Genomic DNA, 115343 nt, shown 5'->3' on the forward strand with positions numbered 1-115343 from the left:
CCCGCCGGGGGAGTGGGAATAAGTGCAGGCGTGCAGCTATTTTCACCAATTCGCGGGTTTTTCCGGAAATAGTGGCAAGAACGCAGTTATTTCTCAAGAAAAAGGCTGATTTCCTCAAAATTGCAGAAAATAACTGCATCTACGCAACTAATTGGCCGTTGAGATCAGAATGCGAGAAAATAACTGCATCTACGCAACTAATTGGCCGTTGAGATCAGAATGCGAGAAAATAACTGCATCTACGCAACTAATTAGCCGTTGAGATCAGATTGCGAGAAAATAACTGTATATGCGCAACTATTTAGTCGTTGGGATCAGATTGCGAGAAAATAACTGTATATGCGCAACTAATTAGCCATTGAGATCAGAATGCGAGAAATTAACTGTATATACGCAACTAATTAGCCATTGAGATCAGAATGCGAGAAAATAACTGCATCTACGCAACTAATTAGCCGTTGAGATCAGATTGCGAGAAAATAACTGCATCTACGCAACTAATTAGCCGTTGAGATCAGAATGCGAGAAAATAACTGCATCTACGCACTTATTTCGAGGATCCGCGTCACGCAGGCTCCGTTCATGCTGGGCGAGTGCCGCCATTTATCCATCCACTCTAGGTTCGCTAGGGCAGCAAGCTTGTTTCCTGAACAATCGATATATATATCATCGTCTCCAGGGCGCAGCGCCTCGTTAGCCTCGTTAATGTCGCGTACCTGCGCGATCCGCAGGGGGGTTAGCGGGTGAATTTAACGAGAGGTTTCATCCCGCGGCGTCACGTCTTCGACATAGACAAAAAGAAAATAAATAATATACTAAGTATATAATTTAGAACGGGTGAAGATGGGAGTGGCCTGATTTGAAAAACCTGCCCTTATATAAACAGATTCAGGACGATATCATCGAACGTATTCAATCCGGGGAACTCCGGCCGGGAGACCGGATCCCGTCGGAGAAGGAGCTGGCCGAGGAGTATCATGTCAGCCAAATCACGAGTAAAAATGCCTTGATCGGCCTGGCGGATGAAGGCATCCTGACGCGGCATCAAGGCAAGGGCACCTTCGTTAATCACGAGGTGTGGAGCTATTTGAACGCGTCCGGGGCCGCGAAGCGCACGGATGCTTCCCGCAAGGGCACGATCGGCTTGATCATTCCCACGCTGCAGACCAAAGTGGAACAACGGATCGTGGACAATATCGAACGGTTTGCCGCGGCCTCCGGCTATCAACTTATGCTCAGCATCTCCCGGGAATCGCAGCGAAATGAAAGCGAAGCGATCGAAGCGTTCCATCGCAACGGCGTGAAGGGCATGGTGATCTTCCCGACCGAGGAGGAGAATTATAACGAGGATATTTTGCGCCTGTCGATCGATAAGTTCCCGTTGGTTCTGATTGACCGTTATTTGAAGGACATTCGGACGTACAGCGTGAGCGCGGATAACGAGAAGGGAACCTTCGACGCGGTCAGCTATTTGCTGGATCAGGGGCACCGGGAAATCGCCTTGATTTCTCCCGTGATCACGAATACCGTAACCGAGGACCGCGCAGCCGGCTTTGAACGGGCGTTCTATCAGAATCAACTGCCGATTAACAAACACCAATGGTGCATCCTGAACATCAATGATATCCACAACGGCGACGGCGAAGAGATGATCCATGCATTCTTCCGCTCGCACCCCGAGATTACGGCGGCCTTCGTCATGAACGCACAGCTCACAAGCTATGTCTATAAGGCGCTGCTCCGCTTGAACAAGCAGGTGCCGGAGGAATTTGCGCTGATCGGGTTCGACGAACCGGGGAGACCCGGCCTTCATTTCGTGCAACAGGATATCGAAACGATGTGCAAGCAGACCGTGGAATGTTTGCTGGAGCAGCTGGAAGGGCAATCGAATCCGCGAAGAGTCACGGTTCCCGTAGAATTAATGTTATAAAGTATATTATATACTAAATAAAGTATACTAATCTTGAAATTGATCGACTAAAATGCAAATGTAAAGCGGTTACAAACACACGTTGACCCGCATCATACCGTAATCGCGAATCGCCGTTAAGGCCAATTCCATAGGGAGGTTATGCACGTGAAAACCAATCGCTTGGCAATCATCGCGGTGTGTTTAGTTATGTCTATGTTGGTAGCGCTTACAGGATGCGGCTCCGGCACCAATGCCAACTCGGCCAATGCCTCGAAGGAACCGGGCAACGCGAATCAAGGCGCTTCGAACGGGCAGCCAGCCACCTCGGACGAGAAGGTGGAGATTTCCTTTATGGGTCACGGGGATCCCAACGAGAAGAAGATTTTTGCGGCATTGATCCAATCTTTTGAAGACAAATACCCGAATGTAAAAGTGAACTACACCAGCGTCCCGCCGGCGGAATATAACCAGAAGCTCACGACGCTGGTCGCGTCGGGCAAAGCGCCGGATATCTTCTATCTGTCCGGACCGGCGTTCTACAAATATGCGGAGGCCGGCACGATTCTCAACATTCAGAGCTACCTCGACAACACGGAATTATTCGATCAGGACAATGTCTGGAAACAAGCGCTGGACCGTTACCGGTATGACGGGAAGTCGCTTGGAACGGGGGATTTGTACGGACTTCCCAAGGACGTTGGCCCATGGGCGATGGCCTACAACAAGGATCTCTTTGATGAAGCCGGGGCGGAGTATCCGTCTGCCGAACCGGGCGGATGGACGTGGGACGATTACCTGAAGGCCGCCCAGGCGGTTACGAAAGATACGAACGGCGACGGCAAGGTCGATATTTTCGGCGGGGCCGGCTTCCCGCTGGAAGCGGCGGTATGGGGCAACGGCGGACAATACATTGATTATGCGACAGGCAAAATCACCGTGGATACGCCGGAGTTTGCCGAAGCGATGCAGTTTATCGCCGACTTGAATCTCAAGCATCATGTCAGCCCTTCCGCGGACGACGAGAAGGCGATGAACAGCTATTCGCGGTTCGTCGCCGGCAAGATCGGCATGTTCCCGCTCGGACCGTGGGATCAACCGGCCTTCTGGGATCTGCCCTTCGGCTGGGATATCGCGCCGTGGCCGGCAAGTCCAAATACGGGGAAGACGTCCACTTGGCTGGGATCGATGGGGTTTGCCCTTTCCAGCAAATCCAAGCATCCGCAAGAAGCGTTTAACCTGGCCGCCTTCCTGTCCCTGGACCCTGAGGGTCAGAAGCAAAACATGGAGATGGGCCAGGCCGTACCGAACCTGATCGATATGGCGAAGAACGATTACTTAACCAACGGCAAAGCGCCGGAGCACAAGCAGGTCTTCCTGGACATCATCGATTACGGACATCCGCCGGTCGAATACGGCTCGAAGGACACGCAATGGCTGGATACCTTCAACCAGGAGGCCAGCAAGGTGTGGAACGGCAAGCAAACGGCGGCGGAATGGGTGAAAGAGATGGCGCCCAAGCTGCAAGATCTGTACGACAAAGGGAACAAGTAAGGAGTTCGGCATCACGTTCATCAAGGAGGGTGGAAGTCAGGCGTGTACTGCTTTCACCTTCTTCTCTTAACTCTTATTCGCGGGAAGGAAGAAGGTCATGACCAATAAAATCCCCGGTTTTCGGCGCAAGGAAATCATGTGGGCTTACGGCTTCGTTGCGATTCCGCTGCTCGGATTCCTTATCTTCGGCCTTGCTCCGTTAATTGCCTCGGCCGTCTTAAGCGTAACCGAATGGGACATGGTTTCATCCCCCAAGTTCGTCGGACTGGCGAACTACGTGGACTTGTTCCAGGATGAGAAGGTGATGAAGTCGCTGTTCAACACGGTATTTATGCTGATCGGCATTCCGCTTGGCATGATTCTCTCATTGCTGCTAGCCATCCTCATGAACCAGAAGATCAAAGGCATCTCGATCTTTCGAACGATCTATTACATCCCGGTGATCTCGCCGATCATTGCGGTCTCCCTCTTGTGGCAATGGATCTTAAACCAGGACTACGGGCTGCTGAATCAACTGTTATGGAGTGCGTTCCATATCACCGGACCGAACTGGCTTGGCGATCCCCTGTGGATCAAGCCGTCCTTGATCCTGATGGGACTCTGGGGCGGGATCGGGGGCAATATGGTGCTCTATCTGGCCGGATTGCAATCGATCTCCCGAAGCTACTACGAAGCGGCCGAGGTGGATGGGGCGAACGGGTTCCAGAAGTTCACGCGAATTACGTTTCCGCTCTTATCCAACATCCATTTCTATATCGTGGTGATGGGCGTCATCGGCACGTTCCAAGCGTTCAGCCAGATTTATGTCATGGCCGCAGACGGGGGCCCCGAATTCAGCGCGGCAACGGTGGTCTTCTACATTTACCAGCATGCGTTCGAATACTTCAACATGGGTTACGCCAGCTCGTTGGCCTGGGTGCTGGGCATCATCATCTTCATCTTAACGCTGCTCCAATTCCGTTTGTCCAAACGGTGGATCTACAACGACTAGGCAGGCGTTACCTGAGATTTTAGCATTGGAGGCGTGTGTATGCTGCTGAGACGTCGAATTACCCTTAGCATCAATGTTCTGATCTTGTTCGTGGGTTCCATCATTATGCTGGCTCCGCTGGCCTGGTCGCTGTCGACCTCCCTCAAGGAGAAAAAGAACGTGTTCGACCTCCCGCCCAAATGGATTCCGAATCCCGCCACGTTGGCCAACTACAAGGGCGTGTGGGCGGAGGCGCCGATCCTGCACGGTTTTCTGAACAGCGCGACGATTGTGCTCTTCGTCTTGACGATCGGTTTATTCGTATCCACGATGGCGGCGTATGCGTTTGCCAAGGTGGATTTTCCGTTCAAAGAAACGATCTTTATGTGCTTGCTCGGCACGATGATGATTCCGTATTCGGTCATGATGATTCCGCAATTTATCGGGTTCTCTGAGTTGAATTGGGTAGACACGCTGCTGCCGCTAATCGTTCCCGGACTGTTCGGCAACATCGTGGTGGTGTTCTTCTTGCGTCAATTTATGCAAGGGTCGATCCCGACGGAATTGATCGAAGCCGCGAAGCTGGACGGGAGCGGATTCATTCGCACGTTCATGCAAATTGCTCTGCCGATCGCCAAACCGGCCATTGCCGCTCAGGCCGCGCTGGGGTTCATGGGCATCTGGAATGATTTCCTCGGCCCCTTAATTTATCTGCATACGCCGGAGAAGCAGACCATCCAGGTGATGATTGCTTCCCTTCAATCGATGTATATCAGCAATTCCGATTATCCGTTGATTATGTCGGCTTCCGTGATCGCGATGGTTCCCGTCATCCTGGTGTTCTTCTTCTGCCAGAAGTATTTTGTCGAGTCGCTTGCGATCAGCGGTTTGAAAGGATAAGGAGCTGACATGGGCACTCACAATCCCTGGAGAAGGAAGAGATTTACGCTGGCGGGCCTGTGCATGGCCCTTGTTGGAATCGCACTTATTCTTGGTTCATGCAGCTCAAATGAAGAGGTGAAGGTCAAATTGTACAGCGAACAGGATCCGGTCTATCAGAACCCTTTTACGCTCCCCGAGGAATGGGAGGATTACGGAATCGGCGACCCCTATATTCTTCGCCACGACGGAAAGTATTATCTCTACTGCAGTACGAAGGACTTCCGAGCCGGGATCAAGGGCTGGAGTTCGGAGGACCTGATTCATTGGAAACCCGAAGGCCTGGTGACCGAGGACCCGATCACCACCGGCGCTTATGCGCCCGAAGTGGTGTATTGGAACGGGTACTTCTATATGTACACTTCGCCCGCCGGGAACGGACACTACGTCCTGCGAAGCGACAGTCCGACGGGGCCGTTCGAGGTGCAGACGGAGAATTTGGGGCTTAGCATCGACGGTTCGGTTTTTATTGACGATAACGGCGAGTGGTACTTCACGCATGCGGGAGACCAGGGGATTGTCATTCATCGGATGACCGATCCCTATACGATCGATATCGGATCCACGACCAACGCGTATTTGGGCGGGTGGACGGAAGGATCCACGATCATCAAACGAAGCGGCACTTACTATATGACCTATACCGGCAATCATGTGTTCAGCAAAGGATATCGGATCAACTACGCCGTTGCCCACGATGACCCGACAAGCGCCTATCAGGTGCCGGACAACAACCCGGTGGTGATTCACACCTCCGGCTCGTTCGTTGGCTTGGGTCACAGCTCGAGCTTCGTCGGGCCGGATCTGGATTCCTATTATATGGTGTATCACAATCTGGTTGGCCGTTCTGCGGAAGGCCCGCCGGTGCGGCAGATGAATATCGACCGCATCGTGTTCAACGGCGACCGGATGGAAGTGCTGGGGCCGACGAATACCGCTCAGCCGGTTCCGAAACAGGCGGATTTCCAAAGCCGGTTGGATCAGCCGGAGTCTCTGACAGATGGGGACGTGGAGACGCTGCCGGACGGCACCCAGAGATGGTTAAGCAAGGCTGCAACGAGCGCCGGATTTACCGCCGAGTACAACTTGAGCTTCAAACAACCGGTTGAGGACGAGCAGGCTTATGTGGAGGCGATTTTTTCTTATACCGATTCGAAAAATTACGGGTCCGCGCGCTTGACGCCGGCGACGGGCGAGTTGTCGGTGATGCAGGTTCGCGAAGGTCAGGTGGAGCAGCCCGCTACCCTTCGGTTGCCGGAGGATTTCGATTTTACGAAGCTTCATACGATTCGTGTGGAAAATGACGGAAGTACGGTTCGCGTTTATTTTGATCAAATGCTGAAGTTTAATTTGCCAATGCAAATGTCCGTTGCGGGCCAGATCGGGTACGGGGCGTTCCGGGCCGAACCTTCGTATTCCTACACGGCGTTTTCCAACGATGTGAACGGGAGCAGTGATTTTGAAGTCTACAAACCGGTACCGGGCACTGTGGAGGCGGTTCATTATTTAAAGGAGGCCGGGCGCGGCTTCAAGGTGAAGGCGGTCGACCGCGCTGCAGGGGAGTTCCGCAAGTCGGATGGGGTTTCCATCGGCATGGCGGAAGATCGCAGTTACTTCGTGAAGCTCGAGCAGGAAGGGGATTGGCTGTCGTATAAGGTTAACGTGGCCGAGGCCGGAACCTACGGCTTGGCAATGCGCCTCTTGACCTCGAAGGAAGCGGCGACGGTGGAGGTGAGCAGCGGGAACGAGAAGCAATCCTTCAAGATTGCGCCTGATCCCGACCCGGACTGGAAAACGGTCAAGCTGGGAGCCATGAAGCTTCCGGAAGGCTACCATACATTGAAAATCAAACTGCGCAAGGGTCAAGCGACCTTCCGAACGTTGGATCTCTATGCGTCGGCGGACGTGCCGAGAGCAGGGACTGCGAATCTGTTGGATGCGGTGGCAGCCGAAGATATTTACGGCGCCTTCGCAGCGATCGACGGCGGGTTTCAAGGAAGCGGCATCGCGGATGATCGCTTGTTTGTTGGAGATCCGGCTTGGGAGGATTACGAGCTGTCGCTGCAAGTGGGCATTCCGGAGAGCTTGACGGGGGAAGGACAGGTGTTCATCCGCACGACCAACGAATCCTACTTCGAGCATCAGGTCCGGGACTCGGCGATGGGTTACGCGATCAGCCTGACCGACGGGCAACTACAGTTGCTGAAGCTGAATTACGATTCGTTCGCGGTGAGCAGCGGTCGCGCCCCGATGGAGCCTGGGCAGACGTACTCGCTGCGCGTCGCGGCGACGGGTTCCCGCATTCAAGTCTATTGGGGCGGGGCAGACGAGCCGGTGATCGATTACACGGATCCCGACCCTTATTTCCACGGACGCGTTGGCCTTCGAAGCGTGGATTCGACGTTCAGCTTCAGGGAGATGCAAGTGCGCGCTGTAAAGAGATAGATTCAGGAAAAGGAGTAGTCACATGACAACCGCTATGTATATCAAAGATTATCCCCGACCGCAATTCGTGCGGGAGCAATGGATGAATTTGAATGGAGAGTGGGATTTCCGCTTTGACGATGAGAATCTCGGCGAGCGGGAGAACTGGTTCGCGGATCTGCAGGCCGATCGCAAGATCAGGGTGCCGTTCACGTACGAAACCAAACGGAGCGGGATTGGAGAGGAAACCTTTCATCCTCACGTCTGGTACGAGAGGAAGCTGAATCTCCCGGCCGAGGCGGCGGGCCGGCGGGCCATCCTCCACTTTCAGGCCGTCGATTACCGGGCCAAATTGTGGGTCAACGGCGTTTATGTCGGGGAGCATCAAGGCGGCTACACCGCGTTCTCTTTTGACATCACGCCGTACGTGACGTTCGGCAGCGACAATGTGCTGACGCTGAAGGCCGAAGACAGCGAGAGCTGTACGCAACCTCGCGGGAAGCAACGCTGGCAGAGCGAAAGCTTCGAATGCTTCTACGTGCAAACCACGGGGATCTGGCAGACGGTATGGTTGGAATTCGTAGACTCGGCGCATGTGGATGCCGTGAAGATCACGCCCGATTATGATCAACGGACGGTGGCTTTTGAATATCAGGTGGCGGGAGACTTGACGGGCGGCCAACTGGAGCTGGAAACCGTTATCTCCCTGAAAGGGAAAACTGTCAAACGATTGCGTGTAGCCATCGACCGTCCTTGGATCCGCGTGGATGCCAGCTTGCTGCATGAAGCCGGAGGACCGTGGAAGTTCAGCGAGTGGTCGCCGCAGCGTCCGAATCTGTACGAGGTGGAATTTATTTTATACCGGGACGATCAGGTGGTTGACCATGTGTATTCTTATTTCGGGATGCGGAAGATTTCCATCGAAAACGGCAAGGTGCTGCTGAACAATACGCCAATCTACCAAAGATTGATTCTGGACCAAGGGTATTGGCCGGATTCGCATTTGACGCCGCCTTCCGAGGAAGCGATTCTCGAGGATATCGATAAGATCATGGCGATGGGGTATAACGGCGTGCGCAAGCACATGAAGATTGAAGACCCCCGCTTCTTGTACTGGTGCGACGTCAAGGGGCTGCTCGTCTGGTCGGAGATGGCGGCGACGTTCGAATTTAACGATCGGGCCGTCGAGGCGTTCACGAAGGAATGGGTCGAGATCGTCCGCCAGCAATATAATCATCCGAGTATCATCACCTGGGTTCCTTTTAACGAATCGTGGGGCGTGGCCAATATTTTGAACGACCGCAAGCAACAGGAGTTTACGGAGGGGATTTATCACCTGACCAAAGCGATCGACCCTTATCGTCCGGTGATTACGAATGACGGGTGGGAGCACACGGTTTCGGACATCTTAACCCTGCATGATTACGAGGAATCGGGCAGCCGCTTCCTGGAGCGCTACAAGGACAGGGAAGCGATCACCGGCAACCGGATTTCGTTTAACCATTGGAAGTATGCCCTGGCGAACGGGCACGCCTATCGCGGCCAGCCGATCCTGATCTCGGAGTTCGGCGGGATCGCTTTCCAATCGGAGTCGGGCTGGGGATACGGCAACCAAGTAAGCGACGAAGAGGCGTTTCTTGAGCGGTTCGAGAGCATCATGCAAGCGATCAAGTCGCTCGATTACGTCTGCGGCTATTGTTATACGCAAGTTACCGACGTGCAGCAGGAGGTTAACGGCTTGCTGACGGAGACTCGCGAGCCGAAGGTGCCGCTGGAGACGATCCGGCGGATTAATCTGGCATAGCGAAAAAAATCAGCCCCCGGAGTTTTGGTTCCGGGGGCTGTGCGTCTTTTCAACGGACCGCTTTGGTTGTCGCCTGGATTTCGTCGATAATTTCGCGGGTCGTGCTAACTTGACCGAATTCGTAAGCGATGACGGTTAACGTCACGCGCTGGATCTCTTCGGCGGAAAGTTCTCCCCAGCCCATGTCCGGATAGTCCATAGCGGCGTTCGCGTCGCTGAGGAAGATCACTTTATATTCGCGGTGCGCACCGTCTCTGACGGTCGTCTCGCAACAAACGTTGGTTACAGTACCGCAGATAATGATCGTGTTGATGTCCCGAACCCGAAGAGCCGTATCCAAATCGGTATCATGGAAGCCGCTATAGAAGAGCTTATCGATGATGATATCTTGAGGAAGCGGCGCAAGCTCGTCGATGATCTCCACGCCGGGGGTGCCGCGTTTTAAGATCTCATTTACATTCGGATACATATCCTGCATTCTTCCGGTATCGCTGCCGTCTCCCCGGACGATATGGCGCAGATAGATCACGGGCATTCCCGCCGTTCTGGCCGTCGCGGTAAGCTGCCGGATAGGATCGATGATCCCTTCGGTGCGGGGGACATACAGGGCTTCGTCTTTTTTGCAAAATACGTTCTGCATATCGACTACAATGACGGCGGTTCTCGCGGGATCGATGTCCCATTTCACTTTGCGTTTCATACTCATGGTTCAGCACGCTCCTTCTGTCGGGTGATCGGGTAATAGGATAGGGCCTTAAGCGGCCTCTGTTGGCATCTTGTCCTGCGCCAGGTTCCGCCGTTCGAGCGACGGGCGAATCCATACGTTGACGACTGTGTTTAGAAGGATCAGCATGACGACCCCTACCAGCATCGGCTGGGTGACGATGCTCTGAATCGCCAGCGGCAACCCGGATGTGAGTTCGGCGGGCAGATACATTGTGCCAAGCGAAATGATAAAGGAGGAACCGGCGACGGCAAGATTCAGTTCATCCCACTTGACCTTGCTGACCATTTGAATCCCGCTGATGGCAATGATGCCGAACAAAATCGTGGAGGCTGCGGATAAAACAGCGCCGGGAAGGGATGCGATGAACAAGCCGACCTTGGGAACCAGGCCCAGAATGACGGCCATGATGCCGGCGGTCATGGTGACGTAACGGCTGCCGATGCCGGAGACGCGGACGATGCCGATGTTCTCGGGGTACGAGGTTGTGCCCAACCCGCCGAAGATCGCGCCCAGGGTGCATCCGAGAAATTCGCCGAACAAGCCGCGATTGACTCGGGTGCTGTCGAGGTCTTGCTTGCCCCATTTGGTCAACAGGGTATACATGCCGACGGCTTCCNCCGGCGGTCATGGTGACGTAACGGCTGCCGATGCCGGAGACGCGGACGATGCCGATGTTCTCGGGGTACGAGGTTGTGCCCAACCCGCCGAAGATCGCGCCCAGGGTGCATCCGAGAAATTCGCCGAACAAGCCGCGATTGACTCGGGTGCTGTCGAGGTCTTGCTTGCCCCATTTGGTCAACAGGGTATACATGCCGACGGCTTCCGCGGAAGCTTGCAGGAAGGCCAGGAGCATGAGGATGACGACGGGGATGGAGATCCCGAAGCCAAACGGGAAGATTTCCGGCAATCGGAACCAGCCGGCTGTGGCTACGACCGAGAAATCAACGGTGCCGAATACCGAGAAAAACACGGTTCCGACAATAATCCCCCAGAGCAAGGCGCCCCGGCGCAGGATCGTATTGCCCCCAAAGATCATGTAGGCGAGCACGCACCCGACCGTGACGAGGGAAGCGGCAAAGTTGATGCCGATATTGGCGCTGCCGAACCAATTCTTCAGTCCGATATCCGCAAGTTGGGCACCAATGATGATTAACAAGGTGCCATAGACGATCGGCGGGGCGATGAATTTATTGATATGGCCGATTAAGCCGAATTTGCGGATCGGAATGGACAGAAGCATAAAAATGACCCCCGCCACCGCCATCGATCCAAAAGCCGTCCCTAATCCGACGCTTGCGCTCGCGGACAGCACGGCCACGAAAAACGCGGCTGTCGGCCCTTGAACGACGGGCAACTTCAACATTTTTCCCGACTGCAGTATTGTCACGAGTCCCGTTGTTAAGAAACAAGCTTGAATCAAGTAGCCTATCGTTTTGAACTCCAGCCCCAAGGCTTGGCCGATTAAGACCGGGAAGAGGAAGATGCCCGTTAACGCTAATAAATGCTGGAACCCGTAGGTCAGGTTTGCCCCGATGGAAAGCTTGTCTTCGATGCCAACTTGCAAAGTTTCGTTGTCTGCGTGCTCATGATTCATGACTCGTTCCCCCCTAAATTCCTGATTCTGAGTGATTCGACCTATCATCAGAGGTTTGCTTTAAAGAAGAGATCATCTGATGTTTAGGAAATGATGAGCTGGGCCCGGTGGACCGCGTCGAGATTTTGGATGGCGTGTTGTCTTGCCTCTTGGCTGTTTCCGGCCGCAATGGCGGCATAGATCGCTTCGTGATAGGCCGTGTTGTCTTCGTACTGCCGGGTGTCCAGGATCAATTGGCTTAACATTCCCTTCAAACTCTCGGCTACCACTTTGTACATTTCCAACAGAACTTCGTTTTGGCCGGCCTGGGCAACGGCGATGTGAAAGGCAATGTCCGCTTCGACATATTCGGCGTAGCGGCCTTTCTCCAAGGCTTCGTTTCTTTGATTCAGGTAGGAGCGCATGATTTCAAGATCGGCATCCGTTCTTCTTGAAGCGGCCAGTCCCGTCAACTCGATTTCGAGAATTCCGCGGGCTTCGAGAATCTGGGCATCGTTCTTCGTGAGGAGGGTTTGGCTTACCCCGCCAAAACCGGATGAAGCGGATCGAATGTAAGTCCCGTCTCCTTGGCGTACCTCCAGCAAGCCGGCATGCGTCAATACCTTGACCGCTTCTCGGACCGTCGATCTTCCCACTGCGAGCAGTTTCATCAATTCGGGCTCCGGCGGCAACTTATCCCCGCTTTTATAATGGCCGGACCGGATGAGCGATTGCATCTGATCCAGTACCTCATCGACCAACTTTCGTCGGGGGATGGCTTTGAATTCCGTTTGAGCTGCGATAATAACGCCTCCTTTTGCGTAAGGTTATATTACATTTGTTGAAAACTTACTGCACTTTTCATTTTATGTTTCACATTATAGGGGGGTGGTTGCAGAAAAACAAGAGGTTTTTTTGAGAGTGTGTTAGAATACCTTACACAGATTCCTTGACATCAAGCTTGAAACGGGCGTATTCTTAACTACATCAAACATCTGATGATCTACTCTTTATTCAAAAATCATTGGCAAACAGGAGCTCTTATGAAAACAAAAATGGATCGTCCTCCGTGGGTACACCACAATTATGCATTGATCCGGTCGCTGTTATTTGGGGCCGCTCTGCTGATCTTGTCTTCGTTATATGTCACGGTGCCGCTTCTTCCGGAATTTGCCCGGGTATTTAGTGTCAGTACAAGCGAATCGGCTTTGGCCGGCAGCGCCTTTTCTTTATTTTTCGCGGCGGGTTGTCTGGTTTACGGTCCTTTATCGAACCGGCTGGGTCGAAAACGGATGATCGTAGCGGGGCTGGCTGTCCTGGTTGTCTCCACTGCGTGTCTCGGCTACGCGGCGAGTTTTGGGGCATTGATCCTGTTAAGGTGCTTGCAAGGCGCGGCGGCGGCAACTTTCTCGCCCGTGGCGTTAACCTACGCCGGGGAAATCTTCCCTCCGGATCAAAGAGTGACGGCTATCGGCTTTGTGAGCTCGGGCTTCTTAATGGCCGGGATCTTCGGACAAGTATGGGCGAGCTCGCTTGCCGCATTTCTCGGTTGGCCTTGGGTATTCAGATTGCTGGCGTTGGCGTATCTTCTGACCTTATTGTTGTTGATCGTTTGGCTGCCGCCGGTTCCGGCAGGGCAGGCGCGGGAAGGCCGTTCGGGGAAAGGACGCAGGGGAGCTGCCGTATTGGCGAATCCAAGTCTTTGGTTCTGCTACGGCATTACGCTGACGATCCTGCTCTGTTTTGTGGGGATGTACAGTGCGCTGGGGTCTTTTCTTGGCAACCCTCCTTACTCCCTTGGCGAAATGGAGATTCTGGGCGTGCGTTCGCTGGGGATGCTCGGCATGGTTCTCTCCTTATTTGCCGGCCGCATCTGCCGCAAATGGGGGCTGCTGCCGGTGCTGCGTACCGGACTTATCCTCTCGCTTGCGGCGCTTCTGCTGATGTCCTTTGTCCAGGAATTAGGGGTCTACCTCGTCATGAGTGTGTTGTTCGTCGCCGGCATCGCCGTGGTCGTCCCCTCCTTGATCTCTCTGATCGGAGAGATTGGGAGCGGGAACCGGGGGGTTGCGACCTCTCTATATACTTTCGTCCTGTTTGCCGGTGCGAGCGTAGGTCCGATCCTTACGGCTTATTTGCTGGAAACCGGACGAAATGCTTTGCCTTTTCAGGTGTTTGCCGGCATCCTGTCGTTCGCTTTGTTGTGTTCGATTTTTATCCGGTATAGAAGAAACTAGATGCGCGGCTCCTCGGGGCCTCACCTTGCTTTTGACCGCCGGAGTTGGTACAATAAATGTCTGGTAAACTGCCCTTTGGGGCTTCAAGCTTATGCTTCCGATGCGAGTTTTGTTCGAAGCTTGTCCAGGAAGCGATGCCCACAAAACTTTGAGGAGGATAAGCATGGGCAAGAAAAGTGACGGTAAAGTGCTGGCCCAGAACAAAAAAGCTTCCCATGACTATTTCATCGAAGATACCTACGAAGCGGGCATGGTGCTGACCGGTACGGAGATCAAGTCGATTCGGAACGCCCGGGTGAATATCGGGGATGCGTTCGCAACGATCCGGAACGGCGAGATCCATATTCACAACATGCATATCAGCCCGTTCGAGCAGGGGAACCGGTTCAATCCGCTCGACCCGACGCGGACGCGGAAGCTGCTGATGCATAAGACGCAGATTAACAAGCTGTTGGGCTTATCCAAGCAAGAGGGGTATTCGATCGTACCGCTCAAGATTTACATCCGCAACGGATATGCGAAGCTGCTGCTGGGCCTGGGCAAAGGGAAGAAGCAATACGACAAGCGCGACACGGCTGCGAAGCGTGATGCTCAGCGAGATATTCAACGGGCGCTGCGTGAGAAGCAGAAGGTCGCAAGATAACGTGGGGCGAATTCGTTCCCAGCGTTTCCATCAAGTCCATAAACATGATGCGACGCAAACATGGTATACTAAGTAATGTAAGAGATGATCACGATCCTTATTATGGAGAAGGAATTGTGATGCGAACAACAGCAGGCCCTTGCAGGCTGCACCTTGATCCAGCACCCTTTTTAATTCGGGGGCGTTTATGGATTCGACGGGGGTAGATCGAGCATGGGTAGCGGGTAGTGGGGACGCGTCCACTTCATCAACGCTAAAGCCAATTAAACGGCAAACAAAACAACAACTTAGCTTTCGCAGCTTAATAACCTGTGAGCTAGCTCTATCCCTGCATCGCCCATGTGCCGGGAATAGGGCCCAACTTTAGTGGGATACGCCGTCTGGTCTCCGCCTGGGGCTGGCGGAAGAAGATAATCAGGCTGACCCGAAGGGAATCCGGTGACAGGGAGTCTCTAGGGTGACATCAAATCTGTCACTACACCCGTAGAAGCCTATGTGGCGTTGCCTTCGGACAGGGGTTCGACTCCCCTCGCCTCCATATGAAAATCCACAACCGATTGAGGTTGTGGATTTTTGCTATAAATTTGTTTGAAAAACAATGCTGTTAATAGCTAATTATTTGGAGATGAAGTTAAAGTTGTATGACCCCTATGGGCTTACTGTAAGAAGATAAATATTTGTATACTTTGGAGGGGATAATAGGGAATTGTGTTTATTTGTCGAATTTAACTATGTGGAAGAACTAACTATTTGTCGAATTACAATTAACTTGAACGAGGTGTAGTGATGGAACTCTCAGCGTATACTCGATCGATAAAAGATATTTTGAGTCTAAAGAGAAGATATGTGATTCCCAGATTCCAGAGAGAGTACTCTTGGGGAGAAGATGAACTGACTGTTCTTTGGACTGATATTCTGTCAAATCTTATAGTTAATGATTATGAAAAAAAACTAGTAGAGTCTGAGTACTTTATTGGTTCCGTTGTTTTAGTCGGTGACGATTCAAAAGACTCGGATTTTTATGTAGTAGACGGACAACAAAGATTAACGACTATCACTATTTTCTTTGCAGCTTTAGTCGAAACATTTAACCAATTGGGACAAGACTCATTGGCTAAAGGAGCACAAAATTATATTGAGACGGTTAATGATGACAATGAACCCTTCTTAATTCTCTTAAATGAAAATCCTAAGCCATTTCTTCAATTTAGAATTCAACAATCAAAAAAAGATGTTAAACAAGTGCCTCGAACTGATGAAGAAAAGGCCCTGTTATTCGCATACGACTTCTTTATCGAGAAGTTAGAAGAACAGAACCTATTAAAAGATTTAAACAGAAGATTTAAGCTTGGGTTAAAAGACCAGGATTATATCGATGTTTTGAAAGCCATTCGGAATCAGGTTTTAGCGTTTATCACTATTTACATTACTGTAAAAGACGAAGATGATGCGTATTTGATTTTTGAAACTTTAAACGCAAAAGGAAAAGATCTTGAAGCAATTGATTTAATAAAAAATCAAATATTTAAGAAGATTAAGACTACTGCTGCTGGTGACTTTCCGAAGGAATCTTGGACGGAAACTAGAAACTTGCTAGTAAGTAGAGAAGATAAAATTAATATGTCTCAGTTTTACAGACATTTTTGGTTGGCAAAGTATTCATTTGTTCGGGATGCGGGATTATATGATGACTTTAAGAAACGTGTTATTCCAGATGAGGAGAACTATAAGGTTTTTCTTGAAGAATTAAAGGATGCAGCAAAGAATTACATAAGAATAGCTAGTCCATCCACTACTGATTGGAAGCAGATGGAGGATAAATATATCTTCGAAGTATTTTCTGCATTGAAAATCTTTGGTGTAACCCAACCTAGGCCATTGCTCTTAGTTCTATTAGATTTGAAAGAACATAAAAAAATCAAACAAAGTGATTTAAAAAGGGTTATTATTGCAATTGAGAAATTTCATTTTATTTACACAGCAATTGTATCTTCGAGAGCTTCTAATATAGAGAGCAAGTACTCAACATTTGCAAGACAATTAAATAATGCGAAAAATAAAAACGAAGTTACTACAATTATTTCTGAGATAGTCAACTATTTCAAGTCAAATATACCCGCATACAATGAATTCCAATCAGGCTTTTTGAAACTTTACTATACTAAAACATATACAACTGATAAGAAGATCATTCAATATATTCTAAAGAAGTTTGAGGATGATTTTTATAGCACGGAGGAGCTAACAACAAATATAATATCAATAGAACATATTATGAATGAGTCAGATGGGATAGATGAAGTTGGATTAATAGGTAATCTCCTTCCCCTTGATAAAAAACTGAATTCATCAATAGGCGATATGGCATTTGAAAAAAAATTAGTTGAATATAATAAGTCTAACTTAAAAAGTGTTAAGGCATTCGTGTCAGTTAATACAGGGAAGTCAAAATGGACAATAGCTGACATCGAGTCAAGAGGAAAGGAATTAGCAAAGTTAGCTTATAACCATATATGGAAAATATAATGACACCTCGCCTGAACGAAATACTTAGTTAGACGAAGAATTGTGGATTTGAACTTCCGCGGTTCGCTTCTATCCTGCTTATTAGAAGAGACACCCATTAAGGATGTCTCTTTCGCATACATAGTGGGTCCTGAAAGTCTGTTATTACTGATCAGAAGAGGCTCTACCAAGCTCAAGTTGTTTACGAACGGGAAACTACAACAGATTTGCATAATTGAAAAACGGTGAAAAATCTTCATGGCTAATGATACCAAAAAAAAATTGTAGTATAATAGTCATAGGCAGGCAAGTTGCAGTTGAACTTCTGGTAGTGCTAATCGCTATCTTATAAAAAGAATGTAACTACATATCCTACGCGCAATTTTCAGTATTTATCTAAATGTCGCAATGGTTTCAACGGTATGATTTAGAAAGGTAGAACTGCACTTGTTTGCCTACTTCCTTATTCAGAGGTGAGTTATTATCAGTAGTTTAGTGAAACCTGTATTACTAAGCACCGATGAAGAAATAAAGAATAAATTTAAAAATTTAACCGATTTTGGGGATGTTGCACTGCTTTTTGAAATTCCAACAGAGTTTCTTTGGAAAATTCTTATAAGAGACAAGTGGATAAACTATGTATCTTTTCCCCTGCATAAAAAGAATGGTGGTTACCGTACAATTCACTCTCCTTCTAAAAACCTAGCGATTCTTCAAAAAAAACTTGCCTATATACTCTCTTTAAACTTTACTCCTCACAATCGTGCGCATGGTTTTATAGAAAAACGAAGTATTATCACTAATGCTTCAGAGCATTTAAAAAAAGCTTTTGTATTAAATATAGACCTGGAAAACTTCTTTGAAAGTATATCTTTTGCAAGAGTGAGGAAAATGTTTATTTCGTACTTTAAGTTAAGCGAAATAGTCGCAACAACTCTTGCGAACATATGCACGCATCCCGATGGTTTTTTACCTCAAGGGGCGGCAACTTCCCCAATAATCTCCAACATTCTAGCAAAGACTTTAGATAAGGAACTTAAACAACTCTCTATCGAAAGTAAAGGGGTTAAATATACACGTTATGCTGATGATATTACATTCTCAACAAACAAGAAGTTATTTCCTAAGAGTATCGCTTTTTTGAATGAGGATGGACAGATTGTGTTAAGTGAGAGGTTTATGAAGATCATTACAAAAAATGGTTTCAATGTGAATAAAAAAAAAATAAGATTGCAAGATAGTGAAGGTAATCAATCTGTAACAGGAATAACAGTAAATGAAAAATTAAACGTAAGCAGGAATTATATTCGTAGAATTCGTTCCATACTGAATTGTATAGAAAAGAACATTAACGATCTTGACTATGCGAGGGAAGTCTTTGAACGTAAATACCCATTTCGGCAAAGAGCGAATAGAATACACCCTGAAATGTTTTCAGTACTAAGAGGTATGGTTAATCATGTAGGGCATGTAAAAGGTACAAGCGACCCAGTTTATTTGAAGTTAGCTAGCCGTTTTAATAATGTATCTCCAGAACATAAAGTTATTAAATCTGTTGAAGAACAAAGTAACAAAAGAAAATTGTATGAAGAGTATACTTTTGTAATTGAACAGGAAAATCCGGTGGTAGCTTTTCCTTTTAAGGGAAGTATGGATTTCGAATATGTGTACCATAATCAAGGAACTGGCTTTTTATTAAAAGGAATTGGACTCATTACTAATGTCCACGTTCTAAAAGACCTAGTGGATGCTATTGAACTTGAAATGTACATTCCACAATCTTATTATGTGAGAGTGTTTAATTCTATTGACTTTAAAGAACATATGATGAAAATCGAATGCTATGATATTGAAAAGGATATTGCAATTTTACGATCCTCTAGCTTGGATCACAATGCAGAAGGCTTCAGTTATAATGAACTCATACAAAAAGATCAACCTATTGATCTAGTCGGTTATCCAGATTATCGGATGGGTCAGGATATAAGAGTAGATAATGGATTTGTAAGGGGCATAAGGATGCATAATGATAGCTGCGACAATACAGTTAAACATAAGCGTTATGAAATAACTCCTACTATTTACGGTGGAAATAGTGGTGGTCCTGTAATCAACGTAAATAGTGAGGTCATTGCAGTAGCTGTAAAGGGAGCTACAATGAACGGTGTTGTTCCAAACGAAGTTATACCTATATCTGAAGTGATCGAATTAGCTAATAGAAAATTGTTTGTTTACTCAGTTTAATAACCCGAGGCCCCTGAGGCCTCTTTTTGCAATTAGGTGAAATAGCCATCTCTCACCCTTTCATATCTTGCTATAATATACCTATCACTATCCCGGAGGGCAAAGCATGTCACTTCCAGTTGAATTAACAAATATATTCCGTGTAAAGCAAAAGTCCTACAAAATGGTGCTTGTGCTTGCGATGATTGACACTTGGCAGGAAACGCACGATAAGTTGCTTAAGTTTGATGATGTAGCGAGACGTTTTCTAACATACTACCAATATAGAGAGAGCAACGGTCTTGTTGTGGACTTACCTCCAAATAAAGTAGCAACACGATGGGAGATCATGAACGTTCCGCGAATAAAGACTCATATTCTAGATACTCCAATAGAAGCGCTTCGTTCGGTTGTTGTTAAACAAGCGGACGGGGCTTTTTTGACATTTGCGGATTCAGTATGGGCGCAAGGGGATGCGGTGTTATCGGAGCTTCAGGATTATGCTAACCGTGAATTGGACCTATACCATAACCAGCTTGGACAGGAGCCGCGCTTCTCGCTTCACGAGAGTTTGGTTCATATCCTACAAACCTATCCTCAAGCTAAGACTGAATCTTTTACGAATCACGCGCTAGGTACTTTGTTCAGAAAAAAATTGCCGGAGCAGTTTAGAATGCTTCCTTTTATTTCGGAGCATATCAAAATTCAAGGTTCAGTAGGGATGGGGAACTGGGCAACCGTACCTTGGCTAGCTCTTATGGATACCCGAATTACGAAATCCACCCAATACGGGGAATATATCGTTTACCTATTTGCTGAGGACATGAGTGCGGTCTATCTGACTTTTAACCAAGGGGTTACGAAACCGATCCAAGAGCGAGGAAGAAAAGAAGGGTACAAGTTCCTACAGCAAAAGGTGACGGAAATAAGAGAGAGCCTTGATTTTCAAGCTTTCTCCAAAGATGAAAATATCCAGCTTACTTCAGCTGGTTTGGGCCGTGATTATCAAATATCGACGGTTGCCTACAAGCGGTACGATGCGTCTCAAATTCCGAGCGATGATCAATTAATTGCTGATTTAGAACAATTGATGATGACCTACCAAAAATACGTCGATCGGGAGCTTCAAATAGATCAGGTCGAAGATCCTGAATATCCTTTGGAAGCGGTGGAAGAGAACATGGATGATGAGGCAGTTCGCGGGCATTTGGATGGTATTCAAACGTACATTAAAAATAAGGGTTTTGCCTACCCGACTGGAATGATCGAAAACTTCTACCTCTCCCTCAAAACCAAACCCTTCGTCATCCTAGCAGGCGTATCAGGGACCGGGAAAACGAAGCTCATTAAGCTCTTTGCGGAGGCGATGGGAGCGACTTCAGAGAATGGGCAGTTTACGTTGATTCCGGTCCGGCCGGATTGGAGTGATCCGTCGGATCTGATTGGTTATAGTGACTTGTCCGGCAAGTTCCGTCCGGGGCGTGTTACCAAGGTATTGTTGGAGGCATCCCATAACCCAAGCAAACCTTATTTTATCTGCCTTGATGAGATGAACTTGGCACGAGTAGAGCATTATTTCAGCGATATGCTTAGCATTCTGGAGACTCAAGAATGGTGGGGTGGACGAATTGCTACTGATCCAATCATTCATGACAGTTCGCTTGTGCAGGATGAGGATCGAGAGATATATGGCAATCTGTCGATTCCGGAGAATGTATACTTGATTGGGACGGTCAACATGGACGAGACGACGCATCCTTTTAGTAAAAAGGTGCTCGATCGAGCGAATACGATTGAGTTCAATGATATCTTCTTGGCTCAATTTCCTGACGAGGAGTCACAGGTAGAGCGACGTTCAGAGGCCACGCCAAATCAGTTCCTAAGAAGTGACTATTTGCAGCTAGTAGATGCCTATCATGCGGAATCCAAAGCCCTGATTACGAAGACGACCGATACGTTGGTGCAGATCAATCGCATTTTGGAGGAGATTCATGCGCATGTCGGTTTTCGGATTCGGGATGCGGTGTGCTTTTATATGCTCTATAACCAGCGGTTCGGGTTGCTTACCGAGGATGAGGCGTTGGATCACCAGTTACTCCAGAAAATATTGCCTCGCATTCAAGGCAGCAGTGCTTCAATCCGGAGAGTCCTTCTGAACTTGATGCGGGAGTGTGTGGGTTCCTCTTTTGCTGTTAACGAGTACTTAGAAGATGCAAATTTACTGTTCGAGGGGAATAAGCTCAAACCCCTGCTCGATCAGGCCAAGTATTCGCGTAGTGCAAGGAAAATCGCTTCGATGTTACGGAGGCTTGAAGAAGATGGATTCACCTCTTACTGGTTATCGTAATGCGCCGATGGAGTTATTGCGCATAGAGACCAATCTGTTTGATCTCTTTATCAAGGGGAAGCCATTTCATCCGACTGTCGAGACGATGCAGCTTCATCGGCAGGAGGGGGAGGTGTGGGTGGACGCCCATTTTCAAGTAGAGGTTCCCTCGCCGAAGGTGGAGATGAACTCGATTCAAGTCTTTTCGCATGAGTCCTCGGGTCTCCGAACTTGGAATCCTGGCGATCCGGCGGAGCCCTTGTTTTATGAAACCCAAGCTTATGAGTTCGTAGTGGAGAAGAAACAGGAGGATCTACCGATCATCTTCTTCCATGAAAATCTTCACTTACGGCAAGCGGTTAACCCTGTAGGCCGTCATGGCCGTGTTATGTCGGGGATCCTTAACTTTCAGAATGAGGTTGGCCTCTCGGAGCTGGAGCTTCGCCTGCATGGCGAGGTCATCTTTAAGCTGCAGCTCGAAGTGTTCCCCTCCAAAATGGACTACAAACGCGATTACGAAGTGATTTTGCGAGAGGTGAATGAGCAGATCTATAATCTGTCTTTTGACTTTCTGCGCAAGACGTTTCATCTGACCGGGTTAAGGGAGACCCGGCATCAGAGTGTGACGGAGTTTTTTGCGATATTACAGCAGGTTTTTGGGCAACTGACCCAAGGGATCGATCGGATCAAACATGCCCCCCACTACAACATGCGCCGGGAATCTCATCTGGTGGAGGCGTCGAAGGCGAAGCGGGTGGGGAAGGAGAATCTCGCTTTTTTGCGCAAAAGGCCGGAGCTGTTTGTTCCGGGGCAGGGGCTGCCTACGCATGTGCTGGAAACCCGGCGGTATACGGACTTCGATACGGCGGAAAATCGGTTCATCCGCTGGGTGTTGCTGCGCATTACCTCGAAGCTGAAGGAGCTACGGTCCTACGCAGCAAAAAAAGGAACCGCGGATCCCGTCTTGCTGAAGAACATCGACGTGATGAGTTCGCAGTTGCAGCGGCTGTTACAGCAGGATTTTTTACAAGTCGGGGAGATGAAGCAGGTTTCGATCACGCTGGTCTTGCAGATGGCTCCGGGGTATCGGGAGGTCTATCGGATTTATCTCTTGCTGATGAAGGGGCTCTCGATTCAAGGGGATCTGTTCCGGTTATCGATGAAGGATCTGGCGCAGTTGTATGAGTACTGGTGTTTCCTGAAAATCCACGATTTGATGCGGCGGAAATATGAGCTGGTGAGCCAGGATTTGATTAAGGTGGATCGGAAGGGTCTGTTTGTGACGCTGGATCGCGGGCAGAAGGCGAAGATGGTCTATCGGAATCCGCGGAATGGGGAGGTGTTTACGCTCTACTACAATTCCCTGCCTCAGGGAGACGGCCACTCTACGTTGGCGCAGAGACCGGATAACGTGCTGACCCTGAAAAAGAATGACGCGGCGATTGAGTATAAGTATATTTTTGATGCGAAATACCGCTTGAACCCCGCTTATGAGGGGACGCCTTACTGGAAGAAGTACAAGCAGCCGGGGCCTGAGGAGGACGATATCAACACGATGCACCGCTACCGGGATGCGATTGTGTACCAGGATGGGCGGAACGGCGAGTATGAGCGGAGTATGTTTGGGGCGTATGTGCTGTTTCCGTATCCGGATGAGGTGAAGTTTAGGGAGCATCCTTTTTACAAAAGCATTCAGCTCGTCAACATCGGGGCGATCCCGTTTCTACCAAATACGACGGATTTGATGGACCATCTGCTGGAGGAGATCATCCAAGACAGCCCGGAGAAAGCCTACGAACGTTCCACTCGCCCTCGCGGGACGAAGGAATATTACTACAATAAGTTTGCGGGCAAAAATGTCCTGGTGGGTTCGCTCAGGGAGCCTTCCCAACTAGATATGGCGTTGAAGTATCAGTTCTACCATATGCCGCTGAAGAATATCGTCGACCACAAGTTGCTGACTCAAATCGAATACATCGCGATGTGCCAGTCTCGCAAGAAGTTCCAAGGTCCCGGCAACATAGGTATTCACTGGTTCGGCCGCGTCCGGGATTGGAAAGTGGTTCGAAGACGGGAGATTACAGAACGGCCGGCCAGGCCCGGGACGGAAGAGGAGCTTTATGTGAAGTTTACGATTGAACGTTGGGAGCGGCGGGACCAACCGATTGCTCTTGGAGGGCAAAGGATTTACACCTGCCTCTACACGAGCAAGTACATGTTTGATCGGGCTAGTGAAATTGCCGAGTTGAAGTTGGAGAATGAAGAAGACTTGCGGGAATGGCGCGAAGCTCGCAGACTGGGTAAGGTGAAAGTGCAACTGGATCACACCGATGTGGACTTGGCCGAGAAAGTGGTGGGGATTCTGGTGGAGGAGTCGTAGGGGCATGGCTCACCATTATGAACACCATCCGCAAGAGGATGGTGTTTTGCATTTTATGAATTGGGAACCGTGATGCAGTGAGCCTCAATAATCGAAACCATCTCTTGAAAATGAAAGCGATGATTAACCATATCTACAGTAAAATCCTCGGCTTTCTTTGTGTCCATCTTGAAGAGCAGGTCATTATAGCGCAGGAATACAACCAGTGCTGTAAAAGCAGTTCGTTTGTTTGCGTTGTGAAAAGGATGGTTTTGGCCGAGGGATTCGAACATAGCTGCGGCTTTTTCGAAAATAGTAGGATAAGCATCTTCACCAAAAGCGGAAGATTGAGGTCGAAGGACAGCCGATTCGAGCAATCCAGGTTCCTTAACTCCAATGTGTTCCCCCGGGCTATATCGTTGAATCATGGCAACATTGATTGCTATTACTTCTTGGACGGATAAATAACGGATGGATGTCATCTGTCTTTAAGTCCCCGAAGCGTTTGATCGTATTCTTCAATGACATCCGTCAATGTATTCATGAAGTCCGCACTTATTCCTTCAGGCAAGGAGACTTTTGTTGACTTCTTAATAATAATTTCTCCTGTGGCTGGACTAACCTCAATGGTGACGGTGTCACCTTGATCCAGTCCAATTTGCTTCAAGGCATCCGTCATGGTTATACCGAGGCTGTTGCCCAATTTGGTCACTTTCCGTTCCATCTCAATCATCCTGTTCATTAGGTTTCCTCCTTATCATCATATTCAATTGTTATAACAATTATACAGTTATAAAATCGAGATGACAATCAGGCTGACCTGGAATTGAGCCGATTACGGGGCGTCCCAGTATCGCATACGATGCTTAGGTTAGGTGACATCAAAACCGTGACTACACCTGTAGAAGCTTGTGTTGTCTTCATTCATGCGGATGATAGAAGACCCTATGCGAAACGGTCAGCTCAACCCGAGGCGGAAAGCTTGTCAACTCAGGTTGATAAGCTTTCTTTTTATTTCTATACTATTGATAATCGTTATCACTCGTGGAGATCGATAGGTTTTCGAGATTGGTCGAAGGGGCTGCGTATTAATATGAATCAGAATAGATCAGCCGGGATTCCATTTCGCGATCTGCATTTTTCGATGACCGGCATCCACTATCGAAAACTAACAACCGGGTTAACGGATGAGCTGACGGGTACGCATAGGCTGCTGCTGATTGCAGGAGGACAAGGAAAGCTGGAGGGGAGCGGCCTCCATGTCGAGCTGAATCGGGGGAACAGTCTGTTGTTGCCTCCGGAAACCACGGCGAGGATCCATCAAGAGGGGAAGCAAACGCTTCTCTATTATTTGCTGTCCTTCACGGTGTATCGTATGGAAGATGCACGAGGGAATGGAGAGGTTCGTCTGATACCAAGCAGCCAAGAAGAAGTGCTTCCATATGGAGATATGGCGGCAACGGCGTTCAGTCGGCTAGAGGAAATGATGATGGAATTGTACCGGCATGCTGACGAACATGAGGGTCAACTTCAGATGGCCGATCACTTCCGATTTCAGAATTTGATGTATTTTATTCTCGAACGGAAGGTTGACCCAGCGGGGAAGGAAAGTCCGGAAGCGGCTGTGGGCCGGACGATTCAGTACATCCAGCAGCATTATCAAGAAGCGATAAACGTGGAGCAACTGGCGCAAATGGCGGGCATAAGCCGGCGCTGGTACAGTTCCTTATTCAAGGAACAAACAGGGCAAAGCCCAAACCATTATTTGACCGATCTTCGAATCCGCCGTGCGAAGGAAATGCTTCATATGACCGGCAACCGTTTCTATGACATCGCGCGGCAAGTCGGCTTTCAGGACGAACACTATTTCAGCAGGCGTTTCAAGCAGACCGTCGGACTTTCTCCCCGGCAGTATGTTACGAACCGGCGATATCTGGGGATGTCCGTCACGTATCCGGAGCTTCTGTATTCGCTTGGCATTACGCCAGTCGCCGCCCTCGTATTCCAGAATGATTTCCCCTCCTATCTTAAAAGTGAGTTTTCAGGTGTCTATCGCTTGTACGGTTCGAAGAAGCCCGATTATGAATCCATTCGGTCAGCAAGGCCCGACTTCATACTGGCACCGGCCTGGCAGGACCAGCATCACTACGAGGAGTTGTCCCGAATAGCTCCGACCGTATTGCTGCCTGAACAAGAGGATTGGCGAGATGAATTGCGGGATATGGCGGAAATTTTGGGAAAGAGAAAAGAAGCCGAACGAGTTATACAGGATTATGAGTCCAGAATCGCTGTAGCGAAAGAGCGTTTGCAGTCGATGATCGGAGACGAATCGGTCATGTATGTGCGGATATCGGGAGATGAAGCCTATATCCATGGCATGCATTCGCATAGAGGAAAAACCATTCACCGGGAACTGGGATTAAAGCCTGCCGCGTTATTGTATAACGAGAATCCGGGTATCGCTTTGTCCAGCGAGACCTTAAGGCGATTAAGTATCGATCATATCATTCTGCATATCGACGAACAGATACAAGCTAGGGAATTCTATGAGGAATTGTCGCAAAGCGAGCAGTGGAACGGTTTGACGGCGGTCATGAATAAGCAGGTATATCCTGTAAGAGGCAGGGATTGGTATAACTTTTCTTTTTCTCCAATCGCTACATGTTATGCCGCGGAAGAAATGGTTCGGATTCTTGAAAAAAGGCAACGCAATCCTCGACATTCCTAAAACGGAAGTTGCACTTCCCAATTCTCCAAGCGGTCGTTCTCATTCCTCCATAGGCCGAGTCCAGTGGTTTCTTTATAATGAGAATGAGAATTATTATTAATTAGACCATAGACTTGGAGGAAAGATGCGAATGAAACGGACAAGAAGCAGGATGGCCTTATTCGTATCCTTAGGGGTACTTTTGTTGTGCGCAGCTTGCGGTGCGGGGGGCAATGAGCCGGCTCCTGCGGCCGAAGAAGCATCGAATACAGCATCAAATGCGACCCAGACAGTAACGCCATCGGCAGCAGATAAGCAGCGTGTCGTCAAAAGCATGAAAGGGGATATTACGGTGCCCGCCGATCCTGCAAGAGTGATTGGCACTACGGTGACCTATCCGGAGTTCTTATTTGCGCTTGGCATAACGCCGGTTGCAGCTGAAAATTATCATGAGGAATTCCCTTCGTATTTCAACGGGGCCTTCAAAGAGGTTATAGATCTGGGAGCTGTGGATAGCCCTAATTTCGAAGCCGTACTTGCTGCCGAACCGGATCTCATCCTTGCGCCGGCTTGGAGGGATGAGAAGAGCTACGACCAGCTTGCGAAAATCGCCCCAACGGTGCTGCTGCCGAACCGGGACGATTGGCGCGATGAGCTTCGGGATATCGGGGAAGCGCTCGGAAGAACGGAGAAGGCCGAACAAGCCATTCAGGAATATGAACGTACAACAGGAGAGGCGAAAGAAAAGCTCCAGACGTTAATAGGGGACGAAACCGTTGCTTATATGAGAATAACTCCAAAGGGAGTCTTTATTTATGGGGCAGTTTCAAGCAGAGGGCGTATTATTCACGAGGAGCTTGGCCTGAAACCGGTTGAAGCTTTTCCGAAAGAAGAGAGCACCGTGCAGATTTCTTTGGAAATACTGCCGGAATACAATCCGGATCATATCATTCTCCAGGTGGACAGCGGCTCGGAAGCGGAACAAGCGAGAATGGAATATGAAAATATGGCAATCAGTTCAATATGGAAAAATTTGAATGCAGTCAAAAATGGCCATGTTTATCTTGTAGGAGACAATGAGTGGTTTAACTTTGGTTTTTCGCCTGTAGCCAACACCTATGCCATTGACGAGATCGTGAAAGTCATTGAACAGAACAACTAACCGGAACGGGGGCGAACCACGATGAGCGATGAACTGTCCCGCGTAATCCGGGAGAGGAGAACCGTCAGGAGATACAGCCAGAAGGAGATCACGGATGAGCTTATTCTGGAATTGCTTGACGATGCGGTGTGGGCTCCTTATCATTCGGCCAGGGAACCATGGCGTTTCATCCTGTTTAAAGAAGAAGGACGGAGAACATTTGCGCGGGCGGTTCTCCAAACCTATACCAGGGAAGAGCTCGAGCAATATGGCGAGTCAGCGGAACGGGATTATTGTGATAATGCCGTCGCGCATCTGATTGTTGTCGCCAAAGAAGAACCGCGTCCGAGAGAGGCCGAGGAGGCTCTTCTGGCATGTGCGGCACTTATTCAGAACTTTCAGCTTCTGGCATGGAGCCGAGGAATCGGGGTTGTATGGAAAACCAACGAGTACAACTGGGATCCGCGATTCCGCAAGGCTGTCGGGGTTCGGCCGGGGGAGAAGGTTGTCGGCACGCTTCATATGGGGTACTACCCTTTGGACAAATTACCGAAGCCGCGCCCCCGCCATAGGGCTGAGCAATTAATAAGCTGGCATAAATCGTAAAGTGGAGAGGGCAATCTCTCTCCTTTAGTTAAGACGCAATGAAAACCCGCTCCCTGAGCGGGTTTCTGTTTTTATAGCTCATATATTTTAACTTTACATTCTGTTACAAAAGGTCAACATAGATCGTTTCTACGTTAGAACGATAACAGCATTTTTTCTGGAGGGAAATGATGAAGACAATGAACATCATGGGTATATGTTTTTTATTCGCCTTACTGTTGCCCGCGTGTAACAACCAACAAACTATATCAGAACAATCTCCAATCACGGACGGGAAAGCAGATATATTGAAGGTGTCCACGGATTTGCCGAAGAATGCCGGGTGGTGGATTGTTCACCAAGATGTGAATACCATGACCATTCGGGTAGAGGCTAAAAATATCGAAACCGTTCTATTTTGGATTACTCCGACGGGTACGGAAACTTGGGGGGAAAGAGAACTCATTGGTTATGATAAGGATGGGAGTGACGGCTGGTCTTTGACATGGAACTTCGGCAATCGGAGTTTTCACGACCGCATTTATGTTCAAGCCTTAGGAAGTGATGGGGCTACTCAGAACACAGAGATCATTAGTATTACTTCAGAATGAAAATGATAGAACTGCATGCGCAGTCATTTTATTGTATTTGCGATTTCAATTAACTTTTGGTAATCGTATAACGGTTCAAGATTGTTATTTTTCCCTGAAATAAGAGAGTAAGTTAAACCCTCGTTTCTCCAATAGATGGCACTTACATGTTCGTTTCCTTGGTCCCATGTTTGCGAACCATTAGCTAATTTTTGACCTTTCTTCCCACTCGGAGTCGTATCAGCCTTTGAGTTTGTAATCATAAGGATCAGGTTCAATCCTTCATCGGTATTTACATACGTAATTTCTACTGCATCAAACTTACCATCGGTATCTAAAATCCTTGCTGATTTTTGAGTAACTGGGAAAGGAACGGATGGTTGTTTTATTTCAAACGGGACCTTATTTTCCGCCTCTTCAATTGAAATTTCGACTGGAGGACGTAGATCCAAATTAGTCGTAGGTGGCTTACTTTCCGTATTTTGTGAGCAGGCAGACAATAAAAGTGGCACCATACATAGGAACAGCAACTTATGTACAGGTTTCATTTAGTCACCTCGATACCAGAATAGTTACTTCTACTACGTTTCCACTAGCTGGGAAGTTGCATTAGAATGTACATGTAATCAGTCCTATTCATTTACTAGTCAATAGAGGCGACACCCTCGCCTCCATGAAACAAGACGAACAAGCCTTCAGCCAATGATGTGGTTGATGGAATTTATTTGTGTATAGTAATGTAAAGCAATTCACAGATAGCAGAAGGGGGTCCTCGCTATGGCAGTCGATCGAGAACAGCTTCAAAGTATACTTAAGAAGGCCAGCCAACGTGCTCGTCAACAAGCCAAACAATCGGGAGCATCCCTGTACTATATTAAGGATAACCGACGTATTCGCGAGGATGCTGAGGGGAATAAATTCGAGATCATTTTCGATTCACAGGGAAAGCGGACGGAGCGGAAGTGTATTGAATAACCATCCCTCGAAGTGCGTTATCGGGTACATTCTTCGTAGAAGCCTATGTGGCGTTGCCATCGGATAGGGGTTCGACTCCCCCTCGCCTCCATAGGGTAACTCCACAACAACGAAAAGGAGCTTCGCTACAATAAAATGTAGAGAAGCCTCTTTTCGTTTGGGTCATGATTTCCGAATTACGGGGATCCATACTTCGACTTCTGCGTCGGCCGGATTTCCGTTTAGCAAGATTTCAGCAATGGGACCTCCGTGATATTCGTAAGGGAAGTTCTCGGTCAAGACCTCCGTGAATGCTTGATCTTCAAGTTTGTCAAAGGCAAGGCGCGACAACCCGCCTTGGCCACTCAGAATCAGATAGTGACTTTGGGGGAATAACACCTCTTCCGTTCCGTCGATAGGGGGTTGGGTGGTACGGATACCGGCATAGTAGAACGTACCGCTATCCTTAGCGGCGATTACTCCATACCCGTACTTACTCTCCGAGAGGGGGCGAAGCAAGGTCAACTTGCCGCTCTGAATGACGGACTTGAAGAACTCGGTCTTTCGGATGGAATAACTATCGGTATGGATGATTGCCTCTTCACCCAGCAAACTAGGAAATCCTATGAAACGAAAGGCATCTTTCTCTTCCACTCTGTAATTGCTCATTTTGATAAAAATCCTCCTCTAAAAGGTTGAATTTAATAGTCCAGCGGCACAAGGTCCAGCTTGCTGATATTTACGGGATCGGAGATCAAATCGATTTCGGCGATCCTTCCCTGCCGAATGGTGTATTGGAGCACGTACTGCAAGTGACCTTGAGGGGCCACGATCACACCAACGGAACCGTTTATCAGAGCGGTTTGTGAAGCCTGTATGCGCCCGGCAACCTGCTGGGCTAGATGGTGGGCTCCATGAGTGATGCGCAATCCTCCACGCTGACGGTCGTCCCGAAGCACAACATTCGGGTCAAGCACAGCCAACAGCCTGTCAAAGTCAGCATCCCGCGCCGCAGCGAGGAATGCTTCGATCAGCTCGCGTTGATCAGCCAGAGGAGTCTTGTCTTCTGGGTTCCCACCTTTCACACGGCGGCGTGCACGACTGGCCAGCTGTCTGGTAGCTGCCTCGGTTTTACCCAGGATAGAGGCAATTTCAGTAAAGGGAATAGCGAAGATGTCGTGCAGGACAAAAGTGACACGCTCGGATGGACTCAGACTGCCAAGCACTACCAGCATTGCGAGTCCGACCGAGTCTGCCAGTAGGGCCTCTTGTTCAGGATCGCTATCCGAATCATTCATGAATGCATGGGGCGAATAGTCTTCCACCGACTCCTCTCGCCGCGATTTACGTGCCCGAAGCATGTCAAGGCAGATTCGGGAGACCACGGTAGTCAGCCAACCGCCTAGATTCTCAATATTTCTGGCATCGGACAGGCTTAGACGCAGCCAAGCTTCTTGAACCGCATCCTCTGCCTCGCTCCAAGATCCCAGCATTCGATAGGCTATCGCGAGAAGGTTCTTGCGATTCTTTTCAAATTGTTCCGCTATCAATTCCTGTGCGTTCATCACTCCGCTTCCTTTTCCCTTAAATTATGTTCTCATTAGTCTGACGTATGGCCATTGGATGATGTGACAAGTATCCCCGACTCGAGCAAAAAAACAATTTGTCTTGGAGTGCGGGTATGCGCTGGGAAGAAGTGCAGGAACGACTTCCGAAATTTGATAAAAAGGTATGAATGAACTTTAATGGGGCTCGATGCCTTTCGCCTCCATATGTATATTAAAGGCCCTGACCTTACGGTCGGGGCCCTTCTTCTATCTAAAATTCAAACTCAAAACTACCCTCTTCACTCCATTCAAACGGACCGGGCGTGACATTGGCATCAGGTCTCCTGTTTCCGAAAAAGTCGGAGTCGAAACGATATGGAGTGCCGTCCGGCTCCTCATACTTCATTTCGGCGTGATAAGTTTTGCCCAGCAGATCGGTGGTCACCAATAGGGCAGAGGCCCCTCGAAGCCATTCGGGCGCATGGACCTGAATTTGCACTTTGCCTTGCGCAGGATGAACCTGAACGGTGATGCCTTTCTGCGCATCCATTTTCGCATGGGGCTCATGACTGCCTGGAACCGCATGGTTAAGATATACATTTCCACCCATCGCCACCGGAAGAACGGCATTTCCGATAAAATAATCCTTGGCGGCGTCGCCAAGCGCAGCAAGCTCTTCTTTGGTGTATTCCCACCATTTCTTATCTTTGGCATCGGGATGGTTGTCGTAGCCCCCCAATCCCACAGGATAGAGATAGCAAATGGAATCGTCCGGAACCCCATCCATGACCGTCTTCCCGTTCTCTCCAACTTCATCCCTTGGTTTAAGCGGAAGATGCTCGAAAAAGGTGATGGGAACCGGCTCCTGATTCGCACCCTCATCCCCCAAAAAGATATTGTTATAGTACCTGTCATCGCCCCCGGTGATATTGGAGTACCCTGCCATGGCTGTCTCGTGAGGGAAGTGATACGGCGTCGTACGGGTAATCTCGGAACGAACGACAAATCGGCCCGCAAACAAATTATGGACAAACGCTCCGCCCTGCGCCATATTTCGGAAACTCATGGGAGAGAGGAACAGATTGTGATCCGCCATATACGGACCATGGCAGACCTCAACGAACAAGTCTTCAGATAGGTTGTCAAAAAATACATTGCGGCTGATCCGGGTCCCCTGTGCCTGCCAGTCAAGCCAAAGTGCGCGGTAGCAGCTATAGATGATATTTTCACAAATTTGAGTATCCAGGGAAGCATGCAGTTTGATTCCGGCGACTTCGGCACCGTGTCTGAGCCTCTTGTGGTGAATATTATAAATGCGGTTCTGGTAAATGTGGCTGAAAGCGGCCCCCATATGGCCGACAATCCCTGCCTGTTCGCAATCATGAATCACATTACCTCGAACGATGTGACTGCCGATGCGATCTTTATGCCAACCAGCGCGTAAGGCTCGCAAAATCACTTCCTGCTCACGTTGAGTACCGCCCTTAATATGCTTCCCCGAAGACTTGGTGTGACCGGTACCGATTGCAGTCCCCAGGCTGATCCCCACGCATTTGGATTCACAGATGAGATTGTTTTCAATAATCCAACCTTTGCTCCAGTGAGGGCCGATCAAACCTTCCTGATAGTCCGTAGGCGGCGCCCACCCGGGAGAGGCCTGGCGAAGCGTGAATCCGCTTACAGTTATGTAGTTAATTCCGGGTTTCTCAGGCCAGAAGCAATAAGGACGAACATTGATTTCTACATTTTCCTTGCGAGGATCTTTTCCGCCAAAATTGGCCCAGATCTTGGTTGTGGCAGCTCCAACTTCGGCATACCACGTTAACAGGGAGTCTTTCGGATATTTGGCTTCGGGCCAAATTTCGGGCTGGCGAACCTTCTCGACACCATCGCATTCATACAGAGATTTGCCATCCAAATAGACATCCCCGAGATGGACCGGGAAGGGCCCGTCAAACACCCAGTCTCCACGGAGCTCCTCTTCAAAGGGATTACGAACGGAAAATAGGGAGTTAGGTACTTCTGTACTCCAAACAGGGCCTCCCTCCGACTTCCAGTCCGTAATCCGTTCAGCGCCTGTTATGACGACTTCCCCGTCGCCTGCGGATCGATAGAGGATTCGATGCTCCGCTGTTCCACCATGAGCCGGGTTCACCCATTCCCGGTATACTCCGGCATGAACGATAACCGTATCCCCAGCCATGGCAAGAGCCGCAGCGCGTGATATCGTACGAAAGGGTTGATCGATGGTTCCGCTGGCCTGATCATTTCCATTCATGGATACATGGTATTCCATAGAAATCTCCTTCTTCCTGCCTATCGTATTCGCCCGTTCCAACGGCTAAACCTATTGTACAAATGATGGCTGAAATGGTCAAAAAAGACGCATCATTTAATATATTTCAATATGGCTCACCATTATGAACACCATCCGCAAAAGGATGGTATTTTGCACTTATGAATTGGGAACCGTGATGCAGTGAGCCTCAATAATCGAAACCATTTCTTGAAAATCAAAACGATGATTAACCATATCTACAGTAAAATCCTCGGCTTTCTTTGTGTCCATCTTGAAGTTTAGGCCATTATAGCGTAGGAATACAACCAGTGCTGTAAAAGCAGTCCGTTTGTTTGCGTTGTGAAAAGGGTGGTTTTGGCCGAGGGATTCAAACAAAGCTGCGGCTTTTTCGAAAATAGTAGGATAAGCATCTTCGCCATAGGCAGAAGATTGAGATCGATGGACAGCCGATTCGAGCAATCCAGGTTCCTTAATTCCAATGTGTTCCCCCGGACTATATCGTTGAATCATGGCAACATTGATTGCTATGACTTCTTGGACGGATAAATAGCGGATGGATGTCATCTGTCTTTAAGACCTCGAAGCGTTTGATCGTACTCCTCAATTACATCCGTTAAAGTATCCATGAAGTCTGCACTTATTCCTTCAGGCAAAGAGACTTTTGTTGACTTCTTAATCATAATTTCTCCTGTGGCTGGACTAACCTCAATGGTGACGGTGTCACCTTGATCCAGTCCAATTTGCTTCAAGGCATCCGTCATGGTTATACCGAGGCTGTTGCCAAATTTGGTCACTTTCCGCTCCATCTCAATACTCCTGTTCATTAGGTTTCCTCCTCATTAACATATTCAATCGTTATAACAATTATACAGTTATAAAATTGAGAAGACAATCAGACTGACCTGGAATTGAGCCGATTACGGGGCGTTCTAGTACCGCTTACGAGGCAAGCTAGAGCAAATCTATATTCTTGGCGAAAAGGGAAATTGCAAATAGTGAGCAAACAAATGATGCTGTTACAGAAATGAAATCCTTCATCGGTATTTGCATACGTGATTTCTACCGCATCAAATTTACCATTGGTATCTAAAATCCTTGCTGACTTTTGGGTAACTTGGAAAGGAACCGAAGGTTGTTTGATTTCAAACGGGACCTTAGCTTCTGCCTCTTCAATTGAAATTTCAACAGGAGGACGTAAATCCAAATTAGGAGCAGGTGGACTGCTTTCCGTATTTTGTGAGCAGGCAGACAATATATATTGACTATTCTTCCTGCGATTTACCCTGCATGTTGCTTTCCACAACCGCCGTGAGATCTTCTTTCGTCAATGGTACTGCGCGATCCTGTAGAGCCAGGGTGAAAAGCTAACTTTTCGAAGGCCTGCCCCCCTCTATCTAATGTACAACACTTTAGCAGCGAGAAAAGGGACAATGGGTTTAAAAAAGAACAAGTCCCAGAGAGCGTTTCTTCCCTCAAGGACTTGTTCCGTTCCTGCAATCCTCCAACTTCGATTGCAATGCTTTTTAAGTCGCCGCCCCAAACTCATACCTCACCTGCGTCAACTCCTCCGAAACCGTCCACAACCGCCGCGCGGCGGCTTCGTCATGGGAACGCGGGCTCGATTCGACCTTCTTGGGGAAGCCGCGCAGTTCGAGAAGGCTTGGCCCAAAGTAGTCTCCGCCGCGGACGTCTGGCGCGGTCGCTGCGTAAAGGGTGGGCAAGACGCCCATTTTCGGGGGCTGCGCGAACATCGGGTTGAGGTGTCGCATGAAGTTGGAATGCCGCAGCGCATTGGTTGCGGACCAGCCCGGGTGTGCCGCTACGGCCACGGTGGATTGGCCTGCAGCTACAAGCCGACGCTGCAGCTCATAGGTGAACAAGAGATTCGCCAGCTTGCTCTGAGCATAGCCGAGCGAGGGCTTGTAGTTCCGTTCCAGGTTCAGGTCATCAAAGTGGATGACTCCCGACCGATGCGAAATACTGCTTACGGTTACAATCCGTGCCCCCGGCGTGGCATCCAGCAGATCCAGCAGTAAACCGGTCAGCGCAAAATGCCCCAGGTGGTTGGTGCCGAATTGCTGCTCGAAGCCCTGCACGGTTTTCCCGTAAGGGGGATGCGCCACGCCGGCATTGTTAATCAGGAGATCCAGCCGCGGGTAGTTCTGGCGAAAGGCCGCCGCAAAAGCGCGGACGGAGGCCAGATCGCCCAGATCGAGCGCCATTACAACGACTTGGCCCGACGGCTTAAGTGCCCTGATCCGGTCAGCGGCCAGGTTGGCATTGGCGATACTGCGGCAGGCCATAATGACCGTCGCCCCTTTGCTGGCTAGCGCCCGCGCCGCCTCCCAGCCAATCCCGCTGTTGGCTCCGGTTACGATCGCTATACGTCCCGTTTGATCCGGGATGTCGTCTTCTGTCCAGGATGTTGTCATATGGGTTCGTCCTTCCTTTAGATCTGAGAGCCGCCTCCATCCACAGGGATTTCGGCTCCGGTGGTGTAAGTCGCATCGAATGCAAGGAATGCGACAGTCTTGGCTACTTCGATCGGTTCACCGAATCGCAACATGGGGATCTGCTGTTCCATCTGCGCCTTGGTCTGCTCCGCCGCTTCCTTCGGCATCGATTTATCCATAATGCCGGTGTCGATCGGGCCAGGGCTAACCGCGTTGACGCGAATCTTCCGCGGCAGCAGCTCGCGGGCCAGACTGCGGGTCATCGAGCGCAGCGCGGCTTTACTGGCCCCATAAGCACTAAGCATCGGGATCCCCACGGTGTTCGCGATCGAGGTCGTAAGCACCACGCCGCTTCCTTCGTTGAGCAACGGGGTCAGTTTTTGCACGGTAAAGTACGGACCTTTGGCGTTGATCGCCAGCAACTCGTCGTACATTTCCTCGGTCGTCAATTCGAAGGGAACAAAGCCCGTGATGCCGGCATTGACGAACAAGGCGTCAATCGTTCCGAACTCGGCCTTGACCCGGTCGACCAATTTATCGATCGCCGTTAACGACGCGGTGTCGCTGAGCACGGCGACCGCATTGCTGCCCAGTTGTTCACGAGCGGAGTCCAGCTTCGACTGGGTACGCCCGGTGATCAGGACGCTTGCGCCTTCATCCACCAGCAGCTTTGCTGTCGTCAGTCCGAGCCCGCTGCTTCCTCCCGTAATTACGATTTTTTTGCCTGCATATTTATTTCCTCGATTGTAGTCCATTCTCCTTTTCCTCCCCTGGTTAAATCGATATTCGGCTTTCATAGACATCTTGTCTGTGCTAATCTTATCTAAGCGAATGGGGTCCTACAACCAATACACCGGCGATTTTGTGGGTTATCCAACACACGCCCTGATTTGTTGGTTTTCTATCCTGAGAGAGAGGAGAGGCTTAACATGCTCACCAACCCCGACGATCCCCGTGTGAAAAGAACGCGTCAGCTTTTGATGCAAGCTTTTATGGAATTGCTGGAGCAGAAGAAGAACGTCTCTTCGATTACCATACAAGATATTACGGCATACGCGACGGTCAATCGCTCGACGTTTTATGCGCATTTTGAAGATAAATTCACATTTCTCGAGAGCTGGATGAGGGAGAAGTTCCTGGAGAAGCTGGAGGATGAGCTGCCGAATGCGGTTTTATCCGATACCGGGAGCTTGCGGACGCTGATCTTGATCGTTTTCGATTTCCTCTACTGTACGCGTCCGTATTTGTCTTTGGCGGATCGTCAGTATGAGACCTTGTTTGAACTCGTGATGCAAAAGGAACTCTATGACCTCTTATTTGCCTGGTTAAGCGAACAAGCGGAGCCCTCCGTTTCACGCAAAACGGTGGAGACGACCGCCCTGATCGCGAGCTGGGGCATCTTTGGATCGGCCATGGAATGGAGCAGGGATCCCCAGCAGAGCCCGGCGGAAGACAGGGTGAGAGAGGTTCTGGTGGTCGTCGCTGCAGGTTTGGCCCCCGTCATGGGGGGTTAGTGATTCGATAAGAGGTACTAGTCAACGTATTTACAGGCTTGCTGGTTGTACTCAAAAAAGAAGGCGAGGAGCTTTAACCATGTCCGAGAATTTTGTCCTCAACCGGGTGCATTTACCCGCCCGGGAGCCGAATACGCCGTGCTGGTTCTGTTCACCGTGGCGGTTGGCTTTAACGAAGAGCTTTATTTTCGAGGACTGAGCTTCTCCTTCCTATCGCGAATAGGCCGTAAACAGGCCGTGATCGGCTCGGCCGTGGTATTCGGTGTGCTGCATGCCGCTAACGCTTTGAGCGGAACGAATCCGCTTGAAGTGCTGCTGCAGATCGCTTTTGCTTTTCTCGCCGGACTTGCGCTGGCACTCATCGTCAGTATCACCCGAAGCTTGTGGATTGGCATCGTGTGGCATACGGTCCATAACTTCCTCTCCTTCAGTTCGGAGATGGTCTTCGACCGGACGGCGCTGGTGGTGGTTTCGGCTCAAGTCTTCATTTTGTTGATCTGTACGGTGGGGTTATGGAAGCGCGGAACGGCAGCCGCCTGATCGAACCTCCCATCCTAGCCTAAAGTCTAGCATGCAAACACCACCTCAGACGGTTATATCACGCCAATACGGTAGTTATAATGGGGTTATAAACTTGGTGCGTGACTGATGAAGTTAAAGGAGTGTTTGCTAGTGAAGGCAGTTGAAGCGACGAATGTGGCGAAAGTGGGGAAGGTTCATTGGGCGTTGTTTAATCCCAAAACCTATGCAACGATTCTCTATTTGCTGTTATCTCTCCCGTTGGGGATCATTTATTTGACGTTAGCGATCACCGGGCTTGTTCTTTCCATTGCGCTAACCCCGGTATTTATCGGGATTCCGATGTTTTTTGGAATGGCCAAGCTGTTGAATGGAATCGTGAGCTTTGAGCAAAGTCTGATTCGGCATATTTTGGGGCTGCCGGTTCCGCCTGCTGCGGTTCCGAATCCGGCACAACCCGAAGCGAGCCAGAATTGGTTCAAGCGCATGGTAAAAGGGTTTGACGGGGGACTGTTCATTCGCAATCTGATGCTTGTCCTCCTTCGGTTTGTCACCGGGATTGTCTTCTTTGCAGTGATGGTGGTAGCCCTTGCCCTGGGGATCGGATTTATCGCTCTTCCGGTGGTGCATATCATTCTGATGAATGAATTGAAGCTGGATATTTTGGAAAATAACCTGTTCACCTACTTCCATCTCGATTGGACCTATAACCAGCAGTATATATTGTACGAAGGCGTGGGGCTCTTCCTGTTCCTGGTCGCGCTTCGCGTAGTCAACGGGCTGATGCAGGTACAGCGCAGAATCATGTATGTGGATGAGGCCTATCTGCAGCCGGCGCCGGCCCCAGCCCCAGCTCAATACCACGCACCCGTTCAGCCGCAATATGACGAGTTCATGGACGAGCAGCCTGCGCAAGAGAAGTTGTGGCTGGCTTAAAGAGGCGCTTTAGGAGTTAGCAATCAGACTGAGCAGATCAATATAACCGCCAAACAAAATGAGTTCTGTCGCTCTGACAGAACTCATTTTTCGATTACACGCTGCAACTGCGCTGCCGTATCCGCTGAAGCGGTATAAATCATGATCTTCAGATCCGGTTGGGTCGGTGGTTGCAGCGTCACATGTTCAAATTCCATTTCTCCGATCCGCGGATCGTATCTCCGTTTGTGGCGAGCAGTCATGACCTGGACGTTATGCAGCGGCCATATCTCGCGAAATAGCGGGCTGCTCTGCATCAATTCTTCAATCAATGCCTTGAACCTCGCATCATGAGGGAAGTGCGCGTAATCCGCGCGAAATTGCGCAATCAAGACTTGTATCCCGGCTTCCCAATCCTTTATGTTTGACCCGAGCTGGTCGTCCGTCAACAGATGTCTCATCCAGTTGAGTTTCTGCGTCTTTTGATTGACCAATGGCGGTAATCGGAAGACGAACTCGGCCGCCTTATTCCACAGCAGCAAATCCCAACATCTTCCGAGCACGAATGCCGGATTCGGATCAAGAGCTAGGACCGTCCGTTCCAAGCCGACATTTATGTTTGGGTCCTCTGCCTGATCCGGTTGTACCGGTCTTGCAAGAAGGTGAAGATGGCGGCATTCATCCTCAGTCAATCGCAGCGCTTTGGCAATGCTATTGAGCACCTCCTCGGATGGATTGATATTTCTGCCTTGTTCCAAGGAGGTATACCACGATGTTCCGATATGGGCAAGTTGGGCTACTTCTTCCCTTCGAAGCCCCGGGGTCCGCCGTTGTCCATAGGAGACTAACCCGACATCCGCTGGATTCAGACGCTCTCGACGTGATCGCAAAAATTCACCTAGCGACATTTTGGATAGAATGTCATCCATGTAGGATTCCCCCTTAAGCCTGACACTCCCAATCCTACGATCCACGCAGGAAGGAAGCTGTTCGCACACTCTATTATACTGCCAGTGTACCGGTTAAAAAAATTTAGGGGGATTCGATCCATGGATTTTTTTGTCACAGGAGCCACAGGTAAAGTAGGAAGCCGTTTTGTTCCCCGTTTGTTACAGTGGGGGCACCATGTTAAGGTGCTGGTTAGGGACGCCGCCAAGGCGGAATGGCTTGATCTGCAAGGGGCTGAAGTCGTAGAAGGCGATCTTTTACAACCGGACAGTTATCAGGAGGCACTCCGGGGTACGGATACGGTAGTTCACTTGGCAGCGCAGTTCCGCGGCGTAGACGAGAACACGACCAGAATAGCAAACATCGATGGCAGTGTATCTTTAGCTCGTGCTGCCTTAAAGGCGGAGGTGCCACGGTTTGTATTCTCCAGCACGAATAACGTATACGGATCTGGGGGGCCTTCGAGACCGAAGCATGAAGATGACGAACCCCGGCCTGCCTTTGCTTATCCGCAAACGAAAGTTGAAGCCGAAGCGGCGCTGCTAAAGCTTCATCGGGATAAGGGATTAGGTCTGCGCATCGTGCGGTTTCCATTTGTTTATGGCGAGCGCGATCCTCATATTGCGGAGGTTCTACCCCTCTTTTGCAACTGGAATCCGGCCAAACGAATCCATATGGCGCACCATGCCGATGTAAGCCAAGCCCTGATGCTAGCCGCCTCAACAGAAGGGATAGACGGGCGAATCTACAATGTTGCCGACGATGCGCCGATTTCCGCTGCGGAACTGCTTCAGCTTCATCATTACGAAACCTCGTCTGATGCGCAGCAACAGGAATTTGACCCATGGGATATGGTCGTCGATACAAAGCGGATCCGTGACGAATTGCATTATCGACCGATATATCCGTCGTTTTATACGGCAAGAGATGCAGGTGCCCTTTAACAAAAAAAAGGTAGCGCATGACGCTCAGCTAAGCCCCCATACTAAAAACCCGCTCTGTGAGCGGGTTTTTGCTTCCTCTATAGTCAGTTTACGATGATAGCTCTTCTTCATCGGCCGCATCAACAACCCCGTAACGCTCCAAAGCCTTCATCGAGGCCTCAAGCATTCTCCTTTGCAAATAATCCCCTTCGATGACCCGGACCCGCTTCCCAAGAAAACGGATTTTCGATAGCAAATATTCTTGTTCATCTCTAGGCAGCGAAACCCTGACCCGGTAGGTGTCGGTCGCGGGATCGTACCCCACCTTCTTTTCGAAGCTGGAGAAGGCATACAGAATGCGGGACAACTCTTCGTTATAATCACGGACAATTTCAATGTCGACTTCCGTTTTACGTGCATCGATGGTTCTTTCGATCCTCTTCAGAAGGGTTTCCGCCGTCGCCGGGTCCATAGATTCTGACGCGACAGCATGGATCTTCTTCAGCCGGGTGCTCATCAAGGCGTGATGCCGGATGTGATACCAGAGCAAATACCATTCCCGCTTGACCATGGAGTATTCCAGCTTGTAGGGAAACCCGGATTGATCGGTATACGCCCGTCCGCCTTTGACTTCGTAAGTTAGCCGGATGCCGGATTGGTTCATGATGAGGCGGCGCAAAGGCCGCAGGAGCGGGTGGTAGACCCGTTTCTCCATCGTACGGGCCTTCTCGATCAAGTGGCAGGAAATATCCATCACCGGATCCGGCTCGAGGATGGAACGCAGCTTGTTTAAGGTATCTTCCGTAAAAGCATCAGATGCGGCAGGGTGTTGAAGCATCGTCTTCAGCCATGCCCGTTCGTGCGAGGTGACCGTAAACGTACCCGAATCCTCCAGCCGGGAGATGATCTGGTGATTGAATATTTTCTCAAACAGATTCATAGTAAGACCGGATCTCCTTCCATTCGGCAATCATCTCCCGGCGAAGCGAAGCAGGCTCCAGAACCTCGCAGCTGGAACCGAAACTCCGCAGCCATGGCTTGATTTCGGTCGTCCCGTTTACCGTGATCTCGTAAATAAAGGCGTCTTCTTCTTCAACCACGATTTGTCCCCACTGGCCCTGAAGCATGACGCGCTCCTTCACAAAGTTCGGCTCCGAACTCCCCGGGTTATAGAATCGCGCACGCACCCTGACGGGCGGGCCGGTATCGATCAGCCAGCTGTACCGTATTTTCTCGGCGAGCTCGGTTATCTTTTCCTCGAACCAAACCCCATCAACGGATTCGTCTTCTTCAATTTGCGTGATTCCCTCCATGCGGTATTTCCGTATCCCCTCCCGGCCGTGGGAAAGCAGATACCATCTTCCATATTGATGATCATAAACGATTTTAAGCGGAAGCGTCTTATGGGTTTTGCCCTCGGTATCCCGTTCAAACCGCGGGTTGGTGTTTTTGGAGGAGTAGCTTTTTTCGGACTTTGGCGAGAAGTACAGAAACCGGACTTTCCGGCGGTGACGTATCGCGTGAAGCAGCGTGAACAGATGAGCTTCGTCCAAAATTCGCGAGTAATAGTGATATTTATATAAAAAGGGCTCCACCGCATGCGGCTCCAAGGGATGGCGCAGCAGATGTTTTTTGATTCCATCCCGGAGCAGGTAGCCTTGGACGGAAGGAACTTGCGTGTTGGCCATCACGTCCACAAAATCATACAAATCGATGAGTTCTTCGTCCGACAGGCCTCGAATCAAGTCGTTTTGGATGCGATACCGGTAGGGGCGGGGCCCCGGTTCTCTCTGGATGACGCCAACCTCCTCCAAATACTTGAGGTCCGACCGGATGGTCTTCTCGTCAGGCATAGGAAGATCGGAGGATAAGCTGCTGCAGCACATATCCAAGAGTTCCATCGCCGTCCAAGCCTGGTCGTTCATCGCAGCCAACAGAAGCGAGATTCTTTGCCCTTCGGACTCTTTTACGGATTTGGCGCGGAAGAGAAATAAGAGCAGGGGATCGGCGGATTCATAGTAATTATAGCGTAGGGTTTCGGACCATTCCTTGCTTTGTGCCTGCGGCAGGTGAGGGTGCAAGGAACTTGCGACCTCTTTAAGCCGCCGGATCGTTTTGTCAAAGGTGTGGACGGAAATACCAAGCCGTTCTGCGAACTGCTGCCGATTGAAGGCACCGCTGGTCAGCACCAACATACGCAGGAATTGAATTTCTTTGTCAAAGCTTTCTTTAGCCAAAAGAATCCTCCGTTCCGCGAAACATCTTCTTTCATTGTAGCAGGGGAGGGATTGGGGCGAAATGGAAACTTTCTACCGGGTCGTAATACTTTCGCCATGTTCGTTCCGACTCCAATAAGCGATGATAGTACCGGTACTACTCGGACGATCGTAACGAGGCGAGGATCTCCTTTCATCCCGCAGTGCTGGGCCTGTTAGGTTTCGGTATCCTGTACGATCGGCTCGAAAGATACCTCCATTTGGGGTTCGATTCCCCAATCGCCTAGGGCGCGATTCTGGTAGAACACTCGACGGTTCATCGAGCGAAAAGTTCAGATCAAAGACCCATGGAAAGGATCCCGGCGGCTAGTTTGAGCGCACCGCAGTGAGGCCATGTAATCCGTGGATACCGAGGAGCGGAACTCCGGTAATTTTGTTCGGATGGAAGAGGAAGAAGGTTGCTGAATGATGGGCCGCTTTTCTGAATCCAATATCCCTCAAAATTACGGACTGACCGCTTATCTTAAACGAGATTCCGCCAAAACTGCGGTGGGATCCTTTATCCAAAGGTCGAAATTTAAGGGGGTAACGAAAATGTTCAAACAAGTAACGATTCAAGCGGATCAACGCGGTTTGCTTTTTCATAAAGGAAGTTATGTGAGAAAGCTCAATCCGGGAACTTATCGGTATGCGGCGTGGTCGCCAAGCACCGTCGTCGTGCTGGATATCGCGAAGCCGTTCGTCGTGGAGGGGAAAGAGCTGCAGCTGTTTCTTCAAGATGAGGGCTTGGTGCGGGAGCTCGATATTGTACGGGTACTGGACCATGAATACGTGCTGCATTATGAGGACGGTCAATTCGTGCAGTTGCTGCTGCCAGGCACCTATGCCTATTGGAACCTCCTGAAGACCCATACGTTTTTGCACGCGGATATCCGTAACCCGGAGCTGCCCGCGGAGATCGACCGTTCGATCTTACCGAAACTGGCCGCTTATGTGCAAACTTACGAAATCGCCAGCTACGAGTCCGGATTCTTGTTCTTCGATCAAGTGTTGCAAAGGGAGTTGACTCCCGGAAGGTACTCTTTCTGGAAGGGGCCCGTGTCGGTGATGGTCAAATCGGTTGATAGCAGACAGCAGCAAATGGATCTCGTTGGCCAAGAAATCATGACGGAAGACAAGGTCACGCTGCGCTTGAACTTCGTCTGCCAATATAGGATCGTCAATCCTTTGCGAAGCTTGGAAATGAAATCGTTCGACGAGCAGATCCATGTCCAGCTCCAACTGATGCTTCGGGAATATGTCGGAACGCTTAAATTGGACGATCTTTTGAAGCGGAAAGAGGACGTTGCCTCGTTCGTCCTGTCCCGCTTGCGCGAGAAAGGGGAAGAGTTCGGGGTACTGTTCCTGAGTGCGGGGGTTAAGGATGTGATTTTGCCGGGCGAAATGAAAGAGATCCTGAACACCGTCCTGCTGGCGGAGAAGAAGGCTCAAGCGAACCTCATCACCCGCCGGGAAGAAACGGCCTCGACCCGGAGTTTGCTGAACACCGCCAAGCTGATGGATGAGAACCAGACGTTGTTCCGTCTGAAGGAGCTGGAATTCCTCGAGAAGATCTGCGAGAAGATCGGCTCCATCTCTTTAACGGGCGGCGGGGATCTGTTGGAACGGTTAAGCTCTCTCATTGGGGAGAAGAAGGCGGCAGGTAAATAAATGGGGCAAGGATTCTCAACCCATAGACTTTCCATTTCTTGGCCAATAAGGTATAATGAATTTAATAGCTACGAGGCGAAGCACGCCCTGACTTTATGTCGAAAGACGAGGAGTCGGGGCGTTTATTTTTCCCGGCTTTCTCATGCGCGTGTGAGACGGTTGATGATTTAAATCATGTTAATCAGGGATGGAAGAAACGGTAATGAACTGACTTTCCATAGCCTGCTGAATCTGATACTATTCATGATAGGGAGCTGAATGAAATGGACGAAACAAAGGAACTTTTATTAGCTATTAAACATGCCGTAGAGATTATAGATGCAAAGGTTACAGCAATGCAGGAGGAACAGAATTACATCAAGGGTGATGTGAAGGCCATCCAAGAGGAACAGAGCTACATCAAGGGTGATGTGAAGGCCATCCAAGAGGAACAGAGCTACATCAAGGGTGATGTGAAGGCCATCCAAGAGGAACAGAGCTACATCAAGGGTGATGTGAAGGCCATCCAGGAGGAACAGAGCTATATCAAGGGTGGTGTGAAGGTCATCCAAGAGGAACAAGGCTCTATTAAAGCGGAAGTCAGAGCGAATGCGGAAGGGATTAAGCTGCTTCATGAAAAGCTGGATAATATGCAAAAATATGGAAATAAGCTGGGCCGACATTTAAATGCGGTTGAAAGCGATCTGGACGATGTGATTTTGCGAGTTGAAGCATTGGAAGGACGTTCTTCCGCTGAATTCTAACCCATCGAAATAAGCTTGTATAGGATTAATATAATCGATACCGTCAGTTGCGTTTTTTAGACGCTTTTGACGGTATTTTGTTTTCATAAGGCAAATGGAAGGAAGGTTGCAAGACATATTACATTTCGTTCATCATATGATATAATCAACATATTATATATAGTGTTTATTTTATATTTTAGGAGGGATCAACTTGAAGAGCACAACCGCTCATGCCGACCGGGATTGGGCATCGTACGTCAATACGAATATCGGGACGTTGTCCTACAAAACATGGTCCACATCTCCAACCGTGCAGCTTCCTCACGGGATGATGGAGATCGATCCGGTTACTACGCCGGGCATCGGGGACAAGTATTTGGCGGACAAAAACTTCGGATTCTCCTTCGGCCCCGCCACGGTGACGGTTTCCGGCAACCCGTTCTCTGATCAAAGGGAGGCGCATGCCTCCACCTTCGATCATGATTTGGAGGAGACCCGGCCCTATAAGTACCGCGTCTTCCTGGAGGATCATGAGATCGATGCCGAGATGACGGCGGCGCAGCGCAGCGCTTATTTTCGTTTTCATTCCGCCGGTCCGGTCCATATCCTCGTTGATGGCGGCGATTCGACGCAATTTCACCGGAACGACGGCCGTGTGATCGAAGGAGAGCGCACTTCTAAAGGACATGTTTGTTATTTTAGCTTGGAAATGAGAGAGGTTGCCTCGTCGTTTGGCTCCATCGAAAACGGCCGCCCAATCTACTTGGCCTACGAGGCGCGGCAAGGGGAGGCAACGATCGAGTTGAAGGCGGGCATCTCCTACATCAGTCTGGAGCAAGCCCGTAAGAATCGGCAGCAAGAGCTGCCGGACTGGGATTTCGATGCGGCCGTCTCCCGGGCCCGCGAAGCCTGGAACCGCGCGCTTTCCGCGATCGAGGTGGAGGGCGGGACGGAGGAGGAACGGACGATTTTCTATACGGCGATGTACCGTACGCTGCAACGGATGCGGAATATTACGGAAGACGGCCAGTATTACAGCGGTTTTGACGGACGTGTTCACAAGGCGGAGGGGCGGGATTTCTATACCCACGACCAGCTTTGGGATACGTATCGCTGCGCCCGCCCGTTGCAGAGCCTTATCGAACCGCGCGTGTTTGAAGATATGGTGTACTCGTTGGTCCGAATGTACGAACAAGGCGGATTGCTCCCGAAATTTCCCCATCCGGGGGGAGATCATGCGGTGATGATCGGCCATCATGCCGCATCGCTTATCGCTGATGCCTGTGCGAAGGGATTGGACGATATCCAGGTAGAGACAGCCTATGAAGGCATGCTCAAGGATGCGACGGAAATGTCCCTGATTCCCTGGCGGACGGTGCCGGCTACGGAATTGGACCGGGTATACCACGAACGGGGCTGGTTTCCGGCGCTCCCCGTAAGGGAGGAGGCGAAGGTGGCGGACCCGGACGAGTGGAGAACAAAGCTCTGGGACCTCGTCATGGAGAAGATGCCCCATCAGATTACCTGGGTCCCCGAGGTTGGCGTAGACGAATGGGTGCCTGAAGTGGATCCCTGGCATCGCCGGCAATCGGTGTCTGTTACGCTGGAGAGAGCGTATGACGACTGGTGCGTCGCCCAAGTGGCCCGCAAGCTGGGGCGGGAGGCGGAAGCGGAGCGCTTCCTACAGCGCGCGGGCAACTACCGCCATCTGTTTCGCCCTGACCTGGGGCTGATGGCTCCCAAGACGGCGGACGGGGAATGGGTCGAGCCGTTTGACCCGAAGCTGTCCGGCGGATTTGCCGGGGAGGGGTATTTTGCCGAAGTGAATAGCTGGATCTACACTTTCCATGTGCAGCACGACGTCGAGGGATTAATCCGGCTGATGGGCGGGAGAGAGGCTTTCATCCAAAAGCTCGACGCCTTGTTTACGGAGCAGTACACGATGGAGAAACCGTGGTTTCTTGGACAATTCCCCGATATGTCGGGACTGATCGGGATGTATGCGCATGGCAACGAACCCAGCTTTCATATCCCGTACTTATACAACTATGCCGGAGCTCCCTGGAAAACGCAGCGGCGCGTACGCGATATCCAACACCTGATGTATAACGCCGGGCCGGCCGGCCTATGCGGAGACGATGATATCGGTTCGTTGTCGTCCTGGTACGTATTCAGCGCCATGGGCTTCTATCCGGTCTGCCCGGGGCGGCCCGTCTATGATATCGGCAGCCCGATCTTCGAGAAGACGACCCTCCGTACCGGGGAAGGCCGCACGTTTGTCATTGAAGCCCATCATGTCTCCAAGGCGAACAAGTACATCCAATCCGCCGCCCTGAACGGGCAGCCGCATTCGCGGCCATGGCTCACCCATCAGGAGCTAGTGAGCGGGGGACGGCTTGTACTGGAGATGGGGCCAAGGCCGAACAAAGCATGGGGAAGCTCTCCGGAGGACGCCCCGCCTTCGATGACTTCGCATTAGAGAACCTCTATTCTCCGCGCGGACGGGTAGGCTTATTTTCCGATTATGCATCAGAAAAGGGGCGGTTTCCGCCCCTTCAGGATTCAAAATCATATTTCATCAGTTCGGAAAGTTCCTGGCAGGAAGCTTTGAGAATCTCAATAAATATCGCCAGTTCCTCGTCGCTAACGCGCGAGATTAAGGTGGAAATACTGATCGCCGCAAGCACCTTCCCTTTGCCGTTGAAAATCGGCACCGCCGCACATTGAACCCCTTGCTCATTTTCTTGATGATCGATGGCGTAACCTTGCTGACGGATCTTCTCGATCTCCTTGCGCAACACGGCTTCATTCGTAATTGTGTTGGCGGTTTGCTGCTGATAAGGATAACCCTGCAACAGGCGTGTCATCTCATGCGGTTCTTGATAAGCCAACAGCACTTTGCCGATGGCGGTAGAGTGGAGGGGAAGTCTTCGGCCAATTCGGGAATACCGGATAATGGATTGTTCCCCGTCCACTTTATCGATATAAACCCCCTCTCGACCGTCCAAGATCCCCAGATGGACCGTTTGCCCCGTTTTTGCCGCCAAATCAACCAGATATTGGTGCGCCGCTTTCCGGATATCGATATTGCTAATGACTAAATTGCCTCGTTCCGCCAGCTTTAAGCCCAATCTATATTTTCCGTTCTCTTGATTTTGATCGATGTAGGCATATTCTTGCAGGGTCTTTAGCAACGAATGAACCGTACTCTTATGCAGCTCCATCCGCTCGCTAATTTCGGTGATTTTCAGTTCGGTGGTATGTTCATCAAATAAATCCAGGATCATTAGAGCCCGTTCTACCGATTGGATGATTGGCAAATGCAGCACCTCTTGTTTTATAGTGTAAAACTATTACATATTATATCAAAATATTCCGGGTCATGAAAAAGTGAATTCTGCGTTCCCCCTCCCAATAGGTTGCGCATTGTAACGGAATTGACAAAATGTATCCGTTTTCCCGATCAAAACGCCGTGCTATAATCAAACCAGAAAAACTAAATAGTAAAACGTAGTTTTATAATGTAAAACAAATGGATGTCGGCAAACACATCCAGAGGAGGTGGAGATCAAAACCAAGCGCCCCTGATACTTTATATGTGATTATTTTCACGTAACCTTTATAATGAAGCCACGAGGAGAGATGAGCATGTTAACGCCAAGAAAATTTTACTGGCCGGCTATTAATCTGGTCGGTCCCGGAAGCGTCAAGTTCGTCGGGGAGGAAATCACCAAGCTCAATTTGAAAAAAGCCCTTCTCGTAACGGATAAAGTCCTCAACGAGAACGGTGTCGTCAAGCAAATTACCGATGTGCTGGATCAAGAAGGCGTGATTTACAGCATTTTTGATGAAGTGAAGCCGAATCCCACCACGACCAACGTTCACGACGGTTTAGCCGTTTTTCAGAAGGAAGGGTGCGACTTTATCATTACGGTGGGCGGCGGTTCCCCGCAGGATACCGGTTCGGGGATAGGCATTCTGGCGACGAACGGCGGCCATATCGCCGATTACGAAGGCGTGGGGAAATCCCGGAATAAATCGGTTCCAATTGTAGCGATCAGCACCACGGCCGGTACGGCGGCGGAAGTCACCATCAATTATGTGATCACGGATGAAGCCCGCAAATTGAAAATGATTATGGTGGATCCCAACGCGCTGCCGGTTATCGCCGTCAACGACCCGGAGTTAATGATGAAGAAGCCGAAGGGGTTAACTGCGGCTACCGGTTTGGATGCCCTTACCCATGCGATTGAGGGATATACCGCGAAGGGCGCTTTTGAACTGACGGATGCCATTGCTTATAAATCGATTGAACTGATTGCCAAATATCTGGAGCAAGCGGTCGAGCAGGGTTCGGATATCGAAGCCCGCTCCGGTATGGGCTGGGGTTCCTTTATCGCCGGTCTGTGCTACTCCAATGCGGGATTGGGCATTGTCCACAGTATGGCTCATCAATTGGGCGGAGAGTACGATCTCCCGCACGGCGTTGCCAATGCGATGCTGCTCCCCTATGTAATGGAATTTAATATGGATGCCTGTCCCCATAAATTTGCGGATATTGCCCGGGCATTAGGCCGGGATACATCGGCTGCGGCAACCGTGGAAGAAGCGGCCAGGATGGCCGTCGATGAAGTCCGCCGCATTTCCAAAGCGGTGAATATCCCACCCCTTCGCGAATCGCCGTTCCGCGTGGAAGATGTAGAGAAGCTGGCCGAACAGGCGTTGAAGGATGCTTGTACGGGAGCCAATCCCAAGCCGGTTACGAAGGAAGATTTGATCGCGATCTACATGAAGGCGTATGAAGCCGGGGCAAGTGCCGAAGCGGCTCAATAACTAGGAGGGATTACGATGTCGATCCATTCGATTTTTGGTGATGAAAATAAAGCAATCTACGAGATACGAACCCATGCGGCGGGTCCCGAAGGTTCGCTGCCTTTGACTCCGGAGATGCTGCGGGAACGGCCGAGCGGCGATATTTTCGGCATGACGCTCGATGCCGGTATGGGCTGGGAGCCTTCCCGGCTGCTCGGTAAACAAGTCTTGATCCTTAGTACATTGGCGGGCATGCGTGACCCCGACGGAACCCCGATTGCACTTGGTTACCATACGGGCAACTTCGAATTGGGCATGCAAATCAGAGCCGCGGCGGAAGAAGTCAGCAAATTAGGCGGCGTTCCCTATGCCTCCTATGTAAGCGACCCGTGCGATGGCCGCTCGCAAGGGACCTCCGGAATGTTCGACTCGCTGCCTTATCGAAACGATGCGGCCACGGTCATGCGGCGGTTAATCCGCTCCCTTCCGACGGGACGTGCCGTGATCGGGGTAGCTACTTGCGATAAAGGCTTGCCGGCCACCATGATTGCACTCGCCTCGATGCATGATTTAGCCACTATTCTCATCCCGGGGGGCTCTACGCTTCCGGCTACCGTTGGGGAAGATGCGGGGAAGGTGCAGACCATCGGGGCGAGATTTGCAAACAACGAGCTTTCCCTGGAAGAGGCGGCAAGACTTGGCTGCGTAGCTTGTGCTTCCGCCGGAGGAGGGTGCCAATTCTTAGGGACGGCCGGCACTTCCCAGGTGGTCGTGGAAGCCTTGGGATTAGCGCTGCCTCACTCGGCTCTGGCGCCATCCGGAGAGCCTGTTTGGGAGGAGATCGCCAAGCAGTCGGCACGCGCCGTGTTGGAGTTGGAGAAGAAAGGCCTGACCACGAAAGATATCATTACGGATAAAGCCATTGAAAACGCGATGTTTGTGCATGCCGCATTCGGCGGATCCACCAACTTGTTGCTGCATATTCCTGCCGTGGCCCACGCGGCGGGCTGCAAGGTGCCTTCCGTCGATGATTGGGAGAGAATCAACAAACGAGTTCCTCGTCTGGTCAGCGTGTTGCCCAATGGACCGGTTAACCATCCTACGGTTCGAGCTTTTCTGGCCGGCGGCGTTCCCGAGGTCATGCTTCATCTCAGAAAATTGGGCCTGTTGCATGAAGATGTGCTTACCGTGACCGGGGAGACGTTGGGAGCTAATCTGGACTGGTGGGAGAAATCGGAACGGCGTGCGAAGTTTAGACAGCTGTTGAACGAACTGGACGGAGTTCATCCGGACGAAGTGATTATGAGCCCGGCTCAAGCGAAAGAACGGGGCTTAACTTCAACGGTGACGTTCCCCAAAGGGAACATCGCGCCGGAGGGTTCTGTCATCAAATCCACGTCCATCGATCCCGCTGTGGTTGATGAAGACGGCGTATATCGCCATACCGGGGTTGCCAAGGTCTTCATCTCGGAGAAGGAAGCGATCAAGGCGATCAAAACCGGGGGGATTCAAGCGGGCGACATCATGGTGGTCATGGGCGGAGGACCCTTGGGAACCGGAATGGAAGAAACCTATCAATTAACTTCGGCCTTGAAGCACCTCTCTTATGGCAAGCACGTGTCCTTGATTACGGATGCGCGTTTCTCCGGGGTATCCACGGGAGCCTGTATTGGCCATGTCGGACCGGAGGCTTTGGCTGGGGGGCCTATTGGCAAATTGCGGGACGGCGATCTGATTGAAATCATGGTGGATCGCAACAATCTGGTTGGATCCGTGAACTTCATCGGGACACAAGATCACCGATTGTCCCTTGAAGCCGCGACGAAGGTGTTGGAAGAACGCGAAATACACCCGGAGCTGAAACCGGAGTCCGGATTGCCGGATGACACGCGATTATGGGCAGCGCTTCAATATGTGAGCGGGGGGACGTGGCGCGGTTGCGTTTATGACGTCGACCGAATTATTGAAGTGTTAAATGCGGGCATGAAAGTCCTGACACAAGAAGGAGAGTAACGGTAACCCACCTAATCAGCTGGAGGTTTGATCATTATGCCATTATTTATTGTTGCACTCGGAATTATCGTGCTGCTCGTGTTAATTACGGGCTTCAAGCTAAATACGTTCGTCTCTCTGATCATTGTGTCCTTCTTGGTCGCATTAGCCCTTGGCATGCCGCTGAATACGATTGTTTCCTCGATTGAGGGCGGATTGGGCGGAACGCTTGGCCATATTGCCCTGATCTTTGGACTTGGCGCAATGCTTGGCAAACTGATTGCCGATGCAGGAGGCGCGCACCGAATTGCCATGACCCTGATCAACAAGTTCGGGGAGAAAAGAATTCAATGGGCCGTCGTCGCGGCTTCGTTTATCGTAGGGATCGCCTTATTCTTTGAAGTTGGCTTGGTCCTGTTGATTCCGATCGTGTTCACGATCTCGAAGCAATTGAAAGTACCGATCGTATATTTGGGGATTCCCATGGCGGCCGCTCTATTGGCCACACACGGTTTCTTGCCTCCGCATCCAGGCCCGACGGCGATTGCGGGCGAATATGGCGCCGACATTGGGATGGTATTGCTCTACGGCATTATCGTGGCGATTCCGGCGGTCATTCTCGCAGGTCCGGTCTATACGAAATTGGCGAAGCGAATCGTGCCCAGCGCGTTTGACAAAACCGGCAATATCGATTCCCTCGGCGAGCAGAAAACCTTCAAACTCGAAGAAACGCCGGGTTTTGGAATCAGTGTCTTAACTTCGATGTTTCCTGTAATCTTAATGGCTATAGCGACTATTATCGATATGGTCAAAACCTCTTCCGGGCTTGAGGACAATGCCTTCTTCTCCATCGTTGGTCTCGTAGGCAATGCTTCGACAGCCATGTTGATTTCCTTAGTTATTGCGATCTTTACCATGGGGATTTTCAGAAAAATTCCGATAAAAAATATTATGAGCTCTTGTGCGGTGTCGATCAGCCACATTGGCATGATGTTGTTGATCATTGGCGGCGGCGGTGCTTTCAAGCAAGTGCTCATTACTGGCGGTGTCGGGGATTATGTTGCGGAATTGTTCACGGGTTCCACGATGTCGCCGATCCTATTGGCGTGGATCGTAGCCGCTATTTTGCGGGTATCTCTCGGATCCGCAACGGTTGCGGCGTTATCGACAGCCGGTTTGGTGATTCCGTTGCTTGGCCAATATGATGTCAACCTGGCTCTGGTGGTCCTTGCTACCGGCGCAGGCAGTTCAATATGCTCTCATGTGAATGATGCCGGCTTTTGGATGATCAAAGAGTACTTTGGATTAAACATGAAGGAAACCTTCGGGACATGGACGGTTCTTTCGACGATTGTCTCTGTCGTGGGATTAGGGGCGATTCTATTATTAAGTTTAGTCGTATGATCGATCTGCAATGATACACATCGGCGCCCTTCACCAGCGATTGGGAAACGCCAAGGCGGTGGGGGCGGTCTTAAAAGAGAAGGAGAGCAAACCTATGAAAAAAGCACAGTTTTTAACGCCTGTGGTCACTGCTTTTGATGCTGAAGGCAATTTGGATCAACAGGCCAACAAAGAGATTTATGATCATTTAATTCGCGGAGGCGTAGACGGTTTGGTCGTGATGGGCAGCACCGGCGAATTTTTCTCTATGCCGGAAGCGCAAAAGAAGCAATTAATCGACCTTGTGGTGAGCCACGTGAATCATCGGACGAAGGTGTATATCGGAACCGCCTGCATGAACGTAGAAGATACGATTCATCTATCGAACTACGCCATGGATGCGGGAGCGGACGGGGTTATGATCGTCAGTCCGTATTATTTTACATTGTCGGATGACAGCATCGAATCTTATTTTGACCAAGTCGCGGAGGCGGTGAAGGGCGATATTTATTTGTACAATTTCCCTGCCAGAACGGCCCATGACCTGTCTCCGGAAGTTACGCTTCGTCTGTTAAGAAAGCATCGTCATATTAAAGGCTATAAAGATACCGTCACGGAAATGGCGCATACCCGAAAATTAATTCAAACGGTACAGCCCGAGTTCCCCGACTTTATCATTTACTCCGGATTTGACGAGAATTTTGCCCATAATGTGTTGAGTGGGGGGAATGGCTGTATCGGGGGTCTTTCCAATATTTATCCGGAAGTGTTCTCGGCATGGGCAAAGGCCGCCAATGCCCATGATTATCAACAAGTCGCCGCGATTCAAACGATCGTGGATAAGATGATGGAATTATACGATATTGGCACCCCCTTCATCCCCATTGTGAAACAAGCGATGATGCTCAAGGGGATCAAAATGCAGGGATTTTGCACTAAACCGTTTCTGCAGCCGGATTCGAAACAGACGGCGGCCATTCAAGCGCTATTGCAGGAAATCGATGCGCGGATAGCTCGTTCCGCCGCCCTCTGACAAGCGCGGCGATGAAGTTCCTTCCGCATGGAATTGACGCGGGATTTGGTGTGAAGCTAGGCAGCTGACGAGAGACTCTCGGTTCAGCTGCTTTTTTCGTCGTTCTATTTTCGTGCGGCCGGCACTTCCTGCAGATGTTCGAATTTTAAAAGCCGATGCGCGTTTTGTGAATGTAGTCCTCGCCCAGCTCTCCCTAAAATAGGGATGAAGCTCATTTTCCTTATCGAAGGAGGCTTGTGATGAAAGCGCTTCAAAATATGATGGCAAGGAGGAGATTTTGTTGAAGAGAAGAACAAAGCTGTTCCTGCAATCCCTAACGCTGTTGTGGATCGGCGTATCCTTGGTGTTGGCGAATGTTCCCGGTTCGTGGTCTGCGGCGGCCGCGGCACCGAATCCAGGCAAGCCTGCGCCGGGAGACAAGAGCGGGCTGGATGCTGAGGGCAGAATGGTGGCCCGCTTCGGCTCGCCTGTGATCGACGGCAATATCGACAAAGTCTGGAGCAAAGTGCAAGCGGTTACACCTCGATTCCCTTCGGATCAAGCGGAGGCTTCCGCCACTTTTAAAGCTTTGTGGGATGACCGCGCCTTGTATGTTTTGGTCGAAGTGAAGGATAAGCAACTCTCTGCCGAATCGGTAACTCCTTATATGCAGGATTCCTTAGAGATTTTCCTGGATGAGAATCATGACCAGACGCAGGAATATGGCCTCGACGATTTGCATTTCCGCGTCAATTACAAGAATGCCCCGTCTGTAGACAACGGGAAAGTCGAGCGGTTCTATACCGCTTCGAAACGGGTGAACGGCGGATATCTCATTGAGGCGAGAGTGGCCCTCGAATCCCCACCGGCGAACGGAAAAGTAATGGGCCTCGAATTGCAGATTAATGACGCAAAGGATGCGAATCGAATCGGGACCTTGAATCTGTTCGACGGAACGGGCAGCGCCTGGAACGATACGAGCAAATTCGGCGAAGTCGTGCTCACGGGCAAGACCAGAGGGGATGTCAGCGGGATCAATCCCTATGACCTTCTGAATCTGATCAAGCGCACGCTCAAGCTGGATTTCACGCGGTATCAAAACCCTGGCGTGGTCACGGATGCCCTGATGAAGGTTGTGACCGCCAACGTTCTGAATGACACCAAGGCCACGCAGTCCCAAGTCGATGAGCAATACGCGGCCATTCAGGCTGCAGTCAAGCAACTGGAGATGACGGAAGAGGCGGCGAACGAGAAATATTTCAAGGAAGTGCCGGACGCCTATCGAACCGAAAGTGCCAAGCCGGGGACCATCGAGAGCCTAACGTACAAGACCCCGAATTTAACCGGGGGGATGGATGAGAAGAAGCTGAATGTTTATCTTCCGTACGGTTACAACGCGTCCGATTCTACGAAGAAGTACAATGTGCTTTATCTGATGCATGGCGGCGGGGAGAATGAGAATCTCATCTTCGGCGGCCCCGGTCAGAGCAAGGAATTGAAGAAAATCATCGACCATATGATCGCTAACGGCGACATTGAACCGTTGATCGTGGTAACCCCTACCTTCTATGGCGGCAAAAATGATACGGCTCTCTTCCACGAGGAGCTCATCCAAACCATCGTGCCGTTGGTGGAAACCCAATATCACACCTATGCGAAATCCGCCAGCCTGAACGATTTGCAAGCCTCCCGGGCGCACCGGGCGTTCGGAGGGTTCTCCATGGGTTCGGTGACGACATGGTACACCTTCATCCACAACCTCGACTATTTCAAGTACTACCTGCCCTTAAGCGGGGACAGCTGGGTATTGGGGCAGGGAGGCGGAAGCAGCAAGCCGAAGGAAACGGCGGAATACCTGGCCAAAGTTGTTAAAGACGCCGGTTATAAACCGGAGGATTACTTTATTTTCAGCGCGACGGGCAGCCTGGATATCGCTTATCCGAATTTGAAGCTGCAGATCGATGCGATGAAGCAACTCACGGATACCTTCAGGTATTCGTCGGATCCAGCCAAGGGGAATTTCTACTTCATTGTGGGCGAGGGCGGCACGCACGCCTGGAACTGGGTCAACCAGTATATCTACGATATCCTGCCGGATCTCTTCCAATAGGATAACAGCGGGTTGGAATCTGAAACCGAGGCCTCTTGTCCTAGTGCGACAGGGGGCCTTATGCGTTTATCATCTATAATGGGGGATGTGAGATTGGCGGCATAAGAAGCGGGGGGCCTGAGGGTGAAGAAGAGGTTGATCGAGAGCATACGTTCCTTAAGTTACGGCAGACCGAAAAAGCTGGCTTTTAAGATTCCGCTTGCTTATTTTATGGTGATCTTGTTTACCGTGGGTTTCAGTTATATCGTGCTGAATCAGATGGCGGCCAATTCGGCCCAGAAGAAAATCAATGAGGCATCGCTGCAAACGGTGACGTCCATAAGGACAAACATCGATTTAATGATTGAGAACGTCAACAACTATTCGAAAATGATCTTCTCGGATCGCAATCTGCAGAACCTGCTGCGGCAGGGAGATGTATATGCGAACCTGCAAACTCAGTCGAAGGTCAGCTCCTATCTGTACAATCTGATGCAAGCGGTTCCGATTATCGACTCCGTGCACATTTATGACCAGGCCGGGCATCGCTTCACCGTGGCAACCCAGGAATTGCCGACGTACATGGAGGTGGATATCAAGGATGCCCCCTGGTATGACCAAGTGGTGAGCAACAAAGGGAAATATATTCTGCGGCTGGATCAGAGACGCCCGCCAGCGGAAGCGGCTGACGGCAATATCGTCTCTTTTATTCGGCTGATTCGCGACATCGACAACACGGCCCCGCTTGGGGTATTGGTCATAGATATCAAGGACGATGCGCTGGTTCAGGCGTATTCGAACCTGCAAAATGGAAGCTCCTTGCAAATCGCCATTCTGGACGAGAACAATCAGACCATCGTGGCGGATGCGACGGATGAGCAAGGCAATGCCGCTTTGCATGAACTGCTCGACACGAACAAGGCGATGCTGGCGGAACAATTTCAGCGGGCGGATGCAGGCTCGCTTTCCCTGAATCTGGGTTCCCGGAAATCCACCGTGACCTATCTGTCGGGCGGAGCTTATAACTGGAAGTTTGTGAGCATCTCGCCCCATAACTCCATGGAGTCGCGCAACCAATCGCTGGTCGTGTTGACGCTGGTCTTGCTGATTATTAACGGCATCATCTTCTTTGTCAGCTCCTTCGTCATTTCGCGCAGCATCATTAAACCGATTCAGAAGCTGCTTCGAGCCATGAATAAAGCCCCCAGCGGCAATTTCATGAAGGTCACTACGGAGCCGAACAGCTTCGAGCTGGAACAGTTGTATAACGGATACAATCGGATGATTGAGCAGATCGATCAGCTGCTGAAGCGCGTGATTGAAGAGCAGAAGACGATCCGCAAAGCGGAGTTGAATGCGCTTCAATCGCAAATCAAACCGCATTTCCTATATAACACGCTGGACTCGATCACGTCGCTTGCGCTCTCAGGGGATCAGGCGCAGGTCTGTGATTTAATTGAGGCGCTGGGAAGCTACTACCGGTTAAGTGTGAGCAAAGGGCAAGATGTCATCACCGTTGGGGAAGAAATCGAGATCGTACGAAATTACTTGAAAATCCAGCGCGTGCGATACCCGGACGTCTTTGAGGCCCGGATCGAGGTGGAGGACGATTGCGCCCAAGCTCCGATCCCGAAGCTGGTGATTCAGCCGCTGGTAGAGAATTCGCTTTACCATGGGATTCGACCTAAAGGGACGAAGGGGATCATACGGATCACCGCCAAGCAAGTGGACGGTTCGGTGATCCTCTCGATTTCCGATGACGGCATCGGCATGTCGCGGGAGGAGATCGAGCAGATCCTGTTTACGGAAAGGCAAGGTCAAATCAAGAGCTTTGGCTTATGGGGGACGATGGAGCGTTTGCGTATTTTCTATGAAGACAAGGACGTCTTCCACATCGAAAGTGAACCGGGCGCAGGGACCACGATAACGCTAATTCTACCGAATGGAGTCGATTCGCCATGGAAAAGTTGAAGGTTCTGATCGTTGACGATGAACATTTGATTCGGAATTTGATTCGCATGCGCATGGACTGGGAACAGGAAGGCTTCGAGATCGTTGGGGAAGCTCCGAATGCTCAGCAGGCGATGGAGCTGGTGGAGCAGCAGAAACCGGATATCCTCCTCACCGACATCTACATGCCGAACATCGACGGGATTGAGCTTAGCCGAAGAGTATTGGAGAAGCACCCGCAGATGAAAATCGTCGTCATAAGCGGCCATGATGAGTTTGAGTATGCACAGCAGAGCATCCAGATCGGAGTGTTCGATTTCCTGCTCAAACCGATCCGGGCGGCGGATCTGCTGCAGGTCGCTCGCAAGCTGAAACGGAAGATCGAGGAGGAACGATTCCGGGAGGGGGAGCTGGCGAGATTGAAGGAAGAGTTGGCGCGGAACCTTCCGTATCTCCGGGAGAAGTTCTTGCTGCAGTGGTTGCATGGGACGCTGACCCGGGAGGAAATCCGGGAGCAAGCGGAGTATTACCAGTTGCCCGCCTTCCGGCAGGAAACCCCTTATCAAATCGCTGTGGTCGAAATTACGCCTCTAGCGGAGAAACACACCGAGGAGCAGTTAATTCTGCTTGGGATGGCGTGCAAGCGGAAGATCGAGCGGTTCTTTCAGGGGGACGCCTTCGTCACCATGCTGTCGGACACCCGGAACCAGTTTGTCCTGATTTCTTTTCGTCCAGAGGGGGAGCTGGTCGGGGTCTGCGAAGCCTTGATCAACCGATTGATGGATGCTCCGAAGGGGCTGGTCACCATCGGAGTCGGGCGGAAGCGCCATAGCCTGGAGGAGGGACATCTGGGATATCAGGAAGCCTGCAGCGCGATTCGTTATAAAGCGTTTGTCGGAAACAACCAGGTGATTTGCTATGAAGATATGGTGGATAGCCGAGAGGAGACGTACCGCTCCAACTCGGAGCTGCTGCGGCAACTGCAATTTTACATCAGCGTGGGTTCTTCAGCTCGAGCCGCGGAGATGTTGGGGCAAATCTTCGACGTCTCCTTCTCCAGCGTATCCCAGTTTCGTATGGCGGCGATGGACGTCATTCATCAAGGTCAGAGCGCCGCAATCGAGCAGTTGGGAGACGAACAGGGGCTGGACAAAGAAATGCTGGTGTCGGTGATAACCGCCGATAATTTGCCGGAGCTGGTTCAGACCTTGAGGGCCTACATCCTAACGGTTACCGAGGCCATTTATGCAAAGCGGCAAGCGAATGAAGGGAACCTGATCCATCAGGTGCAAGCGTATCTGGAACAGAACCTGGGGGATCCGGCGGTTGGATTAGCCAGCACGGCTGCGGCCTTCTTCGTCAGCCCGGGCCATCTGGGACGGCTGATGAAGAGGGAGACGGGCCAGACTTTCGTCGAGTACTTGACCAGCCTGCGGATGAAGAAAGCGGAATACCTCTTGAAAACCACGGATTTAAAGGGATATGAGATCGGGGAGCGGGTAGGCATTACAGATCCGCATTATTTCAGTATTCTCTTCAAGAAGGCGATCGGTCGGCCCATGAACGAGTACCGAAACGCAAAATGACGAATGAGGAATGCTTGAATTTTAAAAGGGGATGCAGGTTTTTTGAATGGAGGTCCTGGGAGATCTTCCCTAAAATAGCGGTAGATGCATCGAATCCAGTTGGGAGGTCAAAGAGATGAAAGCGTTATTAAGAAGATCTATGAGTCTCGTCCTGGCATTAGGTTTAGCAGGTAGTTTAGCGGCCTGTTCGCCCAATTCTTCCGAGGGAAAATCTTCGGGCGGAAGTGGAAGCGGTTCCATCAAGCTGACGATTTGGGACCAGTCTGTGGGTAACACGGACCCGTCGGCGAAACTCCTGCCGCAAATCATCGAGAAGTGGAACAAAGAACATCCCGATATCCAAGTCGAACGGACGGGAACCACCGGCGAACAGTATAAGACCAAGATCAAAACATCGCTTGCCGCCGGCGAAGCGCCCGACATCTTTTACGGCATGGGCGGCGGCAGCTTCATGCAGCCTTATATCGAATCCGGGAACGTGCTTGATATCTCCGGTTATCTGACGGATGAGATTAAGGCGAGAATGGCGCCGGGTATGTTAGAAGCCATCGAAACGGACGGGAAGATCTATACCCTTCCGGTGTTCACGCATATCGCCAACCTATATGTAAATACCGAATTGTTTGACAAAGCGGGAGCGAAAATTCCAACGACCTACACGGAACTGCTCGATGCGGTAGAGAAATTGAAGGCGGCGGGAATAACTCCGGCACTCATCGGCGAGAAAGACCGCTGGCCGGGCATGTATTGGTACGACATCATTGCGATGCGCCAAGCCGGGCATGACGCCGTAATCGAGGCGTTTAAGGATCCTTCCAAATGGGATTCGCCTGACTTCGTTGCGGCGGCGACCAAATTGCAGGAGTTGGCCAAAGCGGGCGCATTCAACAGCAGCATGCTGAGCATGAGCTACGATGAAATGCTGGGCGCATTCAATGCGGGCAGCGGCGCGATGATGTTCCAGGCCAACTGGGTTAATGCCGGGATTGAAGATCCGTCGGCGGCGACGAAAGGAAAGGTTCAAGTTATTCCTTTCCCGGTCTTTGAAGACGGCAAGGGCAAGGCCAGCGAAATTTTCGGCGTAGCCGTTGACGGGAACTATATCAACAGCACGACGAAGCATCCGAAGGAAGCGGCCGAGTTCCTGATCTATTTGAGTGAGCAGCTGGGTACCCAAGGTTATCTGGCCGGGGCCGGACTTCCAACCTGGAACACGGAAGGGCTGGATACGTCAAGCCTTTCCTCGCTTGATAAATCGGCTGCCGAAATTTTAAAGACGGCCACATCGTTCATTTCATGGTGGGATAACATTCTTCCGGCCGAATCCGCGGAAACGCACAAAAATTTGATTGCCTTGCTCTTGGCAGGCGACATTACGCCTGAAGAATTCTGCAAGCAGATGGCGCAGCTTGAGCCGACGGAACTGAGTCTTTGAGCCTTGTCCGGTATGAATAAATCCAAACAAGATGCGGTCAGGGAGCACCCTGACCGCATCTTTGAGGGGAGAACCGACGATGAATTCAGTGTTTTCGAATAAAACAGCGATTGCCCTATTTGTTCTTCCTACTCTTCTGATCTTTTGTTCGATTGTATTAATTCCGATTTTCGTCTCGAGTTACTATAGCGTGTTGGACTGGAACGGCGTTGGCAAAGGCACCTTTATAGGACTGGAAAATTACGCGGATCTGTTTACGGATTCAAGAGCCCTGCATGCCATCCGGAACTCCTTCCTGTTCGCGGCGGCTTCCATCTTCATTCAATTGCCGATCTCCCTGCTGCTTGCCTTGATTCTGGCTTCCTCAGTGAAGGGAGAAGGGTTCTACCGGACGGTGTATTTTATTCCAGTGTTAATTTCCACCGTGGTCATCGCGCAATTATGGTCCAAAATCTACAATGCGGATTATGGCCTTCTCAATACATTGCTGGACAATATCGGCCTTTCGAGTCTAGCTCAGGACTGGCTTGGACAGAAGAAGACCGCGCTGGCGGCGTCTTTTATTCCAACCTTGTGGCAGTACGTCGGCTATCATATGCTGCTCATGTATGCCGGGGCGAAGTCGATCTCGCAGGATATTCTCGAAGCGGCCAAGATTGACGGGGCTTCCCGCATCCGCACCGCCTTCTTGATCACCATCCCGCTGATGAAGCCGATCCTCAAAGTCTGCCTGGTCTTCTCGGTCATCGGAGCCTTTAAGGTCTTTGATCTCGTGTATGTCCTCACAGGCGGGGGGCCCTTGTTCGCTACCGAGGTGCCAAGCACCTTGATGTACACGACGATTTTTAATACGTACCGGTATGGCTACGGCAGTGCGATATCCGTCTTTATTATTCTGGAATGCTTGATCTTCACGGTGCTGATCAATAAATTCTTCAAGACCGAATAGGGGGGAATGTGGATGAAGACTGCACAAGCAAGATTGCCCAAGAAACCGTCCTTCCTGGGGAAGGTCCTGTTGCAATTCTTTTTGGTCATCGTCGCAATCGTTCAAGTGTATCCTTTGATTTGGCTCGCGTTCTTCTCCTTGAAAGACAACAGCGAGATCTTCAGCGGCGATGTGGCGGGATTTCCGAAGAAGCTCCTGTGGAGCAACTATGCCAGGGCGTTATCGGACGGCAACGTCATGAGTTACTTCGGGAACAGTGTGTGGGTCACGGCGGCCTCCATTATCCTGGTATTGATCTTATCTTCGATGGCGGCCTATGCCATCACGAGAATGAACTGGAAGCTGAGCCATTTGACGATGACCTTGATCCTGCTCGGGATGATGGTTCCGATTCATGCGGCGCTGCTGCCGTTGTTTATGGTTCTGAAAAATCTGCATTTGCTGAACACCTACTGGTCGTTGATTATCCCTTACGTTGCTTTCGGAATCCCGATGGCCGTATTCATTCTCGGCAGCTTCTTCAAGGGGGTTCCCCGCGAGATGGAGGAATCCGCGGTGATCGACGGATGCGGCATCTACAGAACCTTCTTTCACATTATTCTGCCGTTGATTCGTCCCGCGATCGCTACCGTAGCGATCTTCACCTTCCTCTCCTGCTGGAACGAGCTGATGTTTGCGGTCACCTTCATCAATGACGCGCATTATCAGACGCTGACGGTCGGGATGATGTCGATGGTCGGGACGTACATTACGCAGTGGGGAATTATCGGGGCCGGGCTGATGATTACGACCGTTCCTACCGTAGTGATTTATTTGCTGCTGAACAAGCAAGTCCAACAAAGCATGATTGCAGGGGCGGTCAAAGGATAAGACGTGAAGGGATCCTGTCCGTCGTATTGAGGCTTGCTGAAGGAAACTGACATAGAAACGTAAAGCATACTCTGAATCAAACAGGGACTCTCTTAAGGGCGGGTTGCTCCAGCCTTTGAGAGGTCCCTGTTTTTTTGTTTTTTCCTTGGAACCCTCAAAACATCGTTTGTGATGTTACTTAATATATGCTAGTATTAAATTAAGTAACATTATTCGGAGGGGTCCTCTGTGGAGTATGTAAATCCGATTCGAGATATTGAGACCATTCGGGCCATGAAGGAGGAATTGCGGAAACACTCGGTGAGGGATTTATTGCTATTCGTACTGGGAATCAATACGGGGATTAGTCTGATTGACTTGCTGAATCTAACGGTGGAGGATGTGTGTGACGGTCAGAACCCGAAGCAGTTTCTCTATATTAAGGATGAACGAACCGGGGAAGAGCAGGCTTATTACCTGAACAGCAATATTGGGGAGATCCTGAAGGAGTACTTATCCATGATGGATTGGAAACCGGGGGATTATTTATTTAAGTCCAAGAAGGATTGCCGTCCGATTACCCGCCAGCAAGCCTATCGCATCATCAACCATTCGGCCAGAGAAGTTGGCATTTCGGAGAAGATCGGCACGCATACGTTAAGGAAGACATTTGGTTACCATGCCTACTATAAAGGGGTGGCCATTTCCATCATCAAGTCGATCTTGCATCATCATTCTACCGCCGAGACCTTGAAGTATTTAGGAATCGATAAGAATGAGCGGCTGCCGATCAAGGTGGATGTCAATTTATAAGCTTCGGGTGGGGATATGAAAAAAGAACCCTCCGCATCCCAGGCGGAGAGTTCATCTATAATGGCGTCAATTTAAGTTCAGTTTAAGGGATTCCTCGATCTAAGCTTCATCCGTGTCTTCCCGAATCATCGCGGTTTGAAGGTCCACGTTCTTCAGCTCTTTGACGATGCCTTCTGTCACTTGGACCTGAAGCGTCTCGTCGTCCTTCATCAAGCGGAAAATCCCGTTATTGAAGTCCGTATCGGCTTCTTTGAAGAAAATGCCTTCATACAGGGTATCTTTATGGTGGTTGAAGCTTAGGTTATAACGATCCCCATCTTTGATCAGATAAGCGCGGATTCCCTTTTCATAAATTCCCTCTTCGTCTCGGATATAACGGGCAACCGAAATGATATGCAGGTCGACAAAGGGGATCTCCCGTACCAAAGCATTAATGATAGATCCCTTCGTGATTTGTTCCCAACGGCTATGAGCGGTCTGCCCCAGAATGATCTGGGTAATGTTATTCTCCCGAGCCACTTCGGCAATCACCTTGGAGACAGGGCGGCTCTCATTGTCCTTCATAATAAATTGGGCAGTGGCATGGGTATTCGCATACTCTTTCCACTGCTCGATATAGAAGACCTTCTCCGCATCCAATTCATCGAAGGGCTTAGGATCAATGGTCAAGATATAAAGTGGAGCCTGCATCAGGTTCGCAATCTTGCAGCCGCGTTTGATTAGCCGCTCCCCGTTGGGACCATAATAAACGCAAACTAAAATGCTCTCATTACACGGAGTATCCATTTCGAACGATTCACCTCAGGGCTTATTGTAGGGCTTTATTTAAACTACGTAAGACTATAATTGATGTTTCATCCGGAGTCAAACCTTAATTGCCAGGAATCATTTTCAAGTAAGGAGGAGTGCGCTTGGTCCCATTTTATGCCTTCCTGTTTCTTCCGTTCGTCAGTGCGATCCTAGTCCCGTTTCTGTACAGGTATTGGAACCGTCAAGTACATACCGGATGGTTCGTGCTGCTTGTCCCCCTGTCGGTCTTTATCTATCTATTTCAATTTATACCCTCCGTGGCAGCCGGAGAAACGTATACCTTCTCGCTGCCGTGGATTCCAACCTTGGAGATCAGCCTGATCTCCTACCTGGACGGGCTGAGCCTCTTGTTCGGGCTGCTCATCTCCGGTGTGGGGGTGCTCGTGATCCTCTACTCCATTTTCTATATGTCCAAGGAGCGGGAGGCTCTCCATAACTTCTATGTGTATTTGCTTATGTTTATGGGAGCCATGCTTGGCGTTGTATTCTCGGACCATCTCCTGGTCTTCTATGGGTTCTGGGAATTAACGAGCGTCTCTTCCTTCCTGTTGATCTCTTATTGGTATGAACGGAGAAGCTCCCGTCAGGGCGCGTTGAAGGCGATGCTGATCACCGTCTTTGGCGGGTTCGGCATGCTGGCCGGATTCATTATGCTGATCCTGATGGCGGATACCTACAGCATCCGGGAGATGATCGCCAATCTGGAGGTCCTCCAGAATCATGCCTTGTTCCTTCCGGCCATGCTGTGCGTATTGGTGGGGGCTTTTACCAAATCCGCGCAGTTTCCGTTCAGCATCTGGCTGCCGGATGCGATGGAAGCCCCGACTCCGGTCAGCAGCTACCTGCACTCCGCCACGATGGTCAAGGCCGGCATTTATCTGGTCGCACGCATGACGCCGATCTTCGGCGGAAGCTCCGTATGGTTCTGGCTGGTTGCCGGCGTGGGGTTGATAACGCTGCTGTACGGCTCGTTGACGGCGCTAAGACAAACGGATCTCAAAGCCTTGTTGGCTTATTCGACGATTAGTCAGCTCGGATTGATCATGTGCCTGCTCGGCGTGGGTTCGCTCGCGGTGTATTTTGGGCCGGGCGAGAGCGGTACGGTGTTTACGGTAGCGACCTTCGCGGCGCTCTTTCATCTGTTTAACCACTCCACATTTAAAGGAAGCTTGTTTATGGTCGTCGGGATTATTGACCACGAGACAGGCCGGCGGGATATCCGCTTCCTGGGCGGGTTGATGCAGGTGATGCCGGTCACGTTCACGATCGCGTTGATCAGCGGCTTGTCGATGGCGGGGCTGCCGCCGTTTAACGGATTCCTAAGCAAGGAGATGTTCTTTGGGGCGGTGAATGAGGTATCCCGCGCCGGGATCTTCGGGTTGAGCAGCATCGGCGTGGTGTTTCCGGTGATCGCTTGGGTGGCCAGCATCTTTACGTTTGTGTATTGCATGATCTTTATCTTCAAAACCTTTGGAGGAAGCTTCCGCCCCGAAAAGCTGACGAAGGAAGTGCATGAGGCGCCTTTAGGGATGCTGATTCCTCCGCTCGTACTGGGCCTGCTTGTCATTCTCCTCTTCTTCTTTCCGAATGTCCTCGGCAAATTTATACTGACCCCGGCTTTGACCGCGGTGTTGCCGATGATGGACGTGACGCCGTACGATCTCAAGATCAGCGCATGGCATGGATTCAACGTGGAACTGTTCATGACGATCGGCGTTGTTGTGATCGGGTGGCTGCTCTTTAAGACCGCGAAGCGATGGATCGTGGCTCTGCGAGGTTTCCCGCAAGGGTTAATGTTATCCCATTGGTTCAACCGGGGGATTGAGGGCACGGAGAAGCTCTCGGCCTCGCTGACGAATCGGTATATGACCGGTTCGCTGAGACATTATCTGATCTATATTTTCTCTTTCTTTGTGCTCCTGCTGCTGGGTTCGCTGTTCGGGCTTTACGGTCTGCAATTCGATCTCTCGCAGGATGCGCCGATCGGGATCTTCGAGGCGGGTCTTGTGATCGTGATGATCATCGCAGCCATCACGGTCTTGCTGGCCGTCAATCGAATCATGGCGATCGTAGCCCTGGGTGCAATGGGTTATATGATTTCGATGTTCTTCGTCATCTTCAAGGCGCCGGATCTTGCACTGACCCAAATGGTGGTGGAGACGGTGACGACGGTCCTGTTCTTGCTGTGCTTCTATCATCTGCCGAAGCTGAAGAAGAACATCGAACGCATATCCTTCAAGTTAACCAATGTCATCATTTCGTTGGCGATGGGATTAACAGTCACTGTGTTGGCCTTATCCGCGAACGGACATAAGCTGTTTGAGCCGATCACCTCGTTTTTTGAAAATGCGTATGAACTGGCCGGCGCCAAAAATATCGTGAACGCCATTCTAGTGGATTTCCGCGGCTTCGATACCATGTTGGAAATCTCCGTGCTGACGATCGCCGGGTTAGGGGTATATCTCTTAGTTCATCAGCGTTCCAAAAGGAGGGAGCCAAATGAAACCGAATGATGTGATTCTAAGAAGCGTAACCCGCGTCGCAGCTGTGATTATCTTGACCTTCTCGGTCTATCTGTTCATGAACGGTCATCATCATCCGGGAGGCGGGTTTATCGGAGGGTTAAGCACGGCCTCCGCCATCGTGCTGCTCTACCTTTCTTTTGGCATCGAGAAGGTCAGGGAGAACATCCGGCTGGATTTCAAGAAGCTCGCCGCTATCGGCGTGTTGATTGCGGTAGGGACCGGAATGGCGGGGATCCTCTTCGGCCAGCCGTTCTTAACCCAGACCTTCGGCCATGTCGACTTGCCGATCTTCGGGGATACCGAGCTGGCGTCCGCCCTGGTATTCGATACCGGCGTAGCTCTGGCGGTAATCGGCACGGCGGTCAATATCATTCTAAGCATAAGTGAGGATCGATAATATGGAGACGCTCATCGTCATACTCGTCGGGATCTTAGTATCGATCGGAACCTATTTGATTCTGTCGAAACAGTTACTGCGGATCGTGCTGGGAGCTTCCATCGTCAGTCATGCCGTAAACTTGTTGATCATGACCTCCGGCGGTCTGAAGAAGGGGAGCGCTCCTCTGCTGGGAGAGCGGGAGGTTGGCTTTACGGATGCGATGCCCCAGGCCTTGATCCTGACGGCCATCGTGATCAATTTCGCCGTGACGGCGCTAGTCTTGGTTTTATGTTACCGGGCCTATCAGAACTTCGGGACCGATGACATGGAGCAGTTAAGGGGAAATGAGAATGAATAATTGGTTGATTGCTCCGGTGATTATCCCCTTATTAACGGGGATGCTCCTGATCCTGTTGCAGAAAAATATCAAGCTGCAGCGGACGCTTAGCTTGCTTGCTTTGTTGGCTGCCGGGGGGATCTCCGTGCTGCTGATGGTTCAGATCAAGGGGAACGGCATTCAGACGCTGCAATTGGGCGGCTGGGAAGCGCCTTATGGAATCAGCTTCGTCGGCGACATGTTCAGCGCCTTGCTGCTGCTCGCGACCTCGATCGTTTCGGTCTGCTGTCTGATCTACGCCTTTCCTACGATCGGCCGGAAACAGGAGAAGCTCTATTTCTATCCGTTATATTTATTCCTGATTACCGGGGTGAACGGTTCGTTCTTGACCGGGGATTTGTTCAATTTATACGTGTTCTTCGAGGTGTTCCTGGTTGCTTCTTACGTGATGATTACCTTGGGCGGAACGAAGCGGCAGCTGCGTGAATCGCTCAAATATATTTTCACGAACGTAATTGCATCGGCGTTTTTTCTCATGGGAGTGGCCTATTTGTATTCGATCACGGGCACGCTGAATCTCGCAGACCTGTCGCTCCGAGTTGCGGAAGCGGGCCAGGATGGGTTGATCACGACGGTGGCCTTGTTGTTTCTGATTGTGTTCGCCCTCAAAGCCGGGTTATTGCTCTTCTTCTGGCTGCCGGGGTCTTACAGCGTACCGCCTACGGCCATTGCGGCCATCTTTGCGGCGTTGCTCACGAAGGTGGGGATCTACGCCATCTTTCGGATGTTCACGCTTATTTTCTATCATGAACCGCAAATTACGCATCTGCTGATCGGGCTGTTGGCAGCCGCAACGATGATTCTTGGGGGACTGGGCGCTGTCGGTTTTGGGGATATCCGAAAAATATTAACCTACAACGTGGTGATCAGCGTCGGCTTTATCATGCTGGGGCTCGTTTCTTCCACGACGGAAGGCATGACGGGTTCGATTTACTATCTGCTTCACGATATTCTCATTAAAGCCCTGATCTTCCTCATTGGCGGTACGGTTATCCATCTGACGGGAACCAGCCAATTGAAAGACATCAGCGGTTTAATCCGGCTTCATCCCCCGCTTGGCTGGATGTTCTTTATCGCGGCGCTCTCGATGGTCGGCATTCCTCCGCTGAGCGGGTTTCTCGGCAAAGTGTTTACGATTCAAGGGACCTTCGAGGCAGGACAATATGCGTTTGGGGTCATCGGGTTGGTATCCAGCTTGTTTATCCTGTTTTCCATGATCAAATTATTCATGAACGTGTTCTGGGGGGAGACGGTTCTCGGCGAAGACGAAGAGAAGGGATCGATCAAGGGGCTCTTGCTCCCGATCGCTTTATTGACCCTCGTCAGCCTTGCCCTGGGGGTTGGAGCGGAAGGCATCGCCGGGGTTGTTGCCCAAGCTGCCGAGGAATTGCTGGATCCAAATCGATACATCCATGCTGTGATGGATTAACAAAGGGGGAGTCCGCCATGCCCGTTCAGGTGCTGCTTAACATCGTGATCGCTTACCTGTGGATGTTCCTGCAGGATGAAATGAGCGTCTTAAACTTTATCAGCGGGTACATCGTGGGATTGTTCATTTTATTATGCATTCGCCGCTTCTTTAAGAAGCCGTTCTATCTCTTTACGCTGGCTGCGGTCGGCAAGCTGCTTATCATCTTCATTCATGAACTCATTACGTCTTCGATGATGGTCATGAAGCATGTCCTCCGGTCGAAGGTGGACGTGAAGCCGGGTATCTTCAAGGTGGAGACGGATTTGGAGGGGGATCTGGAGATCACGCTCCTGTCGCTGCTGATCTGCTTGACGCCGGGTTCGGTCGTGATGGATATCACCCCCGATGCGAAGACGTTGTACATTCATGGATTGAATATGCCGGAATCCAAGGATGCCGTCATCAAATCGAAATCCGTGTTCGAAAAAGCGATAAAGGATGTGACCAGAAAATGATTTTTAATACAATCCTGATCATTGCTTTAGTGCTGCTGCTGGCAGCGATCTTGTTCAACTTGTACCGAGTCATCAAAGGGCCGTCCAGTGCGGACCGGGTGCAGGCGCTGGATTCCGTGGGTATCAACTTAATCGCGAGTATTGCGGTCTACTCCGTACTGCTGCATACGCATGCCTTCTTTGATTTGATCCTGCTGATCGGCATCTTATCGTTTATCGGCACGGTGGCCTTTGCACGGTTTATGGAGAGGGGGGCTGTCATTGAGCGGAAGCGGTGAAATCGTTGGGGCGATCCTGATTCTCCTGGGGGCCGTATTTAGCTTAATCAGTGCGATTGGCAATGTACGATTGCCCGATGTATACACCCGGTCACACGCCACCTCGAAAAGCTCGACGCTTGGCGTGTTGTGCGCGTTGGTTGGAACCTTGCTGTATTTTCTGATCTCCGAGGGGTATTTCAGCATTCGCTTGATCTTGGGCATCTTCTTCGTGTTTCTCACCGCGCCGGTAGCGGCTCACGTGATTTGCCGGGCGGCTTATCGTCATTGTGTCCCGTTGGCGGAGGGGACTGTCGAGGATGAACTCAAGGAGTATTACAAACCGGACGAGGATTTTGAAGGCGAGGATCAAATGGAATCCGAGGGGGACGAGGCGGAGGAACCGGTGCCGACTCCGCTTCAAGTGACTCCCAGTTGATCAACACATGTCGGCCGGCAGCTTTGCACGATTATCCCCTTTGATCAGATCGCCGAGAACGGGAGAAAGAACTCGCTTTTCTACGTGCCCCTGCTCCCTTAACGAAAGGGATAATCATGCAAAGGCGGTATAAGGGACATCAAGGGACACAAATCCTATAAGATACTGGCGAATAGCCAGCGATTTGTACCCTAGGAGGGGATGTCGTGATCACCGTACTGAATCTAGATGGCCGAGAATTAACCCCGTGCACACTGGACCGTGCATGGCGGGAAGTCAACCGAGGTCGGGCGGTTTGGTTGGATGAGCGGACGATCCAATTGCTCTACAATCCATTCTTGTTCCGGGAATATCGAAAGACGGTCTTGAAGAGAGACCGTTATACTTGCTTATGGTGCGGCGAACCCGCTACGACGGTGGATCATCTTATGCCCTCGAGCAAAGGCGGCTCGGATCTGCCCACTAACCTGATTGCCTCGTGCAGCGAATGCAATTCCAGAAGAGGCAACCGTTCGGCGATTACTTACCTTAAGGAGAACAGGGATACGATCCCTCATCCGTTGAAACTTCGTTACCGCATTCTTCGAGCGATGATCGGTCCGTTGATGAGATCCTGGCTGAACCGAAATCCAAAGAGCTTCTGATCGCAGGAGCGATCGGAGGCTCTTTGCAATTAGAACCTATCAACATGATCCTTTGAAAGCAAAATGAATAATTTGTGAAAAGTCTAGCTGAATGGTTATATTCAGCGGTCAAGGGTATATTAATGAGGAAGACTTAATTATGAAGACTTAGTGAAGTAGATTGACGTTGAGAATGGTTCGCATATAATAATTAATATAAATAACTGCTGAAACCAAAAACAAAGGAGAGTTCAAATCATGTCATTGATTGGAAAAGAAGTCCTGCCTTTTAAAGCTCAAGCTTATCACAACGGTAAATTCATCGAGGTATCCGATGCCGACTTCAAAGGAAAATGGAGCGTCGTATGCTTCTATCCAGCCGACTTCACTTTCGTATGCCCTACCGAGCTGGAAGACTTGCAAGATCAATATGCAACATTGAAGGATCTGGGCGTGGAGGTCTACTCCGTATCGACCGACTCCCACTTCGTGCACAAAGCTTGGCACGACAGCTCCGAAGCGATCGGCAAGGTTACTTATATCATGATCGGTGACCCTTCCCACACGATTTCCCGCAACTTCGACGTATTGATCGAAGAAGAAGGCGTGGCGGATCGCGCAACTTTCATCATCGACCCGAATGGTGTAATCCAAGCCATCGAAATTACGGCTGGCGGCATTGGACGCGATGCCAGCACGTTGATCGACAAGATCAAAGCGGCTCAATACGTTCATAACCATCCAGGTGAAGTTTGCCCGGCGAAATGGAAAGAAGGGGCTGCAACTTTGAAACCAAGCCTTGACTTGGTTGGCAAGATCTAAGGAGAGAGAATTATGAAACTGGATGCAGACATTAAACAACAGTTAGAGCAATATATTCAGCTTCTGGAAGGGAATGTTCTGCTGAAAGTCAGTGCCGGAACCGATGCGGTTTCGAACGAAATGATGGACCTCGTCAACGAGTTGTCCAGCATGTCGGATAAAATTACCGTAGAGCAAACGACTTTACCCAGAACCCCTAGCTTCAGCGTGAATCGCGTGGGGGAAGACACCGGCATCACCTTTGCCGGTGTCCCGCTGGGCCATGAGTTTACTTCCCTGGTACTGGCTTTGTTGCAAGTCAGCGGAAGACCCCCGAAAGTTGAACAATCTATCATCGATCAAATCAAAGGGATTCAAGGCGAATACCGCTTTGAAACCTATGTGAGCTTGTCTTGCCACAATTGTCCGGACGTCGTTCAGGCCTTGAACCTGATGAGCGTGCTCAATCCCGGCATTTCTCATACGATGATCGACGGCGCGGCTTTTAAGGATGAAGTCGAGAGCAAAGAGATCATGGCGGTTCCAACCGTATTCCTGAACGGCGAGCTGTTCGGCAACGGTCGGATGTCCGTCGAGGAGATTCTGGGCAAATTGGGTTCCTCGGACACGACGGCCTTCGAAGGCAAAGAGCCTTATGATGTGCTCGTCGTCGGGGGCGGACCTGCTGGCGCAAGTGCAGCGATCTATGCGGCACGCAAAGGTATTCGTACAGGGATCGTAGCGGAACGCTTCGGCGGACAAGTGAACGACACCCTGGGCATCGAGAATTTGATCGGCGTGAAATATACGGAAGGGCCTAAGCTTGCGGCCAATCTGGAAGAACACGCGAGAGAATACAATATCGACATCATGATGTCGCAGCGGGCCAAGGGACTTCAGAAGAAGGACCTGATCGAAGTGGAATTGGAGAACGGTGCGGTGCTGAAGAGCAAGACCGTCATCCTGTCCACCGGGGCACGCTGGCGCAACATGAATGTGCCGGGCGAAGCGGAATTCAAGAACAAGGGCGTGGCGTATTGCCCGCACTGCGATGGTCCGTTGTTCGCAGGGAAACGCGTCGCTGTCGTCGGCGGAGGCAACTCCGGCGTTGAGGCGGCCATCGACCTGGCGGGCGTAGCATCGCATGTGACCGTACTTGAATTCATGCCTGAACTGAAGGCGGATTCCGTCTTGCAGGATCGGCTGAACAGCTTGTCGAACACGACCGTGATCAAGAACGCGCAAGTGAAGGAAGTCACGGGGGACAGCAAGGTGAACGGCGTTACCTATATCGATCGTGAAAGTGGCGAAGAGAAACATCTCGAGCTGGAAGGCGTATTCGTTCAAATCGGTCTCGTGCCGAACACGGAATGGCTGGAAGGTACGCTGGAACGCACCCGGATGGGCGAGATTATCGTCGATAACCGCGGGGCAACGACGATTCCTGGGGTATTTGCCGCCGGCGACTGCACGAATTCAGCCTACAAGCAAATCATCATCTCTATGGGATCGGGCGCGACCGCAGCCTTGGGCGCTTTCGATTACTTAATCCGCAATTCATAATCGGCTATATAACGGCGGTGCAGGGGGATTCCCTTGCGCCGCCGTTTTGGGTTAAATCTGATCACGAAATCAAACAGCAAAGGAGAGGGCGATCCACGCCCTCTCCGTTTTTTTTAATTCTGACGTTGAGCTGACCCAAAACTTGTTGAGATTTTGTCGAGTTTTGTATGATAGATTGTTATTTGCTTTTCATTAAAATTGTTGTATTCAAAATTTTAAAATAGAAATTGAAATAGATGGGAGAGAAAAGGAAAAGGATGAAAAAGATCAAGAAGCGGTTTAAATTGAAATGGATGCGAGGATGGTCGATCGCTTTGTCCTTCCTGCTTGTAGCAAGCCTGCTCCCGATGCCGGGTTTGTTCGAGTCCCAGAGAGCTTACGCGGCTCCGGGGACCGTTACGGAGGCCGTGTATCCCGGTGGGGTAAAAGGGGTGGCGTTATGGCTGAAAGCCAGCGATAACGTGGAAGTGGCAAGCTCAAGTGTGACGTCGTGGACGGACGTTAATGGCATCCGATTTACCATTGATACGGTTAGCAATGGGGTGACACTGGATGACAGCCTGGCGAATTTTAACCCGACATTAAAGTTCGGGGGAAACGGCAGGATGGATGGTGGAGCCGACTCCAACATGAGTGTGCGTGAAATCTTTACCATTGCTAAATTTAATAATAATCAACAGGGTACGATTTTCTCGGTAAAAAACACAATCAGTAACCTTCAGGGGTTCTTTAGAAATCACGACAACGGTCCGCTGGTTCAATTCCCGGATACGGCGAATAATGTAGGGACTGCTCGTGAAATCTACTCGCCCGATCTGAGGGAGAACGATGGGATGAAACTGCTCTCCGCATCTGCGGGCGAAGCTACCGCTTGGGAAAACGGAGTAGCGGGAGATTCAAAAACGCCTTTAGTAGATGTAGGTTCGTATGAATTGAAATTAGGTGCAACCGACCGAAACACGCTTTTCTTAAACGGTCATTTTCCTGAATTGATTGTGTTCGATGAACAGAAGGAGTTAACTCCATACGACCGGGATCGGATCAACAGTTACCTCGCTTTAAAATACGGGGTGACGTTAAAATCGGGTACTAAAGCGAATAGCAGCACGGCTAATTATGTGGACAGCAACGGAACCCCGTTCTGGACAGCAGCTGGGGACAATGCAGCCTACGGCTATCGGATCACAGGCCTCGGCCGTGACGATGCCAGCGGCCTGGCCCAGAAACAATCAAAATCCGTGGATGTAAACGCCAATGTGACGATTGCGATGGGGGACACGATTCAGCCGACAAACTTGGATAATAAGACCTCATTCGGCAATAACACCTCCTTCTTTGTGTTCGGCGATAATAACGGCTCGACGGATTTTACCAATCCCGTTTCGGCGGCAGGGGCGCCAGCCGATTTAACCCGCATGTCGCGTGAGTATAAAGTGGAAAAAACGAACTGGGCCGATGCCGATGTTACTTTTGCCTTGGATAATGTGGAACCGGATAACTATTACTATCTCCTGATTAATGGTCGATTTGATCCGGCTCTTCTCGTAAGTTCTGAAGGAAAGGTGACCCTCAGCAGTGCGAAATTGAATAACGGGGACACCTTTACGTTTGCCCGCACCGCGGAAGCGCCGATGCAAAAGGCGGCTCCGGGCGGCGTGAGCGACGGGCTGATTTCATGGGTCGATGTCGAAGATAGCATGAATTCGTCAGACGGAACGAAGATTGAATCCTTGACGGACCTGGTCGATTTAGATCCGGATGTTGAGGGCGACAATGTTTGGACGTCTTCGGATAAGGCGACCCCTAATACGTTTATCCCTAACGCAATTAACTTCAACGGCGGATTATTTATTACAAGTGGCAGAGGTTATTATATAAGAACTCATTTTAATACATCGGATACGGCACGCGAGGTTTTTTCAATTCAAGGTCCGGCGGAAGGCCTTCCTATGGATAAGTTCCCATGGCACTTCGGGGGGGACGGTGCCAGCGACACGTTCAGACCGAATTTAATTCAATCTTCGTTGGGCAATACCTCGAGTGAAAGTGCACTATCCGTCAATAATTCTAACGGTAGTATATATTCATTGGGGGAAGCCGACATCCTCAACGTATTGAGGACAAAGGATATTTTCGCTATTTCCTTGAACGCGCAGAAACTGGCGGAAAAGGTACCGGCCGAAAATGCGAATTATAATCCGGGAAAGGGCGGGGGCTCAACAGCCGGGGGCTATTACTTCGGTGCGGGACATAATCGGCGGTTCGACGGAATGTTGTCCGAAACGCTGCTCTATAACAAAAGCTTGGAGACCTATGAGAGAAACAAAGTATACAGCTATTTGGCTCTAAAATACGGAATTACCCTAACGGGGAATTATGTGGCCAGCGATTGGAACGGGACGAAAGGCACAACCTTCTGGAACGCAGTCGACAACGCCGGTTACAACAACCGGATTGCCGGGATCGGTTATGATCCCTTGGGGGCGCAGACTCAAAAGCAATCGAAATCGCAAGGCAATGGCGCGAATGTGACGATTGCGCTGGGTGATTCTGTTGCGGAGACGAATGCGGCCAATCAGACCCTTTTTCATAACGAGAAATCCTTCTTTGTGTTCGGGGATAACGGAAAAGAAGTGAGCTTTGAACAGGGGTATAAGCTCGCGAACGCGGAGTCCGTAGCGATCAGAACGCTGGAACGCGTGTATAAGGTTCAGAAAACGAACTGGGATAATGCGGATCGGATTACGCTTCAGGTCGATAAGATCGATCAAGAAAAAGGTTATCCCGGATATTTGATTGTCAGCAACAGCCAGACCTTTGACTCCGGCGTCACTTACTTCGAGGTGGATCCGACCGACGGGTTGGTAACCCTCAGCGGTTCGGATATCGGGAACGGATATTATTTCACCTTCGGCTCGGCTTATCCGTTACCGGATAGCGCGAAGCTGGAACTGGCTGAATCGAATGCCGTGACCGGTGAATTGCAACTAACCTTTGACCGTGCCGTTGCTTTGGACAACCTGAATGGTTTCGAGATCAAAGTCGGCGATAAGACGCTCGTATTGACCGGTCTTACTTACAAGGTGGATGAGAACGACAAGACCAAGCTGATCATTGCATTGCCGGAAGAGGAGCTTGCATCGGGGAAGGCGATAACGATTGGTTATGATGGAACGGGCACGCTTCGAGACCTGGCCAGCGGCGTTTCCGCCGAGGCTTTTAAGGAGACCTTAAATGCCGTCAATAAAGCGGCGCTGAAGCAGAAGATTGCCGAAGCTCTGGACATTTCGGATGAGGGTTATCTGGAGGCTGCCTGGAGAACCTTTGAGGCTGCCTTGGATGCCGCTGAATCGGTATTGGCCGATGACGGTGCCAACCAAAGCGATGTGGATACCGTTCTAGAAAGTCTGCAAGCCTCGATCGATGGGCTTGAGAAATATCCGCCGGTAGCCGTCGAAGGAGACTTTGTTGAAGGCACGAACACCATTACGATTACCTTCGATAAAGCGGTGGATTTCGATCTTGGCGGTGGCGGTGTCACGGACGGATTTACGGTGAAAGTCGGGGGAACGGAAGTCACGGTTATTGATGCAGCCGTGGATCGTACTGACCCGACGAAGCTGATCCTGACATTGGAAGACACGGAACTATCGGTTGAGCAAGCTGTGCAAGTGTCGTACGATGCGACTGCGGGTCGCCTGGTTGGCGCGGGTGAGGGCGGAGCGAAAGTCGGCGACTTTGAATTGGATGCGGAAGACCCGTTTGCCTCCGGGCTGCGGATTCTCAAACCCGGCGGAGATACGTCCGACAAGACGCCTGCCATTCAGGGGAATGTTCCTGCAACCGCCGATTCACTGACGGTGATTTTAAAGGACGATCAAGGAAGTCCCGTTGATATTGACGGAGAACTCAACTGGAGTACAGGCGGCACCACCTGGTCGTATGAGTTAAGAAAAGAGCTGCCTCCGGGCACGTATACGGTTGAAGTCACGGCCAAGGAAGGCAGCCGGACGGTTACGAAGGCGAGAACCTTCACGATCACGGCAACGGTCGATAAAACCGCACTGCAAGCGGAAGTCGATCGGTCCGGGGAGCTGAATGCGGTGGATTATACGCCGGAAAGCTGGAATCTGTATCAATTGAAATTGGGGAATGCGCTGACGGTACTGAAGAAATCGGATGCCACACAAGGGGAAGTGGACGATGCGCGGAGAGAACTGGCTGAGGCTCGAGATATGCTGGTTCCGGTCGGCGATGATCCGCTCGTCACTGAAGTGGCTTTGGACGAGACGAATCGCGCTCGGGTGATTGTCAAGTTCGACCAGTCGGTGAAGTTGACGTCCGATCAACTTCGCGGCTTCGGCCTAAGCGGCGCTCGTGATCCGATTACGGTTACACAGGATGTCTACGAGCTGAGTGCAGACGGAACGCAGTTGACCCTGTACCTGAACCGCGAAGTCAAACCGGGGGAAGAAATTACATTGACGTACGATGAGGCCCTTGGCAACCTCGTTGCCGCGGAAACGGACAGGAAGCTTCCGTCGTTCAGCCGGACGATCGCATTGGAATCTCGGGGACTCCAATCCTTGGTGCCTTCCGCGGGGACACTGACTCCGGTATTTAACCCGCAGTTAACGGAAGGGTACCGCATCTCGGTAAGCAACGGGACGGCGAGCATCCGGTTGACACCAACCTCGGTGGATCCGAATGCGACGATTACGATTCGCGTCAACGGCGGAGAACCGATTCCGGTGCCAAGCGGCTCGGCCAGCGGGGACTTGCCGTTGGCGGTAGGCGCTAACGGGGTGGAGGTTGTCGTGACGGATTCGAACGGCCAGATCACGACATACCGTATGACCGTCACCCGGGCAGACGCAAGCAACGGCGGCTCCGGGGGCAACAGCGGCAACAGCGGCTCAGGCAGTTCCGACACCCCGACTGCCCCGTCTGGACCGGTAACCACGACGATCGAAGTCGATGTGGTCATCGGCGGCGATGAGGAAGCTGACATTACGAAGGTTCCTATTGAACGAACCAAGAATCGGGATGGAAGCCTCTCTGATAGAGTGATCTTTACCAAGGACAAGGCGCAGGAAACGGTGGATAAAGCGCTGAAATCCGGCAAAGATCTTGCGCGGATTCTCATTCCGGATGAAGCGGATGAAGTGAGCCAAGTGAATCTTGAGATTCCGGCGGAAACGGTGAACTTGCTGGAAGGCAATGGCATCGCACTGGAGATCTACAATCCGAATGTCTTTATTCAAGTGCCGGCCGATTCGTTGGACGGCTTGAATCAAAGTTTCTATTTCCGGCTCGTTCCGGTGAAGGATAAGAACGAACGGGAAGAGATCGAACTTCGTGCGAAAACCGAAGAAGTCGTTCGTAAATGGGCGGCCGACGACAACATCAAAGTTGTGGCCAGACCGATGACGATTGAGACGAATTTGCCAAGCCGACCGGTGACGTTGACATTGCCGCTGCGCGGAGTGACACTTCCGGATAAGGCGAGCGAACGCGCTGCGTTCCTGGCACAATTAGGGATCTTCATCGAACATACGAACGGCGAAAAAGAAGTGGTACCCGGCAAGCCGGTGATTATGCCGGACGGACAATTGGGTCTGCAGTTCTCCATCGAGCATTTCAGCACGTTTACGATCATCGACTTCAACCGGCAAGTATCGGCCGGTCAGCATGCGCCGTATGTTCTAGGTTTCCCGGACGGGCAATTCAAACCGCTGGAGAAGGTGACCCGCGCGCAACTGGCGGCGATGATTGCGCGCAATCTGGGATATGTGGAAGGAACATGGAGCGGGAACGCACCGTTTAAGGATGTACCGGCGGAATCCTGGTCGTCAGGCGTGATTGCATTCGTCCAGGAACAGGGGATTATGCAAGGCATGCCGGACGGCAGCTTCAAGCCGAACCAAGCCGTGACCCGCGCGGAAATCGCGACGGTGATGGCCAACTACCGCAAGTTGGTTGCTGCACAAGGCGGAGCAGACGGGTTTACCGATATCGCGGCGCATTGGGCGCAAGGGAACATTAACGCGGCTTATGCCGCCGGGCTGCTGGAAGGATTCGGGGACGGCAGCTTTAAGCCGAACGCCGCAGCTTCGCGCGCGGAAGCGGTAGCGATGATGAACCGAATGTTTGAACGCGGCCCGCTGTACGGTGTGGACAAGCCTTCGTTCCCGGACGTACCCGAAAGTCACTGGGCATTCCGGCATATCGAAGAAGCCGCGACCAACCATAGCTATATCATCGACGAAGAGCAGCAGGAAGTCATCGCGGGATCCTAAATGGCCCAAGATCATTTCGAATGAGACAAAGCACTGACCATCAGCGGTCAGTGCTTTGCCGTATCTATTCTTTGTTGCCTTTCGGAACATAGATCAGCTGTCGTCTATTGCCGATACTTGTCAAGATTTTGTCGAGTATTATGTGTTAAACTATAAAGTAATATTTATCATTGCGGATTCATTCTTTCTGAAGCCGAGACAGTATGGATTGCCTGCTGCCTCGGCTTTTTAAATCAAATGGCCGCATGGTATATGAAATGATGAGGGATGAGGGGAACGTTTGGAAGATTCCAGATTGGCATCAAGGCAGCTCATCGGGCGAAAAGTAAATAAGGATATCTTTAGCGAAGCCGGAACTTTATTGCTGTCCGCGTCGACTGTGATCTCGCAGGAGCATCTGGTGATGCTGGAAAATCGGGGCATTTCTCTGACGGAAGCGGATCTCGCTGTCGAAGGGTTTATCCCGGAACTCCCGCCTTCTCCCCAGGCCAAAATCGTCGAGGATGCGGTGGAATATGTCACCGAGGTATTTCGTGAAGTGCGGGAAACGCGCAAGGTATCGATGATAGAGATTCGAAAGCATGTCATCCCCGCGATTCACGAGGTGACGCAAGCTACGCAGCTGATTCATTTGTTTGCTGCCCTGCAGGCGAGGGATGATTACACCTACCGCCACAATATCGCGGTCGGGACCATGGCCAATCTGCTGGGAGGCTGGATGGGGCTTGATCGACGGGAACTGCTGCAATTGACGGCGGCGGCATTCCTGCACGACATCGGCAAGACGATGATTCCCGACGAGATCTTAAATAAACCGGGAGCTTTGACGACGGAAGAATTCGCGGTGATGAAAAAGCACGCAGTCTTCGGATACGAAATCCTGAAGGAAACGGCGGGCGTCTCTCCCCNCGACGGGAACTGCTGCAATTGACGGCGGCGGCATTCCTGCACGACATCGGCAAGACGATGATTCCCGACGAGATCTTAAATAAACCGGGAGCTTTGACGACGGAAGAATTCGCGGTGATGAAAAAGCACGCAGTCTTCGGATACGAAATCCTGAAGGAAACGGCGGGCGTCTCTCACCGGCAAGCTCTGGTCGCGCTGCAGCACCATGAACGCATGGACGGAAGCGGTTACCCGTTTGGCCTTACCGGGGACAAGATCGACAGCTTCAGTCGGATCGTAGCGGTGGTGGATATTTTTCACGCGATGACGTCCAAGCGGGTCTACCGGGATCCGGCGCCTTTCAATGAGGTGTTGGAGCAGATGGAAAAAGACAAGTTCGGGCCCTTGGACCCCGCGATTACGAGGTTGTTCGTGGAGAAAATGATGCATTCGCTCGTCGGCAGCCCCGTGGTGCTTACGGATGAGCGAAGAGGTGTCGTCGTCATGCTGAACCCTCACGATCTGACGCATCCGTTGATCCGGACGGAAGACGGTTACGTCGATTTGAGCAAAGATTTGTCGGTACATATTAAGCAAATTTATTAGGTGAAATTCCGTATTTTAGGAATTGACAGCCCCCGAAACGCCGTGTTACCATGTGCGAGTACTTTACGATTGTGAAGGAGGTTAGCTTATCTATGCATTCCATTCGCTGGAGATAAGAACGGCAATAAAAAAGCGGATTTTTTCCATATTTTTATGGGCTTTTTTGTCGTGCTTATTTTAATGAATGGGATCGGACATGGATAAGTTAAATGGATGGTGTACGTTTAATTAGGCTATCCCTTTCTTCTTCTGTGCCTTTTCATTGGTATGCAGACCTAAAGCCCGTCATGTGGACTTAAGGCCTGCATTTTTTATTGCCTAAAAAACGATAAAAAACCAATAAAAAATGCAGAGGAGATTGAGATATGAATCCACAACATGCAAACTGGAAACGCAGTTTCTTCACGATTTGGGCAGGTCAAGCCGCGTCTATCCTCACAAGCGCTATTCTTCAGATGGCGATCGTCTGGTATTTAACCGAAAAAACAGGGTCGGCCATGGTGTTATCGATGGCTACGCTGGTCGGATTTTTGCCGCAAGCGGTCGGCGGACCGTTGATCGGGGTTTGGGTGGACCGCTTAAACCGGAAAACCGTCATGATTCTAGCCGACCTGGTCGTTGCTTTGGCGGCTGCGTCGTTAGCACTGGTGGCTTTCTTCGGAGAGCTGCCTGTTTGGGTCGTGATGCTCGTCCTTTTTATCCGCAGTATCGGCACGGCCTTTCATTCCACCGCGCTGAACGCAACGACGCCTTTGTTGGTGCCGGCGGAGTTCTTGGCCAAATCCGCGGGGTACAGTCAGTCGGTGCAGTCGATCAGTTATATTGTCAGTCCGGCCGCGGCCGCACTGCTGTACTCCATCTGGGATCTGAACGCCATTATTGCCATTGACGTTGCGGGAGCGCTGATCGCTTGCTTCATGGTGGCTATCGTGGCCATTCCGAAACCGGCCGTCGCCGAGGGCGGGAGTATGGCGCGAAGCGGCTTCATGGAGGAATTCAAGGCCGGATATCAAGCGCTGAAGCAGCATAAAGGTTTAGTGGCGCTGCTCTGGATCGGAGGGTTGTTCATTTTTGCGTTCATGCCTATTAATGCGTTGTTTCCTCTGATGACGATGGGATATTTCGGAGGAACGATGAAGCATGCCTCCGCGGCGGAAATGATTTTTGCCGTCGGTATGCTGGGCGGGGGGCTGCTGCTGGGTAAATGGGGCGGCTTCAGGAACCGGACCATGACGATCATCGCCTCCCTTTCGCTCATGGGTTTGGCGTTAATTCTGGCGGGAGTTTTGCCGGCAGGCGGATTTGCCGCTTTCCTGATTTGTTGCGCCATGATGGGTTTTTCCGGGCCGTTCTATAACGGGGTGCAGATCTCGTTGTTTCAGGAGAAAATCGAACCGGAATACTTGGGAAGAGTATTCGGCTTGTATGGAAGTGTAATGGCTTTGGCCATGCCGCTCGGTTTGGTGATTTCGGGGCTTTTTGCCGACCAGATCGGGGTCAACCGATGGTTCCTGCTCTCGGGCCTGATGGTTGCCGGTATTGCCGCGTTGTGCCTGCTCGTTCCGGCCGTTAGGCAACTGGATCGGCAACAACAGAGACTTATAGATGGCTTGCAAGAAAAATAGTCGGCCAGGGGTTGGAATGTACTGACCCCTAATGCGGGACAAATGAAAAACACCTTCAAGGGAATGCAACCATGTCACAGGATATGGAGACCCTCTTGGAGGTGTTTTTGCGTGGTAGCAAGCGTAAGCTTTAGGGACTGTTCTTGGCGTATTCATCACTTTTTGTAGCATCAATCTAAAGTTTGTTGACTATAGTATCAAGTTTATGGTCTGGATGAAAGCGCTCTATTTCCAATAAAATGAGGGTATCCAGAGCAATACACGCGAGAAAGAAAGAGGTGACGGGGCATGAACTCAAAGGATTCTAGAAAGCGCTTACGAACACGTTGGCGCAAGCAAGACACAGAGCTAACGTTGTTGGCCTTGCCAACGACCCTGTGGTATATCCTGTTCAGTTTCCTGCCGATGTTCGGGATCATTATCGCCTTTAAGAATTTCAAAATCACCGGTGGTTTTCTGAGCAATGTCTTTAAGAGCCCCTGGGCCGGCGTCAAAAATTTTGAGTTCTTATTCAAGTCCAACGATGCCTGGATCATTATTCGAAATACCATCGGGTACAATCTTATCTTTATCGTCCTTGGGATTGTGATTCCGGTAGCGTTAGCGTTACTGATCGGCATGCTGCACAACCGCCGGGCCGGGAAAGCTTATCAAACGATGATGTTCCTGCCTTATTTTCTCTCCTGGGTGGTCGTCTCCGCAGTGGGTTGGGCGTTCCTAAGCTTCGATAAGGGGATTCTCAATCAAATGCTGGTGAATTGGGGACATGACCCGGTGAACTGGTATATGGAACCGAAATATTGGCCTTACTTCTTGGTCTTCATGAATGTGTGGAAGGGGCTCGGGTACGGGATGGTGGTTTATTTAGCGACCATTGCCGGGATCGATAAAACCTACTATGAAGCGGCCGTGATCGACGGCGCCACGCTCTGGCAGCAAACGCGGTTTATCACGCTGCCTTTAATGAAGCTTGTGATCGTCATGATGTTCATCCTGGCGGTGGGCCGCATCTTCTATACGGACTTCGGCTTGTTTTTCCAGGTGCCGCGGGATTCCAACTCCCTGTTTAATGTGGCTACGACGATTGATGTATTGGTCTACAAACAGCTCAAAACGGCAACGGTCGGCATGGCTTCGGCAGCGGCTTTCGTGCAATCGGTTCTCGGCTGCTTGATGATTCTGGGGGCGAACTGGACGGTCCGCAAAATCGACCCGGATAGCGCGATGATTTAAGGAGGTGCGTTTATGGCAACAAGAACGGTTTACGAGAGCGGTCTGGATCGCTTCAATCGTCCCAGCAAAGGGGTGAATCTGCTCCTCCATCTCCTCTTCTCCTTCCTTGCGGTGATTTGTGTCGTACCTATGTTGGTGGTCTTGTCCATCTCGCTGTCCAGTGAAGATTCGATCCGGGAAAATGGTTATCACCTCATCCCAACGGTGTTCTCGGGGGATGCCTACGGCTATATTGCGAAGCAGGGAACGATGATCCTGCAGGCCTTGGGGATCTCCGTCTTAGTCACGATCATCGGGACGGTGCTGGGGATTCTGCTCACCACCTCAATGGGGTACGTGCTCTCCCGCCCGAATTATAAATTGAAGGGGTTCCTGACTTGGGTCGTATTTATTCCGATGGTGTTCAACGGCGGACTGGTGTCCAGCTATTATATCAACGCGAATCTGTTGGGACTGAAGGACACGGTTTGGTCGCTGATCCTGCCGCTTGCGGTCTCCTCGTTTAACGTCATCATCTGTAAGACGTTCTTCAAGAGCACGATTCCGGACGGGTTAATCGAATCCGCCGAAATCGATGGAGCCGGCCAACTGCGGATCTTCTTCTCGATCATTCTGCCGATCTCCTTGCCGGTGATCGCAACGATTGGTTTGTTCCTGTGCTTTGGTTACTGGAACGACTGGTTCCAATCGATGCTGTATATCAACAACCAGGACCTGTATTCGTTGCAAGCGCTGTTGAATAACTTGATGAGCAATGTGGATGCGCTGGCCAGGAACGCTTCCAGCCTGGGGATCAGTTACGCCGAGCTGGTTGCGACGATGCCTAAAGAGTCTGCCCGCATGGCGGTGGCCGTTGTAATTGTGTTGCCGGTCGCCTTTGCCTATCCGTTCTTCCAGCGGTATTTCATCTCCGGTCTGACGGTTGGCGCAGTCAAGGGATAATTTCGAAATAAACTGGGCTTGTCTCGGTTTATGGATATATTTAGAACACAAAAGGGAGGAAATATTTTATGAAAAGGTCTTTGAAGCTCATCTCTACCCTATGTATCATGATGCTTCTCATGTCCGTTCTTGCCGCCTGCGGTTCGAAATCCAATGCTCCGTCGGCGAACAACGCTTCAGACGCTTCGAACAACTCGTCGACAGACACCTCCACAACAACGAATTCGGGAGACATCCCAACCCTGGTCTGGTGGACGATCGGCGGGCAGATCCCGGATAACTTCGAGAAGGCTATCGAAGCCATGAATGAATATACGGCCGAGAAAATCGGCGTGAAGGTCGATATCAAGGTAGCCAGCTGGGGCGACTGGGATACGAAGATCAACACGATCGTCAACACGGGCGAACCTTTCGATATCCTGTTCACCAACGTCTCCAAATACAATCAACAGGTGACGATCGGGGCGCTTGCGGACATCACCGATCTCGTGCAATCCGAGACGCCGGAACTGTACAAGTTCATCCCGGAGAAGGTATGGGATGGGACGCGCATCGGCGGCAAGCTTTACTCCGTGCCAACCTATAAGGATTCCTCGCTGACTCAATACTGGGTCTTCGATCATAAGTATGTTGAGAAGTACGGCATCGACTTGAACAATATCAAGACTTTGAAGGATTTGGATAAACCGTTCCATGATATGAAAGCGGGAGAGGGCAAGAGCTTCTATCCCTTGCCGATGACGCAAGGCGACGGGTTTAACGGCTTCTTTAACCGATATGACGATCTTGCGCTGGGCTTCCCTCCGATTGGGGTGAAGGTGGATGATTCTTCCCGCAAGGTGGTTTCCGTTCTGGAGCAACCGGACGTGATGGACGAATTGAAGATTTTGCATCAATGGTATCAAGACGGCATTATCAATCCGGATGCTCCAACCAAGCCGGAAGCGGACAAAGGACGCCCGTTCTTCAGTGCCCAAGGCTTCCCGGGGGCGGATATCACTTGGCAAATCAACGAGGGTGTCGAGAAATACGATATGACGCAGGTTTACGGCCCGCTGTACACGACCGCAACGATTCAAGGTTCCCTCAACGGAATCTCGGCGAACTCCAAATATAAGAAGGAAGCGCTGAAATATCTGGAGCTGGTGAACACCGATCCGAAGCTGCGCAATATGCTGGCCTTTGGCGAAGAGGGCGTTGACTATGTGAAAGTAGACGGCGAGAAAGTCATCGAACGTACGTCCGATACTTGGCCGCTGGCGGGATATACGCAAGGAACGTTCTTCAATATGGCGACAACCAAGGGAGCTCCGGAAGATCAATGGCTGCAGGTTCAGAAGTTGAATGAACAAGCAAGCGCTTCGAGTCTACTCGGATTCTCACTCGACACGACCAATCTGACTACCGAAGTAGCGAACGTGAAAGCGACGTGGGATAAGTACCGTTATGAATTGCTGACAGGTGCATCCGATCCGGAGAAAATGGTGCCGAAAATCATCGAAGAACTGAAGAAGGCGGGAATGGATACGATCATGAAGGCTGCACAAGAGCAGATCGACGCCTTCTTTCAATAAGAAATAAGCGCGATGAACGGGCCCGGACGGAAGAATTATCTACCGTTCGGGCTTTAAATATGATGCTATAATGAGAGTGAATGATGGCAATGGAATCAGCGCCGCAGGATAAAGGCAAAGGAGGCGCGAAAATGGGTTCCTTTTGGCAGATTAAGATCTACCGCAGCAAATTCATTGCCTACACGGTATTTGTCGTGACCCTGGGTCTGGCGCTTGGTTTAATGACCTGCGCGGTTCTGATGTATCAGTGGATCGAGAGTGCGCGAAGCGAGGCGGTCAGCGCCTTCACTCGGGTCGAGAACGAGCTGCAATACGATACGGATCGAATCGAGGCATACATGCAGCGGATTTACTCTAATGATCGGCTGATGAAGGATGTGCGTTATTTTCTGGACAACACCGCAGAGGGTTATCTGACGAGCCGGCTTGAATACAGCTTATACAACGAACCGCTGGTCTCTTTCCCCGAGGATATGAGAGCCTTCCTGTACAGCTCGATGAAGGGGGATCTGACCCAAGTCAGCCTGCATACCGAGACGGACAGCAATATGGTTCGATTTAGTGACAGCGGCAATGCCAGCTATCGGTTTGGCGTGCCGAACACGGATGAAATTTTTCGCGAGAATATAGAGAAGGGCTTTGTGTATCGGAAGAAGTTGTCCGATCCGAATCAGATCTCCCGCCAGATTGGAGAATTCCGCTTCTTGATCGGCAGCGAACCGTTGTTCAGGAAAGTGCAAGGCTATAAGCTAGACATCGCCGCGGCCGTCAGCGCTTCCGGTGAGGTGTACATGATTTCCGGCATGGATCACGGGACGAAGGAGATGGTCCTGCGTGCAACGGAGGAGACCCGAGACAGCGGTTATTCCTCCTTGAAGGGGATGAGGAATGTCTTCTTCATGAACATGCACTCTACCAAGTTCGATTACCGGCTGGTCATTCTCGTGGATTTGTCCCATTTGATGCGCGAGAAGGCAGGCGTTCTGATCCCCCTGGTTTCGGTTGTTCTGCTGGCGATGATCAGCGTTCTGCTGCTCATTGTCTACAATATGCGGGATGACGCCCGATTCTTGAGGCACATTATCCATTCCATCAAACGCGTGAAAACCGCCGATTTCACCGCCAATTCTCCCGCCCGATATCGGCGCAACGAATACGGCATGATTGCCCGGGAATTGGATGATATGGTCCATGAGCTCGACAAGCACATCCGCACCGAATATCTGTTGAAGCTGAAACAGCAAGAGACCGAGATGAAAGCGCTTCAGCATCAGATCAATCCGCATTTTCTGTATAACACTTTGGAATCGATTCGCTCCACCGCCTTGCTGCACCGGGACGTGGATACCGCGGATGCCATCGCGACCTTAGGTTCGCTTTATCGCGATATCGTCCAGAAGGATAATATTATATCCATCGGTGAAGAGTTGGAGCTGCTGCAGAAGTTCCTGAGCATCATGGAGCTGAAATATCCAGGAAGGTTCTATTATCAAATCAATGTGGATGAGGCCCTGTTCACCCTGCTCACCGTCAAATTCTGGATGCAGCCTCTGGCCGAGAACTTCTTCGTGCATGGTTTTAATCCGGGCAGCGAATTTAATCTGCTTGTCGTGAACGGCTGGGAGGAGGACGGACGTTACATCCTGGAATTCGTGGATAACGGCAAAGGGATCCCCGAAGCAAGATTGGCGGAAGTGAGGCGCAACCTTTACTGCAAAGAGGATGCGCCTGTGCGGAGTATCGGGCTGCGCAATGTGTATACCCGGCTGCATTTTTTCTACGGGGAAGTTTTTGCGATGGACATTGAGAATAACGAAGAAGCCGGAGTCAAGATTACCGTGATGATCTCAAAGGGGTGATTTCAAGATGTACAAACTTCTGATCGTGGATGACGAACCGCAGATTCTGGAGGGCATGAAGCGAACCCTGGATTGGGCTGAATACGGATTTCACCGAATCGAGACCAGTGAAACGAGACAAGACGCCATCGCCAAGTCCGTGGAGATCATTCCGGATATCGCCATTTTTGATGTGTGCATCGGCCCGGACCTCGGCTATGAGATCATCCATCAGCTGAACGAGCTGCGTCTTCCGACCCAATATATTATTATGAGCGGCTACAGCGAATTCGAATATGCACAGGCGGCGATTCGCTGCGGGGTGAAGGACTATTTGCTGAAGCCCGTGGATCGAGCCAAACTGCAGAAGGTTATTGAGAAGATCATTGTGGAGGATCTGCAAGGGAGCTTGGAAGGGGTGCTCAGGAAAGACACGAATACGGATCCGATCCTGGGGCTCCCCTATGAGGAGCTGTCCAAGCTGACCAATCGCATCCTGCTGATGGTGAGGGCGGAATACGCGCAGAACCTCACGCTGAAGTCGGTCGCCGAACGGTTTCGCATGAATAGCACCTATTTAGGCCAACTGTTTCTCAAGGAAACCCGCATGAAATTTTCTGAATATTTAATGGCTTATCGGATGCTGAATGCGAAGGAGCGGATTCTCGCCACGAACGAGAAGATCTCCAATATCGCCCATTCGGTGGGCTACCAGAATCTGAATTATTTCTACACCCATTTTCAAGGCTATTTCGGCATGTCCCCTTCGGATCTTCGCAAAAAAGCGTAAGCTCTTCATGGCGGAAAGGAGGCGTTATGCAGCGTACCTCGGGGCTTATTCGCCTGATTCTATGCGTGGTCGCCGCCGGCTTGCTCTCCCTGCTCACCGCGGGCTGTTTCCTTTCAACGGGCAGAGAGGATACCGTTCCCCGTGGAGATCGGGTCAACCTGGTCTATTATACGATCGGGGAGCCGGATCCCGACCTGAAAAAGGTGAATGATCAAATAAATGAAGTGCTGGCGAGGAAGATTGGCGTCACGCTGACCTACATCAAGATCGGATGGCAGGAATACGAGAACCGTCTGAACACGATGGTATCGGCGGGGACGCCTTTCGACATCGCTTATGCCCCTGAATTCACCACCTATGTCAAGCGGGGGGCGTGGTTGCGGCTGGATGACGATCTGTCCAGCACGGGGAAGGAGATGTACGATGTCATCGATCCTGTCTTCTGGGAAGGCGTGCGGATGGACGATGGGGGGATTTATGGCGTGCCTACGAATAAGGAACTCGCGGTGCGCCAGCAGTGGATGTATCCGGAAGAACTGGTGAACAAGTATCACATTGACATGACGAAATACAATACCTTGGAATCGCTGGAGCCTTTGATGCGGATGGTGAAGCAGAACGAGCCCGATTATTTGCCGATGGAGTTGGACAAAGATTCTCACAACTTCTTCGCTTTGTACGGGTATGAGTATGTAATCGACAAGGAGCTTCCGTTAATGGTGCAATCTCTGAATCCGGATTCGGAGGTGGTAAGTATCTTTGAAACGCCGGAAGCCCGGCGGATTCTGGATACGCTTCGGGACTATTACCAGGCAGGTTATATTAATGAGGATGCGGCATTGCGGGAGAATCAGGAGCTTGAGAGAGGGAAGAAGGTGTTCTGGAAGGCTTCGAGCGGCGGTCCTCTCTCCGAGAGCAGTTGGAGCAAGGATCGCGGCTACAAGGTAGTGGCGCATCCGGTGACGACGGAGATCGTCACGACGGAAGACGTGCGGGGCGGCGTCATGGCGGTGAGTGCGGCTACGAAGTACCCGATTGAATGCATCAAGTTTCTGAATCTGCTAAATACTGATCCTGAGGTGCGGAACTTGTTTAATTATGGGATCGAGGGCGTGCATTACACTTTGGACGAGAACGATCAAGTGGTGCCGATTCCACCGAAGGATGCGGACGGGAACCCTGTAGCTGACGCTTCGTCCAACTATACCGGAGTGACGTTTACTCAAGGCAACTGGTTCATCTTAAAGACCCGGGGCGGCGAGAATCCCGAACCGTTGAATAAATGGGACGAATTCCGCGCCTCGAATGCGAGGGCTGTCAAATCCAGTACGTTTGGCTTTACGCCGGATCTCTCGATGATGCCGATCCAGATGCAGAACATCAAGATGGTATGGCAGAAATATTATCCGAGCCTCATGACAGGCAGCGTTGACGTGGACACGGAGCTGCCGAAGTTCAATGAGGAGCTGAAGCAGGCCGGCCTGGATGAGGTCCGGGCTGAGGTCCAGAAGCAGTTGGAGGATTGGCGCGCTTCAGGGAAGCGGTAACTTGAGTTAACGGCGGTGCAGGGGAACCCTGGTGACCTGATCTGGAACACGAGAAATATGAAAAGCACTGACCGTTTGGGGTCAGTGCTTTTTCGTTACTAGTTCTTCTTCCCCTTCGGGACTTGAACTGTGGTTTGGGCGGTCGTCTTGTTGCCGGCCTTGTCGGTAGCCTCGTAGGTTATCGTGTAGATTCTCCCTGTCCCTTTTCCTGAACGCTCGGCCCGAAGCAGGAACTCCGGATCAGCCGTTCCGTAATCCGCGCCTTGGATATCGTTTGCCGTATCGCCGTCGCCCAGCCCGTTATCGCTCTCATTGCTGGTGATGGAGACCAGCTTGATCGAATCGATGCCGGAACCCTCGTCGGTGGCTTGCCAGGTGACCTTGATCGGGACAAGCTTGTGATTCGGCGTCGAGAGCACGGAGGGGCTTGCGGTAAGCTTCAAGACGGGCGGCGTTGTATCGACAAGGCCTTTGCCCGTCAGCGTCAGCACGCCGTAGACGGAGGTGTCCTGATATCCGTTCCCGGTCGTGTCGTTCCAAGCCGCGACGCTTTGGCGAGCGCCGTCCTTGGCATCGTTGATCTGCGCATCGAAGCCGATTTTCACAAGGTTCGCCGGGGTAATCGACTTGAACGGAATCTTCATTTCGACCGTATAGTTCGTGCCGGTAACCCGGGCAGCCGATACGAATCCGTCGGCGAGCTTCTCCGGATTGAAGCTGGTCTCATTGTCGTAATTGACGCGGTATTGTCCATCATCGTCTTGGTAGAACGAGGTCTTGGCGTTGTTCTCATCCAGGAACACCTCGACCGAATCCTGCTCCCAGGGGTTTGGACTGTTCTTATCCAGCTGCGCATCGCTGACTTGGATCAGGACGTACAGGTTGTTCTCGTCCCAGAGGGCTTTGGCCGTGCCGGTTGCGCCCTGCCAAGCCGTCTGATAACGCTGGATCGGCATCGCCGGGGCTTTGCTCCAGACCGCATCCACGGTTCCATCTACCGTTGGTGTACCATAAGCCGCAGTGGACTGGTTCGCTTCCGATACATCCGGCTGATGCTCTTCGATGAACTTGGCGGGGTTGATCACGCCGTAATAAGCCGGCTTCGCCTGAAGGTTCTTGTCGAACAGCAGCGGGTTGGACGCGGATCGCCAGCTGGTGCCGTCATCCATTCCCCAGAAGGTGACGCGGGCGATGTGATCCGCATGGGCTTTGAAAATTTGCATCAGTTGCGCGTACAAGTACCCCTGCGCATTGGCCAGCTTTTCGGACAGCTGGTAGTTGCTGCCGGCTTGGATATCCAGCTCGGTGATGCTGACTTCCACGCCCAGGGAGATGAATTTCTCCAAAGACAACCGGACGTTCTCCGGGTTCGTGTTGACGTTATAGTGCGCCTGCATGCCAACGCCGTCAATCAGACGTTTGCCGGGATGGGTCAGCGCATACTTGTCGTTCAATGCTTTGACCATATTGTAGATGGCTTGGGCTTTGTTCTGGTTATCCTCGTTGTAATCGTTGTAGTACAGCTTGATATCCCATTCCGGGTGACGGTCGAGAACTTCCCGGGCTGCGAGGAACGCTTGCTCGACGTAGTCGGCACCGATCGCGGTCTTCCACGGGGCTTGCCGCAGGGAAGCTTGCCAATCCGCCGGATTCCCCGGGTTGTCGTTCATCGCTTCATTGACAACGTCCCAAGAAATAACCCGGTCCCCGAAATGCTCCATGACGGTTTGAATATGAGTCCGCAAGTTAGCCAAGGCTTCCTCCCGGCTCAATGGGACCGAGTTCCCTTGCGCATCGGTGGCGGTATTCATCCAGGCCGGGGACTGCTGATGCCATACCAAGACGTGGCCGTGCATTTGCATGCCCTCCGCCCGGACCTTATCGACCATGGCATCCGCCGCGGCAAAGGTGAAATTGCCTTTCGTCGGCTGCAGGCCGTCAGGTTTCATCGCGTTCCCTGCTGTGACGGCGTTGTGGTGCATGCGAAGCAGCTCCAGCCTCACGCCTTCCAGATCTTCCGCCGAGATCGCATTACCGATCAGGAAATCGTCTTGGTACGCCGTTTTGAGCGGGACCAGATCCTTCTGGATGGCGATCGGACCGGATCCGGTGCTTTCGAAGCGGATGTCGTCAATGTAAAAAGAGGCGGTCGCGTTATTCGAACTCTCCACGTAAATCGTCAGAAATTCGCCGCCTACGCTGTTATAACGGTAGGTTCCTTCAAACTGAACCCAGTTGTCCCCGGTGCTGACGGTTTTGGGGGAGAGGGCAACGTAATTCGCGCTGCTGCCTTCACCGATTTGCGTGGACAGCTGGAGTTGCGAGCTGGCCGGGTCGATCAGCTTCACCCAGGCAGAAATCTTGTATTCCGCCCCTTGGTCCACATACTTCTCCACCCGCAGCATTGGCCCGTGCCAGGTGTTGCTACGTCCTTCGACCTTCAGTGCATAGGAGCCGCCCGGCGTATGGTTGGCTTCGTTCGTCACGGTCAACGTTTCCGTCCCGGCTCGGCCTGTGAACCCGCCGGCTTGCTGATCCTCAAAGGTGATCGTGGAGAACGGCAAAGCCGGATCTCTTGGCGGCTGCTCGCCGCCGCCGGAGCCTTCTTTTTCCGTGATGCGAATGTCTCCAATGTAGTACGGAACCGCGGCACCTGCGGCGTTGGAGTTAATGCGCAGCGCCTTGTCCGCGCCTGTGTCCACGGTAAACTCCTTTGTCAGGGTTACGGCTTGGCCGGCGGTGTAGTCCGCTTCGGCGTAATTGCCGTAGCTGTCTACGGTTTGAAGGGCGGCCTTGGCGCCGGCAGGCACGCTTACAGCGGCGTCCACGTAGACGGTTACCTGGGCTGTATAGGTTTTGCCGTTAGTCAGGCCGATGTCGCTAAACCGGAAATCGGCCGCATCCCAGTTGTTCACCCGGTTGCTGACGTATAAAGCACCTCCGTCTTCGTTGCCGGCAAACGTCTTGCCGGTGACCGACGTCAGGGTCGCACCTCCGGACTGAATCGCCTTGCCTATTCCGTTTGCGAAGTCTTCATGATACACCGTGACCGTGCCATCCGGATCTGCGGTATTCGCCTGGATTACTGAGACTGGCGGCCATCCTGCAGGCAGCAGCAAGAGGGCGGCGATGAGCAGCATGAGGGCACGTTTCATCATTTGATTCATTCGATCACTCCCCTTTGTCCATGAATGTGATTGTAAAGCGCTTTCAATTCATTCGAAAGCTCCTCCTTTCCTGCCTCAAATGATATCATTCCGCCGGGAGGCCCGGCTTTCTCGAAATTAAAGATGTTGCCTTGGTTATTAAAGGAAGTTTAGGTTGTGTTGCGGGGAACCCCCGCTATCCCGGGGGTTCTGTAAATCAGGATCCGTGCTGAAGAAATGAGTATTGACAATCAAACAATTATCGATATACTTTTATTAAAAGCATTTAAAAAAGTATTATCTAAAATGAAGTTCAAAAGAAATGGATAGCGTACATGGAGAAACCGCAGAATTTGAACAGGCAGGGGGGAGAATATGGGAGATCCCATCAAACTGAGGGTATCTCAAATTGAAAAGTCGTTTCCCGGGGTCAAAGCGCTGAATAAGATCGACTTTTCCGTCAAGAAGGGGACGGTGCACGTCCTTTGCGGTGAGAACGGGGCAGGTAAATCCACGTTAATGAAGATTATTAACGGCGTTTACCAGCCGGATGCCGGTGAGATTTATCTCGACGGGAAGCTGGTGAAGATCGGCAATCCTCTGCAAGCGCGCCAACTGGGGATTTCAATGATTTTTCAGGAGTTGAATTATGTAGCGGAGATGTCCGTGGAGGAGAACTTGTTCCTGGGAAGACTGCCGGTCAACCGACTGGGGAAGGTCGACTGGAAAGAAGTGACCCGGCAAACGCTGCAATTGCTGGAAGCGGAACAGCTGCCGTACGATCCGAAGACGCCGCTTAAAGACTTGACGGTCTCGGACATTCAAATGCTGGAAATTATGAAAGCGGTATCAAATCAAGCGGAGCTTATTATTATGGATGAACCGACATCAGCGATCACACAGAAGGAGGTCGACCGGCTGTTTGCCAAGATTCGCGAGCTCAAAACCCGGGGCGTCAGCATCATCTACATCTCGCACAAGCTGGATGAGATTTTTCAGATTGCCGATGAGATCACCGTGTTTCGAGATGGTACCGTGGTGGACAGCAAGCCAAAGGAGGAGCTGGACATTGAAACCGTGATCAGCCTGATGGTCGGGCGCCAGCTCAAGGATACGTACCCGAAGGTAGAGGCGGCGATCGGAGAAGAGATCCTCCGTGTCGAAGGCTTATCCCGCGAAGGGGTCTTTCGCGATGTCAGCTTCTATGCGCGGAAGGGGGAAATTATTGGTTTCGCGGGGTTGATGGGAGCGGGCCGGACGGAGGTAATGCGATCCCTGTTTGGCCTGGATCCGCTGAGCTCCGGGACGATCCGGATGAAGGGTGAGAATGTGGCGAAACCCACTGTGCAGGGCAGTTTAGAGAAGGGGATGGTTATGCTTTCAGAGGATCGTCGGCGCTACGGGATTATCCCCGTGCGTTCTGTTCGGGAGAATACAACGCTGGCCGTATTAGGGCAGGTGTTCTACGGGTTCCGGCACCGCCCGAAGCGGGAGCAGGAGCTGGTCAAGGAAATGTTCAGCAAGATGAGGGTGAAGACCCCCTCTTTAGAATCGTCGATTGCTTCCCTCAGCGGCGGGAACCAGCAGAAGGTGCTGCTAAGCAAGTGGATGCTGCTCCAGCCGGATGTCCTTATACTGGACGAACCGACGCGGGGGATCGATGTCGGGGCGAAATATGAAATTTACAAGCTGATCGGCGAATTAGCCGAGCAGGGCAAAGCGATTCTCATGGTCTCCTCCGAGCTGCCGGAGTTGATCGGGATGTGCGACCGAATTTATGTGATGGCGCAAGGTCAGGTAACAGGGGAGATCGGCCGCGAGGATTTTTCCCAGGAAACCATTATGAGATACGCGACGGGAACGATGACCAGCGAGGTGAATTAGATGGAGGCCACTATTCATATCTGGCAGTTAGTCAAAAGGAAATACAGCATCTACCTGGTGCTGCTTGTACTGTTTCTGATTTGCACGTTTGCGAATCCGAATTTTCTCTCCGTAACGAACTTAACGAACGTCTCCACCCAGTTGGCGGTGACGACGATTCTTGCATTTGGAGCAACGATTCTGATTATCTGCGGCATGTTGGACCTGTCCGCCGGTTCAGTGCTGGCGCTGTCCGGGGTATTTGCAGTATCCGCTTATAAATCGACCGGGTCGATGTTCCTAGCGGTGTTCGTCGGCATTCTGACCGGCGTCGTCTGCAACGTGATCAACGCCGTGATGATCAGCACGTTCAAAGCACCGCCGTTCATCGCGACTTTGGCCATGATGGCTATGGCCCGCGGCGTGGCCCTTCACTACACCAAAGGCCAGAACATTCTCCAACTGGGAGACTTCGTTCTCCTTGGGCAAGGTAAGCTGCTGGGGATTCCGATCCCGGTGATTTTTCTGATCGCGATTGGGGTACTGACCTGGTATTTGCTCAGCCACACCCGGTTCGGCCGATCCGTCTACGCGGTAGGGGGCAATGAGGAGGCGGCGGTCGCCTCCGGGATCCATGTGCACAAAATCAAATACACCGCCTTTATCATTAACGGCATCTTCGTGGGCTTGGCCGGGGTATTGTTCATGGCAAGGGTCAACGCAGGATTGCCGAATGGTGCGGTCAACTATGAATTTACCGCTCTGACTGCCGCCATTATCGGAGGAACCAGCTTCTCGGGAGGCGTCGGTACGGCCGGGGGAACCCTGGTCGGGGCATTTATTGTAGGTTTCTTGGACAATATTATGAACCTTAGCGGCGTAAATTCCTACATGCAGCAAATTATTCGCGGAGCGATCATCGCCTTGGCCGTGATCTACGATATCCAGACGAAGAAACGGAAGACCCGAAGCCTGCTTGGCCGCGTCGAGGATAATCGCCAGGCGATCCGGCAGAAGAAGCAGAAGAATACCTCCGTTTAAGAAACAAGCCACCCAAATTCAGGATAAAGGATGGATGCAATGTGAGAAAAATAGGATTTTCCAGCGGAATGATAGCGTTATGCGCACTGATCTTAGCTGCTTGCAGTTCGAACAATGGGGCAGCTCCATCCAACGCTTCTTCCGGCGGCGATCCGTCCAGCCAATCGTACAAGGTCGCTTATATTGCCCGGGCGCAATCCGATTCGTTCGCGGCGTGGCTGGCCAATGCCGTCGAGGAGGAGGCGGAGAAATACGAGGACATCAAGCTGGATGTCTTCGACGGCGAAGCGAATGACGAGAAGGAGAACTCATTAATTGAAAATGCAATTACCAACAAATACGATCTGGTGATCGTTCAGCCGAATAACGGTGAAGCCCAACGGCCATATGTCGAGAAGGTGGTGCAGGCAGGGATTTTTGCGATTACGACAAATGCCCGGATTTCGGATATCGAAGGGGCCTCCTCGGTCGATGCCCAGCCGTATGAGCAAGCGGGCGTTAACGCCCGCGCCGCCGTCGAACAGGTGCCGCAGAACGCCAAAGTGGTTGTTCTTCAAGGGCCGTCAGGCAATTTCCATGCCGATGAGCGGCGCAGAAGCTGGCAGGAAGAATTCTTTGATAAACGTCCCGATGTACAGATCGTCGGCGAGCAGATCGCGAACTGGAATAAGGACGAGGCGATGCGGTATATGGAGGACTGGGTACAGGCGAACGACAAGATCGACGCCGTCATCTCGATGAATGACAATATGGCCGCTGGAGCTGTTGAGGTTGTGAAGGACAATCCGAAATACAAGGATATGTTGGTCTACGGCGTGGACGGAACGGCTGAAGCGGTACTGTTAATTAAAGAGGGAAAAATGACTTCCACAACGCTGCAAAACGCATTCGAGCTTGCTGAGAAGCTGCTGGATACGAGTCATAAGCTGCTGACCGGCGAAGAGGAGCAGATTGATACGGACATCGGCAACCCGCTGATTACCAAGGAGAATGCCGACGAATACATCGAACTGCTGAAGAAGGCTGGCGCAATTCAATGATCGACCACCTATAACGAATGAGGAGGAGAAAAACCATGCTGAACAGAGTAGCCTACATGACGGGACTTCGAGATATGGAGCTGCGTACGGGAGAGATCCCTGTCCCGCAAGCCCACGAGGTGCTTGTTAAACTGGAGTATGTGGGGATCTGCGGCTCTGATGTCCATTATTACGAGAGCGGCCGGATCGGCAGCTTCGTGGTCGATGGGGATTTTATCTTGGGCCATGAATGTGCGGGGACGATTACGGAGGTTGGATCGGCGGTCAAGCATTTGAAGGCTGGCGACCGGGTTGCCCTGGAGCCGGGTCTCACCTGCGGACAATGCGAGTTCTGCAAGTCCGGCCGCTACAACCTGTGTCCGGACGTGCGCTTCCTGGCCACCCCTCCGATTCACGGCTGCCTGACTGACTATATCGCCTATCCGGCTGATATGGCCTTCAAGCTCCCGGACCGGGTCAGCACACGCGAAGGGGCGCTGGTGGAACCGCTGGCCGTAGGACTGCATGCCGCCAGCCAAGGCCAGGTGAAGTTGGGCGACCGCGTTGTGATCTTGGGGGCCGGCGCCATCGGTCTGATGACGCTGCTGGCTTGCCATGCCTATGGAGCCTTGGAGACGATCGTCGTTGACGTGATCGAGAACCGCTTAGCGTTCGCTAAGAAGCTGGGAGCTACGCGAGTCATTCAAGCAAGACAGGAGGATGTCGCTGCCGTCGTAGCGGCATGCACGGATGGACAGGGCGTGGATGTTGTGATCGAAACGGCGGGGAGTGAGACGACGATCAAGCAGACGCCGTACCTCGTTAAGCGGGGAGGAACAATTGTACTCGTGGGATTCGCACCTAAGGATATCATCGAATATGATTTCATGCAGATCCTGATGAAGGAAGCCCGGGTGGAGTCAGTATTCCGTTACCGCAACTTGTTCCCCCCGGCCATTGGAGCGCTGGCGGACGGGCGGATCGATGTGAAGCCGATGATTACTCACGAATTTGCATTCGACGACAGCAAGCAGGCGTTTGATTTCGTCATACAGAACAAAAATGAAGTTGTGAAGGCATTGATCAAATTGTAGTTTGTCAATTGAGAAAAAAGCGAGCGTTTTCCTGGTTTTAGGGAAACGCTCGCCTTTTTTTCATTCAAGAAGGGGGCGATGAGCATCTCAAATCTCCTCGATGAATGTCTTAACCTGCTGCAGCGCAGCACCTACGGCAGTCGCTTCCAGTTTATATTTGCAGCATTGCAGATAGGTGCCATCCGGCTCGAACGTATTCTTGCGGGCAAGGAGCTCCTGAAGCTGGCCGAGGTGCTCGTCCATATAGGCCCCCACATAACCCCCAACAATAACGTTGCAGTCGTACAGCATTCGTAAATTATTGATCGTGATCACCAAATAAGAGAGATATTCCTCCCAAAGGGCTTGCTGCACCGGGGCGTTCTCCCTTAGCAAACGGAAAAACTCCGCCATGCTTCCATTCGTGCTGTCCGACAAAATCTTCGCGGAGCAATAGGCATCAACACAGCCGCGCTGTCCGCAGTAACAGGTTCGTCCGTTCGGTACGATCGTCATGTGCCCGAATTCGCTGCTTCGCTGATTTTGCCCGGCGTAGGTGCTCTGCCCGATAATGACGGAACCGCCGACACTGTTGTTCAGGGACAAATAGACAACGTCCTCAACGCCGTCCTCGTTCCAGAACTCGGCCATCCCTGCGGCATTGGCGTCGTTAATCAACACGCAGGGATAGGGAATGAACTCTTCAAAGCTGCGGACGCCGCCTCCTCGAAAGTCGATCACGGAGGCATATTGAACCGTCTGATTGCCGTGAGATAAAATAGCCGGTAACGCAATGCCGACGCCAAGCAGCTTCTCCCGGTCGGCCCCGGATTCGTCCAGGAATCGCTCCACATGCTGACCGATTCCCTCGAAATAGGCCCGCTGATTCACAAACGGATACGTATGCCGTACGTGGTGGATGACGTTGCCGCCTAGATCAATTAAGACGATGCTGATGTGATTTCGTGTAACATCAAGTCCCAGCGCATATTTGGCCAGGGGGTTATAGGAGATCGCTTTAGCTTTGCGGCCGCCCGTCGATTCGAAGAGCCCGGTCTCGATCACGAGGTCCCGCTCCTGGAGTTCCTTCAGGTTCTGCGTTACGGTTGGCAACGAGAGTTGTAAAGTATGGGCGATTTCCTGGATGGATATCGGATCATGCCGGTATAAGAACTGGTAAATGACTTTGCGATTGATTTTCTTGACCTCAATGCTGTTAGCGCGAGGAGTTTTCATAGCGAACAGACTCACCAACTTTAATAAATATCTTTTATTAATTACTTTATATTATACGGAACCAATTCATCTTGCAAACTAAGAAAGTCATAGGCATAACAAAACAACCAGCCCCTGCAGTGAAGGGCTGGTTGTTTGAGGTGCGGTTTACCGATGGGGCAGTGCATATACCCGAATCTCGATAACCTCGGCATAGCGCGACCCGTTCGTTTCCTCGACGATAAGCCGGATGGCGTTGGTCGGGACGGCGGTTTCAAGTTGGTGCACCCGCTTCCGCCGGCGATTTCCGGTTTCCGCAGCGAGGGGAATCCAGTTCCCGGCGGGATCCCGGGCCTCGAGCCGGTAGGTTTTGACCAGCTCAGGGAGGATCTCGAATGGCGTACGGTGGTGGTGCAGGTTGATCAGGTCCTCATTGACATCATCGTTGAAGATCAAATGGACCTCGCGGACAACGTGCTCGCACTCCCATGAGAGTTCAACCCAAGGCTGAGTATCCTGCGTCATCGGCTCCGACAGCCAGAGATGCGGCCCGCCGTAAGGGCGCTTGTAGCCGTCCAGCATATGCTCGGGGCGATAGGCGTCCGTGGCGAAGTCCGCTCGGAAGCAGAACGTTTTGCGTACCAGGCGCTTCATGCTCCATTCCACAACCGGCTGGGTATCGTCATGATCTTCGAGATCCTTCGAGACGCTGGTCGCCGCGCCCCGCTCAAAGGCAAGCAGCCCGGTCTGCGGCGTATGCGACAAGTAGAGCCGGACCGAGGGGTTGCTGCGGATGAGGATGAACGCATTCTGCGGCTCCTCCGGCGTCCAGTCCAGCCGAACGGGCACCCACTGTCCGTCTCCTTTGGTTACGGCGGCGGTCGTTTGGTATTTGAGTGCGGCGGGCACGTAGTTTTCCGGCCGCCCGGTGCTCCACACCTCGACTGTAAGCTCCGTGTCCTGCACCGCGTCCAGCCGCCATTCGATCGTGCCGGTGAGGCCGGGATCCGCCGGAAGCAGCAGGGCGACATCGCGTTCCAGTGGATACGCCTCGTCGGCCGATTCCGCCGCCAGCCGGGACAGGAAGGAGGAAGCGCTGAGCTTCGCGCTCCGGGCCAAGTCCGCGGCGTCTTCGTTGGCGACGCCCAGCACGGAGGCGTCCTGCCGCAGCAGCGTTTGCCGCAGCAGCGGGGTGTGCCGGCGCGACAGCTCCCGCGGCGTGACGCCCAGCTTCGCGCAGAGCGCTGCGGCGGTTCCGGCGGCCTCGCCGATGGTGGCGCAGGTCGCCATGACCCGCGTCGTGCCAAACGCGACGTGCGTCGCGCTGATGTTGCGGCCCGCGAACAGCAGGTTGGTCACGTTCGCGGAGTAGAGCGAGCGGAACGGGATATGGTAGTTCCCGTCCGCGTGCAGATGCTTCGAGCCGCTTTCCTCGGCGTACATCCCTTGCGGCGGATGCAGGTCGATCGACCAGCCGCCGAAGGCGACCCGATCCTCGAACGGCTCCTGCGCCAGAATGTCGTTCTGGGTCAGCGTGTAGTCGCCGAGGAAGCGGCGGTATTCCCGCTTGCCGGGGATCGAGCCGACCCATTCCAAGGTCATGTTGTCGGCATCGAATTGTCCGGAATTTTTGATGTAATCCCAAATGCCGTAGATGACGGCCGACAGCTCGTCGCGGATGCGCTCGTTGTCGTGCACGGTATCCAGCTCGCCGCCCCATTCGATCCACCAGTAATGGCAGCCCGAGTCGCCGCTGCGGATCACGCGGTTCAGCGGGATCGGGGTCTGCGTAATATCCTTGGCGAAGGACGGCGGGACGAATTTCACCGGGTGCCCGGCATCCTTCGTGTAGAACAGCAGCGTGCTGCCGAGCGTGATGTCGTCGGCGACCTCGGGCGCCCAGGCTTCGCCGAATTCGTGCCGGGCCTCCCGGCCCAGCCGGTATTTGGCGCCAGCCAGGAACCCGACCAGTCCGTCCCCGGTGCAGTCGAGGAAGATCGGGCTCTCGAAGCGGATACGCCGCTCCGAGCCCATCATCCAGCCGGTGACGGACCGGATCTGCCGTGCCTCCTCCGCGCCGTCCGCCTCGACTTCGTGCACGTCGGTGTTCAGGTATAACGAGAGGTGCGGCTCAGCCAGCACCGTCTCCAGCACGACCATATCCCAGAGATAGGGATTGCCGTCGGGATTGCGGTACTGGTTCTCCACGAACATTTCGCCCATGATCCCGGTCTCGCGGGCGTACCGGTTTGTGCCGTGCGCGGTCGCTCCGCAGACCCAGACGCGCACCTCGCTGCTGGAATTGCCGCCGAGTACCGGGCGGTTCTGCACGAGCGCGACCTTGCGCCCGAGCCGGGCCGCCGCCACGGCGGCGCAAACGCCGGCGAGGCCTCCGCCGACGACCGTAATATCGCTGCATACCGTTTCGTTTCTCATTGGTTTGTGAACCCCTTTCGATTGACTGAATTAGTTGAACGTGCTGCCAAAAAGTGATTGGTCGAGCCATAAATGCGCATATCCAGATGTGTGAATGGCGAGCCATAACTGAGATCTGCAAATGCGAGAAATATATGCTAAAAACCGCATACATTTCATCACCTCGGGTGACTTTGGCGGAATAGATATGAAATTTCATATATAATTAGCCCGCAGGAAGGCGGAAGCTGAGATTGTATATGAAAAATCGAATATAATTCGCCTTTTTGGTTGCTGACGCCGAAATGTGTTCGAAAAATCGAATACAATCGGACGTTTGCAGCGACTTCGGCGGAATAAATATGAAATTTCATATATAATTAGCCCGCAGGAAGGCGGAAGCTGAGATTGTATATGAAAAATCGAATATAATTCGCCTTTTTGGTTGCTGACGCCGAAATGTGTTCGAAAAACCGAGTATATTTGGGCGCTTTACTCCCGGCGCGCGTTCTTGTGCAGCACGATGGCAAGTAACTATAGACGCATGACGGTAACTAAGGAGCTTGGCAAGTAATTTTGACGCTTGACGGTAACTAAGGAGCTTGGCAAGTAATTTTGACGCATGACGGTAACTAAGGAGCTTGGCAAGTAATTTTGACGCTTGACGGTAACTAAGGGGCTTGGCAAGTAACTTTGAACGCTTGGCAGTAACTAAGGGAGCCTGGCAAGTAACTTTAGACACATGATGGCAACTATGGCGCTTGATAAGTAACTTTCAACGCTTGTCATGTAACTATAGGTATTTTTATAGAGAACTAGTACATTTGTGACAACACTTAAGCCCGTAGAATCGCCAAAATGCTGCGCTCAATGCAACATGATCAGCTCGCCCCACCGCCAGCCGCCAGCCGCGGACCTAAGCGAAAGAAATGTTGTAGAGTCCACAACATATCCGGTTACTGGCGGCAGGCTAACTGCCGCACGGCCTTACCCCTTCACCGCCGAACTCGACACCCCCTGGATGATGTATTTCTGGCCGATCAGGAAGACGAGGATCATCGGAATAATGCCCGCGGTGGCCGCCGCCATCATGCCGTTGTAATCGACGGTGTTCTCCAGGATGAAATTTTGCAGGCCAAGCGGGACGGTGAACAGATCCTGGTCGATCAGGAACACCAGCGCGTTCTCGTAATCGTTCCAATGCCAGGAGAAGTCGATGATCGCCAGCGTAGCGAGCGCCGGCTTGGCCAGCGGCAGGATCAGCCGGAAGAAGATGCGGAAATGCCCGGCGCCGTCGATGAAGGCGGCTTCGGAGATTTCCTGCGGCACGGTGAGGAAGAACTGCCGCATCATGAACACCCCGAAGATCGTAAACATCCCGGGCAGAATCAGCGCCCAATGGGTGTTGTAAATCCCCGCCCAGTCGAACATGATGAACTTCGGCACGAACAGCACCTGCGGCGGAACCATCATCATCGACAGGTATACCAGGAACATCGCGTTCCGCCCCTTGAACTCGATCCGCGAGAATCCGTAAGCGGCCAGCGAAGACAACAACACGGCGCCGGTGACGCTGATCAGCGATATTTTCAGAGAGTTTAAGTAGTAGTGGGTGAAGCTGTTCTTCCCGGTCCACACCTTGATATGGTGCTCCCAGTTGAAGTCGGCGGGAATCCACTTGATCGGAAATTCGAATACCTCCGCCGGCGTTTTGAACGAGGTGCTGATCATCCATAGGAACGGAACGACCATAAGTATCCCGAACAAGAGCATGACGCACGTGGTGACGATTTTAGTGACGGAAGTCGATGGCATGCTTTTTCCTCCTTAAATAATGCGAGTGATCTGGGGCCGGAGATTCCTTATCAAAACAAAATAGCGGAAGTTGATGGCCTTATTTTTTGTATTTGTGCCTGGATCTCCCGAATAGCGGAACTTTATGGCCTTATCTGCCACAAAACGGTGCGAAATACAGCTAACTCCCGCCCATTCGGGAAAATAGCGCCATAAATGTCCTCTATATTGCTGAAAGTGAGGGGGTTCGCCGAAATAGCGCCATTTTATTCCCCTATCTATTGGGTTCGTCCGGAATCAACCATTCGTATTAATAATGCACCCAGCGTTTTTGGCCGACCCATTGGATGACGGTGAAAATCAGGATGATCAGGAACAGCGCCCAGGAAATCGCCGAGGCGTAGCCCATCTCGTAATAGCGGAAGGCGTTCTGGTAGATGAACAGCGACAGTACGGTCGTGCTGTTCCCGGGGCCGCCCTGCGTGATCGCCTGGATGATCCCGAACTGCTTGATCGACATGATCAAGCCGGTTACGAGCAGCAGGAAGGTGGTCGGGCTGACGAGCGGCCAGACGACGCTGCGGATCGTTTGCCAGGTGCGGGCACCGTCAATTTTGGCGGCTTCCAGCAGTTCGCCGGAAATTTCCTGCAGGGCGGCCAGGTAGATGATCATGTTGTAGCCGAGCATGAACCAGACCCAAATGATGTCGATGGCGTACATCGAGGTCTCCGTAGTCGAGAGCCACCCCGGCGGGTGGGCGATGCCGATCGCCCGCAGCAGGCCGTTGATCGGCCCGTTCGTCGGCTGGAACAGCAGCATCCACACGAATGCGACGGCGACGCCGCTGGTGATATAAGGCATGAAGTATAAGGCGCGCAGCAGCTTCTTCATATGCACGGAACGGTTCAGGACCACCGCCACGACAAAAGCCAACCCGATCGACACCGGCACCGAGAGCAGGAAGATCAGGGTATTTTTCAGCGCGATATAGAAGACTTCATCCCCGAGCATTCGTTGGATATTGGCGAGTCCGATGAACCGGGTGTCCGGCTTCATGAACTTGTAATCCGTGAACATCAAGTAAAACGAATACAGGGCCGGTAAAATAAAAAACAGCAGCACGCCGATCATGTTCGGCCCGATAAACACGTATCCCAGCAGTTGCTGCCTTTTCATCCACGATGTTCTCACATGGTTCCACTCCTCTTGGGCTTGAAAGTTCGGTTACGTCCTCAGCATAGCAGGAGCGGGCGGGCCGTTATAAGGAACAAAACCACCGACCTCATGCTACAGAAATACGCATTTCTCAGGCAGCCCGCAGGGCGGCGCAGGGGAGCTGTAGATTTGTTCTATTTGGTGAAAAAAGAGATAAGCCCGGCTGCACCCAGCCGGACCTGTCTCATGCCGTTATTTGTTTTGCTGCAGGTACTCATTATGACGTTTCACCATCGCTTGCACGGTTTGCTCGGCGTTCTGATTGCCCAGGAAGAACTTCTCGTATTCCTGCGAGCGCATATCTACCATTTCTTGCGGGAGCTTGCGGACGAAGGTCGGCGTCTCGTTCCCGTACAGGACGAATTCCAGCGATTCCTGGTCGTAGGTGTCCGCGTGTTCGCCAAGCAAGCTCTGGATCGCGGCGTCCTGGTCAACCGCATTCGATGCGGGCAGCCGTCCTCCGGCCGCCATCGGCATCATGCCTTCGTCGGCATACCATTTGAGGAACTCCCAGGCGGCTTCCGTGTTCTTCGAGTTGGCATTAATCGAGATAAAATCGCCCACGCCGCCGCTGGTGATGAAGTCGGCTTCGTTCTCCGCCAGTCTCGGCACGGGGGCAAACGCGATTTTAAAGTCGCGAGGGAAGTCCTTCATATTATTGGAGCTGCGCAGCAGCCATTCCCCGATGTTGATCATTGCGGCTTCGCCGCCGAGGAACATGTTCTCCACCGGCATTTTGGACGTCAGTTGCTCGCCGAGCGGCGGTGTAGTCTGGTCGTCCTTCATCATCGTATTCATCGACTCCAGCCATTTCAGCACAAGCGGATGGTCCATGTTGGAGCTGCCGTCCTCCTTGACGTAGCCGTACTTCTCCAGGACCGAATCCATCGGATCGGCGAACGGTTCCATGTGCTGTACCAGCCCGTATTTGAAGCCGGCGGCTTTCAGCGTCTTGGCATATTCCCGGGCTTCGTCCCAGGTCCAAGCCTTCGGCACCTCGAGCCCGGCGGCGTCCAATGCATCCTTGTTTAGGGCGAAGAACTGGACGTTCTTCTTGGTGGGGATCCCGTAATACTTGCCGTCGATTTGCCAGGTGGCTGCGTTGGACCCGATTTTCTCATCGATATTGTAGTCCGAAAAAACACTCAAATCGAGCACTGTGCCGGACTCGACCCGTTTGGCCGCCTGCGTCACCGAGTAGTTCGCGAAGAGATCCACCGCTTGCCCTGTGGCGAGCGCGGTGTCGAGCTTCAGGTTCCCATCGTCGTCATTTACGAACCGAACATATTCGACCTGGACGTCGGGATGCGCGGCATTCCAAGCGTCCACGACGGCTTGCGGACCGGCTTCCGGCGGAACTCCGCCCCACATCGTCAGCTTGATCGTCTCGCCCGATGAAGGCGCTTTCGAATCTGGGGTTACCGCTCCCGAATTTCCTTTTGCCCCATTACTGTTATTCCCGCCGCAGCCGGCCAACAAGCCGATCAGCAGCGTGCAGAGCAGCAGTGCGGCCCATCCTTTTTTGTTTCTCACGGGTAAAGACCTCCCTGTATCGTTGATGGTTGAATCCCCCTCATCGTAGCAGGGGACGGGAGCGGAATTGAACCTACATATCCCTTCAGATCACGGAACAAAATGATGCAATTGCACGCCCGAAAACGAGGATTAGGCCCATGGATTTCTTCTATCGGGCGGTTTTGTTCCATTGCCGGAATTTGCTGGGCGTCTGCTGGGTGAGGCGTTTGAAGATCTTGATGAAGTAGTTGTCGTTGATGAAGCCTACCCGCTGACCGATTTCATGCACGGGCAGATCGGTATGCAGCAGATATTCCCGCGCTTTCTCCACCCGCACCCGGTGCAGGTAGTGAATCAGCGTTTGCCCGGTTTTCTTCTTGAACAAGGCGCTGACGTAGTTCTCGCCCATCATGACGTATTGAGCCATCGACTTGACCGTGATGTCCTGCGCATAATTCTCGGCGATGTAGTCGAGGATCTTGCACACCTCGGGATGGGAAATACCTGCTGCGGTTCCGGTTGGACTGAGGTTTGGAGCGGCAGACGTTGGCGCGGACAACGTTCTTGGCGGTGGCGAGGCTGTTGCCGCCACCGCTGTCGCTGCAGCCACTGCTGTCGCCGCTGTCGTTGCCGCTGCCGTCACCGGTGCTGCTGCCTCATCCGTCACCGCCGTCACCGCTGCCGCTGATGGCGATGCCATCGCTGCCGCCACCGCAGACACTGCCCCAGCCGCCATCGCTGCCTCGGGCACCTCCGTTGCCTTCGCCGCCTGCGCCCCCAAACCTCCCGCTTGCGGCTTCGCTTCGCCGGTCTCCTGTGTCGCCGGCCCCGCGCCGCCGTCCCTGGCGAGCTCCGCGCTCACTTTGCGCAGCGTGTCCCGCAGCGAATTCACGCTCATCGACAGCTTCAGAATATAATTGGATGCGCCGTATTCCATCGCTTGCCGTACATATTCGAATTCGCCGATGCAGGTCAACATGATGAAGCGGGAACGATAGCCCTCTTCCCGGGTGCGGCGGAGCAGTTCTACGCCGTCCATCTCCGGCATCACGATGTCCGCGAGCACCAGATCGGGCGCATCGCGCCGAATCATCTCGAGCGCCTCGTTGCCGTTGCCGGCTTCGCCCGCCACCGTAAACCCAAGCTCTTCCCATGCGATGATCTCTCGCACCGATTCGCGAACGAACACTTCGTCTTCGACCAGCAGCACTTTCCACATGTTATCGTCCTCCTTTCGAATCGTTCGCCGCAGCATCACCGGCCGGTAGCGTCAAAGGGGGTGGAGTCCCCGCAAGCTCTGCCTCCTTATAAGGGGCTGACAGCAATAAAGGAATCGTAAACCGAACCCGCGTTCCTTGATCCGAGGAGACCACATCCATGCGGCCATCCTCCTTAAAAAGCAGGCGCAGCCGCTCCCGAACATTGTCCAGGCCGATGCCCGGCCGTTTCCGCGTCCGCTTCATTTGAGCCGAGCGCTCCATGCCGACGCCGTTATCCTCGATCTCCACGGTCAGTTGAGCCGGCCCCTCGCGCCGGACGCGAATCTCGATCCGCCCTGGGCCGGTGAGATGACTGACCCCGTGCAAGATGGCGTTCTCGACGAGCGGCTGCAGGCTCAGCTTCGGCACCAACGCAAAGACGACATCGTCGTCGAAGGCATAAGCGACCTCAAACCGGTGATTGTACCGGACTTGCTGAATATGCACATAGGCCTGCACCAGCTCGATTTCGTCCTGGAGGTGCACCAGATCCTTTTCCGAATTCAGACTGGCTTCCAGCAGTTTGCCTAAAGACAAGGTGATCTCGGTGATGTCTTCGTTGCCCTGGCGAATCGCGCTCCACTTGATCGTGTTTAACGTATTCAGCAGAAAATGCGGGTTCATCTGCGCCAGCAGCATATGAAAATGAACGGCCTCCTTCTGTCGTTCCTCTGCCTTCAGGCGTTGGATCAACGCGTCCATGTCGTCGAGCATCGTGTTGAAAGTCCGGGTCAAGTCCAGAATCTCCCCGCGGAATTTCTGCTCCGGCAGGCGGATTTTCAAATTTTTGCGAACGACGGCCATCATTTTATTCTGCAAATGGGACAACGGACGGGTGATGGTTGCGGCGATCGCGAAGGTCATGACCAGAAAAGCCCCCATGAGAATGAAAAACGTCGTAAAATACTGCCGTTTCAATGCGTCAATCTCATTAAACAAGATCGGCAGCGGGATTCGGTTCACGATGTACCAGTCCAGCGATTCCACATAAATGTAGTTGACCAGGGAATTAGAGTCCTTGTCGATGAAATACTGACGGTCGGGTTGCTTGGCGATTTCCGCCATCACCTTCTCGGGCAGCACCGCTTCCGGCACCGATTTGGAGATCTCCTCTCCCGCGCGCGTAATCAGGAAATACTGCTGCTGCAAATCCGATTGATTATGAATGGAGCGCAGCCAGGAGGAATAGTCGATGCTGATGCGCGCCATGCCGTAGGGCTGGTTCGGGTTATCGCCCAAATAGGCATACAAGGACAACAAGTAGGTGCTGGTCGAGACATCCCGCAACACATAGTTCGGGTCGTTCGGGACCCAATGGTACCGGTTGGCGTTCATCGCTTGCGGGCTAAATCCCGGGTGATTTCTAAGCTTGTCGTAGACCAGGGCATCCCGGGGCGGATAAGAGGTGTATACGCTTTCATTCATGTCCAGAATCATAAAGTAAACGGACGGGTTGTACAGGAAGAAGCTGTTGTTCAGGTTCATGAAAATATTCTCCATGATCCGCTTATTCTCCAGACCGTCGTGTTGCTCCGGGTGGCGAAGCACGGATTTCACGGAGTCGTCCTGCTTCAGGAAGATCAGCGTCTTGAAGGCGATGCCCATCTGATCCTCCAGGGTCCGGTACATCTGCTCCAGCTGGGAGTGGCTTTGCTGGCTGATCTTTTGCTGAACCAGGGTTTCGATCCGCTGGTAGTTGTACAAATTCAAGGCACAGAAGGGCAGGAGAATCAAGCAGACGAACGCCATGAATAGGCGGTATTTCAATTTCTGCGGAATCAGGTAACGCGTGAATCCAGCCATGCGGGCTTGCCCCCTCCAGTACTGCGGCAGGTGTCTTTTTCTCAAATTATAGCATAGGGAAAAAGTCCGCAAAGGCGTTGCCGGAATTTGCATGGATTTGTTGCAAAACGGCGGCGGTGCTTGGGATGGGATGTGTAGATTTGTTCTATTGGGGGGAGCTCACTAAACCGAAATATTTTAATGTTTTTATAGATATGTGATTATCCAAGTACCGGACACCCCCTGCAATTGTTGAAACTGTGATTGACTCGGTTCATAATTATTCATCACTCTCCGAGAAGATTGGACTATTTCGCAGTTGATTTAAAGGGGGGGAAGATCGGGGGATTCACCCGCATGCGGGTATGAGTGGACAGTGGTTTGCAGGAAGCCGCAGGTGAAGTGCTCGGAATGTCAGCATCACTATACTTCGGCGAATTGTGGACTTAAGAGTTTAAATGTTATACTGAAGCAGACAGGTATCTTGGGTAGGAAAGGTGGACAAACTTAATGCATATTAATGCAGTAAGAAAGAGCAGAAAAGGGATGAGTGTGATGAGAAGATATTCCCGTACTCAAAGTAAAATTGCTCTAATGAATGCCAAGGCGTCCTTAAAAATTGAAGGAATCCGTTTCACTACGCAAGAAGATCTCTTGCTATTAGAAAGGGCAAATGGGCGGCTTAATAATTCTGAGTTTTTGGCCCGTGCCCTAGAAATCGCCAAGAATGTATGAGCCAGGGAAATCAAAGTATTGTTACCCTGGTAGTGATGTATTAATTAACATTCCTGGATTGAAAGAGCAAAAACAGCTTGATGCATTTGAGCGGTTAGTGACAGCAGACCGCTTGAGAATTCTAGGCTTGAGGCCATTAAAAGGAAACTATGATTAAAGCATTTGTGTGATATTCATAGGTTTATTTTTAAAGATATATATCCTTTTGCAGGCGAGTTACGTGAGGAAGATATTGCAAAGGGTAATTTTCGTTTTGCTTCAGTTGAATTTTTGGTTAATCAAACCAATCAACTGCTTAATGAACTCAAACAAGATAATTATTTAAAAAATATGCCCGTTAGTGAATTTATCAATAAATTAACATATTATCTCACGGAATTAAATGTACTCCACCCTTTTAGAGAAGGCAACGGTAGAGCTCAACGCGAGTTTATTCGTTGTCTGGGGCTCGAATCCGGATATTTAATAGATTGGACCGCTGTAGATCCTAAAACGATATTGTCCGCGATGATTCTATCTCCTATTAATAATACTGAATTAAGAAATGTTTTTAATGTATTGTTGAAGAATAGATCCGATTAGCTGAGACTGTTCTTAAAGAAGAATGGATATCTGAGGTTAATCGCATAGTGAATAAGGCAACGAACTAATGTGTTAAAGTCATCTTGACTTTCCAAATCCGAATCGCTACGATGTTCTGGTTGTTAAGAAAGAAAAGAGTTGTAGTGGAGAGAGGATTAGAGTTGGGATGAAGAAGAGAATCGCGGATATCGCTATTATCATTGTGGGGGCCTTTTTATTTGCGTTGGCCGTCAATTTGTTTATTATTCCGAACGACTTCGGCGAAGGGGGCGTTACGGGGGTCACGATCATTTTGTACTACCTGTTTCAGTGGTCGCCGTCGCTGGTCAATATTGGGATCAACGGGTTGCTGCTGATCGTCGGGTACAAATTTCTGGATCGGCAAACGACGATCTATACGGTGATTGCGGTGGCCTTTAACTCGTTGTTCCTGCATTTGACCGAGAACTGGCGGATCGATTCGCACGAGCCGACCATCAATGCGGTGTTCGCCGGGGTGATCGTGGGGGTTGGCATCGGCCTGATCGTTCGGGTCGGCGGAACGACGGCGGGAACGGTCATCCTGGCCCGGATCGCCAATAAATATCTCGATTGGAATATCAGCTATGCGCTGTTGTTCTTCGACCTGATCGTGGCGTTCTCCTCTTATTTCATCATTGGCGCGGAGAAGCTGATGCTGACGATCGTTATCCTGTATGTGGGCACGAAAGTGATGGACTTTATGATCGAGGGGCTGAATCCCAAGAAAGCCGTCACGATCATCTCCGAGAAGCAAAACGACATCGCCGAGAGGGTCATCACCCAGATGGACCGCGGCGTAACCGTCCTGTCGGGCCATGGCTATTATACGAAGAACCCGAAGGAGGTTCTCTATATCGTTATCAGCAAGCAAGAGGTATCCACCTTGAAAAGAATCGTCCGTTCCATCGACCAAGCCGCGTTCCTGACGATCCACGATGTGCGGGATGTGTTTGGGGAGGGATTTTTGGACATATCGAAGTGAGCTTCTTCCCCCTTATAGAAAAGCCTCGCCCGGATTAGAGGAAGATCAGATCGTCCGGAGCGGGGCTTTTGAATTTAAGCGCAAAGACTTGTTGCACAAAACATCAAAAGAATGGCTATGGTCTATAAAAATACAAATCCGGTCATTTAACGCGGTCTGTAGCAAATCATTCATCAGTCTTTTCGTTTCATCGTCGAGATGAGCGGCGATTTCATCGAACAGAATTACGCTGGAGTCGCGGAGCAGCGCTCTAGCAATGGCGATTAACTGGATTTCCCCGCCGGACAGCCGGCTCCCGTTTTCCCCGATAGGTTTTGGCCATACCAGATTTAAATTCTTCCACATAAGCTTTCTCCTGACTCTCTTTGCTTTCACTGCATAAAGAATGGAAACTATCCCCTTAATGACTTAACCGTGTCGCGCAAGACCAGGCTGGTGGGCAACATGACCTTCTTGTTCCCATAGGAGGAGCCTTCGGTCATTTCGAACAACAATTTCGCACTCTCATAACCGATAATGTCAAAATATTGCTTCACGGTGCTCAAGGCAACCTTGGCGAACTTGGAGCTTTCGAAATCGTCAAATCCCATAAGGGATACCTGTTCTGGGATGCGAATGCCAAGCACGGTAAGCTGCTCAAGGACTTCAAGCGCCCGCTTGTCGTTCGCGCAGAACAGCGCAGTGATTTCCCCGTTTCGGATGAGACTTGCGAGCTGGTCATAGTCGATTTCTTTATTCAGGAATAAGAGGGACTCAGGAATCGGAATGGACGCATTTGACAAGGCATTGCGATAACCGTTATAGCGGTCTACCTCGGGGCTAAGATGATAGTCGTAAGCTGCGAATCCAATCCGTCGATGCCCCTGTTTGATCAAGTATTCCACAGCTTCATAGGCGCCGTCGTGGTTGTTGCAGGCGACGACATTCACCGGATAGCCGGAAGGGGAGCGGTCCAGCATGACGAAAGGAATCCCCTTTTTCCGAATTTCCCCAAGATAGCTCTTCGCAGCTTCCGGATCGGAGGAATAGATCAGTATTCCTCTTAACTCGGTCTGAATTAACCCCAGAACCAGCTCCCGTTCCTGTTCGAAATCATTCTCCACAAATTCGATGATCAGCTTGCAGCCTTGTTTGCCTAGAAAGGACTGGATTCCTCTCATGATCTGCAAATACGAACTATCGTACAGCTCAATGCCGGAAATCACGAAGGCAACCAGATTGGAGTTCTTGTCCGGAACGGCTGCGGTTTGGCTGGCGACAAAACTTCCCTTCCCCCGGATCCGGTAGATGACCCCCTCGTTCACCAACTCCGACAGGGCCTTGCGGACCGTAATCGAGCTGACATCCAGCAGCTTGGAAAATTCGGACTCGCTGGGGATCCGTTCATCTTCGGTAAATTCCTGATTTTTGATCTGGGATAAGACATAGTTTTTCACCATTTGGTACTTTGGCGGGGCCAGGTCCTTCTTGCTCAATTCGGTTCACCTCATATCAGCATTTCTTTCATTATAACTCTTCGAAAAGATTTGAATTTACGGAAGGTTTATATTACGATGTGTTCGTATAAGAAAGTATGTGTTTTCATTTACTTATTATAATAACTTTTGAGGAGGACGATTGGCAATAGGAGAGGGGGTTGTCTTTATCCTGATATTAAAAAGAGCCGCTGGGATTGCCAGCAGCTCAAAGATTAGCCCCTTCATTTAGAAGGTTACGATACCCCCTTCTTCCTCGAAGGGATCGTCGATCACGATGCGGGCGGCTTCGGTGTCGCCGATGCCGCTGTACAGATTGACCTTGCCGTCCGGGCGCCT

The 115343-nt window shown here is 51.4% G+C and carries 92 protein-coding genes, 1 other RNA gene and 1 pseudogene (1 of these 94 running past the window's edge); 64 read left to right on the forward strand and 30 right to left on the reverse strand.

Annotated features, from left to right (window positions below):
• From BN3795_RS25845 to BN3795_RS09760, 7 genes are all read left to right on the forward strand, one after another.
• On the forward strand, window positions 1–212 hold a 212-nt coding region (locus tag BN3795_RS25845; protein WP_232729894.1), incomplete at its 5' end, for a hypothetical protein.
• A 647-nt stretch (window positions 213–859) separates the two neighbouring features.
• Entirely contained in the window at window positions 860–1930 is a 1071-nt protein-coding gene (locus BN3795_RS09735) for a GntR family transcriptional regulator (protein ID WP_068784507.1), read from the forward strand.
• A gap of 141 nt (window positions 1931–2071) precedes the next feature.
• Window positions 2072–3463 carry an ABC transporter substrate-binding protein gene (locus tag BN3795_RS09740; RefSeq protein ID WP_232729895.1) on the forward strand — a complete coding sequence of 464 codons (1392 nt, stop codon included), beginning with the start codon at window positions 2072–2074 and terminating at the stop codon, window positions 3461–3463.
• Between the two features lie 97 nt (window positions 3464–3560).
• A complete protein-coding gene (locus BN3795_RS09745; RefSeq protein ID WP_068784509.1) occupies window positions 3561–4454 on the forward strand; it encodes a carbohydrate ABC transporter permease in 894 nt (297 codons plus the stop codon).
• Between the two features lie 39 nt (window positions 4455–4493).
• Window positions 4494–5333 carry a carbohydrate ABC transporter permease gene (locus BN3795_RS09750; protein WP_068784510.1) on the forward strand — a complete coding sequence of 280 codons (840 nt, stop codon included), beginning with the start codon at window positions 4494–4496 and terminating at the stop codon, window positions 5331–5333.
• Window positions 5334–5462: 129 nt separating this feature from the next.
• Window positions 5463–7817, forward strand: coding sequence for a family 43 glycosylhydrolase (locus tag BN3795_RS09755; protein WP_068784511.1), 2355 nt, complete (start codon window positions 5463–5465; stop codon window positions 7815–7817).
• Window positions 7818–7839: 22 nt separating this feature from the next.
• The gene (locus BN3795_RS09760) at window positions 7840–9600 is read left to right on the forward strand and encodes a glycoside hydrolase family 2 protein (RefSeq protein WP_068784512.1); all 1761 of its coding nucleotides are present in this window, start codon (window positions 7840–7842) and stop codon (window positions 9598–9600) included.
• 49 nt (window positions 9601–9649) lie between these two features.
• Here the strand turns inward: BN3795_RS09760 and BN3795_RS09765 are convergent, their stop codons facing one another.
• The 4 genes and pseudogenes from BN3795_RS09765 to BN3795_RS09780 form a co-directional block, all read right to left on the reverse strand.
• Window positions 9650–10306 (reverse strand): isochorismatase family protein, encoded by a 657-nt coding sequence (locus BN3795_RS09765; RefSeq protein ID WP_068784513.1) that lies wholly within the window; start codon window positions 10304–10306, stop codon window positions 9650–9652.
• Window positions 10307–10354: 48 nt separating this feature from the next.
• Window positions 10355–10930 carry a solute carrier family 23 protein gene (locus BN3795_RS09770; RefSeq protein ID WP_232729896.1) on the reverse strand — a complete coding sequence of 192 codons (576 nt, stop codon included), beginning with the start codon at window positions 10928–10930 and terminating at the stop codon, window positions 10355–10357.
• 25 nt (window positions 10931–10955) lie between these two features.
• Window positions 10956–11969 (reverse strand): annotated as a pseudogene (locus tag BN3795_RS09775) (uracil-xanthine permease family protein); the annotation flags it as partial.
• A gap of 35 nt (window positions 11970–12004) precedes the next feature.
• Entirely contained in the window at window positions 12005–12661 is a 657-nt protein-coding gene (locus BN3795_RS09780) for a FadR/GntR family transcriptional regulator (protein ID WP_269800215.1), read from the reverse strand.
• 282 nt (window positions 12662–12943) lie between these two features.
• Here BN3795_RS09780 and BN3795_RS09785 point away from each other — a divergent pair, with 282 nt between their 5' ends.
• The 7 genes from BN3795_RS09785 to BN3795_RS09815 all read left to right on the forward strand — a co-directional run bounded on the left by BN3795_RS09785 (window position 12944) and on the right by BN3795_RS09815 (window position 24214).
• Window positions 12944–14137 (forward strand): MFS transporter, encoded by a 1194-nt coding sequence (locus tag BN3795_RS09785; RefSeq protein ID WP_232729897.1) that lies wholly within the window; start codon window positions 12944–12946, stop codon window positions 14135–14137.
• A gap of 163 nt (window positions 14138–14300) precedes the next feature.
• Window positions 14301–14780, forward strand: a complete 480-nt coding sequence (smpB, locus tag BN3795_RS09790; RefSeq protein WP_068784515.1) for an SsrA-binding protein SmpB — start codon at window positions 14301–14303, stop codon at window positions 14778–14780.
• A 177-nt stretch (window positions 14781–14957) separates the two neighbouring features.
• Window positions 14958–15321: a transfer-messenger RNA gene (gene ssrA, locus BN3795_RS09795) on the forward strand.
• 245 nt (window positions 15322–15566) lie between these two features.
• Window positions 15567–17306: a DUF262 domain-containing protein gene (locus BN3795_RS09800; protein ID WP_068784516.1), complete on the forward strand. Its 1740-nt coding sequence runs from the start codon at window positions 15567–15569 to the stop codon at window positions 17304–17306.
• A 474-nt stretch (window positions 17307–17780) separates the two neighbouring features.
• Window positions 17781–19529: a reverse transcriptase domain-containing protein gene (locus BN3795_RS09805; RefSeq protein WP_232729898.1), complete on the forward strand. Its 1749-nt coding sequence runs from the start codon at window positions 17781–17783 to the stop codon at window positions 19527–19529.
• A 106-nt stretch (window positions 19530–19635) separates the two neighbouring features.
• Complete coding sequence (locus BN3795_RS09810) at window positions 19636–21855, forward strand: MrcB family domain-containing protein (protein ID WP_068784517.1); 2220 nt, start codon at window positions 19636–19638, stop codon at window positions 21853–21855.
• Window positions 21827–24214: a restriction endonuclease-like protein gene (locus tag BN3795_RS09815; RefSeq protein WP_068784518.1), complete on the forward strand. Its 2388-nt coding sequence runs from the start codon at window positions 21827–21829 to the stop codon at window positions 24212–24214. Before BN3795_RS09810 ends, BN3795_RS09815 begins: the two co-directional genes overlap by 29 nt.
• Window positions 24215–24267: 53 nt before the next feature.
• Here the strand turns inward: BN3795_RS09815 and BN3795_RS09820 are convergent, their stop codons facing one another.
• Both BN3795_RS09820 and BN3795_RS09825 read right to left on the reverse strand, forming a co-directional pair.
• On the reverse strand, window positions 24268–24675 hold the full coding sequence (locus tag BN3795_RS09820) for a type II toxin-antitoxin system death-on-curing family toxin (protein WP_068784519.1): 408 nt from the start codon (window positions 24673–24675) through the stop codon (window positions 24268–24270).
• Window positions 24672–24935, reverse strand: a complete 264-nt coding sequence (locus tag BN3795_RS09825) for an AbrB/MazE/SpoVT family DNA-binding domain-containing protein (RefSeq protein WP_068784520.1) — start codon at window positions 24933–24935, stop codon at window positions 24672–24674. Before BN3795_RS09825 ends, BN3795_RS09820 begins: the two co-directional genes overlap by 4 nt.
• A 351-nt stretch (window positions 24936–25286) precedes the next feature.
• Between BN3795_RS09825 and BN3795_RS09830 the strand changes: the two genes are divergently transcribed.
• The 4 genes from BN3795_RS09830 to BN3795_RS09845 all read left to right on the forward strand — a co-directional run bounded on the left by BN3795_RS09830 (window position 25287) and on the right by BN3795_RS09845 (window position 29237).
• A complete protein-coding gene (locus tag BN3795_RS09830) occupies window positions 25287–26921 on the forward strand; it encodes an ABC transporter substrate-binding protein (protein WP_068784521.1) in 1635 nt (544 codons plus the stop codon).
• 130 nt (window positions 26922–27051) lie between these two features.
• Window positions 27052–28062: an ABC transporter substrate-binding protein gene (locus BN3795_RS09835; protein ID WP_068784522.1), complete on the forward strand. Its 1011-nt coding sequence runs from the start codon at window positions 27052–27054 to the stop codon at window positions 28060–28062.
• 21 nt (window positions 28063–28083) lie between these two features.
• Complete coding sequence (locus BN3795_RS09840) at window positions 28084–28647, forward strand: nitroreductase family protein (protein WP_068784523.1); 564 nt, start codon at window positions 28084–28086, stop codon at window positions 28645–28647.
• A 170-nt stretch (window positions 28648–28817) separates the two neighbouring features.
• The gene (locus BN3795_RS09845) at window positions 28818–29237 is read left to right on the forward strand and encodes a hypothetical protein (protein ID WP_232729899.1); all 420 of its coding nucleotides are present in this window, start codon (window positions 28818–28820) and stop codon (window positions 29235–29237) included.
• 23 nt (window positions 29238–29260) lie between these two features.
• On the opposite strand, the gene BN3795_RS09850 is transcribed toward BN3795_RS09845, so the two are convergent.
• On the reverse strand, window positions 29261–29764 hold the full coding sequence (locus BN3795_RS09850) for a hypothetical protein (RefSeq protein ID WP_068784524.1): 504 nt from the start codon (window positions 29762–29764) through the stop codon (window positions 29261–29263).
• A 229-nt stretch (window positions 29765–29993) separates the two neighbouring features.
• On the opposite strand from BN3795_RS09850, the gene BN3795_RS09855 reads away from it, so the two are divergent.
• The gene (locus tag BN3795_RS09855) at window positions 29994–30191 is read left to right on the forward strand and encodes a hypothetical protein (protein WP_068784525.1); all 198 of its coding nucleotides are present in this window, start codon (window positions 29994–29996) and stop codon (window positions 30189–30191) included.
• 162 nt (window positions 30192–30353) lie between these two features.
• Here the strand turns inward: BN3795_RS09855 and BN3795_RS09860 are convergent, their stop codons facing one another.
• The 7 genes from BN3795_RS09860 to BN3795_RS09890 all read right to left on the reverse strand — a co-directional run bounded on the left by BN3795_RS09860 (window position 30354) and on the right by BN3795_RS09890 (window position 37224).
• Window positions 30354–30839 (reverse strand): effector binding domain-containing protein, encoded by a 486-nt coding sequence (locus tag BN3795_RS09860; protein ID WP_068784526.1) that lies wholly within the window; start codon window positions 30837–30839, stop codon window positions 30354–30356.
• Between the two features lie 32 nt (window positions 30840–30871).
• Window positions 30872–31735 (reverse strand): sigma-70 family RNA polymerase sigma factor, encoded by an 864-nt coding sequence (locus tag BN3795_RS09865; protein ID WP_068784527.1) that lies wholly within the window; start codon window positions 31733–31735, stop codon window positions 30872–30874.
• 253 nt (window positions 31736–31988) lie between these two features.
• Window positions 31989–34013 carry a right-handed parallel beta-helix repeat-containing protein gene (locus BN3795_RS09870; protein WP_068784528.1) on the reverse strand — a complete coding sequence of 675 codons (2025 nt, stop codon included), beginning with the start codon at window positions 34011–34013 and terminating at the stop codon, window positions 31989–31991.
• 159 nt (window positions 34014–34172) lie between these two features.
• Window positions 34173–34580, reverse strand: coding sequence for a type II toxin-antitoxin system death-on-curing family toxin (locus tag BN3795_RS09875; protein WP_068784529.1), 408 nt, complete (start codon window positions 34578–34580; stop codon window positions 34173–34175).
• Window positions 34577–34840 carry an AbrB/MazE/SpoVT family DNA-binding domain-containing protein gene (locus BN3795_RS09880; RefSeq protein ID WP_068784530.1) on the reverse strand — a complete coding sequence of 88 codons (264 nt, stop codon included), beginning with the start codon at window positions 34838–34840 and terminating at the stop codon, window positions 34577–34579. The genes BN3795_RS09875 and BN3795_RS09880 overlap by 4 nt, the downstream gene beginning before the upstream one ends.
• 699 nt (window positions 34841–35539) lie before the next feature.
• Window positions 35540–36448 (reverse strand): oxidoreductase, encoded by a 909-nt coding sequence (locus BN3795_RS09885; RefSeq protein ID WP_068784531.1) that lies wholly within the window; start codon window positions 36446–36448, stop codon window positions 35540–35542.
• Between the two features lie 17 nt (window positions 36449–36465).
• Complete coding sequence (locus BN3795_RS09890; RefSeq protein WP_068784532.1) at window positions 36466–37224, reverse strand: SDR family oxidoreductase; 759 nt, start codon at window positions 37222–37224, stop codon at window positions 36466–36468.
• Between the two features lie 174 nt (window positions 37225–37398).
• Here BN3795_RS09890 and BN3795_RS09895 point away from each other — a divergent pair, with 174 nt between their 5' ends.
• The 3 genes from BN3795_RS09895 (at window position 37399) to BN3795_RS09905 (ending at window position 39438) form a co-directional block, all read left to right on the forward strand.
• Window positions 37399–37983 (forward strand): TetR/AcrR family transcriptional regulator, encoded by a 585-nt coding sequence (locus BN3795_RS09895; RefSeq protein WP_068784533.1) that lies wholly within the window; start codon window positions 37399–37401, stop codon window positions 37981–37983.
• 138 nt (window positions 37984–38121) lie between these two features.
• Window positions 38122–38523: a CPBP family intramembrane glutamic endopeptidase gene (locus tag BN3795_RS09900; RefSeq protein WP_068784534.1), complete on the forward strand. Its 402-nt coding sequence runs from the start codon at window positions 38122–38124 to the stop codon at window positions 38521–38523.
• Between the two features lie 132 nt (window positions 38524–38655).
• Entirely contained in the window at window positions 38656–39438 is a 783-nt protein-coding gene (locus BN3795_RS09905) for a sensor domain-containing protein (RefSeq protein ID WP_068784535.1), read from the forward strand.
• An 83-nt stretch (window positions 39439–39521) separates the two neighbouring features.
• On the opposite strand, the gene BN3795_RS09910 is transcribed toward BN3795_RS09905, so the two are convergent.
• On the reverse strand, window positions 39522–40346 hold the full coding sequence (locus tag BN3795_RS09910; protein WP_068784536.1) for a helix-turn-helix transcriptional regulator: 825 nt from the start codon (window positions 40344–40346) through the stop codon (window positions 39522–39524).
• 120 nt (window positions 40347–40466) lie between these two features.
• Between BN3795_RS09910 and BN3795_RS09915 the strand changes: the two genes are divergently transcribed.
• Complete coding sequence (locus BN3795_RS09915; RefSeq protein ID WP_068784537.1) at window positions 40467–41309, forward strand: NAD-dependent epimerase/dehydratase family protein; 843 nt, start codon at window positions 40467–40469, stop codon at window positions 41307–41309.
• A gap of 88 nt (window positions 41310–41397) precedes the next feature.
• Here BN3795_RS09915 and BN3795_RS09920 read toward each other — a convergent pair whose 3' ends face one another.
• Together BN3795_RS09920 and BN3795_RS09925 are read right to left on the reverse strand one after the other, a co-directional pair.
• On the reverse strand, window positions 41398–42228 hold the full coding sequence (locus BN3795_RS09920; protein ID WP_068784538.1) for a WYL domain-containing protein: 831 nt from the start codon (window positions 42226–42228) through the stop codon (window positions 41398–41400).
• The gene (locus BN3795_RS09925; protein ID WP_068784539.1) at window positions 42215–43525 is read right to left on the reverse strand and encodes a helix-turn-helix transcriptional regulator; all 1311 of its coding nucleotides are present in this window, start codon (window positions 43523–43525) and stop codon (window positions 42215–42217) included. Before BN3795_RS09925 ends, BN3795_RS09920 begins: the two co-directional genes overlap by 14 nt.
• A gap of 573 nt (window positions 43526–44098) precedes the next feature.
• Here BN3795_RS09925 and BN3795_RS09930 point away from each other — a divergent pair.
• The 3 genes from BN3795_RS09930 (at window position 44099) to BN3795_RS09940 (ending at window position 48418) form a co-directional block, all read left to right on the forward strand.
• The gene (locus BN3795_RS09930) at window positions 44099–45214 is read left to right on the forward strand and encodes a slipin family protein (RefSeq protein WP_068784602.1); all 1116 of its coding nucleotides are present in this window, start codon (window positions 44099–44101) and stop codon (window positions 45212–45214) included.
• A 263-nt stretch (window positions 45215–45477) separates the two neighbouring features.
• Window positions 45478–45957, forward strand: coding sequence for a hypothetical protein (locus BN3795_RS09935; protein ID WP_068784540.1), 480 nt, complete (start codon window positions 45478–45480; stop codon window positions 45955–45957).
• A 193-nt stretch (window positions 45958–46150) separates the two neighbouring features.
• Complete coding sequence (locus tag BN3795_RS09940) at window positions 46151–48418, forward strand: GH92 family glycosyl hydrolase (protein ID WP_068784541.1); 2268 nt, start codon at window positions 46151–46153, stop codon at window positions 48416–48418.
• A 76-nt stretch (window positions 48419–48494) separates the two neighbouring features.
• Here the strand turns inward: BN3795_RS09940 and BN3795_RS09945 are convergent, their stop codons facing one another.
• Entirely contained in the window at window positions 48495–49259 is a 765-nt protein-coding gene (locus tag BN3795_RS09945; RefSeq protein ID WP_068784542.1) for an IclR family transcriptional regulator, read from the reverse strand.
• A 328-nt stretch (window positions 49260–49587) separates the two neighbouring features.
• Between BN3795_RS09945 and BN3795_RS09950 the strand changes: the two genes are divergently transcribed.
• The 11 genes from BN3795_RS09950 to BN3795_RS10000 all read left to right on the forward strand — a co-directional run bounded on the left by BN3795_RS09950 (window position 49588) and on the right by BN3795_RS10000 (window position 64809).
• A complete protein-coding gene (locus BN3795_RS09950) occupies window positions 49588–50772 on the forward strand; it encodes an iron-containing alcohol dehydrogenase (protein ID WP_068784543.1) in 1185 nt (394 codons plus the stop codon).
• A 15-nt stretch (window positions 50773–50787) separates the two neighbouring features.
• Entirely contained in the window at window positions 50788–52764 is a 1977-nt protein-coding gene (locus BN3795_RS09955; RefSeq protein WP_068784544.1) for a YjhG/YagF family D-xylonate dehydratase, read from the forward strand.
• Between the two features lie 36 nt (window positions 52765–52800).
• The gene (locus BN3795_RS09960) at window positions 52801–54147 is read left to right on the forward strand and encodes a GntP family permease (RefSeq protein WP_068784545.1); all 1347 of its coding nucleotides are present in this window, start codon (window positions 52801–52803) and stop codon (window positions 54145–54147) included.
• Between the two features lie 94 nt (window positions 54148–54241).
• On the forward strand, window positions 54242–55159 hold the full coding sequence (locus BN3795_RS09965) for a dihydrodipicolinate synthase family protein (protein WP_068784546.1): 918 nt from the start codon (window positions 54242–54244) through the stop codon (window positions 55157–55159).
• 280 nt (window positions 55160–55439) lie between these two features.
• Window positions 55440–57248, forward strand: a complete 1809-nt coding sequence (locus BN3795_RS09970) for a sugar-binding protein (RefSeq protein WP_068784547.1) — start codon at window positions 55440–55442, stop codon at window positions 57246–57248.
• Between the two features lie 123 nt (window positions 57249–57371).
• Entirely contained in the window at window positions 57372–59198 is a 1827-nt protein-coding gene (locus BN3795_RS09975) for a cache domain-containing sensor histidine kinase (RefSeq protein ID WP_068784548.1), read from the forward strand.
• Window positions 59186–60763, forward strand: a complete 1578-nt coding sequence (locus BN3795_RS09980; protein ID WP_068784549.1) for a response regulator — start codon at window positions 59186–59188, stop codon at window positions 60761–60763. Before BN3795_RS09975 ends, BN3795_RS09980 begins: the two co-directional genes overlap by 13 nt.
• 115 nt (window positions 60764–60878) lie before the next feature.
• Window positions 60879–62198, forward strand: coding sequence for an extracellular solute-binding protein (locus BN3795_RS09985; RefSeq protein WP_068784550.1), 1320 nt, complete (start codon window positions 60879–60881; stop codon window positions 62196–62198).
• A gap of 79 nt (window positions 62199–62277) precedes the next feature.
• Window positions 62278–63147, forward strand: a complete 870-nt coding sequence (locus BN3795_RS09990; protein WP_068784551.1) for a carbohydrate ABC transporter permease — start codon at window positions 62278–62280, stop codon at window positions 63145–63147.
• A gap of 12 nt (window positions 63148–63159) precedes the next feature.
• The gene (locus tag BN3795_RS09995) at window positions 63160–64017 is read left to right on the forward strand and encodes a carbohydrate ABC transporter permease (RefSeq protein WP_068784552.1); all 858 of its coding nucleotides are present in this window, start codon (window positions 63160–63162) and stop codon (window positions 64015–64017) included.
• A gap of 228 nt (window positions 64018–64245) precedes the next feature.
• Window positions 64246–64809, forward strand: coding sequence for a tyrosine-type recombinase/integrase (locus BN3795_RS10000; RefSeq protein WP_068784553.1), 564 nt, complete (start codon window positions 64246–64248; stop codon window positions 64807–64809).
• A gap of 99 nt (window positions 64810–64908) precedes the next feature.
• Here the strand turns inward: BN3795_RS10000 and BN3795_RS10005 are convergent, their stop codons facing one another.
• Entirely contained in the window at window positions 64909–65595 is a 687-nt protein-coding gene (locus BN3795_RS10005) for a universal stress protein (RefSeq protein WP_068784554.1), read from the reverse strand.
• A gap of 119 nt (window positions 65596–65714) precedes the next feature.
• Between BN3795_RS10005 and BN3795_RS10010 the strand changes: the two genes are divergently transcribed.
• The 20 genes from BN3795_RS10010 to BN3795_RS10105 all read left to right on the forward strand — a co-directional run bounded on the left by BN3795_RS10010 (window position 65715) and on the right by BN3795_RS10105 (window position 91871).
• Window positions 65715–68132 (forward strand): Na+/H+ antiporter subunit A, encoded by a 2418-nt coding sequence (locus tag BN3795_RS10010; RefSeq protein ID WP_408635022.1) that lies wholly within the window; start codon window positions 65715–65717, stop codon window positions 68130–68132.
• Window positions 68119–68541 carry a Na(+)/H(+) antiporter subunit B gene (locus BN3795_RS10015; protein ID WP_068784556.1) on the forward strand — a complete coding sequence of 141 codons (423 nt, stop codon included), beginning with the start codon at window positions 68119–68121 and terminating at the stop codon, window positions 68539–68541. The genes BN3795_RS10010 and BN3795_RS10015 overlap by 14 nt, the downstream gene beginning before the upstream one ends.
• Before the next feature lies 1 nt (window position 68542).
• Window positions 68543–68881 (forward strand): Na(+)/H(+) antiporter subunit C, encoded by a 339-nt coding sequence (locus BN3795_RS10020; protein WP_068784557.1) that lies wholly within the window; start codon window positions 68543–68545, stop codon window positions 68879–68881.
• Complete coding sequence (locus BN3795_RS10025) at window positions 68874–70349, forward strand: Na+/H+ antiporter subunit D (RefSeq protein WP_068784558.1); 1476 nt, start codon at window positions 68874–68876, stop codon at window positions 70347–70349. Before BN3795_RS10020 ends, BN3795_RS10025 begins: the two co-directional genes overlap by 8 nt.
• 17 nt (window positions 70350–70366) lie before the next feature.
• Window positions 70367–70846, forward strand: a complete 480-nt coding sequence (locus BN3795_RS10030) for a Na+/H+ antiporter subunit E (protein ID WP_068784559.1) — start codon at window positions 70367–70369, stop codon at window positions 70844–70846.
• Window positions 70843–71124 carry a Na(+)/H(+) antiporter subunit F1 gene (locus BN3795_RS10035; RefSeq protein WP_068784560.1) on the forward strand — a complete coding sequence of 94 codons (282 nt, stop codon included), beginning with the start codon at window positions 70843–70845 and terminating at the stop codon, window positions 71122–71124. The genes BN3795_RS10030 and BN3795_RS10035 overlap by 4 nt, the downstream gene beginning before the upstream one ends.
• Window positions 71108–71542: a Na+/H+ antiporter subunit G gene (locus BN3795_RS10040; RefSeq protein ID WP_068784561.1), complete on the forward strand. Its 435-nt coding sequence runs from the start codon at window positions 71108–71110 to the stop codon at window positions 71540–71542. Before BN3795_RS10035 ends, BN3795_RS10040 begins: the two co-directional genes overlap by 17 nt.
• A 206-nt stretch (window positions 71543–71748) precedes the next feature.
• Window positions 71749–72186 carry an HNH endonuclease gene (locus BN3795_RS10045; RefSeq protein WP_232729900.1) on the forward strand — a complete coding sequence of 146 codons (438 nt, stop codon included), beginning with the start codon at window positions 71749–71751 and terminating at the stop codon, window positions 72184–72186.
• Window positions 72187–72423: 237 nt separating this feature from the next.
• A complete protein-coding gene (gene ahpC, locus BN3795_RS10050; RefSeq protein ID WP_068784562.1) occupies window positions 72424–72987 on the forward strand; it encodes an alkyl hydroperoxide reductase subunit C in 564 nt (187 codons plus the stop codon).
• A gap of 12 nt (window positions 72988–72999) precedes the next feature.
• Entirely contained in the window at window positions 73000–74529 is a 1530-nt protein-coding gene (ahpF, locus tag BN3795_RS10055) for an alkyl hydroperoxide reductase subunit F (protein ID WP_068784563.1), read from the forward strand.
• 257 nt (window positions 74530–74786) lie between these two features.
• A complete protein-coding gene (locus tag BN3795_RS10060) occupies window positions 74787–80828 on the forward strand; it encodes an S-layer homology domain-containing protein (protein WP_068784564.1) in 6042 nt (2013 codons plus the stop codon).
• 562 nt (window positions 80829–81390) lie between these two features.
• Entirely contained in the window at window positions 81391–81759 is a 369-nt protein-coding gene (locus BN3795_RS26315; RefSeq protein ID WP_456319971.1) for an HD-GYP domain-containing protein, read from the forward strand.
• Window positions 81756–82322 carry an HD-GYP domain-containing protein gene (locus BN3795_RS10070; RefSeq protein WP_068784566.1) on the forward strand — a complete coding sequence of 189 codons (567 nt, stop codon included), beginning with the start codon at window positions 81756–81758 and terminating at the stop codon, window positions 82320–82322. Before BN3795_RS26315 ends, BN3795_RS10070 begins: the two co-directional genes overlap by 4 nt.
• Window positions 82323–82687: 365 nt before the next feature.
• Window positions 82688–83947 carry an MFS transporter gene (locus tag BN3795_RS10075; protein ID WP_068784567.1) on the forward strand — a complete coding sequence of 420 codons (1260 nt, stop codon included), beginning with the start codon at window positions 82688–82690 and terminating at the stop codon, window positions 83945–83947.
• A gap of 288 nt (window positions 83948–84235) precedes the next feature.
• Window positions 84236–85180 carry an ABC transporter permease gene (locus BN3795_RS10080; protein ID WP_068784568.1) on the forward strand — a complete coding sequence of 315 codons (945 nt, stop codon included), beginning with the start codon at window positions 84236–84238 and terminating at the stop codon, window positions 85178–85180.
• Between the two features lie 12 nt (window positions 85181–85192).
• On the forward strand, window positions 85193–86122 hold the full coding sequence (locus BN3795_RS10085) for a carbohydrate ABC transporter permease (protein ID WP_068784569.1): 930 nt from the start codon (window positions 85193–85195) through the stop codon (window positions 86120–86122).
• A gap of 68 nt (window positions 86123–86190) precedes the next feature.
• Window positions 86191–87696: an ABC transporter substrate-binding protein gene (locus BN3795_RS10090; RefSeq protein WP_068784570.1), complete on the forward strand. Its 1506-nt coding sequence runs from the start codon at window positions 86191–86193 to the stop codon at window positions 87694–87696.
• Window positions 87697–87827: 131 nt separating this feature from the next.
• The gene (locus BN3795_RS10095; protein ID WP_068784603.1) at window positions 87828–89555 is read left to right on the forward strand and encodes a sensor histidine kinase; all 1728 of its coding nucleotides are present in this window, start codon (window positions 87828–87830) and stop codon (window positions 89553–89555) included.
• A 7-nt stretch (window positions 89556–89562) separates the two neighbouring features.
• Window positions 89563–90324 (forward strand): response regulator transcription factor, encoded by a 762-nt coding sequence (locus BN3795_RS10100; RefSeq protein ID WP_068784571.1) that lies wholly within the window; start codon window positions 89563–89565, stop codon window positions 90322–90324.
• A gap of 26 nt (window positions 90325–90350) precedes the next feature.
• Window positions 90351–91871 (forward strand): ABC transporter substrate-binding protein, encoded by a 1521-nt coding sequence (locus BN3795_RS10105; protein WP_068784572.1) that lies wholly within the window; start codon window positions 90351–90353, stop codon window positions 91869–91871.
• Window positions 91872–91969: 98 nt separating this feature from the next.
• Here the strand turns inward: BN3795_RS10105 and BN3795_RS10110 are convergent, their stop codons facing one another.
• Window positions 91970–95038 carry an endo-1,4-beta-xylanase gene (locus BN3795_RS10110; protein ID WP_068784573.1) on the reverse strand — a complete coding sequence of 1023 codons (3069 nt, stop codon included), beginning with the start codon at window positions 95036–95038 and terminating at the stop codon, window positions 91970–91972.
• Between the two features lie 354 nt (window positions 95039–95392).
• Here BN3795_RS10110 and BN3795_RS10115 point away from each other — a divergent pair, with 354 nt between their 5' ends.
• Genes BN3795_RS10115 through BN3795_RS10130 form a run of 4 tightly spaced genes read left to right on the forward strand, consistent with a single transcriptional unit; the run spans window position 95393 to window position 100034 of the window.
• The gene (locus tag BN3795_RS10115) at window positions 95393–96901 is read left to right on the forward strand and encodes a sugar ABC transporter ATP-binding protein (RefSeq protein ID WP_068784574.1); all 1509 of its coding nucleotides are present in this window, start codon (window positions 95393–95395) and stop codon (window positions 96899–96901) included.
• Entirely contained in the window at window positions 96902–97921 is a 1020-nt protein-coding gene (locus BN3795_RS10120) for an ABC transporter permease (protein WP_068784575.1), read from the forward strand.
• Between the two features lie 41 nt (window positions 97922–97962).
• Entirely contained in the window at window positions 97963–98961 is a 999-nt protein-coding gene (locus BN3795_RS10125) for a sugar ABC transporter substrate-binding protein (protein WP_198524687.1), read from the forward strand.
• Window positions 98962–98996: 35 nt separating this feature from the next.
• Window positions 98997–100034: an NAD(P)-dependent alcohol dehydrogenase gene (locus BN3795_RS10130; RefSeq protein WP_068784577.1), complete on the forward strand. Its 1038-nt coding sequence runs from the start codon at window positions 98997–98999 to the stop codon at window positions 100032–100034.
• Between the two features lie 87 nt (window positions 100035–100121).
• Here the strand turns inward: BN3795_RS10130 and BN3795_RS10135 are convergent, their stop codons facing one another.
• From BN3795_RS10135 to BN3795_RS10165, 7 genes are all read right to left on the reverse strand, one after another.
• Window positions 100122–101249, reverse strand: a complete 1128-nt coding sequence (locus BN3795_RS10135; protein ID WP_068784578.1) for an ROK family transcriptional regulator — start codon at window positions 101247–101249, stop codon at window positions 100122–100124.
• Between the two features lie 147 nt (window positions 101250–101396).
• The gene (locus BN3795_RS10140; RefSeq protein WP_068784579.1) at window positions 101397–103664 is read right to left on the reverse strand and encodes an FAD-dependent oxidoreductase; all 2268 of its coding nucleotides are present in this window, start codon (window positions 103662–103664) and stop codon (window positions 101397–101399) included.
• Between the two features lie 966 nt (window positions 103665–104630).
• Window positions 104631–105458: a carbohydrate ABC transporter permease gene (locus BN3795_RS10145; RefSeq protein WP_068784580.1), complete on the reverse strand. Its 828-nt coding sequence runs from the start codon at window positions 105456–105458 to the stop codon at window positions 104631–104633.
• A gap of 289 nt (window positions 105459–105747) precedes the next feature.
• On the reverse strand, window positions 105748–106629 hold the full coding sequence (locus BN3795_RS10150) for a carbohydrate ABC transporter permease (RefSeq protein WP_068784581.1): 882 nt from the start codon (window positions 106627–106629) through the stop codon (window positions 105748–105750).
• 216 nt (window positions 106630–106845) lie between these two features.
• Window positions 106846–108186 (reverse strand): ABC transporter substrate-binding protein, encoded by a 1341-nt coding sequence (locus BN3795_RS10155; protein ID WP_068784582.1) that lies wholly within the window; start codon window positions 108184–108186, stop codon window positions 106846–106848.
• 151 nt (window positions 108187–108337) lie between these two features.
• Window positions 108338–109387, reverse strand: coding sequence for a response regulator (locus BN3795_RS25850; RefSeq protein ID WP_068784583.1), 1050 nt, complete (start codon window positions 109385–109387; stop codon window positions 108338–108340).
• A gap of 1 nt (window position 109388) precedes the next feature.
• Window positions 109389–111230 (reverse strand): sensor histidine kinase, encoded by a 1842-nt coding sequence (locus BN3795_RS10165; RefSeq protein WP_110945120.1) that lies wholly within the window; start codon window positions 111228–111230, stop codon window positions 109389–109391.
• 489 nt (window positions 111231–111719) lie between these two features.
• Between BN3795_RS10165 and BN3795_RS10170 the strand changes: the two genes are divergently transcribed.
• From BN3795_RS10170 to BN3795_RS10180, 3 genes are all read left to right on the forward strand, one after another.
• Entirely contained in the window at window positions 111720–111944 is a 225-nt protein-coding gene (locus BN3795_RS10170; protein WP_068784584.1) for a hypothetical protein, read from the forward strand.
• A gap of 162 nt (window positions 111945–112106) precedes the next feature.
• Window positions 112107–112526: a Fic/DOC family protein gene (locus BN3795_RS10175; RefSeq protein ID WP_068784585.1), complete on the forward strand. Its 420-nt coding sequence runs from the start codon at window positions 112107–112109 to the stop codon at window positions 112524–112526.
• A 166-nt stretch (window positions 112527–112692) separates the two neighbouring features.
• Entirely contained in the window at window positions 112693–113529 is an 837-nt protein-coding gene (locus BN3795_RS10180; protein WP_068784586.1) for a YitT family protein, read from the forward strand.
• A gap of 45 nt (window positions 113530–113574) precedes the next feature.
• On the opposite strand, the gene BN3795_RS10185 is transcribed toward BN3795_RS10180, so the two are convergent.
• From BN3795_RS10185 to BN3795_RS10195, 3 genes are all read right to left on the reverse strand, one after another.
• Window positions 113575–113904 (reverse strand): ATP-binding cassette domain-containing protein, encoded by a 330-nt coding sequence (locus BN3795_RS10185; protein ID WP_332835597.1) that lies wholly within the window; start codon window positions 113902–113904, stop codon window positions 113575–113577.
• 17 nt (window positions 113905–113921) lie between these two features.
• The gene (locus BN3795_RS10190) at window positions 113922–115004 is read right to left on the reverse strand and encodes a GntR family transcriptional regulator (protein WP_068784588.1); all 1083 of its coding nucleotides are present in this window, start codon (window positions 115002–115004) and stop codon (window positions 113922–113924) included.
• A gap of 228 nt (window positions 115005–115232) precedes the next feature.
• A protein-coding gene (locus BN3795_RS10195; protein WP_068784589.1) for an MTP-1 family protein crosses the window boundary here: on the reverse strand, window positions 115233–115343 show its 3' portion. Its footprint extends 831 nt past the window's final position; 111 of the gene's 942 nt are visible here — the last part of the coding sequence; its start codon lies off the right edge, out of view — the gene reads right to left on this strand; the stop codon is at window positions 115233–115235.

Source organism: Paenibacillus phocaeensis (genome assembly GCF_900021165.1).
Taxonomy (GTDB): Bacteria; Bacillota; Bacilli; order Paenibacillales; family Paenibacillaceae; genus Fontibacillus; species Fontibacillus phocaensis.

What these genes read in the sequence shown, in the direction of transcription:
- BN3795_RS10075 (WP_068784567.1), top strand. Translation starts at nt 82,688, where the DNA reads ATGAATCCACAACATGCAAACTGGAAACGCAGTTTCTTCACGATTTGG.
- BN3795_RS09740 (WP_232729895.1), top strand. Translation starts at nt 2,072, where the DNA reads ATGCACGTGAAAACCAATCGCTTGGCAATCATCGCGGTGTGTTTAGTT.
- BN3795_RS09980 (WP_068784549.1), top strand. Translation starts at nt 59,186, where the DNA reads ATGGAAAAGTTGAAGGTTCTGATCGTTGACGATGAACATTTGATTCGG.
- BN3795_RS09760 (WP_068784512.1), top strand. Translation starts at nt 7,840, where the DNA reads ATGACAACCGCTATGTATATCAAAGATTATCCCCGACCGCAATTCGTG.
- BN3795_RS09865 (WP_068784527.1), bottom strand. Translation starts at nt 31,735, where the DNA reads ATGAACGCACAGGAATTGATAGCGGAACAATTTGAAAAGAATCGCAAG.
- BN3795_RS10095 (WP_068784603.1), top strand. Translation starts at nt 87,828, where the DNA reads ATGGGTTCCTTTTGGCAGATTAAGATCTACCGCAGCAAATTCATTGCC.
- BN3795_RS09995 (WP_068784552.1), top strand. Translation starts at nt 63,160, where the DNA reads ATGAAGACTGCACAAGCAAGATTGCCCAAGAAACCGTCCTTCCTGGGG.
- BN3795_RS09875 (WP_068784529.1), bottom strand. Translation starts at nt 34,580, where the DNA reads ATGACATCCATCCGCTATTTATCCGTCCAAGAAGTCATAGCAATCAAT.
- BN3795_RS09765 (WP_068784513.1), bottom strand. Translation starts at nt 10,306, where the DNA reads ATGAGTATGAAACGCAAAGTGAAATGGGACATCGATCCCGCGAGAACC.
- BN3795_RS09840 (WP_068784523.1), top strand. Translation starts at nt 28,084, where the DNA reads ATGAGCGATGAACTGTCCCGCGTAATCCGGGAGAGGAGAACCGTCAGG.
- BN3795_RS10130 (WP_068784577.1), top strand. Translation starts at nt 98,997, where the DNA reads ATGCTGAACAGAGTAGCCTACATGACGGGACTTCGAGATATGGAGCTG.
- BN3795_RS09810 (WP_068784517.1), top strand. Translation starts at nt 19,636, where the DNA reads ATGTCACTTCCAGTTGAATTAACAAATATATTCCGTGTAAAGCAAAAG.
- BN3795_RS10015 (WP_068784556.1), top strand. Translation starts at nt 68,119, where the DNA reads ATGAAACCGAATGATGTGATTCTAAGAAGCGTAACCCGCGTCGCAGCT.
- BN3795_RS09935 (WP_068784540.1), top strand. Translation starts at nt 45,478, where the DNA reads ATGGACGAAACAAAGGAACTTTTATTAGCTATTAAACATGCCGTAGAG.
- BN3795_RS10140 (WP_068784579.1), bottom strand. Translation starts at nt 103,664, where the DNA reads ATGAGAAACGAAACGGTATGCAGCGATATTACGGTCGTCGGCGGAGGC.
- BN3795_RS10110 (WP_068784573.1), bottom strand. Translation starts at nt 95,038, where the DNA reads ATGAATCAAATGATGAAACGTGCCCTCATGCTGCTCATCGCCGCCCTC.
- BN3795_RS10025 (WP_068784558.1), top strand. Translation starts at nt 68,874, where the DNA reads ATGAATAATTGGTTGATTGCTCCGGTGATTATCCCCTTATTAACGGGG.
- BN3795_RS09915 (WP_068784537.1), top strand. Translation starts at nt 40,467, where the DNA reads ATGGATTTTTTTGTCACAGGAGCCACAGGTAAAGTAGGAAGCCGTTTT.
- BN3795_RS09880 (WP_068784530.1), bottom strand. Translation starts at nt 34,840, where the DNA reads ATGAACAGGAGTATTGAGATGGAGCGGAAAGTGACCAAATTTGGCAAC.
- BN3795_RS09870 (WP_068784528.1), bottom strand. Translation starts at nt 34,013, where the DNA reads ATGGAATACCATGTATCCATGAATGGAAATGATCAGGCCAGCGGAACC.
- BN3795_RS09785 (WP_232729897.1), top strand. Translation starts at nt 12,944, where the DNA reads ATGAAAACAAAAATGGATCGTCCTCCGTGGGTACACCACAATTATGCA.
- BN3795_RS10180 (WP_068784586.1), top strand. Translation starts at nt 112,693, where the DNA reads ATGAAGAAGAGAATCGCGGATATCGCTATTATCATTGTGGGGGCCTTT.
- BN3795_RS09850 (WP_068784524.1), bottom strand. Translation starts at nt 29,764, where the DNA reads ATGAAACCTGTACATAAGTTGCTGTTCCTATGTATGGTGCCACTTTTA.
- BN3795_RS10030 (WP_068784559.1), top strand. Translation starts at nt 70,367, where the DNA reads ATGCCCGTTCAGGTGCTGCTTAACATCGTGATCGCTTACCTGTGGATG.
- BN3795_RS09920 (WP_068784538.1), bottom strand. Translation starts at nt 42,228, where the DNA reads ATGAATCTGTTTGAGAAAATATTCAATCACCAGATCATCTCCCGGCTG.
- ahpF (WP_068784563.1), top strand. Translation starts at nt 73,000, where the DNA reads ATGAAACTGGATGCAGACATTAAACAACAGTTAGAGCAATATATTCAG.
- BN3795_RS09885 (WP_068784531.1), bottom strand. Translation starts at nt 36,448, where the DNA reads ATGACAACATCCTGGACAGAAGACGACATCCCGGATCAAACGGGACGT.
- BN3795_RS09825 (WP_068784520.1), bottom strand. Translation starts at nt 24,935, where the DNA reads ATGAACAGGATGATTGAGATGGAACGGAAAGTGACCAAATTGGGCAAC.
- BN3795_RS10120 (WP_068784575.1), top strand. Translation starts at nt 96,902, where the DNA reads ATGGAGGCCACTATTCATATCTGGCAGTTAGTCAAAAGGAAATACAGC.
- BN3795_RS09830 (WP_068784521.1), top strand. Translation starts at nt 25,287, where the DNA reads ATGAATCAGAATAGATCAGCCGGGATTCCATTTCGCGATCTGCATTTT.
- BN3795_RS10005 (WP_068784554.1), bottom strand. Translation starts at nt 65,595, where the DNA reads ATGGATACTCCGTGTAATGAGAGCATTTTAGTTTGCGTTTATTATGGT.
- BN3795_RS09910 (WP_068784536.1), bottom strand. Translation starts at nt 40,346, where the DNA reads ATGGATGACATTCTATCCAAAATGTCGCTAGGTGAATTTTTGCGATCA.
- BN3795_RS09990 (WP_068784551.1), top strand. Translation starts at nt 62,278, where the DNA reads ATGAATTCAGTGTTTTCGAATAAAACAGCGATTGCCCTATTTGTTCTT.
- BN3795_RS09955 (WP_068784544.1), top strand. Translation starts at nt 50,788, where the DNA reads ATGTCGATCCATTCGATTTTTGGTGATGAAAATAAAGCAATCTACGAG.
- BN3795_RS10090 (WP_068784570.1), top strand. Translation starts at nt 86,191, where the DNA reads ATGAAAAGGTCTTTGAAGCTCATCTCTACCCTATGTATCATGATGCTT.
- BN3795_RS09855 (WP_068784525.1), top strand. Translation starts at nt 29,994, where the DNA reads ATGGCAGTCGATCGAGAACAGCTTCAAAGTATACTTAAGAAGGCCAGC.
- BN3795_RS09745 (WP_068784509.1), top strand. Translation starts at nt 3,561, where the DNA reads ATGACCAATAAAATCCCCGGTTTTCGGCGCAAGGAAATCATGTGGGCT.
- BN3795_RS10105 (WP_068784572.1), top strand. Translation starts at nt 90,351, where the DNA reads ATGCAGCGTACCTCGGGGCTTATTCGCCTGATTCTATGCGTGGTCGCC.
- BN3795_RS09985 (WP_068784550.1), top strand. Translation starts at nt 60,879, where the DNA reads ATGAAAGCGTTATTAAGAAGATCTATGAGTCTCGTCCTGGCATTAGGT.
- BN3795_RS09895 (WP_068784533.1), top strand. Translation starts at nt 37,399, where the DNA reads ATGCTCACCAACCCCGACGATCCCCGTGTGAAAAGAACGCGTCAGCTT.
- BN3795_RS09960 (WP_068784545.1), top strand. Translation starts at nt 52,801, where the DNA reads ATGCCATTATTTATTGTTGCACTCGGAATTATCGTGCTGCTCGTGTTA.
- smpB (WP_068784515.1), top strand. Translation starts at nt 14,301, where the DNA reads ATGGGCAAGAAAAGTGACGGTAAAGTGCTGGCCCAGAACAAAAAAGCT.
- BN3795_RS09950 (WP_068784543.1), top strand. Translation starts at nt 49,588, where the DNA reads ATGTTAACGCCAAGAAAATTTTACTGGCCGGCTATTAATCTGGTCGGT.
- BN3795_RS25850 (WP_068784583.1), bottom strand. Translation starts at nt 109,387, where the DNA reads ATGTGGAAAGTGCTGCTGGTCGAAGACGAAGTGTTCGTTCGCGAATCG.
- BN3795_RS10135 (WP_068784578.1), bottom strand. Translation starts at nt 101,249, where the DNA reads ATGAAAACTCCTCGCGCTAACAGCATTGAGGTCAAGAAAATCAATCGC.
- BN3795_RS09930 (WP_068784602.1), top strand. Translation starts at nt 44,099, where the DNA reads ATGTTCAAACAAGTAACGATTCAAGCGGATCAACGCGGTTTGCTTTTT.
- BN3795_RS10170 (WP_068784584.1), top strand. Translation starts at nt 111,720, where the DNA reads ATGCATATTAATGCAGTAAGAAAGAGCAGAAAAGGGATGAGTGTGATG.
- BN3795_RS09965 (WP_068784546.1), top strand. Translation starts at nt 54,242, where the DNA reads ATGAAAAAAGCACAGTTTTTAACGCCTGTGGTCACTGCTTTTGATGCT.
- BN3795_RS09860 (WP_068784526.1), bottom strand. Translation starts at nt 30,839, where the DNA reads ATGAGCAATTACAGAGTGGAAGAGAAAGATGCCTTTCGTTTCATAGGA.
- BN3795_RS09835 (WP_068784522.1), top strand. Translation starts at nt 27,052, where the DNA reads ATGAAACGGACAAGAAGCAGGATGGCCTTATTCGTATCCTTAGGGGTA.
- BN3795_RS10080 (WP_068784568.1), top strand. Translation starts at nt 84,236, where the DNA reads ATGAACTCAAAGGATTCTAGAAAGCGCTTACGAACACGTTGGCGCAAG.
- BN3795_RS09815 (WP_068784518.1), top strand. Translation starts at nt 21,827, where the DNA reads ATGGATTCACCTCTTACTGGTTATCGTAATGCGCCGATGGAGTTATTG.
- BN3795_RS10100 (WP_068784571.1), top strand. Translation starts at nt 89,563, where the DNA reads ATGTACAAACTTCTGATCGTGGATGACGAACCGCAGATTCTGGAGGGC.
- BN3795_RS10035 (WP_068784560.1), top strand. Translation starts at nt 70,843, where the DNA reads ATGATTTTTAATACAATCCTGATCATTGCTTTAGTGCTGCTGCTGGCA.
- BN3795_RS09770 (WP_232729896.1), bottom strand. Translation starts at nt 10,930, where the DNA reads ATGTATACCCTGTTGACCAAATGGGGCAAGCAAGACCTCGACAGCACC.
- BN3795_RS10085 (WP_068784569.1), top strand. Translation starts at nt 85,193, where the DNA reads ATGGCAACAAGAACGGTTTACGAGAGCGGTCTGGATCGCTTCAATCGT.
- BN3795_RS09800 (WP_068784516.1), top strand. Translation starts at nt 15,567, where the DNA reads ATGGAACTCTCAGCGTATACTCGATCGATAAAAGATATTTTGAGTCTA.
- ahpC (WP_068784562.1), top strand. Translation starts at nt 72,424, where the DNA reads ATGTCATTGATTGGAAAAGAAGTCCTGCCTTTTAAAGCTCAAGCTTAT.
- BN3795_RS10165 (WP_110945120.1), bottom strand. Translation starts at nt 111,230, where the DNA reads ATGGCTGGATTCACGCGTTACCTGATTCCGCAGAAATTGAAATACCGC.
- BN3795_RS10115 (WP_068784574.1), top strand. Translation starts at nt 95,393, where the DNA reads ATGGGAGATCCCATCAAACTGAGGGTATCTCAAATTGAAAAGTCGTTT.
- BN3795_RS10020 (WP_068784557.1), top strand. Translation starts at nt 68,543, where the DNA reads ATGGAGACGCTCATCGTCATACTCGTCGGGATCTTAGTATCGATCGGA.
- BN3795_RS09845 (WP_232729899.1), top strand. Translation starts at nt 28,818, where the DNA reads ATGAAGACAATGAACATCATGGGTATATGTTTTTTATTCGCCTTACTG.
- BN3795_RS10145 (WP_068784580.1), bottom strand. Translation starts at nt 105,458, where the DNA reads ATGCCATCGACTTCCGTCACTAAAATCGTCACCACGTGCGTCATGCTC.
- BN3795_RS10060 (WP_068784564.1), top strand. Translation starts at nt 74,787, where the DNA reads ATGAAAAAGATCAAGAAGCGGTTTAAATTGAAATGGATGCGAGGATGG.
- BN3795_RS09820 (WP_068784519.1), bottom strand. Translation starts at nt 24,675, where the DNA reads ATGACATCCATCCGTTATTTATCCGTCCAAGAAGTAATAGCAATCAAT.
- BN3795_RS09890 (WP_068784532.1), bottom strand. Translation starts at nt 37,224, where the DNA reads ATGGACTACAATCGAGGAAATAAATATGCAGGCAAAAAAATCGTAATT.
- BN3795_RS09750 (WP_068784510.1), top strand. Translation starts at nt 4,494, where the DNA reads ATGCTGCTGAGACGTCGAATTACCCTTAGCATCAATGTTCTGATCTTG.